Genomic DNA, 115172 nt, shown 5'->3' with positions numbered 1-115172 from the left:
GCCGGGCGACACCGGAGAAGATCCTCTGCGACCTTCTGGAAGCGGAGATGGCGGAACGCAAAACCAGAAGCATCCGCTACCGCATGGGCCTCGCGAGGTTCCCTGTCGACAAGGACTTGGACGCGTTCAAGTTCTCCGACTCTCCCGTCAACGAGATGCAGGTGAAACGGCTCTACGAAGGGGGCTTTCTGGCCGATCACACCAACATCATCATGGTCGGCGGCACCGGTTCCGGCAAAACCCACTTGGCGATAGCGGTTGCCAGACAGAGCATCCGTGACGACAAGAAGGCACGGTTCTTCAACGTGCTGGACCTAGTCAACCAACTGGAGCAGGAGAAACTCGATGGCCGCGGCGGCAGGCTGGCGGAGCATCTCGCTCGGCACGACTTGGTCATCCTAGACGAGTTGGGGTACCTGCCGTTCTCGAAGAACGGAGGCCAACTGCTGTTCCACCTGATCTCGAAGCTCTACGAGCGAACATCGCTGATCATCACCACCAACCTCACCTTCGGGGAGTGGCCTCAAGTATTCGGCGACGGTAAGATGACGACGGCACTGCTGGACAGGGTGACTCACCACTGCGAGATCGTCGAGACCGGCAACGACAGCTGGCGGATCAAGACCCGGATCAAGAAGTAAAAACTGCTACCTGGGGTGGGTCAATTTTGGACGCCGATGGTGGGTCAATTTTCAAAGCCGATTGACAAAGCAGCCGGCTACGGCCTTCCACGACATGCCTGATCGCCTCCTCCTGCCCAGCGCGAAAGGTGGCGCCATGCCTACCGGAGCCGTGGCGAAGCAATTCGAGAGCCCGTCCCGTATCATATGCCATTCCACACCTCTTTTCAGATCCCAAGGGATAACGCGGCAGTGGCTATCGCATAGTTTTTACAAGTATTGCCGAGCCGTGTCAATCGCGCTGACGGTCTGGACTATTTCCACCTGTTGAAACCTCTCCCATACCACCCACCCGCGCGGCCCGTCCCCACCGGGTCGAGGACCGGACTTTGAGTGGTCAGGATGGCATGTGTTGTGCGGCGCGAGGCAATGTTGCAAGTCGGCTCGCATCGGCTATTATTGGCAAAATCAAATCTGACGCCGCAACGGAGATGACCCCATGCCGCGAGCCCGCAATCCAATCACTGTCTTTGAAACGGGCTTCCTCAACGCCCCCCACCTTCAGCTCGCCGCGCATATCATGGGGATCGGCGACGCGTTCATGGCGCACCATCTTTACAAGGAGATGCCGCCGGGGGTGCCGGACGGAGCCCAGATCAAGGACATTGGGTTCCGCTACCATGAGCTGGCGTACGCGGTAATCACCGGGGATACGGGAAAGAAATCGCAACGCGACGCCCTGCGCGACCAAGCCGTACAGGCCACCTGCCTGGCCCTGAACTGGGCAGGAATGCGGTATCTTGTCGAAAGAAACTTCGAGCTCATCTGCAACCTGGGGGTCGACCACAAGAAAGCTCCGGCCCCGAGATCGAGCATCCCAGCCCCGCTCACGGCACCGATTAACCTCTCCATCAAACATGGCAAGATCAACGGAACGCTGCTGCTGAAGTTTGGTAAGGTCAAGGGGGCAGCGGCCTATTTCGTCCAAGTGTGCAATGGGGATCCCAACGACGAGAGCGCGTGGTGCATGGAGTGGAAGTTCACCAAAATCCGCGGAGGCGTGGACCTTACCGGGCTGGAGCCCGGAAAGGTCTATTTTGTGCGGGTTAGATGCCTCGGCCACGCAGGCCTTGGCCCCTGGTCGGTCTACGTCCACCTCATGGCTGTCTGAAACAGTTTTCACCGGCGTGAGGATGATCTCCACCGTCCTCACGCCGGTAAACATCATGCCAAAAGATCCTCCCACCCCTGCATAACGGATATCGGTTCACAATCCCCTTCGCCTTCACCATTTGACCCCAAAGGTCTCCCGCAACGCCATCTTGTCCGCCTTTTGCTTCACACCTTCCCCGCCAGGCACATTTCTTTTCCCGCTCAGGTCTCCAGCGTTTCGGAAAGGCTTCACCGGCGACTGGATGCGTACTGGCCGGGTGCGAAATCCGATTTCCGGCAGCCAGATCTCTTATCCGCTTTTTGCAACCTCTTTAAATTACAGAGGCAATCGTTTGAAATTTATTTCGCGGCTACGAAATAAATTTCGAGTACTGCAAGATGTGCCCGAAGGGTTCCCAGATGCCTCTCAATGGAACGAAATCGTTCGCACCGTTACGTATTCCGTGTTCGGCAGCTGGGAATCCATCTGCCGCAGGTGAGATCGTTCGATTCCGTGGAAGTGAGGCTAAGATGCCGGGAAGACGTCAAATGTGCCCTCCTGTCGGTTTCAAGATAAAAGAAATCGCTCTAGTCGCTCCCTTATCCTTGTCGTCTTCAATAAAGCTTCAGACGGAGACCCTAAAATTGCCATCAACACAGACAACACATTAGGGCCTTGGGAGCGCCCACAATCCGGCGTCCCCAATTTATTTCTCCAGCAATTAAATCATCCAGCGCAAAATGTTGGTTTGACCGCCCCTGCCATTGCGAAGAAGTGCGCTGCGATATGCTCGTGGAGGTGACGGTGGATAGAAAAGACGAGCACCATACGCTGACTCAACTTCAGAGAGGAATGCCTGGAAGATGTCTATCTGCTTTGCAGGTATGAGGAGATAAAGGAGTGCTGCGAAGAGAGGTAATGATGGAGGTGCTGCGGCTTTGCTTGGCAGGAGATGCCGGCTTCCCCCCTTCCATGACGGAGGGGGGAAGTGCGTTATTTCTCGATAGGGAAACGGTTACGGCGCCACTCGGCCATGTGGCCGGAGAGCAAGGAGACGTTGCGGTAACCGTAGAGCCCCAGGATGGAGCTCGCCATGGCGGCACGGGGGCCGTGCTCGCAGGTCACCACGATCTCGCTGTTTTTGTCGCTGGGGAGGTTGACCATCTTGACCAGGAGCTTCCAGCTCGGAGCATGCACCGCCCCCGGGATATGGCCGCTATTGTATTCAAAACCGGTGCGGACATCGAGTATGACCGGCTGGCGTTTGGACCTCATCTTCTCAAGCACTACTTTAGCTTCCATGCAAAACTCCCGCTACCCATCTGCCGTTAAAGCATAGGATATTTTTTCACTGGTAACTATTTGTTATTTCAAGGCTTAACGCTTCACAATCACAGCCAGACCATTCAAATTCCAATATATATAATCTACCACGTCTCGCATGTCAACCAGACATTATCCTTATCCAGATTCCCCCATGTCCCCCCCAGTACTTCTCACCCCGTCTCAAACGCACGAACCGGTCATTCCTCCCCAGGCGCCCCTCCCTAATTACCTTATCCCAACCATCACCAGTGCCCCCAGGGTGGCGGCGCTCACCAGGAGCCAAAGGGTGACGCCCTGCAAGAGGGGGCGCATCCCTACCTTTTTCAGCACTTCCTTGGAAAGGCCGGTGCCGATGAGAAAGAGGGTGAGCACCAGCGCCTGCTTCGAGACGGCCGAGGCTCCATCGAAAAGCCCGTGGAGCTGCGGCAGCATGGTCCGCAGGGTCGCCGCCACGATGAAGCCGACGATGAAGAGCGGGACCGTCGCCCGGTGCGACGACCTCTTGAAGTACCCCGCCGCGATGACCACCGGGGTGATCCAGATCGCCCTGGAGAGCTTCACCGTGGTGCCGACGGCGAGTGCCTTAGAACCGTAGGAGGCGGCGGCCCCGACCACGCTGCTCGTGTCGTGGATGGCGAGGCCGGCCCAGGTGCCGAAGAGTTCCTGGCTGAGGCCGACCAGGTGTCCAAAGGGTGGAAAGACCAGCAGCGCCACCGAGTTCAGCAGGAAGACGGTCGCCAGCGCCACCGCGATCTCGTGATCCTTGGCCTTGAGTACCGGGGCCATAGCCGCGATCGCGCTCCCGCCGCAGATAGCGGTCCCGAAGGATACCAGCGCTGAGGTGTTGCTCTCTACCTTGTACCATTTCCCCAGCAGGTACCCGATCGCCAGCGTCAGCGAGATCCCGATGGTGGTATAGAGCACCGAAGCCTTCCCTGCCCTCACCACCTCTCCAAGGCTCAGCCCGAAGCCAAGCCCCACCACCGAGAGCTGGAGAATGACCTTGCTCAGCTTGGCGCTTCCTCTCCCCCACGGGTTCCCGATCAGCAGGCTGAAGAGCATCCCGGCCACCAGCGCCATCGCCGTGGTGACCGTCGGCCAGCAACAGGCTGCCAGGCAAACCACAAACAGGAACTTCCGATAGGCGTCTCTTTCCATATTTCCCCCCTCCGCACCGGATAATTGTTGCAATATATATTGCATAACGACTATAAATAAAAATTCAAAGTATTCATCAAAAACATGAATTCTACTTATATGGAGGCGTCATGGCGATAACCCTGCGACAGCTCGATGTCTTCGAGAAGGTAGCCACCTGCGGGCAGGCCACCAGGGCCAGCGAGATGACCGGGATAACGCAGTCGGCGGTCAGCATGGCCATCGCGGAACTGGAGCGGCTGGCCGGCGCCCCGCTGTTCGACCGCCGCGGCCGGAAACTGCTCCTCAACGACCGCGGGCGCTACATCCTCCCTCAGGTGCGTGAGATCATCGCCAGGGTCGCCAGCGTGGAGAGCTTTCTCAACGATTCGGTGGGGGAGCCGGTAGGCGTCTTGAAAGTCGGGGCGAGCACCACCATCGGCAACTACCTGCTGCCGCTATTGGTCGGGGCCTTCGAGCGCCAGTACCCCCGTGCCCGGGTTCTCCTGGAGGTGGGTAACACGAAACAGATCGAGGAGGCGGTGGAGAGCGGCGCCTACGACCTGGGGCTGATCGAGGGGCCGCCGCATATCCCCTCGCTCAAGGTGAGGCCGTGGAAGAAGGACGAGCTGGTCGTGGTGGTGGGGAGGGGACACCCGATGGCGAGCGCCGGCACTCCGACCTGTGCCGAGCTGGCCACGACGAGGTGGATCATGCGGGAGGTCGGTTCCGGCACCCGCGAGATATTCGAGAAGGCTCTTTCAGCGGCGGGGATTCCCTGCGAGATTGCCATGGAGCTCGGCCACACCGAGGCGATCAAGAAGGCGGTGGAGGCGGGGCTGGGGGTGGGATGCCTGTCGAGAATGGCGGTCCAGCGCGAACTGGACCATGGCTGGCTGGTCGAGGTGAAGACGCCGGTGAACCTCGGGAGGACCCTCTTCATCCTGACCCGGGACAGCGATTACACCTCGAAGCTCATGTCGGCCTACCTGTCCCTGCTCGAAGAGGCGCGGTAACCCGCTCGAAGAGGGCGGTAACCCGCTCGGGAGAGCCCCGGGCGTGGAGTCTCAACCCGGATCAGCACCCCCTTTCCCGCGGTCGAGAAGTTCGCGGATCTTGACCAGCAGCCCCTGGGGGGTGATCGGCTTCATGAGCAGATCGAAGTTCTCCTCGATCATGCCGCTTCGCTGCACGACGTCGCGGGGATAGCCGCTCACGAAGAGCACCGGGACCTCGCGCGACAGCGTCCGTATCTCGGCAAAGGCCTCCTTGCCCCCCATGCGCGGCATGATCAGGTCAAGCATCACCAGGGCGATCTTTTCCCGGTGCTCGCGGAAGAGGCTGACCGCCTCCACCCCGTCCCACGCCTCGATCACCTGGTAGCCGAACTGGGTCAACACGCTTACCGCCAGGCGGCGCACCTCGGCGTCGTCCTCGGCCAAGAGCACGGTCTCGCTCCCCTCAGGCACCGGCACCGCCGCCGCTCCCTCCTCGGCGGCCTCCTCCCCGGCCGTCAGCCTGGGAAGATAGATGCGGAAGGTGGTCCCCCGCCCCGGCTCGCTGTTCACGGTGATGAAGCCGTCATGCTGCTTCACGATCCCGTACACGATGGAGAGCCCGAGTCCGGTCCCCTTCCCCGCCTCCTTGGTGGTGAAGAAGGGATCGAAGATCCGCTCCGCGGTCTCGCTGTCCATGCCGATCCCGTTGTCGGAGACGGAGATGACCACGTAGCGCCCCCCCTTCCCATCCGTTTCGAGGGGTGAGAGCTCCACCCCCTCGGTGGCTATGGTGAGCGTCCCTCCGGTCGGCATCGCGTCGCGGGCGTTAGTGGCCAGGTTCATCAGCACCTGCTCGATCTGCCCCCCGTCGGCATTGACCGGGAGGGGATCCTCGCGGAAGTCGGTGCAGACCGTCACGTCCTCGCCGATGATCCTGCTGAGGAACTTCTCCACCTTGCGGACCACCTCGTTGAAGTTGAGCGGCCTGAGCACCATCGGCTCCTTCCTGCTGAAGGCCAAGAGGCTCCGGGTGAGGGTCGCGGCCCGGTCGGCGGCGGAGAGGAGCTTGTCCATGTTCTCCTTGAGCGGGTCGTCGTCCGCCATCTTCATCTGCACGATGTTGGCGTAGCCGAAGATGACCATCAGCATGTTGTTGAAGTCATGGGCCACTCCACCCGCCAGTTTCCCGATGGCCTCCATCTTCTGCGCCTGGCGAAGCTGTTCCTCGAGCCTTTTCCTTTCGGTGACGTCCTCCTTGATGGCGATGAAATGGGTGATCTCCCCTTCCCTGTTCTTGACCGGCGCGATGGTCGCCTGCTCCCAGAAGTAATCCCCATCCTTCTTGCGGTTGTGGAACTCGCCGTGCCACACCCGTCCCGAGGTGATGGTCGACCAGAGCCGGCGGTACTCCTCGTCCGGGGTCTTCCCGGACTTCATGATGCGGGTGTGCTGTCCGAGCGTTTCCTCCGGGGTGAAGCCGGTCACCTGGTAGAACTTGGGGTTGACGAACTCGATGATGCCGTCGCTGTTGGCGATCATGATGGAGACCGGGCTCTGCTGGATGGCGGAGGAGAGTTTGCGGAGTTCCTCCTCCGCCTGCGTCCTTTCCGTCACGTCCTCGCAGATTCCCAGGATGTAGGTGGGTTGCTCGGCCTGGTCGAGGATGGAGATCTTCTTGCCGCCGATCACCCGGTCACCCCGGTAACGGGTCGTGATGGTCTCCTCCGGCATTTCCACCACGCTCCCCGCCGGCGGGGGATCTTCGGTCAGGCGGGCGAAGTAGCGGGCGAGCTCGGCGGGGAGCACCTGGGAGGGCTTGCATCCCACCAGCTTTTCGCGGCTGTAGCCGAGGAGATCTTCTCCGGCCCGGTTGACCCTGAGGATGGTGCCGCTCACGGCGTCCTCGACGAGGATCATGTCGGGGATGTTCTCGAAGATGCTGGAGAGAAACTGCTCGCTCTTTCCGAGGGCTTCCTCCGCCTCCAGCCGAAGCGCGAGGCTGTCCTCCAGCTCCAGCACCTTTTCCTCCAGCTTGGCCGCCACCACCGTGCTGTACCCTTTCAGGTACTCGCTCTCCTCCCCGAGCGGGGTGGCGGCACCCTCCTTTTCACCTCCCTCGCGCCGGTTGAGCGCCGCCAGGATCTCCTGCCAGAACTCGTCCGGCTCCTTCGGCTTGGTGATGAAGGCGTCGGCACCGAGCTTGCGGGCGAACTCCTCGTCCTTGGAACCGGTATAGACCGCCGAGTAGAAGACGAAGGGAATCTTCTTCAAAAGGTCGTGGATCTTCACGTTGCGCAGGAACTCGAAGCCGTCCATCTGGGGCATCAGGGCGTCCGAGATGATCAGGTCGGGAAGCTGCTCGAGTGCCACGTCGTACCCTTCGCGGCCGTCACGGGCCTCGATGACGGTCACTTCTCCGCGGTTCTCCAGGTAGTAGCGAAGCCCCCTGCGGTCATTGGCATTGTCGTCCACCACCAGAATCTTCATGCCTCCACCTCCCCGGGATACTCCGGCTCACCCTCGGCATTCCCCAACCGTGCCGGCACGACGATGCCGAAACGGCTCCCCTTGCCGAGAACGCTCTCCACGGTCACCTCCCCTTCCAGGACGTCGGTGACGAGCTTGTGGGTGAGGTAGAGGCCGAGACCGGTGCCGGGAGGGCTGCCGCTTGGATGCCCCAGGCGAACGAAAGCCTGGAACATGCGGGGGAGGTCGTCCTCGGCGATTCCGATCCCGGTGTCGATGACGCTGATTTCGACCATGCCCCTCCCCTGCTCGTCGAAGAGCCGGGTGGCGACGGTCACCTCCCCTTCCGAGGTGAACTTCTGCGCGTTGGAGAGGAGGTTGATGAGCGCCTGCAAAAGCCGCCGCCGGTCGGTGCGAAGAGACGCCCGGCCGGCTTCCACCCGCAGCAAAAGCCCCTTCTCGTCGTAATCCTTCTTGACCAGCTTGACCGCCTCGACGACCAGGTCGAACAGCTCGAACTCCTCGAGCACCGCCTCGATCTTTCCCGCCTCGATCTTGGAGACGTCGATGACGTCGTTGATCAGGTTCAACAGGTGCTTGCCGCTTCTGAGGATGATATCCAGGTTGTCGGACTGCTCCTTGGTGATGGGACCGGTCCAGCCGTGCAGGATGATGCTGGAGAAGCCGATGATCGAGTTGAGCGGTGTCCTCAGCTCGTGGCTCATGGTGGCGATGAACATCGACTTGAGACGGTCGAGGTCCTTGAGCTTGATGTTGGCCTGCTCCAGTTCCTCGGTCTTCTGGTTGAGATCGTCCACCAGGTTCATGAGGGCCCGCTGGCTCTGGGCTAGCTCCGACCCCCTGCGGTCCAGCTCGGCGGTCCGTTCCCGGACCCGGGTCTCCAGTTCGGCGTAGAGTTTCCTAAGCTCCGCCTCGGCCTTCTTGGTGGGGGTGATGTCGCGGGCGATGCTGGCCGCTCCCACCACCTCGCCCCGGGTGTCGAAGATGGGGGAAACGGTGACCGCCACGTCGACCCGGCGCCCGTCCTTGCAGACCCGCACGGTCTCGTGGCGCTCGACGGGAATCCCCTTGGCCACCTGTTGGAGGACCTCCTCCATCTCTTCCGCCCGGTCGGGGGGGATCAACAGGGAAATGGAGCGGCCGAGCACCTCGTCCCGCCGGTAACCGTACAGGTGTTCGGCGCCGCGATTCCAGCTCACGATGTTCCCTTCCAGGGTCTTGCCGATGGCGGCGTCGTCGGTGAATTCCACGATGGCGGCCAGGTGGGCCCGGGCCTCCTCCCCTTTCATGCGTTCGGTGATGTCACGGTTACTCCCCCGGGTCCCGAGGAAACGCCCCTCGCCGTCCAGTACCGGTTGGCAGGTATGATCGAGCCAGCGGACCTCCCCGTCGGCCCGCACGATGCGGTACCGGACCTCGCACGGGTTCGCCTCGACGGCATCCTTGCGGTGGGAGCGGAAAGCCTCACGGTCTTCGCCGTAGACGATCCGCGAAAACAGCGCCGGATCGTCGCGGAACTCTGCGGCCTGAAACCCGGTGATGCGGAGACAGGAGGGGGAGAGGTAGAGGAACTCGCCGGTCGGGGCGATCCAGAATTCCCAGTCGTAGGTGTTGTCGGCGACGATCCGGTACTTGTCGGCCGCCGCCTTGGCCAACTCGTTGCTGATGGATATCTCATCGGCCATGCGGTCGAAGGCCTTGCCGAGCTCGGCCAGCTCGTCGGCCCCCTTCAGGCGGCAGCGGGCGGTCAGGTCCCCCTCGGTCAACCGCTTGGCGACGTTGACCAGCAGGGCGACCCGCCGGGTGAGGGCGACATGGAGCAGCCCCCCCAGCATCAGCAGCAGCCAGCCGAACAGGACCGCCTCCGCGAGGGCCTGTTGCCTGAGGGCCTGCCGCCGGACATCCTTGCGGCGTCCGGCGTCGTAGTGCATGACCAGCATCCCGGCCCGGCGCGGCCTCAGCTCCCCGGCCCGGACATCTTCGAAGACCGGATAGTAGGTGGTGATGACCCTGCGATCGGAGGAAAAGGACGTCTTGCCGGCCGAACTGGCGGCCGCCTCCTTCATCGCGACGGGATCCAGCCCCGGGATGCCGCGGGAGGCCGGACTCCCCACGGTGCGGATAATGGTGGAGGCGGCAATGATCCCCGCCTCGTCCACCAGGGAGAGGTCGATGACGTTGGGATGGGTGGACCAGGCGGCGAGGGTCTGCTGGACCCCCTGCCGGTCCCCCACGCGCAGGCGCTGCAGCACGGAGATCTGGAGGACCGCCATGTCCTGGGTCACCAGGCTTAACGACTCGCGTTCCTCCTCCTGGTCGGCCTGCATCCGGCTGTAGGTCGTGCTGAAAACCTCCACCGTCAGGGCAATGACGAGAAGCAGCAGGGGTATGCTCAACCGTAGCGGGAAGCGGCTCAGCGGACTCACGGGATGCTCTCCACCGACCGTCCGTCGAAAAGCCGATCAAGTGGCGGGGCGTGATCGATCAGGCGGCTTTCCAGCATGATCTGCTCCATGAGCCCGTCCGGATGGCTGGGCGAGTGTTGTCGACTCAGTAAAAGGGCAGCATCAAGCCATCATTGGATTAACCACATTAACAACAGTGCGCCTCTTATTTCACCATATCAAGTCAGAAAAGACATTGTACTTTCGGTATACCTTCCTTGAAGAGTCTAACCCTGCTTCATCGAAATGCAATTAACGTGCGCTCCTGCTTCATTGCGAACCTCTCTGCTGACAATCGCCCCTGACCTCGCTGCCTCTGAAAAACAGAAGGCCCGCGTCAGCAGGCCTTCAATGACATCTTTACCGATCGCTAAACCAGGATCGATCATTTCCGCTGGTCCAGAAGCTCACTTACCTTGTTGGCCAGCACGTTCATGGTGAACGGCTTGTGCAGGAAGGAAATCTGGTTGGAGGCGACCCGTTCCTTCATCTCGGGAGGTTCCACGTAACCGGACATGAAAAGCACCTTGGCCTCCGCCCCCCGGCCGGCCAGTTCCTGCACGAGGGTATAGCCGTCCATCCCGGACATGGAAAGATCGGTGATCACCAGGTGGACTTCTCCGCGGCACTTCTCCCAGGCGACAAGGGCGTCCTCCCCGCTGTTGGCGGTCACCACCGAATATCCGCAGGAGTGCAGGTAATCGCTCGCGATGCTCCGGATCCCATCCTCATCCTCTACCAGCAGGATGCACCCCTTACCGCTCGCGCTCTTCTCCACCCCCGCGACGTCGTCCGGCGGCCTCTCCCCCTCGTACAGCGGGAGGTAGACCCGGAAGGTGGTCCCCCGGCCGACCTCGCTGTAGACCCGGATTTCACCGCCGCTTTGTTTGACGATGCCGTGGACGGTGGCCAGCCCGAGCCCGGTCCCCTTCCCTACCTCCTTGGTGGTGAAGAAAGGATCGAAGATATGGCTGAGGGTCTGGGCGTCGATGCCGACCCCGGAGTCGCTCACCGAGAGAAGGACGTAGCGTCCGGGGGCGACATCCTTGCCGACCATCGGTGAACAGGTGGCATCGAGGTCGATGGTGCTGGTGACGATATCGAGGACGCCGCCGTTGGGCATGGCGTCGCGGGCGTTCAGCGCGAGGTTCATGATGACCTGCTCCATCTGCCCCTTGTCGGCCATCACCAGGCACGGCTGGGAGGCGCAGTCGGTGACCAGCATGATGTGGCCGTTGGTGAGCTGGCGAACCATCGGCTCGATGCCCGTGATCACCTGGTTCAAATCGAGCACCATCGGGCTGAAGACCTGTTTCCGGCTGAAGGCGAGCAACTGGCGGACCAGCCCCGCCGCCTTCTCGCTGGCCGCCATGATCTGGCCGGAGGCGATCCTGATCATGGCCGGGTCGGCATCGTAATGAGCGACGATCTCCACGTTTCCCATGATGACGGTAAGGAGGTTGTTGAAGTCATGGGCGATGCCACCGGCCAGGCGGCCGACCGCTTCCAGCTTCTGGGCATGGAGGTAACGCTCCTCGAGATGCTTTTGATGGGTGATGTCGACCATGACCCCGATGGCGCCGGAACTATTGCACGCGGTCGGCGCGAAATGGGCCTGGGCCAGCAGCCAGGCCTCCTTCCCGGTGCTGGTGATGATCCTGAATTCCACCGAGCATTCACCGCCCGGCATCCCCGCGCCCCGGAAGGCCTGTTCCACCCGGGGACGATCGGCCTCCATGACCAGGGAGAACCAATCCCTCTCGAAAGAGTCGAACTCGCCCTTGGTAACCCCGCAGAGTTCCTCCACCTTGTGGTCGTGGAACGACAGCCGCCCGTCGGAGGCGATCCGGAAAAGGAGCACGGGAAGGGTTTCCACCATGGTCCGGTAACGGAGTTCGCTCTCCTTGAGATCGTCCCGGGACTTCCGCGCCTGGGTGATGTCGACCAGCGACAGGATCACGAAAGGCCTCCCCTCCAGCAGGATCCGCTGGACGCCGTAATCCACCGTGACCACGTCGCACTCGTCACCGGTCAGGGTCTCGATGCAGGCCTCCCCGGTGCTCGCCGCCCCCTGCTGCATCGCCACTCTAATGGCCTTGTTGAGGGGGCAGGAATGACAGTCATGAGCGGCACCGCACCCGTTGTCGTTCATGAGGGCATTGATGCAGCGGACCACCCCGCCGGGGCGCTGGCCGCGCCAGCCCTGGACCTCGAGGGAGAAGTTGGTTTGCATCGCCCTGTTGACCCGCACCACCTGGAAGTTGCTGTCGACCAAGAGCATGCTTACCGGCGCGGCATCGAAGATGGCGGTGAGGTTGTTGCGTTCCACCACGAGGTTGGCGGTGGCTTCGCCGATTTTGCGCCAGCCGACCCAGATACCGAGGAGCCCGATCAGCCAGACCGCCACGATCACCGTCTCGTGGGAGAACCGGTTGAGGTCTACTACCTTGACGAGCCCTTCGAGCGGGACCCAGACGCTGATTCCCCCGCGAAGCTGTCCCTCGCGGTACCCTTGGGCCGCGTGGCAATTGAGGCAGGCCTTTTCCGTCCTGAGCGGTCGCATGTACCGGTAGTAAGCTTTCCCGGCGAAGGAGGTGAGCTCACCGTACTCCGGCACACCGCGCTCGAAGGCGGCCAGGGCAACCGACTCCCAGGCGTCGGGATGGTTCTCGGGGCGGATCGGGTTCAGGCTCGTTATATGCCCCTGCGGTGCATCGGAGTCACGACGGCTAAGCTCGTAGATCTGGCGGATCATGTAGGCAGGGTTCACCAGGGTGAGCAGCCGCCCGGAGTTGGTGGTGATCTCGCGCTCGGGAACCTTCAGGTAGGGATTTGGCTGGGTGCTCGGGGAAACCGGCACGTACACGCCACCGTGGGAGGCCCCCCAGCGGCGGAACATCAGGTCCTTGTCGAAGGAAGCCTTGGCCATCGCTTTGGCGTTGGCCATGAGAAACTCGTTGCTCTGCTGAACCTCGCCGGCAAGACAGCCGATGGCAACCACGCTCCAACCGATGAGGGTCGCAAGCCGCAGTTTATGAAAGGGAAATCGTGTCCCTGCTCCCTTTTGAGCTATCTCTTTCATGTCCTATCCTCCACAGCCCGTTGCGCTTTGCTGAGTTCCCCGTGGGCTGCCCCCGGTACGCCGGAAATTCTCGCGGATCAGGCGGACTCAAGCGGGATGCCGATCCTGGAAAGAAGCGTCATGAGGTCCGCGACCTCGACCGGCTTGACGAAATACCTGATCACTCCCAACTCCATTGCCCTTTCGTGGGCATCGCTGTTCCCGTACCCGGTCATCAGGATGACGGAAGTCTCCGGTCTCAAGCGCCGCACCCGTTCCAGTATCTCGAGCCCTTCCCGCCCGTCGGGATCCGATAGCCGCAGATCGGCGATGACGACGTCGTAACCGGTTGCGTCGAGCATGGCGAGGGTGTCCTTGAGGTTGCCGCAGACGTCGACGTCGACGTTCTCCCGCCGAAACAGCCGCTGGTAAGAGAACTGGATGGATTCTTCGTCGTCAACCACCAGGATCCGCTTCTTTTCAGATGCCATGGCGCTTCTCCCCCCTGTCGTAGGTTCCGGCTAAACCTCTCCATAACAAGAAGGGTGCCATGGGTGTGGATATCGTGGATTCAACAGGTTGGGTGGGGGCAGGGGCCTTGACGGCCCGGCAGGCTTCTCATTATGAGAAAGGGAGTCTCATTCTGAGAAAAGAGGAGATGCCTGTGACAATCTTCTGCGGTACGTCACTCCCTCTTCAAGGGGGAGGACAGGTGGAGGATGGGGTTGCGGGAGTTGGAGTCCGGTGGGGGGAGTCGGTCGAGACGAAGTCCTTTGTGCGGAGTACTAAGGGAGCCGGGGTCGTGGGGCCGGCGCCGGGCAGGCCTGTTACGCGGTGGTCGGCGGCCTCTTCAGGTCCTTCAGCCTGCGGTAGAGCGTTGCCTTGGAAATCCCGAGCTCTGTTGCGGCCTTGGCGACTTCGCCGCCGCAACGCTCGAGCACCGCCAACAGGTGCGCCTTCTCCACCTCTTGGAGGGTCGCCTTCCCCGCCGCCTCCGAAACCACCGAAGTGTCACCCAGCGCCGCGAAGTGCTGAGTGGTAAACGGCTTTCCGCGGGACAGGATCACCCCCCTCTCGAGCACGTTGCGCAGCTCACGGACGTTGCCCGGCCACGGGTAGCCGGCCAGCATCCCCAGGATCTCTTTAGAGACCTCCCGTTCGGGCGCCCCCAGCAGGGCCAGCATGTGGCGGGTCAATCCGGGGATGTCCTCCACCCGCTCCCTAAGCGGCGGGATCCGGACGGTGAGGAGGTTGATCCGGAAGAATAGGTCCCGGCGAAAGCGCCCCGCACGCACCTCGCCCTCGATATCCTTGTTGGTGGCGCAGATCAGCCGGAAGTCGCTTCGCCGCAACTTGGTGTCTCCCAGCCTCCGGTAGCATTTCTCCTCCAACACCTTGAGAAACTGCGCCTGCATGGGGATTTCCATCTCGCCGATCTCGTCCAGCATGAGCGTCCCGCCGTCGGCGGCGTCGAAGAAACCTTCCCGGTCGCGGTCTGCCGAGGTGAAGGCCCCCCGGACATGCCCGAAGAGCTCGCTCGCCAAGAGCTCTCCCCTCAAAAGCGAGCAGTTCAGCTCGACGAACGGCCCGGCCCGGCGGCGACTCTGGCGGTGGATCCAGGCCGCCAGCACCCCTTTCCCGGTGCCGGTCTCACCGGTGATCAGCAGCGGCGAATCCTCCTCGGCGGCCAGCCGGGCCATTTCGGCGACCTCCAGCATGGCGGGCGAGTCCCCGAAGTACGGGTCCCTCCCCTTTTCGATCCGCTGACGGGAGCTGATCCCTTTCCTGATCATCCCGATTTCCAGGGATTTCTCCAGGAACAGCTCGACCCCCTCCATATCGACCGGCTTGGTGAGGAAGTTGTCCGCCCCCCGGCGCATCGCTTCCACGGCAAGCGGGATGTCGCCCGCACCGGTAATGATGATGATGGGGACATCGGGTGAATCGCCGCGAACGGTGTCGATGAAATCGAGCCCGCTGCCGTCCGGAAGGTTCAGGTCGATGATGACCGCGTCGAATTTCTGGGCGCCGTAGGCGGTCGCCGCCCTGGCCAGCGACTCGGCCTCCTGCACGTCATAGCCGCACAAAGAGAGGAAACGGGTAAAACCGAAGCGGGTCCCGGCATCGTCGTCAAGGAGAAGGATCTTCCGCTTCATTGCAGGTCTCCCTTCAAGGCGCGCCTGAGAACCACTTCGGCTGTGCATCCGGGAGGGGGAACGTTGTTGAAGATCCTCACCTCGCCTCCCATGTTTTCCACGAACTGCTTGACGAGGGCAAGCCCCAGGCCGGTCCCTTCCCGGCGGGAGGTGAAAAACGGCTCGAAGATCCGCTCCAGTTTCTCTTCCGCCACCCCCCGCCCGGCATCCCGGACCCGCAGCGCCACCCGTCCTTCCGGTGCCCGGCCGATTTCGAGGGTGATGGAGGTCGCCTCGGGAGAGCTTTGGGCGGCGTTATCCAAAAGGTTGATGAGCACCTGCTGAAGCCTTGCCTCGTCGGCGCTTACCTCCAGCCCTTGCTCGTCGAGGTCGCAGACCAGGTTCACCTGGTGCTTCCCGGCCGCAGGGGAGGCCTTCCAGATGGCGACGGTCTCGTTGCAAAAGCGCGGCAGGGAAACGTCGGTGATGCTCGAGGCGGGGATCGGCTTGCCAAGGTCGAGGAGATCGTTCATGAGCTTCGACAGCCGGCCGATCTGGGCCCGGATGTGAGCAAGGTAGGGAAGGTACTCCTGGTTGCCGGCAAAATCCTTCTCGCGGAATAGGGCTTCGGAGATGGACAGGATGGCGTTGAGAGGATTACGCACTTCGTGAGCCACTCCGCCGGCCAGGTGGCCGATGATCTCCATCCGCTTGGCCTCGAAAAGCTCCTTCTCCATGGTCTTCTTCTCGGTGATATCCCTCAGGAAGGAGACGAGCCTGCCGCCTGAATTGGGGAGGCAGTGCACGCTGACGTCGACATCGATCAGGGTCCCGTCCTTGCGCCGGTGCCTGGTCTCGAAGCGGCCGGAACCGTGGAGACGGATATCCGAAATCCTCCTGGCCACGTCCTCTTCGGTATCGACCACATCAAGTTCGGGGAGCCTCATCCGGAGGAGTTCGTCCCGTTGGTAGCCGGTCATCCTGCAGTAGGAATCGTTGGCGTCCATGACACGCCCCTCGTAGTCCACCAGCAGAAACCCGTCCATCGCCGTCCGCAGGATGGCCCGGTAATCCTCGGCCACCCGCTGCCGGTCGGCCTCGGTCACCTCCAGTTCGGCCACCTTCTCCTCGAGCTTGGCGGCCACTACCTCGCTGTACCTCTTCAGGTAGAGATCCGTCTTCTCGACCAGATCGTGACTTTCCTGCCGCTGCCGGACTCCCGTTTCCAGGACCTGGGCTATCTCGTGCCATAATTCCAACGGATCCTTCGGTTTGGCGAGAAAGCACTCCGCGCCGAGGGCGCGTGCCAGTTCCACCTCCTCCTTTCCCTGATAGACGGCGGAATAGAAGATGAAGGGAATGGCGCTGAACCGCTTGAGGGTCCTCAGGAACTGGAAGCCGTCCATCCCCGGCATGAAGACGTCGGAGATGATCAGGTCCGGCAGGTTATGGACCGCCAGCCGCAGCCCCTCCTCCCCTCCCCCGGCCACCAGCACCTCGTGGCCGTGGGCCTCGATGGTCTGCCGGAGTATCTGTCGGTCGTTGCTATTGTCATCGACGACGAGGATCTTCATTGAACTCTCTCGATGGAAAAAACGACTGTCAAAGCACAAGCGGCGGATGGCAGGGGAATGGGACTGAACTCTCTCTATGTCTTGCACATTGGCAGAGATGATGTGTTTTGAGTACCACAGGAAAGGGGAGATGCAACTTTTTTTGCAAGGCTGTTGTTTCGATGAAGCGACACAGGTAAAATTGATTGGACGAGGTAGGTGCGTTTCGAGCTGCGGATGCCGGAGAAAGGAACCGCATCAAGGAGAGGGGATCAGGGGAGGCGAATGGCGCCTTTGGTCCGTGGGAAGAGAAACGGAGTGACCTCAATGAAAAAGGTGCTGGTAGTCGAGGATAACAAGGACAACCTCCGTCTCATCACCTACGCGCTGGAGCGTTGCGGGTACCAGGTCATCGCGGCGGAGACCGGGCTCAAGGGGGTGGAGCTCGCGATCGCCGAGCACCCCCCCCTCATCATCATGGACATAAACCTCCCCGACATCGACGGCTTCGAGGCCACCCGGCGCATCCGTGCCTCGGAAGCCGACGGAAAAGTCCCCATAATAGCCATCACCTCCTACGCCATGTCCGGCGACAAGGACCGGATCCTCGCCTCCGGATGCACCGGCTACTTCGAGAAGCCGATCGACCCGCTGACCATCATGGACAAGATCCACAGCCTGCTGGAGGAGCAAAAGCTCTCCTAGCTCAACGGGGGGTCCCGACCTGGGTGGCGACGATCTGCGGCGGCAGGGTCGCTTCCACGACATTGCCGGGAAACTTCACCCGCAGATGGGCAAGAAGCGACCCGGTTCCCTCGGCTAACAGGATGTCTCCCAACCGCACGCGCCCCTTCCCTTCGGCCTTTGCCTGGTACCACTCCAGGACGGTGGAAATGAAATCGACCACCCGTTGCTCATCGACGAAGGTGGCGAAGAGGGTTCCCACCAGCGGGTTGCGTCCCCACTTGCCGCCGATCCGGGCGGTATAGCCCCGTCTTTTCTCGCCCCACGCCCCGGTCGGGCAAACCTTGACGCAGTCGCCACACCAGATGCAGGGATCGTTTCGGTAGAGCGGTTTCCGGTCCTCTCCCATGGTAATCGCCTTGGGGACGCAGTTCTTCGCGCAGAGGCCGCATCCGATGCAGGAGGAGAGGTCGAGGACCGGCTCCACGGCCCCCTGAAAGCCGACATCGTTGGTGGCCGACTTGGGGCAGTCGAAGGGGCAGCCCGCGAAGGCGACCTTGAACTTGTGGTGGCCGGTAGCGGTCCCGAAAAGCCTGGCATCGACCTCCATGGCCGACTTCTGGGTGTCGATCAGGCCATTGGGGTTGTACTCGCATCCGCCACAGGCGACCGGCACGCGGACGCGGGCGCCGCAGGACGCGACCTCCTGGCCGGCTTCGCCCAACTCCTTCACCACCGCGTCGAAATCCCTGAAGTTGACGTTGACGATCTCCATGGACTGACGCATGGAGAGGTGCACGAACTCCCCGCCGAATTTCTCCGCCACCTCGGCGATCTTCTTGAGCCTCGGCACCGACAGCCGTCCACCGGGAACCCTCAGACGGATGGTGAAAAGGTCCTTGCCGCGCTCCTTTATGAATCCGCCCGCCTTCAGGTTCTTAAGATCGACAGCGGGCGCTTTCTCCTTCGACATGTATCTCCTCCTGGTATTACACGACGTTACGTGATGACGATTTCTTCCGGTTCTACCTTCCCCCCGGCGATCCTGAACGAGCGGACCTGGGGATTGTCCGCCTCGGAGAGCGAAATGATGACATGGGAGACATCGGGGGTCGCCGCCAGCCGGATGTCCTCTGCCGAGGGCCAGGCAGCCGATTGCGGATGGGAATGGTAGATGGAAAGCATGGTGAGCGAGTTCGCCCGCAGATCGCGGACCACCTCGAACTGCTCCCTGGGTTCCATCATGTAGTGCTCACTGCTGGCGTCGGTGTTGGTCATCCGGTAGAGCCTGGAGACGGCACCGTCGCTCCCGCCCAGGATCCCGCAGACTTCCAGGGGAAACCCGCCGCGGGCATGGCCGATCATGTCGTTGAAGATATCGCGCGGTATCTCGATCATCTTTTCTCCAGGCCGCAGAGACCCTGCTCCCATCCTCTCTCCAATGAAATCAACGCTTACTGATACTCCCCCCCTTGAAAAAGGCGGGCCGGGGTAGGATTTGAAGTCGGCAGCGCATTGTAGGCCAGGACACGGCCCGAGTGAAGTGGAAAGCGAGAGAGGCGGTTAACTTGAGCGAGGCCATCGTAAACCCTTGTCAGATACTTATCCATTTCAGTGGTGTAAACGGATACCAATTACCGACATCATCTGTCAAGTAAAAAGGCTCCGTAACCCATCCCTCACCCGCCCTGCGGGCATCTTCTCCCCCAAGGGGGCGAGGGTTTTGAGTGAGCCCTCTCCCGAATAGGGCGAGGGTGAAGAGTCAGGCTTCGGGCATTAACCTAAAGAGGCGGGGACAAGAGGGCGGGATTCTTGCGGTACATGGCTACCACTGCGTGGCTCCGGTAGTAGTGGCTGACCCGCCGCATTCCGTAGGGATTGAAGAGGGCATCGAGTTCTTCGTGGGTGAGGGTTTTCGAGCAGGTGCTGGTGAAGTAGTCGCGGCAGGCAAGAGAGCAGCGTTCGCTCAGCCGCGGGCAGCGGGTCTCCATCAACAGGTATCCGCCAGGACGCAGGTTGCCGACGGTGTTCCGGACGTAGAGGTCACGGCCGGCATGATCCATTATGATGTTGAAGACATAGGTTGAGAGAACGACATCGACATCGAGATGGCTCTCGGAAAGCGCCTCCACCGGCAGCAGCCGCTCCGCGTACTGAAGGGCCGGCGAATGGCTCAACCGCGCCACCTGCTCAGGAAGGTCGGCGGCTACCACGCGGAACCCCTCCCTCGAGAGATAGACGGCATTTCTCATGGTACCGGTACCGTAGTCGAGAACACGCAGGGCCGACAGTTTCTTGAAGAAGCAACTGTACCTTCTGACACCTTCGGATGCGGTGCTCATGATCTCTCTCCCCGCCACCATGCTTCTGAGCCCTTTACCTTTCCCGGATGGGTGACGCATCCGTTTCATTGCATTCATTTAATCCAAGTATACTCCTTCACCCTGACAGTGGACATGGCCCGCCGGGGAGCTGCCCATCTATCCGGAGTGAGGTTAGGTGACGCAGTCGAGAGGAGTCGATCAAAGGTTATTGGAGCTAGGGAGGGAGAATAGCCGACAGGATGACGAGAGGGAGAGGATCAATGGGAGACGACTTTTATGTGCCCGTTGTAGCAAAAGGGGGTTGCGAAACAGCAGGCTGATCAGGACCCGGCGTGGGGAGAGATGGAAAGGGGCTAGACGAGGATGGTGAATTCGGCACCTTCCGCGGTGTTGTGGACGCTTATCCTGCCGCTCATGTTCTTCTCGATGATGTTCTTGGCCATGAAGAGCCCGATCCCGGTTCCCTGGGCGCCTTTGGTGGTGAAGTGGGGTTCGAAGACCTTGTAGATGATCTCCTCCGGGATGCCGCCGGCGTTGTCGCTGATGGTCAGCACGGAGCGTCCCTCCGAGGACCCCATGGTAATGGTGACCCTTGGCTTTACCACGTTTCTCGCCTCGATGACCTCCCTGGCGTTACTGAGCAGGTTGAGGATGACCTGCGAGTACTCATTGGGATAGCCATACACGACCGGATCCTCTTTATCGTTGAGGATGATCTCGATCTGGCGGCTTTTGAAGCTTCCCTCTACCAGTTGGAGCGCGTTGCACACCACCTCCTTCAGGTGGAACTCGGTCTTTTCCTTGTCCGGTTTGAAGAAGTTGCGGAAGTCGTCGATGGTTCCCGACATGTGCTGGATCAGCATCATCGCCTTCTCGACGGTCTCCAGCAGGCGCTGCTCGGTGAAGACCCCGGCACGAAAGGCGACCGGAAGCGACTGCACCTGCAGGGCGAGCGAATTGAGCGGCTGCCGCCACTGGTGGGCGATGTTCCCGATCATCTCCCCCATGGCCGCCAGCCGACTCTGCTGCAGCAGCAGGTGCTCCTTGTGGTGGAGCTCCCGTACCGTGGCCTCCAGCTCGGCCGTCCTCTCCTCCACCCTCAGCTCCAGCTCGTCACGGGCATTCTCCAACTCCACCTCCACCCGTTTGCGGTCACTTACGTTGGTAAAGTAGACGTCGAGCGCGTCGTGGCGCGGGTGGAGATGGGCTTCGATCCAGTACCCCTTCTGAAGCCTGGACTCGAATTCCAGCCGGGCTCTCACCCCGGTCTCCCTCGCCTTTGCGAAGGCGGTTCGTACCGTGGAGTCGGCGGGCCAACCGGTGATCTCCCAGAGGTTCATCCCGGTGAGGTCCATGCCGGGGCGGCCGAAATACTCTTGCGCGACGGGGTTGGCCGCGACGAAGCACCAGGTGTCATCCAGCGAGTAGTACCCTTCCGCTATGCTGTCCAGGGTGAGCTGCAACTTCAGGTTGGCCTTTTGGAGCTCCTCCTCGAAACGCTTCTGGTCATTGATGTCCACCACGATGGCGGTGAAGTAGCTTGGCTCTCCCGCCCGGTTGCGGGCCAGCCCGACGGAGAGATTGACCCAGGCGATGCTGCCGTCCTTGCGGAGGTAGCGTTTGACGGTGTGGTAATCGGCCATCTCACCGGCCAGCAAGCGGCGGGCGAGCAGCAAATCGGCGGCGACATCGTCAGGATGGGTAACTTGCTGGAAGGACATCCTTTCCAACTCATCAACCGTGTACCCCAGGAGCTCGGCGTACACCCGGTTCACCTCCAGAAATTTCCCGTCCAGGGCAAGGCGCCCCATTCCCGCCGCTGCGGAGTTGAAGACGGTGCGGAACTTCTCCTGCTCGGTTTGCAGCGCGTGTTCCGCTGCCAGCCGCGCCCGTACCGAGGAGGTAACCTCGGTCGCCGTCTCGATTATGGCGATCATGACTCCGAAATGGACCAGGGGGGAAAGGCGCCAGTTGAACCAGCGCGGACCGTCTTTGCCGCCGACCGGCAGCTCGTCTTGACAGAAGGAAAGGCCGGTTTTCTGGACGCCGGTAAGGCGGGAGAGGATCCAGCCGACGGGTGCCGCCCCGGTGGCATCACGGTGTGCGGGGGGATCGGGAAGAAGGTCGAGGTAGGCCTCGTTGTGGGCGATCACCGGGAAAGGTGGGAGAGGCTCCCTGAGGGCGACCGGGGAGGAAAGGTCCAGGAGGTGCCCGGCTATCTGCACTATATCCAGCTTGGCATCCCCCATCTCTACTACCCTTTCCATGGCCGGAAAAGCCCCTCAGGCGGCCTGACGGCGGGGTCGGGATACCTGAGGGGCGCACTTTGCCATGGGCAGGCCACGCGTTGCTCTTGAACCTGCCCTGCCAGGTTGGCTACCCGGTTACCTGATGAACTGTCTCAGCACGAAGGGGAGGATCCCTCCATGACGGTAGTAGTCGAGCTCGTTGGAGGTGTCGATCCTGACGATCGCGGTGAACTCCGAGGCAGTGCCGTCGGCGGTCATTTTTACCTGCAGCTGCTGTCCCGGTGACAGGGATGCCAGCCCGGTGATCTCGAAACTCTCCGTACCGTTGATCCCCACGCTCTGGGCACTCTCTCCGGGGAGAAACTGCAGGGGAAGAATCCCCATCCCCACCAGGTTGGAACGGTGAATCCGCTCGAAGCTCTCCGCGATGACCGCGCGCACCCCGAGGAGCCTCGTCCCCTTGGCCGCCCAGTCGCGGGAGGAGCCGGTCCCGTACTCCTTGCCGGCGATCACCACCAGCGGCGTCCCCGCCTGGGCGTAGCGCATGGCGGCATCGTAGATGGCCATCTCCTCCCCCTGGGGATCGCCACCGGCGAAACACCTGGTCACCCCGCCCTCCAGGGCCGGCACCAGCTTGTTGCGGATCCGGATGTTGGCGAAGGTTCCCCGCACCATGACCTCGTGGTTCCCGCGGCGGGCGCCGTAGGAGTTGAAGTCCTTGGGGGCGATCCCGAGCGAGACGAGGTAGCGGCCGGCCGGGGAGTCCTTGGCGATGGAGCCGGCGGGGGAGATGTGGTCGGTGGTGATCGAGTCGCCGAGGTAGGCTAACACCCGGGCCCCCTGGATGTCCCCCACCGCCGGCGGCTGGGCGGAGAGGTCCAGGAAGAACGGGGGCTCCTTGATGTAGGTTGAGTCCGGCTGGAACTGGTACAGCTCCCCGGTGGGGACCGGGAGGCGATTCCACTGCTCGTCGCCCCGGAAGACGTCGGCGTAGTTGCGGCTGAAGGACTCTGGGAGGACGTGGGTGCTGACCAGGGAGGCGACCTCGGCATCGTCGGGCCAGATGTCGGCCAGGTACACCTCCTGCCCGTTGACGTCGGTGCCGAGCGGTTCGCGGGTGAGATCGCTGTTGATGTTGCCGGCCAGGGCGTAGGCGACCACGAGCGGCGGCGAGGCGAGGTAGTTCGCGCGGACGTGGGAGTTGATCCGCCCCTCGAAGTTGCGGTTGCCCGAGAGGACCGCCGCCACCGCGAGCTCGCCTTCGGTGACCGCGTTGGCGATATGCTCGGGAAGCGGGCCGCTGTTGCCGATGCAGGTGGTGCAGCCGTAGCCGACCAGGTGGAAGCGAAGCGCTTCGAGGTACGGGATGAGACCGGCGGCGGCCAGGTAGTCGGTGACCACTTTGGATCCCGGGGCGAGGCTGGTCTTCACCCAGGGACGGACCTGCAGACCGCGGCGGACCGCATTACGGGCCAAAAGCCCGGCGGCGATCATGACCGAAGGGTTGGAGGTGTTGGTGCAGCTGGTGATGGCGGCGATGACGATGGAGCCGTGGCAAAGCTTGTAGGCTACGCCGTCCGGCTGCCGGACCGGCGCGCAGTGCCCGAGCGAACCGAGATCCCGGTCCGGGTGCACCTCCATCAGCTCACGGGCCACCGTCACCGGGGATCCCCCCTCCCCCAGCCACCGGTTCATGGTCTCCCTGTCGATCTTGGCGGCGTCGGACTTGAGCAGCGTCACCAGCTGTCTGCGGAAGGAGCCGCGCACGTCGGCCAGCGGCACCCGGTCCATGGGGCGGGAGGGGCCCGCCAAGGACGGCTCGACGCTCCCCAGGTCGAGGTCGAGGGTATCGCTGAAGAGGGGATCAGGGCGCTGCGGGTCGGGCCAGAGCCCCTGCTCGCGGAAGTAGGCCTCCACCAGGGGCGCGACCTCGCCGCGGCCGGTCATCTTCAGGTAGGCGACGGTCCGCTCGTCAACCGGGAAGATGCCGATGGTGGCCCCGTACTCGGGAGCCATGTTGCTGATGGTGGCGCGGTCGGCGATGCTGAGCGATGCGGCACCGGGACCGAAGAATTCCACGAACTTGCCGACCACCCCTTTCTTGCGGAGCATCTGGGTCACCGTGAGCACCAGGTCGGTGGCGGTGGCGCCGGGCCTCAGTTTCCCGGTGAGCCGGAATCCCACCACCTGGGGGATCAGCATCGAGCACGGTTGCCCGAGCATGGCCGCCTCGGCCTCGATCCCCCCCACCCCCCAGCCGACCACGCCGACCCCGTTGATCATGGTGGTATGGGAGTCGGTACCGACCAGCGTATCCGGGTAGAGCCAGGTCGTGCCGTCTGCGTCGTTGCGGACCACCACCTGGGCGAGGTATTCCAGGTTGACCTGGTGGCAGATCCCCGTTTCCGGCGGCACCACCCGGAAATTGCGGAAGGCGGACTGTCCCCAGCGAAGGAACTGGTAGCGCTCGTGGTTGCGCTCGAACTCCAGCGTGGAGTTGGTTTTCACCGACGAGACGGTGCCGTAATGATCGACCTGGACCGAGTGATCGATTACCAGGTCGACCGGCTGGAGCGGGTTGATGCGGGAGGCTTTGCCGCCAAGCCTTGCCAGGGCCGACCGCATGGCGGCCAGGTCGGCGACCGCCGGCACTCCCGTGAAATCCTGGAGCAGGATCCTGGCCGGCATGAACTGGATCTCCCGGTCGGGAGTGGCCGACGCTTCCCAACGGGCGACGGCCTCGATGTCGTCGCTTCTGACCGTTACCCCGTCCTCGCGCCTGAGCAGGTTTTCCAGCAGGATCTTCAATGAGTAGGGAAGCCTGCCGATATCGATACCGGCGCTTTGCGCAAAGGCATGGAGCGAACGGTACTGGTAGTTTTTCCCGTCAACGGCAAGGGACTTGGTCGAGTGGTAACTATCGAGAAGATTGGGGGCCATATTCACGCTCCGGGCAATTGGTAACTACTCTTTTTCGAACAGGCTCTTGTCCACACCGCACACCGGGCAGACCCAGTCGTCCGGAATGTCCTCGAAACGGGTTCCCGGTTCCACACCATTGCCGGGGTCGCCGGCAGCCGGATCGTACACATAGCCACAGATGGTGCAACGCCACTTTTCCATTACAGACCTCCTTGATCTTGATTGGATTGAGACATGAGGGCACAACTATGAATGGTTTGATCGAAAACGCGGTACTGCAAAGAAAACGACATCCAGTGGAGCCGGTCGTCCCGCGCGGAAACATTACATAAAAATAGCGGCGCAAAGAAGAAAGTCAAGCATGACAACCTATTGGACATTTACAGAAAGACCGTAACGGTGATACAAAATCAGGGAACGAGGCCCTCCCCTCCCCTTCGGCAGTCCCCAACGCACCCAAGGAAGCAATCCAGATGCAACGATTACTCGGCAGGATAAACCCCGGCGCCATCACCTCCGAACAGCGCCCCATGCTCCGCTTTCTGATCATCATGACCGCGGCCTCGACCATCGGCCTCCAGGGATACACCATCCTTTTCAACAACTTCGCCGCCGAAGTGGTGCACCTCGACGGAAGCCAGGTCGGCATCGTGCAGTCGGTCCGCGAGGTCCCCGGTTTCCTCACCCTCTTGCTGGTCTTCGTCCTCTTACTGGTCCGCGAGCACCGGCTGGCCGCCCTCTCGGTGGCCCTGCTCGGGCTGGGAACCGGCATCACCGCCTTAGTTCCGAGCTACGGGTGGCTCATCTTCACCACCGTGGTGATGAGCTTCGGCTTCCACTACTACGAGAGCACGAACCAGTCACTCACCCTCCAGTATTTCTCCACCGCCGTCTCCCCGCTGGTCTTTGGCCGTCTCCGGGCGCTGGGTGCCATCTCCAGCGTGGCGGCGGGGCTGCTGGTCTACATCCTGGGGGCGGTGGCGCAGTACCGCGAGATGTACCTGGTGATCGGCGGGCTCGTGCTGGTGGCGGGGTTGTGGGGTCTCATGCAGGATCCCACCCACGCGGGGGTGGTGCCGCAGCGAAAGAAGATGATCCTGAAGAAAAGGTATTCCCTCTTCTACATCCTCACCCTTTTATCAGGGGCGAGAAGGCAGATCTTCGTGGTCTTCTCCATCCTGCTGCTGGTCCAGGTGTTTCACTTCTCGGTGAGGGACATGACGCTGCTTTTCATCGTGAACAACATCGTGGCGTACATTCTCAACTCTCTCATAGGGAAGGCGATCAACAAGGTTGGGGAGCGCTTCATCTCGTCCATCGAGTACACCGGAGTCATCATTGTCTTCCTGGTCTATGCCTTCAGCACCTCGAAGACCCTGGTGATGTTCATGTACATCGTCGACAACATCCTCTACAACTTCGACGTCGCCATCCGGACCTATTTCCAGAAGGTCGCCGATCCGGCGGACATCGCCTCGTCTATGTCGGTGGGCTTCACCATCAACCACATCGCCGCCGTCTTCCTTCCCGCACTCGGCGGGTATTTCTGGATGCTCGACTACCGGATCCCCTTCGTAGCCGGCAGCGCCCTCGGCGTGGTCTCCCTGGTGGCGGCCCAGTTCATGCGGGTCCCCCCCTCCTGCAAACCTGCCCCTCTCCCCTAAAACAAAAAGCACCCGCCCGAGCTTCCGGACAGGTGCTTTTTAAATGCGTACTCCCGCGGATGGTTACTTGAAGGTAGCCAGGATGTACTTGGCGATGGCGGCGGCTTCCTTGTCGGAGACCGTCTTGGCGTCGAACTTGGTCATTCCCGGCCCGGGGTTACGCATCTTGCCGATGATGTCCTTCTCGGTCTTGACGCCGTTTGCCGCCATGACTTTCTTGCCGAGCGTTTTCTTTGCGTTGACGATGTTGCCACCCTTGGGATGGCAGCTCGCGCAATGTTCTTCGAACTCGTGTTTTCCGTCGATCTTGCCACCTTTCGGTGTGTCGCAAAGAGCGGTGCCAGCCATCAGGGCAAGGGACAGACAGGAAACGGATGCGGCCAGAATTTTCTTCATGTGACTCCTCCTTGTAGTGAGCCGGCAATACCCGATTCGGGATTCCGATCAATGATTTGGCCCTGTTAGAGTGTCTCCCAGGGTGGAATCAATGCTAATCTAGATTTTGCGTTTGTCAATTACGCGGCTGGCCTTCCCTTCCGCCCGGGGGATGCTGTTCGGCTCGACCAGCTTGACGGCGGCCCCCACCCCGAGCACCGAGTCGATGCGACGCTCCACGTTGTCGAGGAAGGCCTTTTGCATCTTCATCTCGTCGAAGAAGATGTTCTCGGTCACCTCGATCCGGATCTCCAGGGTGTCCATGGTCCCCTTGCGGTCCACCACCAGCTGGTAGTGCGGCTCGCACCCCTCGATGGCGAAGAGCACCTCCTCGATCTGCGACGGGTAGACGTTGACTCCCTTGATGATCAGCATGTCGTCGGAACGCCCCATCGTCTTTTTCATCCGGACGGTGGTCCTGCCGCAGTCGCACTTCGCGTAGTCGAGCGAGGTGATGTCGCGGGTCCGGTAGCGGACCATCGGGAAGGCCTCCTTGGTGAGCGAGGTCAGCACCAGTTCGCCGACGCTCCCCGGAGGAAGCACCTCGCAGGTGTCGGGATCGATGATCTCGGCGATGAAGGAATCCTCGGAGATGTGCATGCCGTTCTTGCACTGGCACTCGCCGGCCACACCGGGGCCGATGACCTCGGAAAGGCCGTAGTTGTCGGTGGCGGAGATGCCGAGACGGCTCTCGATCTCCCGCCGCATGGCCTCCGACCACGGCTCACCGCCGAAGAGGCCGACCTTGAGGCAGAGGCTCTTGGGGTCGATCCCCATCTTCTCGATCCGCTCCGCGATGGTGACCGCGTAGCTCGGGGTCGAGACCATGGCGGTGGTCCGGTAATCCTGCATGATCATGATCTGCTTCTCGGTGTTCCCCGCCCCCATCGGGATGACGGAGGCGCCGATCAGCTCGGAGCCGTAGTGGAGACCGAAGGCGCCGGTGAAAAGCCCGTAACCGAAGGCGATCTGCACCACGTCGTCGCTGCTCACGCCGGCGGCGGTCATGAAGCGGGCGACCAGGTTCGACCAGACCTTCAGGTCGTGCTTCGTGTAGCCGACCACGGTCGGCTTGCCGGTGGTGCCGCTCGAGGAATGGATCCGGACCACCTCGCGAAGCGGCACCGCGAACATGCCGTAGGGGTAGTTCAGGCGGAGGTCTTCCTTGGTGGTGAAGGGAAGCTTGGAGAGGTCGGAGAGGGAAAGGACGTCCTCGGGAACGATCCCCGCCTCCTTGAACTTGTTCCGGTAGCAGGTGACGTTCTTATAGACACGGTTCAGCGTGGCTTGCAGCCGCTCGAGTTGGAGCTGTTCCATCTCCTCCCGCGGCATGCACTCGTAATCGGGATCCCAAATCTGCATGACATCACCTCGTATAAAAATCCGAGATCCTTACCGTTCCCAGATCTCTTTCTTGTCGCGGCCCAGGTAGGCACGCTGCACGTCCTTGTTTTCCAAAAGCTCGGAGGCCACCCCTTCCAGGATCACCTTACCGGTCTCCAGCACGTAGCCGCGGTCGGCGACCTTGAGAGCGGCCCGGGCATTCTGCTCGACCAGGAGGATGGTGGTCCCCTCCTCGTTTCTCAGCCGCTGGATGACCCTGAAGATGTCCTGCACCACCAGCGGGGCGAGCCCCATGGAGGGCTCGTCCAAAAGAAGGAGCTTCGGGCGGGCCATGAGGGCGCGGCCGATGGCCAGCATCTGCTGCTCTCCCCCGGAGAGGGTGCCGGCGGCCTGGCGGCGCCGCTCCTCCAGGCGGGGGAACATGGCGAACATCCGCTGCAGGTCTTCCTTGATGGCGGTCTGCTGGCCGCGTGCACGGAAGCGGAGGTAGGCGCCGAGCTCCAGGTTCTCCTCGACGGTGAGCGGATTGAAGACCTGCCGCCCCTCGGGCACCTGGGAGAGCCCAAGCGACACCACCCGGTCGGCGGCCAGCCCGACGATCGATTTCCCCTCCAAAAGGATGTCTCCGCTGGCGGCCGGGATGATGGCCGAAAGCGAGTTGAGGAGGGTGGTTTTCCCGGCTCCGTTGGCACCGATCAGGGTGACGATCTCCCCCTTGTTGAGGTGGAGGGAGACGTTCTTCAGCGCGTGAACCTTGCCGTAGTAAGTGTTGAGATTTTTTATCTTGAGCATCGCCCCCCCCTACTCCGCCTCGCCCAGGTAGGCGGTGACGACCGCCGGGTTATCCTGGATCTCGCGCGGCGTCCCGGTGGCCAGCATGGTCCCCAGGTTCAAGACGACGAGCGAGTCGCAGATGTCCATGACCAGGTCCATGTCGTGCTCGACGAGCCCCACGGTGACTCCCAGGTCGCGGATCCGCTTGATCAATTCGGCAAGCTCGGCGGTCTCCCGGCTGTTGAGACCGGCGGCCGGCTCGTCCATCAAAAGGAGCTTCGGCTTGAGCGCCATGGCGCGGGCAATCTCCAAAAGCCTCCCCTTCCCAAAGGAAAGGGTCCCCGCCTCGACGTCCTCCAGCTCAGGAATCCCGACGAATTCCAGCCACTGCCTCGCCTCTTCCCGGATCCTCCGCTCCTCGCTCAACTGCCAGGGCATCCGCAGGGCACAGGAGAAAATCCCGCTCTTGCTCTGGGTATGGAGACCGACCATGACGTTTTCCAGCACGGTCATCTTCCCGAACAGCTCGATGTTCTGGAAGGTGCGCACAAGTCCCAGGTAGGCGCGCTTCTCGGGGGGCCAGTTGGAGATATCCTTGCCGTCCAAAAGCACCGCCCCCTCGGAGGGGGCATAGATCCCGGTGGCGATGTTGAAAAGGGTGGTCTTGCCGGCGCCGTTGGGACCGATGATCCCGGTGATGGAACCCGGTACGATCTCGAAGGAGATCCCCTGCAGCGCGGTCAGGCCGCCGAAGCGTTTGCCGATGCCGGTGAGCTTAAGCATGAGACCCCCTGGCCGGCACGATCTTTTTAAAGAGCGCCGGGATGCCGCGCACCAGGCCGCCCGGGAGATAGATAGTCATGGAGATCAGCAAAAGACCGTAGACGATGATGTCCATGTCCTGGAAGGCCCGCAGCATCTCGGGAAGCAGGGTAAGAAGGAGCGCACCGAGGACGGAGCCGACCACGCTCCCGAGCCCGCCGATGACCACCATGGTCAGGAGCTCGATGGAGACCGGGAAGCTGAAGGAGGTCGGCGAAATGAAGGTCATCACGTGGCAGTAGAGGCTCCCCGCGATGGCAGAGATGAAGGCCGACAGGGCGAAGACCTGCACCTTCATGATCCGGGCGTTCACCCCCATCACGCGGGCGGCCACCTCGGAATCGTGAATGGCGCGCAGGCCGCGCCCGAAGCGGGAATTTACCAGGTTCAAGGCCAGCAGTATCGAGACCAGCGCGAAGCTCCAGACCAGGTAATAGTTCTTGATGTCGGAGTCAAAGGTGAAACTGCCGATGGAGAGGTTTTCGATGCCCGACAGGCCGGACGGCCCGCCGGTGAGATCGACCGTCTCGTTGAAAGAGATGTAGGCGATCACCCCGACCCCCAAGGTGGCCATGGCAAGGTAGTGCCCCTTGAGGCGGAGCACCGGGAAACCGATGGCGAAGGCGAAGGCAGCCACCCCGACGGCGACCAGGGCCATGGCCAGCCAGGGATTGATGACGTACTGGGTGTTAAGGACGCCCGAACCGTAGGCGCCCAGGCCGAAGAAGGCCGCCTGGCCGAGGGAGATCTGTCCCGCGTACCCCAAAAGGAGGTTGAGCCCCAGGGCCAGCATGCTGTTGATGCCGACGAAGATGAGCACGTTGGTAAGATACCCCTTGGGAATGAAGAGGGGTATGGCCAGCACCACCACGGCGAAGAGCAGGAATTTGAGCTTGTCTGATTTCATAGTGAACCTATTTCAACTGAACCCGATCCTCACCCTGCCCTTCCAAAGGGAGGGAAAGTGGAGAACGGTGTGGCGCAAAAAACGTTAGACCCGCTCGGTTTCACCCTTCTTGAAGAGTCCCTGCGGCCGTATGAACAGGATGAGCAGCAGGATAAAGAAGGCGATGGCGTCCTTGTAGCCGGAGGAGATCCACCCCGCTCCCAAGGATTCGAGGGTCCCGAGGATGAGCCCGCCGAGCACGGTCCCGAAGCCGCTCCCCATCCCCCCCATGATCGCGGCGCAGAAGCCTTTCAGGCCGAGCATGACACCGACGTCGTAGGCGGTCATGGTGAGCGGCGCGATGATCACCCCGGCCAAGGAGCCGAGGGCGGCGCTGATCCCGAAGGAGAGGAGCACCATGCGCCCCACGCTGATGCCGACCAGGTTGGCCGCCTTGCGGTTGAAGGAGCAGGCCCGCATCGCCTTGCCGGTGATGGTGTGGTGGAAGAAGAAGCGGTTCCCGGCGATGACCAGGAGCGTCACGCCGAAGATCCAGAGGTGCTGGGGAAGCATGGTGGCGCCGGCGACCTCGATCGGATCGTTGCCGGAGAAGGCGGGCAGGGCCTGGGTGTCCTTTCCCCACAAGAGCATGACGAGCCCCCGGATCAGGATGCTGGCGCCGATGGTGATGATGATCAGGGCGAGCGGGGTGGCGTTCTTGAGCGGCCGGATGGCGAGCCGCTCGAAGACCACCCCCACAGCCGTGGTGCCCAGGATGGCGACGGCCACGGCTATGAGGATGGGGAGCTTGAAGGCCGTGATGCAGAAGATGGTGATCACTCCGCCCAGCATGACAAACTCACCCTGGGCGAAGTTGATGATCCCCGTCGAATTGTAGATGATGGCGAAGCTGAGACCTATCAGGGCGTAGATGGCACCGGTGGCGAGCCCCGATATGACGAACTGCATCGTTTCGTTTAAGAACTCCATGAACCCCTTCTTTACTTGACCAGCGTCCAGTTCTTCCTCTTCACCTCGACCAGGACGAAGGCGTCCTTGGTAAGACCTGCGTGGTCATGGGCGGAGTAGTTGAACACGCCGCCGATTCCGGCGAAGTTGCGGGTCGCCTCGAGCTGTTTCCTGATGGCGGCGGGATTGTCCCCACCCCTTTCGATGGCGTTCCTCAGCAGCATGACGGCATCCCAGGCGTGGCCGCCGAAGTGGTCGCCTTCGGTCCGGTAATGATGCTGGTAATCCTTGATGAAGGACTGCAGCGACTTCTTCTGCTTGTCGTTTTTGGGGAGCAGGTCGGCGACCAGCACCTTCCCGGTCGGGAGCCGGATCCCCTCGGCGGCGTCGCCGGCCAGCTCGATGAACTTCTTGGAGGAGACGCCGTGGCTCATGTAGAGCGGGATGTTGATCCCGAGCTGCCTGGCGTTACGGGCGATGACGGCCGGGCCGGGGTTGGTGCCCCAGCAGATGATGGCCTGGGGGTGAACGCCGCGGATCTTGGTCAGCTGGGCGGTCATGTCGGTATCCTTCGGGCCGTAGGTGTCGTCGGCCACGATCTGGATGCCGTAGTGGGAGGCCTGGGCCTTGAGCTGCTCGCGCCCGGAGGAGCCGAACCCGTCGGAGACGGTGAGAAGGGCGACCCTGGTCTTTCTCTCCTTCTTGAGCTGCTCGTAGATGCGGGCGACGGCGAGGCTGTCGTTTTGGGCGGTCTTGAAGACCCAGGGCTTCACCGGCTCGGTGATCTTGATGGCGGCGGCGCAGGAGATGAGGGGAATCTGTGCCTTCTCGACCACCGGGATCACCGCCATGGTCTCGCCGGAGGTGCTGGGGCCGATGATGGCCACCACCTGGTCGTTCTTGATCAGCTTGTTGGCGAGCTGGACGGCCTTGGTGGAGTCGCCGCCGGTGTCGTAGGCGATCAGTTCGATCTTCCTCCCCTTGATGCCGCCGACCCGGTTGATCTCGTCGACCACCATCTGGGCGCTGTTGCGCTCGGGCTCACCGAGGAAGGATGCGGGACCGGTGACCGAAAAGAGTGCGCCGATCTTGATGGGAGACGCGGCCAGGGCGGCCGAGGCCATGCACAGGACGAAGAATGAAACAAGAGCTACGGTGATCAGTTTTTTCACGTACTTTCCCCCTTTCATTTCATTGCCGATTGCCGATTATCCCACCCGATCCGTCACCGGGCCGCACTCTAGACAGCGGGCATTCCATGACCGCCGCAAGAGCGTCCCCCCCTTTGGCAAAGGGGGGACAGGGGGGATTTGCTTGATGCCGCTAGTGAACGATGGCCCAGTTCCCCTTGTCGATGCGAACCATCTCGAAGGCGGAGAGATCGAGGCCGTTGTGGTCGCCGGCGCTGATGTGGAAGATGCCGGAGATACCGACCAGCTTGCCCCCTTTTTCGATGCCGTCGCGGATCTGGGCGGGGGTGGCGGCACCCTTGGCGAGCGCGCCGGCCACCAGCTGGAAGCCGTCCCAGGCGTAGCCGCCGAAGGTCGAGGGCTCCACGCCGTAGGCCTTCTTGTAGGATTCGACGTACCCTTTGAGGACCTTGGCCTGGGTATCCTTCTTGCCCAGGAGGTTGTACACGGTGAGCTTGCCGGCCGGAAGCATCAGCCCCTGGGCGGCTTCGGGACCCGCCAGTTCGATGAACTTCTTGGAGGCGACGCCGTGGCTCTGGTAGAGCTGGATCTTCATGCCAAGCTGGTGCATGTTGCGGGTGATGACCGCCGGCCCGGGGTTGGTACCCCAGCAGATGATGGCGTCCGGCTTGGCGCTCTTGATCTTGGTGAGCTGCGGGGTCATGTCGGTGTCTTTCGGGGAGTAGACCTCGTCGGCAACGATCTTGAACCCTTTCTTGGCGGCCATCTGCTTGAGCTGCTCGCGGCCGGAGGCCCCGAAGGAATCGGAGACGGTGATGATCGCGATGTTCTTCTGCTTAAGCTTCGCGGCCTGGTTGAGGATCTTCTCGGCGGCCACGTGGTCGTTGGCCGGAGTCTTGAAGACCCACTTCTTCACCGGCTCGGTGATCTTGATGCCGGCCGCGCAGGAGATCAGCGGGATCTGCTCCTTCTCGACGAGCGGGATGATGGCCATGGTCTCTCCGGTGGTGGAGGGGCCGATGATGGCGACGACATGGTCGTTCTTGATCAGCTTGTTGGCAAGCTGAACCGCCTTGGTGACGTCACCGCCGGTGTCGTAGGAGAAGAGCTGGATCTGGCTCCCCCTGATTCCACCCTTCGCGTTGATCTCCTTCACGAGAAGCTCCAGGGTGTTTTTTTCCGGCTCCCCCAGGAACGACGCCGGACCGGTCACCGAGAAGAGCGCCCCGATCCGGATCGGACCAGCGGCGAACGCGGTGGCGGCGGTGCAGACGGCCACCAGAAAACATGCAACTGCAAATAACCTTTTCATTCGACAAGCCCCCCTGTCTTTCGAGTTAAACAGTGTTTTGATACTGCCAAACTCGGGTTCTAGAGGTCCCCCTCCAGTCAGGGGGCTCATCGACGGTTCCCCCTGTCTAGAGGAGAACTTCTGCCTCGATTATCAATCGGCTGCCGTTAAAGCAAGCCGTAATGCATCACATGCTGTACAGCCTTTCCCCCGGCAGCGCGGTGAACCCGTTGCCGGCCAGGGTGGCAAGAGCCTTGTCGGTCTCATCGAAACGGAAGATCATGACGGCGTTTTCGCCGCAGCGCTCGACGAAGGCATACATGTACTCGACGTTGATGCCGTCCTTGTCGAGCGCCTGGAGGATGTCGGCGAGCCCGCCGGGACGGTCCGGGATCTCGACGGCCACCACGTCGGTCTTGCTGACGGTGAACCCCTTCTCCTTCAGGACCGCCTTGGCCTTCTCGGTATCGTTCACGATCAGGCGCAGGATCCCGAAGTCGGAGGTATCTGCCAGGGAAAGGGTGCGGATGTTGATGCCGGCGTCGCCCAGGATGCGGGTGACCTCGGCGAGCCTGCCGAACTTGTTTTCGATGAAGATGGAGATCTGTTCCACGTGCATGACTATCCCCCTATTGGCATGTGATCGCTATAGTTCCCCTCGCCCCTTCAGGGGAGAGGGTGGCCGAAGGCCGCTCCCTATAACCCTCGCCCCTTTAGGGGAGAGGGTGGCCGAAGGCCGGGTGAGGGCAGCTTTTCCCTCGGCGGCAGCTTACGCTTTCGGCCTGTTATCGATGACCCGCTTGGCCTTTCCTTCGCTTCTCGTGATGCTCTTCGGCTCGACCAGACGGACGCGGCAGGTGACGCCGAGCATCTCCTTGATCTGCTTTTCGATGCGGGAGGAAAGCGCCTGCAGGTGCTTGACCTCGTCGGAGAAGAGATCCTCGCCCACCTCGACCTGGACCTCCAGGGTGTCGAGGTTGTCCTTGCGTTCCACGATCAGCACGTAGTGCGGCTCGACCCCTTCCACCCCCATCAGGATGGACTCGATCTGGGACGGGAAGACGTTGACACCGCGGATGATCAGCATGTCGTCGGAGCGGCCGCTCATGCGGGCGATGCGGGCGTGGGTGCGGCCGCAGGCGCACGGCTCATAGGTAAGCGAGGTGATGTCCCGGGTCCGGTAGCGCAGCAGCGGGATCCCCTCCTTGGTGATGGTGGTGATGACCAGCTCCCCCTTCTCGCCGGCCGGCAGCACCTCGCCGGTCTCGGGGTTGATGATCTCGGGGATGAAGTGGTCCTCCCAGATGTGGAGCCCCTTCTTGGCTTCGCAGCACTCGATGGCGACCCCGGGTCCCATGATCTCGGAGAGGCCGTAGATGTCGACCGCGGAGAGGTTGAGCTTACCCTCGATATCGGCCCTCATCGCCTCGGACCAGGGCTCGGCGCCGAAGATGCCGACCCTGAGCTTCAGGTCGCGGAAGTCGATCCCTTCCTCGCGGGCGGCCTCGGCCATGAACAGCGAGTAGGACGGGGTGCAGGTCAAGACGGTGGAACCGAAATCCTGCATGATCATGATCTGTTTCTTGGTGTTCCCCCCGGACATGGGGATGACGGAGGCCCCCAGCTTCTCGGCGCCGTAGTGGGCCCCGAGGCCGCCGGTGAAGAGCCCGTAGCCGTAGGAGTTATGGATGATGTCACCCTTGTGGACACCGGCCGCCACGAAGGAGCGGGCCATCAGCTCGCTCCAGGTGTCGATGTCCTTCTGGGTGTAGCCGACCACCGTCGGTTTGCCGGTGGTGCCGGAGGAGGCGTGGATGCGGACGATGTCCTCCATCGGCACCGCAAAGAGCCGGTACGGATAGGAGTCGCGCATGTCCTGCTTGTAGGTGAAGGGAAACCGGCGCAGGTCCTCGAGGCTCTTGATGGAATCGGCGTTGACACCGGCCTTGGCCAGCGACTCGCGGTAGAAGGGAACGTTCTCCTGGACCCTGGCCACCATCGCCTTGAGCCTCTTTAACTGCAGCGCCTCGAGCGCTTCCCGGGGCAGGGTCTCGAATTCCTCGTTGAAATACATGGCGCACTCCTAAAAACTTCGTTTTCTACGGCAATCTGTCCATCCGTACCAAAGCGCTACCCGTTCCAAAGTGGTACCCGTTCAAAGGCGCTACCCGTTGCGAAGACGGCACCCCTCAGTTGCGGGAAAGCTTCCGAAACATGGTTCCCCCCTTGTCAAAGGGGGGACAGGGGGGACTTCCGGCTAGGCGAGCGAACGGCCGACCTGGAAGGCTTTGAGGTTGACCGCCAGCGCCTTCTTGGGAACCATCTTCTCGATCGCCTCCAGCCAGAACTTCTCCTCGATGTGCATCCGCTTCGACACGGCGCCCAAGAGCACGATGTTGGCGGCCCGGGCGTTACCGGCGTCGATGGCCAGTTGCTGGCCGTCCACCAGGAGAAAATCCGGGAACTTGGCGGCGATCTTCCCGGCCAGGTCCTCGGGGTAGCTCTCCTGCCCCATCAGTACGGAAGGGGGAGGGATGCAGAGATCGTTGGCGATGACGGCGGCCCCGTCCCTCAAAAGCGGCAGCGAGCGGTAGCTCTCCATCAGCTCGAAGCCGAACAGGATGTCCGCCTCCCCTTCCGGGACGATCGGGGAAAAGACCTCCTTGCCGTAGCGGACGTGGGAGACGACCGAACCGCCGCGCTGCGACATCCCGTGGATCTCGCTCTTCTTGACGTCGAAACCGGCCAGCATGCAGGTCTCGGAAAGCACCTCGGCGGCCAGCAGGATCCCCTGCCCGCCCACCCCTACCAGGAGGATGTTGGTTATCTTGTCGCTCATTTCGCCTCCTGAATCGCGGAAAACTTGCACAGCTGGCGGCAGACGTCGCACCCGTTGCATAAAAGCGGATCGATGTACGCCTTACCCTTCTTCTCGCCGGGAGTCCCCACCCACTGGATGGCGGGGCAGCCGACCTTGAGGCAGGCGCGGCAGCCGCTGCAGGCGTCCGGCTCGACGGCGAGCGTCCCACCCTTGACGAAGACCCCTTCCCGCTTGATGAGGACGCACGGCTGGTTGGTGATGATGACCGAGGTCTCCGGCCGCTCCATCTCCTCGGCGATCACCTTCTGGCACTCGTCGAGGTCGTGCGGGTTGACGCCGCGCACGTGCTTCACGCCGATGGCCTTGCAGAGCATGTGCAGGTCGACCGCGTTGGTCGGGTCATCCATGAGCGTGTGGCCGGAGGCCGGGTTATCCTGGCGGCCGGTCATGGCGGTGATCCGGTTGTCGAGGATGATGACGGTGGCGGCACCCTTGTTGTAGACCATGTCCATGAGGCCGTTCACGCCGGTGTGGAGGAAGGTCGAATCGCCGATCACGGCGACCACCTTTTTCTGCTCCTCGGGGGGGAGGACCTTGACCGCGCCGGTAGCCATCCCGATGGAGGCCCCCATGCAGATGCAGGTGTCCATGGCGGAAAGGGGAGGCATAAAGCCAAGGGTGTAGCAGCCGATGTCGCCGGTGACGTAGGCCTTGAGCCTGTTGAGGGAGTAGAAGACGCCGCGGTGCGGGCAGCCCGGGCACATGTTGGGGGGACGCCCCGGAAGCTTCTCGGGAGCGATCGGCTCCTTCTCGGGGAGACCGAAGCCCCTCCGGATCCTACCGGGAGTGAGCTCGCCGCAGATGGAGAGGATCTCCTTGCCGGTCACCGCGATGCCGGCCGCCTTCACCTGCTCCTCGATGAACGGATCGAGCTCCTCCACCACGTAGAGCTTGTCGACCTTGGAGGCGAACTCCCTGATCAGCTCCATGGGGAGCGGGTGCACCATCCCGAGCTTCAAAACCGAGGCATCCGGGAGCACTTCGCGGACGTACTGATAGCTGACCCCGGCGGTGATGATCCCCATGGTGGTGGAGCGCATCTCGGTCCGGTTGATCGGCATGGTGCAGCCGTCCTGGCCGAGTTTCACCGTGCGCTCTTCCACGACGTAGTGGCGGCCGCGGGCGTTGCCGGGGAGCATGACGTACTTCGGCGCGTTCCGGACAAGCTTCGGCTCGGGGAGGTCCCCCTGCCTCTGGCCCAGCTCGACCACCGACTTGCTGTGGGAGATGCGGGTGGTGGTCCGGAGCATGACCGGGGTGTCGTACTTCTCCGAGATCTCGAAGGCGAGCTTGGTGAACTCCAGGCACTCCTGGGAGTCGGAGGGCTCGAGCATGGGGACCTTGGCGAACTTCGCGTAGTTGCGGTTATCCTGCTCGTTCTGGGAGGAATGGAGCTCCGGGTCGTCCGCGGTGACCAGCACCAGGCCGCCGTTTACCCCCACGCCGGTATAGGAAAGGGTGAAGAGCGGGTCGGCGGCGACGTTGACACCGACGTGCTTCATGGTGACGATGGATCTCGCCCCGGCGAAGGAGGATCCGATCCCCACCTCGAGGGCGACCTTTTCGTTGGGGGCCCAGGAGGAGTTGATTTCGCGGTAGCGGATGATGTTTTCAAGAATCTCGGTGGAGGGGGTTCCAGGGTAGGCGCAGGCGACCCTGACACCGGCCTCGTAGGCCCCTCGGGCGATGGCCTCATTACCAGAAAGTATTTCCTTCATTGAGTACCTATTTCCTTGTAAGACGATTTGCTGAGTCGGCGAAATATACAGGAGTACCGCTTGGACTGTCAACTGCTTTCTAGAACATCGTTCAATACTTAGACCGCTTCTTGACGGGTTCTTTACTCTCTTCAAACACTTAACAGAGAAGGGAAGAGATGGGTCGAATCTCATTGTCCCATCAAAACTTTTTCGGTCACCTTAAACGCAGTTTCACTCCCCCCTGTCTCCCCCGGAGTACGGGCCCCAGAATGCCGTAAGTTATCCCCATCGCCCCTTCAGGGGAGAGGGTGGCCAAAGGCCGGGTGAGGGCAGATTCAGGGTAGAGGCTGGGCGCCCCCTGGTGAGGGAAAGGTATAGAGCCCCCCCCCCGCGTGAGCGAACAATCGAATAAGGTATAATGAATGGAGCCCCGGCAGTGCAAAATAGCCGGCGGCTTGCGGAGGACGTCATGACTTTTCTTTTCCATTGGTTGATCCGGGCGCTCGCCATCATCATCACCGCCTATCTCCTGCCGGGGGTAAGGCTGTCCGGCTTCTTCGCAGCCTTGGTAACCGCGCTGGTGCTCGGCCTGGTAAACACTTTCATAAAGCCGATCATCCTTTTGCTGACCCTCCCCTTCAACATCCTTACCCTGGGACTGCTCACCTTCGTGATCAACGCGTTCATGATCCTTCTAACGAGCGCCGTCGTTCCCGGCTTCCAGGTCACCGGCTTTTTCTGGGCCCTCATCTTCAGCCTGGTTCTTGCCGTGATCAACTTTACCCTCGGGATGATGATCTTCTGAGCGCGCCCCATGACCACCGGCTCCATCCGCATCGGCACCTGCTCCTGGACGGAATCGGAAGGGGGAGAGGCGAGCACCTTCGGGGTCGAGAGCCCGCACGACCGCCTGACACGCTATGCCGAACGGTTCGACACCGTTGAGGTCGACAGCAGCTACTACGCCCTCCCCACCCCGGCCATGGTCGGTGCCTGGCGGGAGCGGACTCCGCCCGGCTTTCTCTTTCACCTCAAGGCCTACGGGGCGCTGACCGGCCACGGCATCGATCCCTCCCGCCTTCCGCGGCAATTAAAAAGCCTGGCCCTCTCCCCTTCCCTTGCGCCACAGCTAAGAAGCCAGCCCCCCTCCCCTTCCGCGGATCGCGAACTGGTCCAGATATCCGACCCGGTCGCCCTGCGGGATGTCGCCGCTGCCTTCTGCGAGGTACTCCAGCCACTGCGCGAGGCGGGAAAGCTCGGCTTCATAGTCTTCCAGTTCCCACCCTGGTTCACCTGCAAAAGCGCCAACCGCGACTACGTTTATGCACTGCCGGGAATTGATGGGAGGCTTTCCGATCGCCGTCGAATTCCGGCACGGGAGCTGGCTGACCACGGTGCACCCCCCCGAGACCCTCTCCTTTCTCAGGGAAAACCGGATCTCATACATCGTCTGCGACGAACCCCGGTACGGCAACCTCACCACCGTGCCGTTCCTGCCGGACCTGACGACCAGGGTGGCTTACCTGCGGCTGCACGGCAGAGACAGCGAGGGGTGGGCGGGGCATTCACTCCGGCGTGAGATGTATCGCTACAGCGAAAACGAGCTCCGCCACTTTGCCGACCACGCCGCCCGCCTGGCACGCCAGGCACGGACAGAATTCGTCATGTTCGCCAACTGTCACGGGGGCCACGGGCTGAGCAACGCACTGACACTGAAAGGCCTCCTTGACTGGTGACAGGCAAGGTTTTGTCTCACTTCCCCGGGATCAAGCGGTAAAAATCGTTTTATTTAGACATTGCAACACCTTAAAAGGTGTTATATAGTTGGCGCGCAATTGTGGAGCATGACTCCTGACAATGCGGCAGCAGCCCTTTTCCCCGGCCCGTCGGGACCACCTTTCACGCCGTCTGGTTCCAGGCGGCAACAAAAGAGAACACCTGCATGATTTACCGAATCAAAAGACGAATCGCCGCACTGGCAGACACCTTCAGAAGAGCATCCGATGACGGCTATGACCAGGAGGGCTTTTCGCTGGTAGAGATGGTGGTGGTGGTGGCCATCATCGCAATTCTGGCCTCCCTGGCGATCCCGGCCTATTCCCAGATCGAAGACCTCGCCCGCAATGCCAGGGCCGTGGTCGAGATACGGGAAATGGAACACGCCATCGCCGCCTACTCGATCGAACATGGTGGAGTATACCCTTCCTCCCTGGCGGACATCGGCCGCCCCAATGCCATCGATCCCTGGGGCGCACGTTACGTCTATTCGGACTTCAAGGCTCCCAACGACGCCCCCCGGCTTGGCTCCATCGGCTCCAGCGACGACCAATGGAACACCGACTTCGACCTGTACAGCCTCGGCACCGACGGAAACTCCAATGCAGCCAACTTCAACGACCCGTCAACCCAGAACGACCTCATCCGCGCCGGCAACGGCGCCTACTGCGGTTTGGCCAAAGACTTCTAACCGTGGGTGCGGTGATTGCCGTACCGATCAGCATTCTTTACAGAAGGTAATCGATTTATGACGTGCAACTGCCCAAAATGTCACGCAACCATAGAGCTCGACCTTCCCGAGGTGACCGAACAGGGGACCAGCGCCACCTGCCCCTCTTGCAACGCCAGCTTCAACATCTACCGGGAATCGTTCGGCGGGCGGGCTTTCCGGAAATCGTCCGAGCTTTCCTGCGCAAGCTGCGGTGAGCAGCTCGGGCCGGAGAACCACTGCCGGACCTGCGGGGCCCCCTTCCCCGACTACGTCGTGGCGGGTCTCGGCCGCCGCAAGGCCGTCCGCAAGGTCACCAAGCTCGAGTTGAAATCCAGCCCCTTCCAGAGAAAGGTGAAGTACAGCCCGACCCTACCTACCCTGGATGATGCGATGAACCTGGAAGGCGGGGCCGGCAAGAAAACCTCGACGGCCAGCCGCGACCTCACCAAGGGAAAGAAGATCGCCATTGCCCTCCTTGTGGTATCCGTCATCGCCCTGGCGGGCACCGGCGTCTACCTGAAGAAGAAGGCCGAAGACACCTACATCAAGAACTTCGCCCAGGCCACCTACGCCGTGCAGCTGGGCGCCGACAAGTGCCGCAAGGTGAGCCAGAAACTCGCCGCCGACTGGAAAGCAAGAACCGATGCCGGTCAGCCCTTCACCCCCCGCATCGGCGTCATGGACGAGAAAGACCTCGGCATCATTTCCGACAAGATCGCCGACCTCAAGCGCTCCATGGGCAAGGAGCCCGGCAAGTTCGAGGGATGCACCGACAAACTCGGGAAGATCGAGGCTCCCTACAACAAGATGAAAAACCTGGTCCTCAATCCCGGCAACTCGCTGGCGACCTTCATTGACTCGGCCAACAAGCTGGATGCCGAATACAACGCGGGCGCCAGCGACTTCAAGGGGAGCATCCCGCCCGAGGCCCTGGTCCGCCTGCGCCAGGCATCCCAGCACTACATCGGGCTAAGGCAGCTCTTCAAGTAGCTCACCCCGGCAGCTTCCGCCCGTTGCACTTGGGCGGCCCTGCTTCAAAATTCTTGGTAACGTAGGACGAAAAAAAAGGGAACCCCCAACCGGGAGTTCCCTTTTTCGTTAAGTCGCCTGGAATGCGCCCCCTAGCCGGAGACCTCGCCCCCCGCCAGCAGGTCGTTGACCACCACCCCCGCCATGGTCAGCCCGAAGATGGAGGGGATGAACGACACGCTCCCCAGGATCACCCGCCGGTGTTCGCACGAAAAGCGCTGATCGTCCTTGTTGGGACAGATGCAGTTTCCCTTGCACCCGCCATCCTTGATCGCCTGCTCCCGGTACTCCTCGGTCGAATACACCACCTTCACCCCGTCCTCCACCCCCTGCTTCTTCAGGAGCTTCCGGACCGAGCGGGCCATGCGGCACTTGGTGGTCTGGGAGATGTCGGCCACCTTGATGAGGGTGGGATCGAGCTTGGAGGCCGCCCCCATGCTGGAGATGATCGGGATCCCCCTCTCCTTGCAGGTGCGTATCAGGTGGAGCTTGCTGGTGATATGGTCGATGGCGTCGACCACGTAATGGTAGCGGTCGGAAAGGAGGAATTCGCTGTTTTCAGCGGAGTAGAAGTCCTGGTAGGGGACCACCTCGCAGTGGGGGTTGATGAGCCGCATCCGATCGGCCATCACGAGCGCCTTGGCCTTGCCGACGGTGCCGTCCATCGCGTGCAGTTGGCGGTTAACGTTGGTCAGGCAGATCTCGTCGAAGTCGACGATGACCAGCCGGCCTACACCCGCGCGGCAGAGGGCCTCGGCGGCGTAGCTCCCAACCCCGCCAAGCCCGAAGATGGCGACGGAGGAGTTCTTGAGTTTATCGAGCCCCTGCGGGCCGATCAGGAGTTCGGTACGGGAAAAGCGATGCAGGTGTGACATGTGGATCCTTCAGCGAGTTGATGTGGTTCAGGGCCGGCGGCCGTGTTACCTTCCGAAGTATGGCACAAGCGGGCCGTCTCATGAAAGAGAAAGTTGCCAACCCCACCCTACCAATCCAGCCGCTGGTCCATCTGGAGGGCCGGCTCGCCGGTGGCCGGGCGCCCGACCACCTTGGCCGGCACACCCGCCACCGTTGCGTGGGGAGGGACCTCCTGCAAGACGACGCTCCCGGCGGCGACCTTGGAGCAGTCTCCGACCTTTATGTTGCCGAGGATCTTGGCCCCGGCGCCGATGAGGACCCCATGGCCGACCTTCGGGTGCCGGTCGCCGCTCTCCTTACCCGTGCCACCGAGGGTGACCTCATGGAGCATGGAGACGTCGTCACCCACCACCGCGGTCTCACCGATCACCACCGAGGTGCCGTGGTCGATAAGGATCCCCTTCCCGATCCGGGCCGCCGGATGGATATCCACCGCGAAGACCTCGGAGATGCGGTTTTGAAGGAAGAAGGCCAGGGGGCGGCGCTGATTTTTCCAGAGCCAGTGGGCGATCCGGTAGGCCTGCAGGGCGTGGAATCCCTTGTAGTGCAGAAACGGCTGGGCCAGCCCCTTCGCGGCGGGGTCCCGCTCGAGGACCGCGGTGAGATCCCTCCTGACCGCCACCCTGATCTCCTCGGAGGAGGCGAAAGCCTGGTTGGCCACGTCCCGCAGCGACATCGAGGAGAGGTAGGGCGAGGCGAGTTTCCCGGCCAGATGGTAGGAGAGTGCGTCTTCCAGGGTCTTGTGGTTCAACACGGCGGCGAAGAGGTAGCTGGCGAGCATCGCCTCGGAGCGGGCCAATTCCACCACCTCGTGGCAAAGCTTCTCCCATACCGGGTCCCCGACCGACTCCTCCTGCTTCTGCATGGCATCCTCCCTGTCATTCACGATAGTTACTGACGAAAGTCTACCTCCCTTAAAGTGGCAGGGCAAATGGGCTCATGAAGCGTGGCCGGCCGCTGCATCCCCTCGCCCGTCAAAAGCTACTCCCCCTTCGGCCGCACCGTCGATTCGCACGCCGTCTGCAGCCCGGCGGCCACCTCCGGCATGATCCCCAACCTGCGGTAGATCGGGTGCACCATCACCCTGAGCCCCGGCAGCCTGCTGGAGAAGATGAGCGCCCCCAAAAGGCAGGCGGCGCCGCCGATCTGGACGGTGATCGGGGCTCCGAGCCGGGCGGCCACGGCTCCCGCGAAGAGGGACCCGAAAGGGGTCATCCCCATGAAGGAAACGGTGAAAAGGCTCATCACCCTCCCCCGCTTGTCGTCCTCGACGATGGTCTGGAGGATGGTGTTGCTGGAGGCGACCTGGACCATGGCACCGAAACCGGCGGGGAGCAGCATGAGGAGCGAGAGCCACTGCGAGTGGGAAAAGGCGAACCCGGCGATGCCGAGCCCGAAGAGGGAGCAGGCGATCACGATCAGCCGGCCGAGTCCGAGCACCGTGCGCCGGGTCGCCAGGTAGACGGTCCCGGTGAGCGCCCCTACCCCGGCCGCCCCCATGAGGAAACCGAAAGTGTGGGGACCGCCGTGGAGGACGTCCTTGGCGAAGACCGGCATCAGCACCGCATAGGGCATCCCCATCAGGCTGATGAGGGCCAAAAGGAGCAACAGGTCGCGGATGGGCGGGAACTTGACGGCATAGGCGATCCCCTCCCGCAGTTCGTGCAGCACCGACTTCTCTTTCGGGCGCACCGGTCGCGGGGTGATCCTCATGAGCAAAAGGGAGAGGAGCACGGCCAGGTAACTGGCCGCGTTGATGGCGAAGCAGGCCCCCTCCCCCATCGCCGAGATCATCATCCCCGCCAGCGACGGCCCGATCAGCCGCGCCGCGTTGACCATGGAGGAGTTAAGGGCGATGGCGTTGGCAAGCGCCTCCTTCTCCTCGACCATCTCGATCACGAAGGATTGGCGGATCGGGATATCGCAGCCGTTCACCACCCCGAGCACGAGGCTTAAAACGACCAGGTGCCAGACCTGGATGGTCCCCGAGAAGACGAAGACGGTGAGGACCAGCGCCTGGAGCATGGCGAGGCTTTGGGTGGCGATCAGGAGACGGCGGCGGTTCCAGCGGTCGGCGAGCACCCCGGCGAAGGGGGAGACCACGAAGGTGGGAATCTGGCTGGTGAACCCGATGGTACCCAAAAGGAGCGCCGAGCCGGTCAGGCGGTAGACCAGCCAGCTCATCGCCACCTGCTGCATCCAGGTCCCGATCAGGGAGACGCTCTGGCCGAAGAAGAAGAGCCGGTAGTTACGGTAGGAAAAAGCGCGCAGGAGGGCGTACCGGTACCCGCCCTTCAGCCGCGAATCGTTGTTGTCCATAAGATGGTGGCAGCTATCTCGCCCCCTCGTAAAGGGCATCCGCTTCCTTTTCGGTAAGCTTGATCCCCTGGCGATCGAGGATCACCCCGGAGACCAGCCACAGCTGCGTGATGGCGTTGTTGTAATCGACCAGGGCCTGGATCTCGTTTCCCTGTGCGGCAACCAGGTCGTTTTCCACGTCGAAGACATCCTTGGCGGTGGCAAGTCCCACCGCGTTTCGTTTCTGGAAGGCCCTCAGGCGCTCTTCAGCGTAGGCCCTCCCGCGCGAGGTCACCTCGATCTGCTTGTAGCTCGCCTCCACGAGCCTCAAGGCCGCCCTCACGTCGTTGACCACCCCGGATTCGAGACTCTGCAGCTGGGTCTTGGACTGGTCGAGGGCGAGCTTGGCCCTGATGTAGTCGTTCTCCGCCGCACGGTTGCCGAGCGGGTAGCTGAACTGCAGTCCCACCCCCCAGACCGGGTCGTCGGCGGCGATCGTTTTCTGGTAACTGCGGAGAAAACTCTGGGCGAAGCCGGCGGTCCCGACGTTGGCGGTGAGGTTCAGGTCGGGAAGGGTGCGGTTTCTGGCTACCCGCTGCTGCAGGTCGTTGATCCGGATGGAGACCCGCTGGGCGGCGAGCTCGGGGCGGTTTTGCAGGGCATCGCGCACCGCCTGCTCCTCGGGCACCTGGTACGGTTCCCGGTACGGCCGGTCAACCAGCACGAGGTCGCTCCCCGCGGGCAGCTGGAGTTCGAGCCGGAGGAGATCCATCTGGTCCCGAACGGCACGCTCGGCATCGATGACCGCCTTCTCCCTGGTGGCCGCGCTGAACTCGGCGCTCAGGATCTCCATGGCGGGCAACACCCCCGCCTTGACCCGCCCCTTGGTTTCCACCAGGATCCGGTTGGCCAGGGCCAGCGCTGTCCGCTGCACCGCCAGGACTTCCTGGAAGTTGTAGAGCTTGAGATAGTCGCTGCGGACCTGGGCGACGGTCGCGCTTAACTTGGTCCGGAAGCGGTCGAGGTCCCCTTCCTTGGTGAAACGGGCCACGTTGATGTTGAGCTCGGTCGCCTCCTTGCCGAAGTTGCGCAAAAGGGGTTGGCTGACGCTGAAGTTGGTCCCGCTGGAGAAGTAGCTCGCCGAGTTGCTGACGTAGCCCGAGTTGGCGTTGACGCCGACCGATCCGCCGGTGGTGAGGAGTTGGCTGATACCGGCGGTGCCGTTGAGCTGGTCGACGATGAAGGGCTGGAAGTTGAAGGTGTTGGGGCTCGCGGTCCGGGTGTAGTCGACCGAGGCGCTGACCAGCGGGTCGAAGATCCCCTGGTTGCGGCGGATGTCGGCCTCGCCCATGGCGGGGTTGTAGAGCTCCACCTTGAGGTCGAGGTTCCGTTCCACCGCGAGCTTGACGGCGTCGGCCAGGCCCAGGTTGACCACGGACGCACCCGGTGCCGGTGCCGGTGCCGGGGCCGGGGCGTAGGCTGCGGGCTGGGCCGGAGCCGCGGCCGGGCTCGCGGTCTGGGCCCACAGCGGCCGCGTGGCGCCCATCGACAGGCAAAGAAGCAGCATGGCCGTGATTCGGCAGGAAATCCTCATCAAAGATCCTTTCTGAACCCCGCACGGCGCGGGGGATTGGCTTGGGCGATCACTCATATCTTAGCGCATCAATCGGGTTTAGGGAGGCGGCCTTGCGGGCGGGGTAGAATCCGAAGAAAACGCCGACCCCGGCCGAAAAGAGGAACGCGATCAGGATGGTGTTGATGGAGACCAGGGTGGGCCAGCCAACGAGGATGGCCACCAGGTGCGCCCCGGCCACCCCCAGGAGCATTCCGAGGAGGCCGCCGCAGGTGGTCAGGAGCACCGCCTCGGTCAGAAACTGCAGAAGGATGTCCCGCTGCTTGGCCCCGATGGCGATCCGGATGCCGATCTCGCGGGTCCGTTCGGTGACCGAGACCAGCATGATATTCATGATGCCGATCCCCCCGACCACCAGGGAGATGGAGGCCACCGCACCGAGGAGCAGCGACATCACCTTGGAGGACTGCTCGGAGACGGCGAGGATCTCCGAGAGGTTGCGGATCATGTAGTCCGGTTCACGGGAGGGACCGACCCGGTGCCGCTGGTTCAAAAGCGCGGTCACCTCCTCCTCGGCCTTTTTCAGCACCTCGGCGCTCTTCGCCTGGATCATCAGGGCGCCCACCGTGTTGGGGAACTGGCCGCCGATCAGCTTGCGCTGGGCGGTTGTCAGCGGGACGTAGATGACGTCGTCCTGGTCCTGCCCCTGGGGAGACTGCCCCTTGCGGTCCAAAAGCCCCACCACCGTAAAGGGGATCTTCCTGACCCGGATGATCTTCCCGATCGGATCGGTGTCGCCGAAGAGGTTCTCGGCCACCGTCTGGCCGATCAGGCAGTACTTGGTGGCGCCGTCCACGTCGGACTGGGTGAAGTTGCGCCCGCTGACGACCGCCCAGTCCCGCACGACCAGCATCTCCGGGGTGACCCCGCTGATGACCGTGGACCAGTTCTGGTTCCCATAGACCACCTGGCCCGAGCCGCGCACGGTCGGGGCTACCTGGGCCACCGACGGGCACTCCGCCTTGATCGCCTTGGCGTCGTCGTAGGTGAGGGTCTGGGTGGCGCCCGATCCGGAGCGCATGCCGCCGCTGGTGACCGAGCCGGGCAGGACCAGCAGGAGGTTGGAGCCGATGGAGGCGATCTGGTCGGAGATCATCTTGCTCGCCCCCGCCCCGATGGCGACCATGGCGATGACCGCCGCGATCCCGATGATGATCCCCAGCATGGTCAAAAGGGCGCGCATCTTGTTGACCCTCAGGGCCCGCAGGGCGATCCGGAAACTCTGCAGGAAGGTCGTCATGAAGCCACCTCCTCCCTCGGGACCGAAAGCGGGACGTGAGAGGTATCGCTCACCACCAGCCCGTCGCGGAAGACGATGTGACGGCTGGTAAATTCCGCCACCTCCGGCTCGTGAGTCACCATGATGATGGTGATCCCCTGCCGGTTCAGCTCCTGAAAAATGGACATGATCTCAACCGTGGTCCTGGTGTCGAGGTTACCGGTCGGCTCGTCCGCCAGGATGATGGAGGGCTCGTTCACCAGGGCGCGCGCGATGGCCACCCGCTGCTGCTGCCCCCCGGAGAGCTGGTTCGAATAGTGCCCCTCCCGTCCGGCCAGCCCCACCCGCTCGAGGGCCGCGAGGGCGCGCGCCTTCCGCTCCGCCGCGGGCACCCGTCCGTAGAGCAGCGGAAGTTCGACGTTCTCCCGGGCGGTGGTCCTCGCCAGGAGGTTGAACCCCTGGAAGACGAAGCCGAGTTTGCGGTTACGGATCTCCGCCAGTTCGTTGCGGGACAGGTCCCCGACCCGCACCCCGTCCAGGAGGTAATCGCCGCGCGTGGGGACGTCGAGACACCCGAGGATATTCATGCAGGTCGACTTGCCGCTGCCGGAGGCTCCCATGATGGCGACGAACTCGCCACTGGAGACGGAGAAGGAGACGCCTTTCATGGCCTCCACCTTCTCCTCACCCATGGTGTACACCTTGGCGACATCGCTCAGACGCACTACTTCGCTCATCTAGAACCTCGGCCCCATGGGCGAACCCATCCCCGGTTTCTTACCCTTGGTGATCTGCTCGACGATTACCTCGTCGTTCTCCTTGAGCTCTCCGGAAGCGACCTCGGTAAAGCCGGAATCGGAGATACCGGTGGCGATGGAAACCGGACGAGGATCCCCCTCGGGAGTCAGGAGGTAAACCTTCTGAACCGCCTGCATCGACCTCGCGCCACCGCGCCCCGGCATACCGGCGGTTAAGCCGCTGCCGGACCCGGCAGGCGCACCGCTTCCGTCGGGTCCGCCGGGTCCGCCGTGGCCACCGGCGCCTTCCCGGCCGCTCCCCTTGCCCCCCTCCGCGGCACCCTTCCCTTCGGAGGCGACTTTGCGGTCCTTGCCCCCCTTCTGGTCCTTGCCTGATTTGGGCTTGAAGCGAAGCGCGGCGTTGGGGACCTTCAGGACATCATCCTTGCTCTGGGTCTTCACCGAAACGTTGGCGGTCATGCCCGGCTTGAGTTTCATCTCCTTGTTTTCCACGCCAATGACCACCACGTAGGTCACCACGTTCTGGGTCACCACCGGGGCGTTGCGGATCTGGGTCACCTTCCCCGTGAATTGCTGGTCCGGGTAGGCGTCGACGGTAAAGGAGGCGGTCTGGCCGATCTTGAGCCGGCTGATGTCCGATTCGTCGACGCTGGTGTCGATCTCCATCTTGGTGAGATCCTGGGCGATGGTGAAAAGGGTCGGCGTCTGGAAGGAAGCGGCGACGGTCTGGCCGACGTCGACGTTACGGGAGACGACGATACCGTCCACGGGAGAGCGGATGGTGGAATAGCGGAGATTGGTCTCCGCCTGCCTGAGGGCGCCGCGGCTTTGCACCACCCCCGCCTCGGCGGAGGAGATGCCGGCCACCGCCGCATCGTAGGCAGTCTGGGATGCGTCAAGGTCGCTTTGGGAGACGATCCCCTCGGCGAGGAGCTGGCGGTTTCTCCCCAGGGTCCGCTTGGCGTCGGCCATGGTCACCTTGGCCTTGGCGAGGTTGGCCTGGGCGTTCAGAAGATTCCCGCGGGACTGCTCCACGGCGGACTGGAAAAGGGCCGGGTCGATCTGGGCGATCGGCTGTCCCTTCTTCACAGGGGAGTTGAAGTCGGCGTAAAGCTTGGAAATGGTTCCGGAGACCTGGGTGCCTACCTGGACGGTGACCACCGCGTTAAGGGTGCCGGTGGCGGAAACGGTGGAGACGATGGCGCCTCGCTCGACTTTCAGGGTCTTGTACTGCGCCTTGGGCTCCTGTTTGAAAAAGAAGAAGCCGGCCAGTCCTAAAACAACCACCACCAACAGCGCGATTACTGCGATTTTTTTCAACGCCTCACCTCGTACCCTGGATTTGTCCGGCGACGATATTCTGTAAATGTGCAAGAAAGATGACCGGATAGCAGGTATCCAGCCGAACGTGCCCCCTTAAAAAACTGCCAGTGTATCGGTACTCCCCCCACGGGTCAACGGGAAAGATCTCAACCGGTTTCCTGGCAACGGGGGAGCCGCTCTCCCGTCCTCTCCCGTCCTCTCCCGTCCTCTCCGGTGCCACGGTAACAGCCGCTGCCCTGACGGCCACAGGCTGCCCCCCCTGCCAGCGCCAGAGGAAACCCTTAGAAAACCGCCGAGCCCCCTCGAATACCCCTAAAGTGTAAACAGATCCGGCCGATTCTAGACTGTACGTGATGCACTCCTTAAGGTATTAGATTTAAATAACTGTTTTTTCGTTGTTTTTCCAGCATCCAAAAGAATATCATGCGTAAACACCCTTCGGGGTGATCCACCGTAACTATTTGCCAGGAAAGGGGTCTCCGTGAGAAACGAGTTAGACAGCGTGTCCGCATGCTGAAAGTAAGAGCCACCGCAGCAGTCCTTCTCGTCGCAGCAACCATTACCGTAACAGCCCATGCAGAACCCCTCGACTCCTCTCAACAAGTAGTCCAGGTGGAGACAGGCGGGATCCAGCCGGCTCCCGTAACCACGTACGAAATAGCGACCACCGACGATTCTCCGCGGCCGGTGGACAAGTTCGACTTTGGCTACCTCAAAGGCGCCTTCGCCGACACCGGCAAGGTGCTGATTTCCCCGATCCATTGGGACGGGAAAGACTGGCTGAAATTCGGCGCCGTCGCGGGCGCGACCGCCGGTTTTTTCCTGTTGGACGGCAACATCAAGAACTTCGCCCAGAGCCACAAGAGCAACACCGCCAACGGCTTTGCCACGGTCGGCAACGACCTCGGCAACGGCCTGTATACTCTCCCGGCCTTGGGGGCCTTCTACGCCTACGGCGCCATGGGCAATGACCACAAGGCGCGGCGGGCGTCGCTGTTGGCCCTGGAGAGTTACGCCATCTCCGGGTTGATCACCGAAGGGCTCAAGACCACCTTCCAGCGCCACCGCCCCAACACCGGCCAAGACCCGGACTCCTTCAACGGCCCCCACTTCAGCCTCAAGAACGTTTCCTTCAGCTCAGGCCATACCGCCTCCGCCTTTTCCATCGCCACCATCTTCGCCAACGTCTACAAGGACAACCCGTTCGTACCTCCCCTGGCCTATGGCCTGGCGAGCCTGACGGGACTTTCCAGGATCTACAGCAACGAGCATTGGAGCTCGGATGTCTTCGTCGGTGCCGCGCTCGGCTACTTCACCAGCAAGGCCCTTTTGAAGTTCCACCCGGACGACCGGGACACCTCGCTCAGCAAGCGCCTCATGATACTGCCCCAGGTCGGCAAAGAGATGACCGGCCTCACGGTCAAATACGACTTCTAACCCCCGCTTCCTACCCAAAACCCCCTCCCGGTCTACCTGGCCGGCAGGGGGTGCCTAAATTGACACCCTGCGGGCAGCGTGTACACTTGCCCCATAATCACCCGCCTCACTCCGGCCGCCCCCCCCTACGGCCCGACATCGACTCACGCAAGACATTACGGACGGCTGACGCGCCTCACCTGCACCGGACCGCCCCCCCCGGTCCGGCCACGGGAGGTTTATTGCCGCATCCAATACAACAAGTGGAAAAGGAGAGCATCATGACTGCTTACCAGGCGAAAGATTTCCAGAAGTTGGTCGGGATGGAAGGATTCAGCGAGACCCTCTTGAAAAACCACTTCACGCTCTACGAGGGGTACGTCAAGAATACCAACACCCTCACCGAGCTTCTCTCGAAGATGAACCAGGAAGGGAAAGGGGCATCGCCGGAGTACGCCGAGATCAAGCGCAGGCTGGGGTGGGAATTCAACGGCATGCGGCTGCACGAGTACTACTTCGAGAACCTCGGCGGGAAGAACCAGCTGAACCCGGAAGGAAAGCTCGGCGCCGCCATGAGGAAGTCCTTTGGAGGGTACGACCAGTGGCTCCAGGATTTCAAAGCCACCGGTGCCATGAGGGGTATCGGCTGGGCCATCCTGTACCAGGACGTGACCAACGGCGAGCTGCAGAACTTCTGGATCAACGAGCACGACACCGGGCATCCGGCCGGCTGCCAGCCGATCCTGATCATGGACGTCTTCGAGCACGCCTTCCTCACCGATTACGGCCTCAAGAGGGCCGATTACATCGCATCGTTCTTCAAGAACGTGAACTGGGAAGTAGTCGAGCGGCGCCTGAGATAAGCTCTCGACACGAGTCGAGAATCCCCCCCGGCAAAGGGTGTCGGGGGGGATTCATTTTCAACGGGACCCAATGCCCCCACTCGGAACGGCCCTCCGCAGACAGGGCCCATTCTGGAAGCGGCGCCCCTCCACCAACAGCCGGTGCCTTATGAAACGCCTACTCCATACCATCATCGCCGTTGCCTTTTTTTGCGTCCCCTTCCTCTCCCCTGCCCCGGTCCGGGCCTCCGAGCTCTACGCCCTCGGGGGGCTCATGGAATCATCCGACCCGACCGCCCACTCCTACTCCTGGCAGCTCGAGTACCGGCAGGACCTCCTGAAGCATCTCGCCGCCGGAACCTCCTATCTCAACGAGGGACACATCGACGGGCACCACCGGGACGGCTACACCGTCCAGTTCTGGGGGCGGACCGAGCTCCTGGACTACCGCCTGACCCTGGCTGCTGCGGTCGGCCCCTACTTCTACCTGGACACCAAGAGGGAGCCGACTCCGAAGGGTTTCTCCAACGATCACGGGATGAAGGCGATGATGAGCCTGGCCGCCGCCTGGCACTTCGACAACGACCTCATCTTCGAGTTGCGGAGCAACTGGGTGAAGGCGGGAAGCAGCTTCGACACCCTTTCGGTGCTCGGGGGGATCGGCTACCACTTCGATCCCAACCTGGAACCGGTCAGCGTGGAACTGGCACGAAGCGAGGAGCTCAAGAACGAGATCACCTTCTTCCTCGGCCAGACCATCGTCAACAGCCTCAACTCCCAGCACTCGATTGCCGCCGCGGTGGAATACCGGCGGCGGCTGTCGCGGCACGTCGACTGGACCCTGGAAGGGCTCTACGAGGGAGACAACCGCCTGGTAAGGCGTGACGGCCTGATCACCCAGATCTGGGCCAGTCAGCCCTTACTGGAGGGGCTCTTCTCGGTCGCCGGCGGCGCGGGGCCCTATTTCGACATCGGCCACTACCACCGTCCTGCCGATCACGAGGTCGACCCGGTCGGACTCCTTTTGACCATCACCGGCAGCTACCGGTTCACCCCCCACTGGTTCCTGCGCGCCTCCTGGAACCGCCTGGTAACCAGTAACGACCGCGACACCGACATCATCCTGGGGGGCCTCGGTTTCCGGTTCTAGTCGAAGATCTTATCCCTCGCACGACAAAAGGGGCACATCCCGCACGGGAGGCGCCCCTTTTGCCGTTCAGACAGGGGATAGGTATCCTGGCGGTCATCGTTTCCCTGAGCCACCCCGTACCACGGACGCCTTTTCGGTCCACCCTCGGTACTCCTCTGGCGACATGCGCGGCAGCGACTTGACGAAGGAAACCATGCTCCAGATGTGCTCGTCTCGGTGCCCTTTGCCAAAGGCAGGCATTCCGGTCATTCGAACCCCGTTTTTTATCACCCAGAAGACCTCCGTTTTCTCCATCTTGTCGGCGATCTTGTACAGCTCTGGCGGCTTCGGGCGCAATATCTGTTCGCTCCTTACCCGGCGCGCCGTGACAAAGGCTGCACGTCTCGTCGTAATCGTGCACGACATCCCAGCTCGGTCGAAGGTTGGCAGGGACCGCGAGTCCCTCAGACCGCCGCTCGACCGAATGCTCCCGTACCGTTTTCATGACCATTCGGTCAACGCGTAATGGGGCGCCACGGCGCCCACGTCGATCACCCCCGAATAGATGACGACGAGTGCCGCCGCCAGTGCCAGGGCGCCAACCGACAGCATAGTGATGGCCACAATTTTCCAGGATGCCATGTGCTTTCCTCCTTATCTGCCTCCTTTCTCCCCTGCCCTTTCCCAAGGTCCCTTGTTCAAACCGTCTCCCGTTCCGGCGGAAACGACGGGTAGAACCGCGAGCTGATGACCTCCTGAAATAATAACCCCTGCGCCCCCTCATCGGGATGCCCGCCTCGCCTCCTTGTTGCATGGCGTCACCCTGGGCTCAGTACCAGGCCCAAGAGCGGCGATTGATCGGCATGGGCCACCTCGCTTCCCGCCTTGTTCCTCACCGGCTTCGCCTGGCCCAAGAAAGGGATAGGGGAGCAAAGCTCAGCAGACGAAGCACGAAAAAGGGGGATACCGAAACGGTATTCCCCCTTCTTTTTCAGCGGCACCATAATCGCGGCCCTTCCTCCTGAAAAGGCCCACCGGGCGGATCCGCGCATGATACGACGTGCTCCGAGCACGATGTAACTTACTCCGAGCGTGAAGCGTGTCACTCCGAGGACAAAGCGTGTTACTTCGAGCACGAAGTGAATTGCTCCGGGCACGAAGTAATTTACTCCGAGCACGAAGTGAATTACTTCGAGCGTGAAGTAACTTAGCTGGACCTCCATGCATGCAAAAGCGGGAAACGGCCGGCCCTTCACGCCCCACCCTGACGTCGATACGTCCCACGATGTTCGGACGCACCACCATCCGCAGCCTCATCCCCTTGTTGAACAGGTTAGGCCCGGTCAGTTCACTGCCCGTGTACGTCGTGATACGCCCTTTCTTCGTCATGGCGCGCTCGCCTGAACGATATGATTCGGCGGCTGTCGGCCCGCCAGCACCATAGCAAGACTTCGTCGCCTCCATGATCGGCCAAGAGCGCAACAAGTGTTTTCATGGCGAGAAGAACCTCGACAGCTGGCTTCCGGGTGATGACTACTTCGTCCTCAATATCATCGACGGACTGGAGGATAAACCTCCTACCAAACCTGACTTGAACAATCAACCATGTCCTGTGCCGCCCTCAGGGTTGATGAATTGTGACGCGTTCGGCCCGGCCTAGCGGAAAGATGGGAACAACTGCGCTCCGCTCTTACCCACCGTCCAGTCCTACCGCGCCCAACCAGCGCATTGTACTAAATCTAGTTACGGCAGCGAGAGTAATCCGATTATCAATGGCTGTCCCCATTGCCTCGCCCCTTTAAAACGGATAACCGAGCCCCACGAAAACCGCCGGGCCTTCGCGCCCCACCCCGACATCGATGCGCCCCACGATGTTCGGGCGCACCACCATGCGCAGCCCCACCCCCTTGTTGAACTGGAAGCTCTTGTCGGTCGCGTCGACGAGCGAATGCATGACGGAGCCTATGTCGAGAAAGGGGGCCAGCTCCCAGTCCGCGTCCACCTTGAAGATCTCCCACCTGAAGAGCCTGATGCGCTCCTCCAGGTTGAGCAGGAGGCAGCTTTTGTCCACGAAGCGGTTCTGCCCGTATCCCCTCAAGGTTGTTTCCCCCCCCAGGATCGCCTGCTCGAGGAAAGGAACTCGGTCTCCCACCACCTGTTGCGAGGAAAACCTGGCGGCGGTGATGAAGCGGCGGTCGGGATAGGGGAGATAGCATTTCCCCTCCAGCTGGTAGGATTGGAAATCCTCGCTGCTCCCGAAGGCCTTGGCGCTTTCCTCGACCGAGACCCTGGCGTAGCGCCCGGTGGTCGGCATGGTGGCGGAGTCGAGCGTGTTGTAGAGCAGCGAGACCTTTTGCGCATGGGCGCGGTAGCCGGTCACGCCGGGAACGGTCTCCGGCCGGAAGAGCTGCGTGATGGAGGGGACCGAGGTGACCGCCCCCGGGGTGATCTCCACCTTCTTGTAGCGCTCCCCGAAGTGGAGTTCGAAGTGATCGCCCAGCCGGTACCCCCAGGAGCCGACGAAGCCGGTCTCCCCGTCGGCGTAGTTCGTCTCGTTGCGTTTGGAGGATTGCGACTGGAAGCCGTAGAAGCGGGCGGAGCCATCCACGTACTTGAAGAGCTCGAGGTCCCCCTCCCACTTTTCCGATAAAAGTTTCTGGTCCGTGTATTTCAGCCGGTACTCCTCGTTGGCCTTGGTGGCCTTGGAGAGGTTGACCTTCATGCTTTGGTCCGGGGTGGGATAGAAAGCTCCGTACAGGGTGCCGGTGGTGCCGAAATAGTCGTTGTAGTTCACCTGCGGCACGATGAGGGTACTCACTTCGTCCTTGGCGTTGTGCAGGAGAAATGCGGTCAGCCCGCCGTAGGTGATCCCCTCGTTGGGGGAGGAGGCGATGACGGGGAGCGGTATGGCCACCATCTTGGTCGGGTCGGCGAAGCTCTCGTTGGCCACCGGTGGGGGGAGGTAACTCTTGGGAATCTCGCAGGCGCAACCGGCCAGGAGGGCCAAAAAGAGAAATAACGTTGTCAATCGATGCATGAACTAACCAACCCATGTGCAGCAACTCTCCCGCCCAGGCGGGGGTTCGTTAAGCGGCCGAGCCGCGCGCCGGCAGCGAAGCGTCGATCGCCGCCATGAACTCCCGGAAATTGACCGGCTTGGGTAAGACCCGGCATACGCCCGCCTCGGCCGCGGGACCGGCGATCTCGGCAAGCCTGGAGCCGGTCACCATTACGACCGGGAGATCGGGATACCGCTGTCTCACCCTGGCCGCCAGCTCGACGCCGGTCATCTCCGGCATCTCAAAGTCGGTGATCAGCATGCCGAATCGGTCCTGCGCCATCATTTCCAGCGCCCTGGCCCCGTCCGAGGTCGCCGCGACGTCGAATCCGCAGGATTCCAGCATGGTGCTGAGGATGGTGAGGGTGAGGTGGTCGTCGTCGACGAGGAGGATGTCTCTTCTGTTCATTTCAAAGCTCCTGGTGCAGCGTGTTCGATGCCACGCCCGAAAGAGGCGTTAGCTGTGGCAGGCATACCCGCAAGGCATCCCGGATGGCCTGCGCGGGCTGGCCGGCCGGTCTGCGGACCGCGTCGGCCACCCTGTGCGGCTTCCCCAATGCGACCAGCGTGCCAGAGCGGTGAAGTGGGCGTTTACCGGGAGGCGCCGCCCTCCCCGCCGGCAAAATTCCCATATGATGAAATTTCCGTTTAAAAATATGGGAAGCCGGAACGATGTCCGATATTTGGTAAAACATCGCCTGCGGCCCCCCCTTCCGGGACCGGCCGTCGGAGGGCATCCGGCCGCTGGGACATCCGGTGCCTGAAAATTAAAAAGGGTGAGGCGCCGACGGCACCCCACCCTTCAATCAATCTCCCCTGCCGAGCGGCATCGCCGCCCACGCTCCCTCGTTCTTCTCACCCCCCATGGTTCTTTCCCATCGGGCTCGGGCCCGTTTCGATATATCGGAACGCCCTCGAAAATTACCAAATGACGGATGGCCATTTTCCAAATGGTGTAATTCCACCCCGCTAACGACTCCCCCTCTCCCCGTCGGCCCTGGCAATCGTGCGGTGGCACGGTAGTGGCAAAAGGGAGCCAGCAGTTCCGCGGGAATGGACGCGCCTCCTTCCGGCGGAGAGTGAGGCAAGGTGTCATCCGGTGATCGCGCCGCGTGGTCCGGCAACCCTTGAGGCGGCGGGCCGGCGGCTTTCGATCGCCACGGGTGACCCCGGCCGGCCAAAGGTCGCACCGCAGCGCCGGCAGAGACGGATAGTCAAGGAAGGAAAGGTATGACATGAAAAGGTTGCTAAGTATGTTCTTAGGTGGTCTCATGCTCCTGCCGGTCGTGGCCAGGGGCGAAGAGAGCGGTTACGGCTACCCCATCGCCAGTTCCTACAGCGCCACCATCCTCGGTACTCCCCACAAGCTCAGGGCAACGGTCGCCGGCAAAGTCCCCATCGAGGACCTGGTGCTGGCGTCGGACCAAGCGAAACCGGACGTCTTTTTTTACGATCGGGGGCTTCGCTACACGGCGGCCTTCCAGGACCACAAGGCGCCCCTGGTGTTCCTCATCGCAGGAACCGGTGGCAGCAGCAGGTCCGGGAAGATCGTCACCCTCACCCAAAATCTCTACCAGGCAGGCTTCCACGTCATCGCGCTCCCCTCCCCGACCTTCCCCAACTTCATCATCAACGCCTCCTCGACCCATGTCCCCGGCCATCTCGTCGGAGACGCCGCCGACCTCTACCGGGCCATGGCCGCCATCTGGGGCCAATGGCGGGGAAAGGTGGAGGTCTCGGGATTCTATCTCTCCGGATACAGCCTGGGGGGGACCGAAGCGGCCTTCGTCGGCAAGCTCGACGAGGAGCAAAAGCTCTTCGATTTTAGGAAGGTGCTGATGATCAACCCGGCGGTCAGCCTCTACCACTCGGTGGCGCGCATCGAGGCGCTCTTGGACCGCATCCCCGGAGGCCCCCGCAGGATCGGCGCTTTCTTCAACCGCGCCATGGACAAGTTCACCGCCTTCTACCACAAGGGGGATCACGTCGCCATCGACGACGATTTTCTCTTCGAGGCCTACCAGGCCCAGCTCTTCAACCGGGACGAGGAGGGTGGGCTCATCGCGGTCTCCTTCCGCATCGGCTCCGCCGCCATGATCTTCACCTCCGACGTGATGACCAACGGCGGCTACGTGGTCCCCAAGAACAAGGTCCTGCAGCACAGCGACCCGTTGCACGACTACTTCTGGACCTCCCTGCACCTCTCCTTCCTCGACTACTTCAACGAGTACTTCTATCCCTACTTCCAGAGGAAGGATCCGGGGCTCACCAAGGAGAAACTCATGGAATCTCTCTCCCTCAAGAGCATCGAAGGGTACCTCGCCGGCTGCGACAAGGTTGCCGTCATCACCAACGAGGACGACTTCATCCTGGCCCCCGGCGAGCTCGACTACCTGCGCCGGGTTTTCGGCCCGCGGCTCACGGTCTATCCCCGCGGCGGCCATCTCGGCAATCTCGAATACCGGGACAACATGGCGCAGGTGATAGCCACCCTGCGTTCGGCGAAACGATAGGAGGACCCCATGTTGCGCGTCACGCTCCGTATCTGCCTCACCTCGCTGCTCCTTTTGCTCACCGCCTGCGCGGCCTCCAACCCGCGGCTTTCCCGGGAACTTAGGCCCATGCACACGGTGGAGGAGTTCGACGGCGACGAAAGCGTCGACCACGCGGACGACCCGTGGGAAAGCTTCAACCGCAGCATGTACAAGTTCAACTACGAGGCGGACCGCTACGTCTTGCTCCCCGTGGTCAAGGGGTACGAGACCGTGGTCCCCCGCCCGGTCCGCAAAGGCATCGGCAACTTCTTCTCCAACGTCGGCGAAATAAGGACCCTCTACAACTGCATCCTCCAGGCCAAGGCGAAGAAATCCCTGGTGACCCTGGGTCGGTTCGTGACCAACTCGACCATCGGCATCGGCGGGCTCTTCGACCCGGCCACCGCCTTCGGCATGAGGCGCCAGAGCGAGACCTTCGACAGCACGCTGGCCGCCTGGGGAGTGGGAAACGGTCCCTACCTGGTGCTCCCGGTGCTCGGGCCCAACACGCTCCGCAGCAGCGGAGGGTTCGCGGTCGACGCAGGGATACGCCTGGCCGTGGTGACCGCCATCGACCCCTTTGGGGGGACCGGCGCCGCGACCCCCATCGCGTCGGGGACCAGCGGGCTGGAGGTGGTCAACATGCGCTACGGCGAACGGTTCCGCTACTACGACAGCGATTATCCGTTCGAATACTACATGGTCCGCTATCTCTTCAGCCAGCATCGCGACCTGGAGCTACCCAGGTAATGGGGGGTGCGAAGGGGGGGGCGGGGGGTAACAGGGGCTTCTGCCGGCGATGGTGCTGCTCGCCAGCCGGGGTGCGTTTTTCCTGACCGGCAGACGGCATCCCGCCTTACGCGCGATCCCGCTTCCGGTAAACGATCCCGAGCTTGTCCAGCCGCGCGCGCAGGGTGTTGGGCTTCATTCCCAACATCTCCGCCGCCGCTCCCGGGCCGTTGATCCTGCCACCGGCCATCTCCAGCACCGATTTGAAATGGGCCGCCATCGCGTCGTCGGCTTTCAGGGCGTTCGGCATCCCCGGCTCGACGGCCGCCGCCGGTAACGGCTCCCTCTCCGGCACCCGCTCCTGCTGGGGGAGCAGGGCGTCGAAGGTCAGCACCCCGCCGCGGTGCAGGATCAGCTCCCGCTCCACCAGGTTCTCAAGCTCGCGGACGTTGCCGGGCCAGCCGTACTCGGTGAGGCGCAAAAGCGCCCCCGGCGCTATGGAGGGGGGGATGGCGATGCCGAGCTCCCGGCTCTTCACCGAGACGAAGTGACGGGTGAGGGCCGGGATGTCCTCCCGGCGCTGCCTGACCGGCGGCACCAGGATCGGGAAGCTGGAGAGCCGGTACCAGAGGTCCTCCCGGAAGGTCCCTTCGGCGATCATGCTCTGGAGGTTGCGATGGGTGGCCGCGATGACCCTGATGTCGACCGGAATCGGGCGCTTCCCCCCTACCCGCTCGATTTCGTGGTTCTGCAGCACGCGCAAAAGCCGCACCTGGGCCGCCGGCGGGAGCTCCCCCACCTCGTCCAGGAAGATGGTTCCCCCGTGGGCCCGTTCGAAGCGTCCCCGGTTGTCCCCTACCGCCCCGGTGAAAGCCCCCTTCTCGTGGCCGAAGAGCTCGCTGTCGATCAGGTTTTCCGGGAGCGCGCCGCAGTTCACCTTGATGAAGGGACCGTCCCGGCGGGTGGAGGAGAAATGGATGGCGTTGGCGATCATCTCCTTCCCGGTGCCGGTCTCCCCGAGCAAAAGCACGGTGGTGTTCATGGGGGCCACCTGGCGCACCATCTCCATCACGTTTCTCAACCCGCTGTTGCCGCCGATGATCTCGTCGGGGGTTCCCGGATAGAGTTCCCGGTTCAAGAAGCGCTTGTCGTCCATCAAAACCGCCTGGTAACGGAGTACCTCCTCGTGGGCCAGCGCGTTGGCCAGCGCGATCGCGCACGGCTTGGAGATCGAGGCCAGCAGCTCGAGGTCCTCCTCGGTGTAGATCCCCTCCCCCGGCGCCCGCAGAATCAGCCCGCCCACGAACTCCCCCCTCACCCTGAGCGGAACCACCACGTCGGTCTGCCCCTGCCCCTGCGACTTGGTCGAGGCGGGGAAGCTCCGGAAGACGGGATCGTCCCAATCGATCACGAAGGGGGCCGTGAAGTTGCGGGCGACGATCTTCTCCATGGTCCCTTCCGGCAGGGGGAGGATCTCGTCGGGAAGCACCGTCCCCTTCCGGGAGGCGTGGGCAATACGCCGGACGGCGCCCAGCCGCTGGTCGATCACGAACAGGCTCAAAAGGTCCAGCGTCATGTGCTCGCGCAGGAAATCGAAGGCGCTCTCCAGCGCCTCCTTGATGTCCAGGCTGCTGAAGATCCTCAGGGTCATCTCCCGGGCGAACTGGTCGCCGGCGGCCGCCCCCCAACCGGATATCGACCCGCCCCCGTCTTCGTTTTTCCCGTCTTTGCGCACCACCGTCACCTCTCTCCCTCGAATTACCAGATTTGGAGTTTATGCCCAATACTACCATATTTTGCAATCCAGAATTGCGTAATTTTGGAATAAGACCGACCACCTGTCATGCAACTACCGGGTTTTACATGATTTATCCGGAGTGGCACGCCTGTCGCACTAGTACTCACGGATCATCACTAAGGAGGAACTATGGCGAAGCTCCTGTACGTCACCTGCAACGTCGCTTCACCGGAAAGATCGCGGACCCTTTCCCTTGGCAACGAATTCCTGGAGAGCTACCTCCGCCATAACCGCGACGACGAGGTGCACATCCTCGACCTGTACCGCGACCACATCCCCCGGGTGGACGTCGACGTGCTGATCGCGTTGGAACAGCTCGCCCGGGGGGAGGAAAACCTCCAGCTTACCGACGAGGAGCGGCGAAAGCTCACCCGGCTCTGGAGGCTGGCCGAGCAGTTCGCCCGCTGCGACAAGTACGTCTTCGTAACCCACAGCCTCAACCTCTGGCTCCCGGCTGAATTCAAGATGTACGTGGACGCCATCTGCGTCCCCGGCTGCACCTACCGGGTCACCGTCCACGGCGCGGAATCCATCGTCCCCGCCGTACCCCGCAAGTCGCTCCACGTGCATGCCAACCCGCCCTTCAGGGTGGGACGCGAGGTGGACGGCAGCGTCCCCTACCTTCGCTCCGTACTCAATTTCTTCGGGGTCTCCCCCCAGGAAACGGTGCTACTGCGGGGCGACCGCCCCGACGATGGGGACCGGCAGGAATACGAGGCGGCACGGCGCGATCTCTCGCAACTGGCCCGCCGCTTTTAGGGGGAAGAGATGGGATACGTGGTCGGGATAACCATCCTCCTCTGGCTGGTGGCGGCGGCGGTCGCGCTCAGCCGCCGGAGAGGGGGCGAGAAAATGAAAGACGACATCGAGGAGTAGGCCGCTTTCAACGGCGAAACCAGCATTAAAAGAAAAGGAGTAGTGACAATGGAAGGTAGATACCCATTCGTGAAGCTTGCGTCCCTGTCGCTTTTGGGGATTTCGTTGGCGGCCTGCGGCGGGGAGCCGCAGAAAAAAGAAACGGCGGAAACCGTCCCGGTGACGGTGGGAAGGGTCAGGCAGGTCCAGGAGAGGGAGACCGTGGCGGTAAGCGGCACCGTCTCCTCCCCCAACGCCCCCGCCAACGCCTCCTTTCTGGTGTCCGGCAAGGTGGTGTTCGTGGGCCCCCGGGAGGGGGATTTCGTTAAAAAGGGCGAGGTGCTCGCCCGCATCGACCCCACCGACTTCGCCCTCTCGATGAAGGGGGCCGCCGCCCAGGCGGCCAGCGCCAAGGCGGCCTTCGCGAAGGCCCGGAGCTCGGTCCGCCCCGAGGAGTTGGAGCAGGCCCGCATCGCCTTCGACCGGGCCGAGGACGAGTATCGCAGGATGAAGATCCTCTACGACGCCAGAAGCCTCGCCCCCAACGACTTCCACAAGTACCAGGCGGCCTACGAGTCGGCCCGGCAGCGCTACGATGAGGCCAAGCAGGGCGCCCAGCGCGAGGACAAGGACCTCGCCCTGGCCTCCTTCGACCAGGCCGACGCCCACCTGGCGGTGGCCCGCAAGGCCCTCTCCGATTCGGTACTGCGCGCACCCGCCGACGGCTACATCGCGAAGCGGATGATCGAGCCGGGGGAAACAGCGGCCCCGGGCCGCCCGGTCTTCGAGATCGTCCAGATGGACCCGGTGGAGGTGAGCGTCGGGGTGCCGGAGACCGACGTCCACCTGGTGAGGATCGGCCAGCAGGCCCAAGTCACGGTACCCGCCCTCCCCAGGAGAACCTTCGAGGGGAAGGTGCGGGTGGTCAACGTCTCAGCCGACCCCAACACGCGGACCTACATGGCGAGGATCGTGCTCCCCAACCGGGACCGCGCCCTCAGGATCGGGATGGTGGCCGAGGCGTCCATCCGCGGCGACAAGCAGGTCGCTTTAGTGACGCTGCCGGGCGATGCAGTGGTCCGCGACCCGCAGGGGGCCACCCAGGTCTACGTCTACTACCCAGACCAGAAACGGGTCTACGCGAAAAGAGTCGAGGTGGGGGCGATGGCGGACAAGAACGTCGCCATCAAGAGCGGCCTCTCCGGCGATGAGCTGATCGTAGTGGCCGGCCAGGGGAGGCTCAGAAACGGCCTGACGGTAACCGCAACCGAACAGCAGGCCGCCCGCTAACGGCGGCCAACAGGAAGGCTCACCATGAACCCGATAAAGTTTTCGCTCAAATATCCCGTCGTCACCCTGATCCTCACCTTCATGGTGGTCGCGGTCGGCGTCCATGCCTTCTTGAAGATGCAGCGGACCGAGGACCCCACCATCACCATCAGGACCGGGCTGGTGGCCGCCATGTATCCGGGCGCCACCTCCGAGCAGGTGGAGAAGCAGGTCACCAAGACCCTCGAGAAGCACATCTTCAAGTTCCCCGAGGTGCGCAAGGAGAAGACCTACTCGACCAGCCGTCCCGGCGTCGTCATCATCAACGTAGAACTCGAAGACAGCGTCAAGAACGCCGACGTCTTTTGGGCCAAGCTCCGCCACGAGCTTAACGTGGTGAAGGCCACCGAGCTCCCTGCCGGCGTCATGGGGCCGGTGGTGGACTCCGACTTCGGCGACACGGTCGCCATGCTGGTCGCCGTCCACGGTAAGCGCTACGGATACCGCGAATTGAGGGACTACGCCGACAAGATCCACGACGAGATGCGCACCGTGCGCGACGTAGGGAAGCTCGTCACCTACGGCAACCAGTCGGAAGAGATCTGGATCACCGGCTCCCTGGAGCGGGTCGCCCAGTACTTCGCCGATCCGCGCCAGATCGCGAGCGCCCTCAAGAACCGCAACGTCATCCAAAACACGGGAAACTTCGAGGCGGAACAGGCCAAGATCCCGATGAGGACCACGGGAATCTTCAACACCGAGACCGAGGTGGGGAACGTGCTGGTCGACGTCTCCAAGGACGGCCACCCGGTCTATATCAAGGATTTCGCCAAGGTCGAGCGGCGCTACCAGGACCCGAACTTCCTGGTGCGCTACGACGGCGACCCCTGCCTGCTGTTGTCGGTCGAGATGCAGAAGGGAAAGAACATCGTCGAGCTCGGCGAGCAGTTGGACAAGGTCTTCAAACGCCTCAAGGTGCTCCTCCCCCCCGACGTCAAACTGGACCTGGTCGCCAACCAGCCGGGGGTGGTCAAGGACCGGGTCGAGAAGCTCTCCCACGAGTTCCTCTTGGCCATCGTCTCGGTGGTGCTGGTCACCATCGTGCTCCTTCCTTTGCGGGTCGCCCTGATCGCCGCCCTGGCCATCCCGATCACCCTCTGCGGGACCCTGGCCGCCATGGACACCCTCGGCATCGCGCTGCACCAGGTCTCCATCGCCGCCCTCATCATGGTGCTCGGCATCGTGGTGGACGACGCCATCGTCATCGCGGACAACTTCGTCGAGCTCCTCGACCACAAGGTCCCCAAGAGCGAGGCAGCCTGGCGGTGCGCAAGCGACGTGCTGGTGCCGGTCTTGACCGCCACGGTGACCATCATCGCCTCCTTCCTCCCGCTCTTGATCCTGACCGGCTCGGTGGGCGAATTCATCATGGCGCTCCCCATCACGGTGGCCATCGCCCTGGCGGTCTCCTTCGTGGTGGCAGTCCTTTTGACCCCGATCCTCTGCCGCTTCTTCATCAAGAAGGGGCTCCACGACCACGACGCCCACCCGGAAAACGGGAAGAAGAAGCGGAGCCTGCTCGACATCTTGCAGGACAAGTACGGGGTCTGGATCACCGTCTTCATGAACCGCAAATACCTCGCCTACACCCTGGGCGGCTGCGCCTTCCTCTTCGGCGTCCTCCTCTTCTCGCAGGTGCCGCAGCAGTTCTTCCCCTCGGCAGAACGCAACCAGTTCGTAGTGGACGTATGGATGCCGCAGGGGACCCGCATCGAAGCGACCGACGCCGTGATGGGGAGGATCGAGAACGCCCTTAAATCCCGCAAGGGGGTCGCCCACTACGCCACCTTCGTCGGCCAGAGCGCGCCCCGCTTCTACTACAACGTCAACCCCCAGCAGCCCGACGGCGCCTACGGGCAGTTCATCGTCAACACCGCTTCGGTGGAGGACACCGAGCGCCTGGTGAAGGAGCTTAGGCCGCAGCTCGCGAGCGTCGCCCCCGAGGCGATGGTGATCGTGAAAGAGCTCCAGCAGGGAGCCCAGATGGAGGCGCCCATCGAGGTGAGGATCTCCGGCGACGACATCTCCGAACTGAAGGCGCTCGGCGACAAGGTACAGGGCATCCTGGAGAGCGTCCCCTACTCCCAATACGTGTACCGCGATTACTTCAACGACTCCTACATGGTGGACGTAAAGGTGAAGGACGAGCTCGCCAACCGCCTCGGGATCACCGAGGCCTCGGTATCGCAGACCCTCTCCGGCGCCTTCGACGGCGCGGCGGTCAGCACCTTCTGGGAAGGGGACCGGCCGGTGAACATCAAGTTCCGCCTGGACGCCGCCTCCCGCTCTACCTTCGGCGACATCGGCAACACCTACCTCAATTCCGACCTGACCCGCGCCCGGGTGCCGCTGAGGGCGGTGGCCTCCCTGGAGCCCGAATGGCAGACCAGCAGGATCGTGCGCCGAAACGGCGTCCGCACCCTGACCGTCCGCGCCTTCGTCAAACCGGGGCACTACGCATCCCAGCTTCTGGAAAAGGCCGGCCCGCAGATAAAGGCGCTCCCCCTGCCGTCGGGGTACCGGATCGACTACGGCGGCGAACAGCAGAACCAGGGCGAGACCTTCCCGCAGATGCTGACCGCGCTCGCCATAAGCCTGGTGGCCATCTTCCTGATCCTTCTGGTGCAGTTCAGGAGGATCTCCGAGCCGCTGGTGGTGATGGCCTCCATCCCGCTCACCCTCTTCGGGGCCATCTTCGGGCTCATCGTCACCCACAATCCCTTCGGCTTCACCGCCTTCATGGGGCTTATCAGCCTCTGCGGGATCGTTGTCAGAAACGGCATCATCCTGGTGGACTACTGCAACGAGCGCGTGGCCGAGGGGGCCACCCTGGAAGACGCCGCCCGCGAAGCCGGCGCGAGAAGGCTGCGCCCGATCTTCTTGACCACCATGGCCGCCGCGGTCGGGGTCACCCCCATGATCCTGTCGGGATCGAGCCTCTGGAGCCCGCTCGCCTCGGTAATCGCCTTCGGCCTCATCTTCTCGATGTTCTTCACCCTGCTGGTGGTCCCGGTCCTTTTCGTGGCCGTCAAGTCCCGCACCTTGAAGGTCCCCAAAGAGGGGGCGGTGGCGGCCCTGGTCCTTCTGGCCCTGGTGGCGGGGGGACGCGAGGCGAACGCCGAGCCCCTCAAGAAGGAGCTCACCGTCTCGCAGGCGGTGGAGCTCGCCCTCAAGCAGAACGCGCTCTTGGGGATCGCCCGCGCACGGGTGTCCGAAGGGGAGCAGAGAATCGTTTCGGCCAGATCCCAGTACTTCCCGCAGCTCTCCAACAACACGAAGTACATGGCGGTTTCCGACCGGCAGCTCTTAAGCATACCGGCGGGCAGCCTCGGCAACATCGCGGGAAGCCCCTTCCCCAACACCGACGCGAAGATCAAGCAGAGCTCGTCCACCATCCTCTACACGGAGACCACGCTCGGGCAGCCGACCACCCAGCTTTTGAAGATCCACGAGGCGAACGAGATCGCCAAGGCGGACCGCGGCATCGCGGCGGCCGACCTGAAGAGGTCGGAGAACGAGACCGTCCTGGCGGTGTACCAGCTCTACTTCTCGCTGTTGGTGGCCAACAGGGAGCGGGAAGCCGCCCGCGCCTCGCTCGACGCCGCCAACGCGAACCTCAAGGAGAGCGAAGACGCGGTCTCGGCCGGCAACGCCCTCGACGTCGCCCTGATCGGCGCCAAGGCCAACCTGGTCCAGAGCAAGGAGGCGCTCCTCGCGTCGGAGACCCGCATCGCGGACCTCACCTCCGAGCTGGACGACCTCTTGGGGCTCCCCGGCGACACCGTTATCGTGGTGAGCGAGGCGGGGCTTCCCGATTTCGCCACCCCGCCCAGGGAGTCTTCGCAGGACGACGTACGGGCCTTGAACGGCGAGCTTCAGGCGGCCCTGGAAACGGTGGAGAAATCGCGCCATGCCGTGCGCGCCGCCCGTTTCGAATACATCCCCGACGTCACCATCTTCGCCCGCCACGGCTACCAGGACGGCGCCCCCTTCCTCCCGTCCAACATGGGGATCTTCGGAGTGGAGGCGACCTGGAACATCTTCGACTGGGGGAAACGGCGCGGGGAGATCGGCCAGAGAAACGCCCAGCTCACCCAGGCGGAGGAAAACCTGGCCAGGATCGACAACCGCCTGAAGATCGACCTCGACAAGGCCTACCGGCGGATGGAGCGGGCGGGAATGATGGTCGAGGTGACCCGGGAGGCGCTCTCCCTTTGCCGGGAGCAGGTGCGTTTGAACGACAACCGGGTGAAGGCCGGTGCGGTCACCGCCGCCAAGCAGGCCGAAGCGGTGGCCGCCCTCAGGAAGGCCGAGATGGACGACCTGCGCGCCAATCTCGACCTGCGTCTCGCCGCCGCCGAGCTCGACCGCATCAGGGGCGTCCTCGCCTCCAACCGCTAGCACAGCACCTCCCGGTGACCTCCCCCCAAGGTCCCCGGGGGGGAGAGGGTGAGGATGGGGTACTCCTGCCCCCATCCTCACCCCACCCCTCCCCTTGAAGAGGAGGGTGAAGCCGGCGGTGCTGATACTCGCGGCCGATTAATACCAGCGGTAACGAAAAGGAGCAGTCATGGGCAACTACAGGCACCCCGGCGGGGGGAATTGGCAGAAGGGATGGCTGGGCGTCAACGAGGAAAGCCTGGTCGCCCTGGTGAGGTCCTCTCCTCTGGGGATCGTCGCCTTCGACCTGGACGGGAGGATCCTCCTCTGGAACCAAGCGGCCGAGGCCATCACCGGGTGGCACGAGGTAGAGGTGCTCGGCCTCCCGGTCACCGCCCTGGCGGACGACAACTGGGAGGAGCACGAGGCGATCAGGAAACGCACGATGAACCGGGAGGTCTTCCACTCCCTGCCGCTGCAGGCCACCACCAAGGAGGGGCGCAAGATCGTGATCAGCTACTCCTCGGCTCCCGTCTTCGATGGCGACAACCGGGTGGTGGCCACCATGGCCATAATCTACGACATCTCGGAGAAGATGCGGCTGGAGGGGGACCTCGAGGAGAGCCTGGCCAAGATGAACCGGATTCTCGACGAGACCGTGCAGTCGCTGAGCTTTGCGGTGGAGAAGCGCGACCCCTATACTGCGGGGCACCAGCAGCGGGTAGCCCAACTCGCCTGTGCCCTGGCGCGGGAGATCGGGGGGGAGGCCGAGCAACGGCTGAAAGGGATCTGGACCGCCGCCATCCTCCACGACGTGGGGAAGATATACGTCCCCGCGGAGATCCTTACCAGGCCGGGGGAGCTCTCCGCCATCGAGAGCGAGTTGGTGAAAAGCCACGCCGAGATCGGCTACCAGATCCTGCAGAACATCGAGTTCCACTGGCCGGTCCCCCTCATGGTCCGGCAGCATCACGAGCGGCTGGACGGTAGCGGCTACCCCGCCGGGCTCAGGGGGGACGAAATCATCTTCGGCGCCCGCATCCTGGCGGTCGCCGACGTGGTGGAGGCCACCTCTCCCCACCGCCCCTACCGCCCCGGCCGGGGAACGGAAAAGGCCCTGGACGAGATACGCCAGGGGCGGGGTACGGCATACGACGAAGTGGTGGTGGACGCCTGTCTCAGGCTCTACCGGCAGGGGTTTGCCTTCTCAGCGGAGAGGATTGCCGCCTGGGAAGGAATTGGCGGGAGCTGGGGCGGGCTTCGGGCGCCGGACACGGTAAAGGAGGTCGGGTGATGGAAGCGGAAGGTGCTGATCTTATATGAGCAATAAAATGAAACTGTTTGCCGATCCCGCGCGGGCCCGCTCCTACTTGAGGACACTGGGGGAACGCTTCGAAAACCCCGTGGAGATGGCCGCTTTCTTCGCCGCTTGCGACCAGGCCCAGGCCGCCTTGGTGTATGCCGTCGCCGAAGAGTTGCTTCCCGCCAGCGACCTGCAGGGCCGCCCTCAAGGGGAGCTCGAGCTGGAACTGATCAAAGAAGAGCTGAAGCTGGTGCTGGCGAAGCTCCTCACGCGAGGATCGCCCCCTCACGAGTAGTGCCCCATCGGGGCATGAGCCGGGGAGTTTCCCTCCCCCTGTCCCCTCCTCCAGGGGAGGGGAAGCTCCCCGGCCACTTTGTTTTGGCAAAGGGAGAACCGCTCTCCCGGAAAGGAAAGGGTATCGCAGCCGGGGGACCATCCCCGCCATGCGCGAGGAGATCACCACCAGCACCTGCACTCCCTGGCTTTCTGCACCAAGGGCGATAAGGCCCATTGTGCCGGGGTAAGATCGCTTCGGTTAGTTACACCGAAACTTGAGAAACCGACCGGTGACAAGAAGGTCGGTGCATGTTGAAGCGAAGATGGTTTTTCAGGCACCAGCATGTGCCGCCGCGGGGGGAGGTGAGAAGGTAACAGCTTCTGGATGAACAGATACAAACATAAAAAGCCCTGATCTCTCAGGGCTTTTGGGCAAGGCTTATTTCTTTAAGCATTCTAATGGTGCCGGAGGTCGGGGTCGAACCGACACGGGGTTGCCCCCGCTGGATTTTGAGTCCAGTGCGTCTACCAATTTCACCACTCCGGCGTTGAGTGTCCGGGGAGTATATCGGATGCCTCATTTGAGGTCAAGGAGGAAATGAGGCTGCTAATGTTTTCATTACCCGCTCCGGAGGCCAACCACCTGAAACCGCGCCCAAAGCGGCTCTACGGACATGGCGACAACCGGCGAGGATAAAAAAATTGCGGAAGGCGCAGAAAAAAAGTGTTGACTGAGAAGCGACGCTTTGCTATAAGTTGGACTCCTTCGATGGGGGGCTGTAGCTCAGTTGGGAGAGCGCTTGAATGGCATTCAAGAGGTCGTCAGTTCGATCCTGATCAGCTCCACCAAAACTAAATCAAGGGATAGGGTAACGACCTATCCTTTTTTTTGCGCCCGCCGGGACTACTCATACACCGGCGTTGGCATCTGACACTACCCGGACTATTCCTGGTTCTGTCCGCACCAAATTAAGTAGTACCCTCGATGGGGCTGTAGCTCAGTTGGGAGAGCGCTTGAATGGCATTCAAGAGGTCGTCAGTTCGATCCTGATCAGCTCCACCAAAAACAAAAACAAGGGATAGGGTTAACGCCTTATCCCTTTTTTTGCGTCCAACATCCGCCGATTCCTGCGCCGGCTCGTCACCCCGCCTTCTCCCCTCCCCCTTTTGCGGGAGGCAGGGTGAAGTAGAAGGTCGCCCCCTCCCCGGGAGCCCCCTCGGCACAGACCCTCCCGCCGTGCCGGCGAATGATCTTGTCTACCGTCGCCAGACCGATACCGAAACCGGCCTTGCTCTCGGCCCCGGGAAGCCTCCTGAAGGGGGAGAAGAGTTGTCCCGAGAGGGCCATGTCGAACCCTTGCCCATTGTCCCTGACGAAGAAGAGCTCGTCCCCGGCTCGCCGCTCGCTGCCGAACTCGACTACCGCCAGGTCCTTTTGGGCAGTGTATTTGTAGGCGTTACCGAGCAAATTTTCCAGCACCGAGCGGAGCAGGTTGGAATCGCAGTCGGCCACCAGGCCGGAGGCGATCCTGAAGTCGACCCGGCGGGAGGCATCCAGCAGCCCCATGTCAGCGGCCACCTCCCGGGCCAATTCGCTCAGGTTTACCCGCTCCCGCTTGACCTCGCTGTGTCCCGAGCGTGAAAAGGCCAGCAGGGAGCCGATCAGTTGGTTCATGGCGAGCACCTTGTCCCGCGCCACCTTTAGGAACCTCCGGCAGTCGTCATCCATCCCCGCCCCGCAGACCATTTCGATTGCCTGGCAACTGGTGCTGATCGTGTTGAGCGGCTGGCGCAGGTCATGGGAAACCATCCGGTTGAATGCTTCCAGCTCCTGGTTGACCTCTTCAAGCTCCCTGACCCTCGTTGCCAGGTCCTGGTTGAGGGCGTTGATCTGCTGCTCCATCTGCTTGCGTGCGGTTATGTCCCGCAGGGTAAGCACCGCCAGCATGTTCTTTCCTTCCCGGTCGGCCACCGGGGTGCCGCTGTAGTTGCCAATCCACTCTTTCCCGCAGTGCCGGCAGCTCACCCAGAGCTGGTAATCGACGAAACGTTCTCCCCTCAAGGCCCGAGACAGGGGCCATTGATCGAGGGGGACCGGGTTGCGCCGAAGATCGAACAGCTGGAAGCGGGAGGGGAACTCGGAAAGATGGCGGCGAATGTCCACCACGCTCTCGAACTCGTGAAGCGCCAGGGCCTCCCGGTTCATGGTGAGAAGGTTCCCTTCCATGTCCGAGATGATGACCCCTTCGGTGATCCCTTCCAGCACGGCCTCCAGTTGCAAAAGCGCACGTTCGACCTCGGCCTCGAGCCGCCTGGTGTCGGTCATGTCGAAGGCGAGCCCCCCCACCAACTCGAGACGCCCGTCAGGGCCCGGGATGGGAAACTTACTCACCATGAGGTAACGCTCCCCCTCCCCTGCCGGACGCACCACTTCGAAGGGGGTGTCGCTGACCCCTTTTTCCAGTACTACGCGATCGCTCTCCCTGAACTGGGCAGCCAAGGGGGGAGGGAACACCTCTTCCCCCACCTTGCCGATGAGATCCTCGACGGAAACCGTGAAGAGGCTTCCCATGTGACGGTTGGCAAAGACGTAGCGCCCCTCGGTATCCTTCATCCAGGCGGCGGCGGGAAGGTTGTCCATGAAGGCGCCGAAGAGCTGCTGGCTCGCATGCAGCGAGTCCAAGGTCGTCTTGAGCTCCCGGTTGAGCTCACCCACCTCGCGACTTCTCGCCAGCACCTCGGACGCCGCCCTGTCGAGCCCCCCTTCCGGGGCCGATGCCGCCGATCCCGGCGCCGCTTCGTTCTTGACCACGAATTCGGTGACATCCTGGACCCGATGAATGATCCAGGCGACGTCGCCACGACTCCCCAGCACCGGGGCGTTGATGGGACTCCAGAAACGGACCAGGTGGCCGCCCCCTTCCGATGCGGGGGGCTCGATGTCATACCTGGTGATCGGCATGGTATCCGGGCGCCGGGTCTGAATGACCCGCCGCAGGGAGGCGATGAGATCGGCCAACCCGGTCCCCTCCCCTCCCTCGTCGTCACGGAAGACGTCGTGAATACCGAGGCCGGCGATCTCCTCCCGTAAGGTCAAGGTGGCTTTCAGGTAGGCCTCGTTGACCGCAACGATGACGAACTCGCGGTCGAGGACCAGGCAGGGGTCGGGCACGGCTTCAAACAGGGCACGAAAATCAGGAGGAGCCGGCGGCTCCCGGCGTCCCCGCAGGGAAATGTCGCGCAGCTTTCGTATCCGGTCGGGACGGATCATCGGACACCTCACGGGCCGGCCGCAGGAACCACGGCACGGCGAAGTCCACCTCTTCATTCTACACATTTCGGCCCCATGAGACATCCCCCCCTTATCGCTCCCATGAAGACCACCGCCCGGGGCTGCGAAGCGCTTTTTGTGGGGGGGATGTACCTACCCCTGCCGACTCATCACACGTGGGCCACGAAGGTCGCAGTCGGGGAGATCAGCTAAGGGAGCCCCCCCTCTCCCTCCGGGAGAGGGCCAAGGTGAGGGAAGGTTCGCGAGGGTCGGGCAAAGTGGGGATCGTAACGGACCAAGCTGGAGACTGGGGGAAGGGAAAGAAAAAGACCCGCCCCGATTATCCCGGGCGGGTCCTGAAAATGGAAGGTGGGCTAGTTGACGGCCTTGACCTGGGCGGCCCTGGCCTTCGCTTTACGCTTTGGCCCCCTGGCGCTCGCCACCACCGTCTTACTCCGCGGCTTACGGGCCACCATGGACATCTTCATCTTCCGGATCTCTTTTTTCACGTTGGTCATGTCGCGATTGAGACCGAGCACGTTCAACCGGAGGTTGGTGATCTGGATGGCCAGCTGCTCGTTGCTCGGTACGTAGGGAGCGGACTGCGGCGGGGGCGGAACCATCCGCGAAGTATCGGAGCGACCGTAGGTATAGCTGACCGGCGGCCTGGTCGAGGAAGTCCTCGAGCCGCCGTTGGCGGTCACGTCATCCTTACCCGCCCCCTGAAGGGAGGAGGGTTTGGGGAGCTGCGATTTCGAGTTGATATCCTGCTCGGAGGGGGTGAGATCGGTATCTACTTTGGTGGCGTCCGGCCTTCCGAAAGACAGAGAGAGTCCCCCATCGGCATGGACGGGAACTGCGTAAAGGGCAAGGGCTAGGACGGCAACGAGCAGGGTACGAATCTTATGTCTCATTCTGACTCCTGTGAAGATTATTGGTGCCGGTCAGGGCAGAGGGATGCTGAGAAGGGAGCCTGATTATATTGGTTGGCGCTCAGCTGAGCAAGCAATATCTTTTATCAAATAGGGAAAGAGTGGTCGGTGAGTACCAGCCGGTGGGTTTGTTATCGGCAGTCAATTCTACAACTTTAGGAGCACTCCCTCGAGAAGACCTGAGTCACTGATCTTGAAGGTCCGGAAGCCAAAGTTCCTCATGGTCGCCAGCACCACCAGGAGCCCGGCCACGATCAGTTCCTCCCTGCCCGGCTCGAGACCGGGGACATCGAGGCGCTGTTGCGGGGTCAGGGGAAGGAGCAGCCGATAGATCCTCTCCACCTCGGCGAGAGGAACGGGGTGGTTGTTGAGTTTGCGGTAGTCGAAATCGGTCAGGGAGAGCTGGATCGCCCCCAGCGAGGTGGCGGTCCCCGCTGTCCCGACCAGGGCCGCTCCACGGAACCGCTCGCCGAACCCCTCCCTTTCGAGCTCGGCCCGGAAGCGGGCAAGTTCCCGTTCGATCTTGTCCGCCATCTCGTAAGGCCCCGGCTTTCCCTCGGTGAGCCTCACCACGCCGATGGGAAGGCTGCGGGAAAAAACGAGCTCTCCGCCATGGGCCAGGGTGTACTCGGTACTTCCTCCCCCCACGTCGAAAACCGCCACGTCCCCCTCCCGCTCATCCAGGATGGAGCCGACTCCTACCAGGGTAAGGCGAGCCTCCTCGGCCCCGTCGATCACCTCGAGACGGATCCCGGTCTCCCGCTCGACCCTCAGGCAGAATTCGGTCCCGTTGGCGGCATCCCGCACCGCACTGGTCGTAACCGCCCTCACCTTCCCGACCCGGTGACGGTCCAACTCCTCGGCAAAAAGCCTGAGGGCGGCCACCGTGCGCCCCTCGGCCTCTGCGGAAAGGCCACGCTCGCGGGTGAAGCCGCCCCCCAGCCTGGTGATGATCCTCTTCAGCAGGACCACCCGGTACGGGTCGCGATCGGCGATCAACAGGCGGGCGGTGTTGGTTCCCAGGTCAATCGCTGCTACCGGTCGATCCATCGCTCAATCCCCTCTTCTCGTCGATTACCGAGCAACTCAGCCGGGCAACGGTGGCAAAGCTCGCGATCATGTCATTGAACAGCAGGCCGGCGACGATCCCGCATTTTCCGCTTTTCAACCGGCGCAGGTGGCTTTGATGCAGCTCGTCCTCCAGGGCCGCCAGGGCCCCCTTCAGCTCGTGCACCTCTCTTCCTTCGCTTCTCTCCTGGAGCACCTCGTTGGCGAGGAGCAACGCCTCCCCGACCTTGGCCGCAAACCGCTTGATCTCGTCCATGGCCGTGCCGGAGAAGCGCAGCCGCTCCTCCTTCTTGCGGACCACGTAATCGAGCACCCGCTCCACCTGGTCCCCCACCGACTCGATCTGGTTGACCATCTGGAGCATGGCGGGGATCTCCACCGCGCGCTCGACCGAGAGCTTCTCGCGGGAAAGGGTGATCAGGAACTGGGACAGGTCGCGGTTGAGCACGTCGAGCACCAGCTCCTTGTCCCGGATCGAGGAGGCCACCTTGGGATCGTACCCGTCGAAGAGGGAAACGAGGTCGCGGTACATCGCGAGCGACATCTGGAACATGCGCCCGAGCTCCATCCAGGCCTGGGCCAGCGCGATGGTGGGGGTCTTGATCACCCTGACGTCGATGAAGCGCGGCCGCGGCTCGCTATCGGCCCGGCGGGTCGGGAGCAGGGTCTCGGCCGAGCGGGCAAAGAAGCCGATCAAGGGGAGGAAGATCACCGCGCTGGAAACGGTGAAGAGGGTGTGGGCGTTGGCGAGATGACGGGCCATCCCCGGATGCACCGAGGCCCCGAACCTTTGGGAGGTGGCGGCATGGTGCCACTCGGCCAGGTTTCCCGGTGAGACGAAATCGACCGCCCGCAGGAAAAACGGGAAGAAGATCAGGGCCAGCGAGATGGCGGCACCGTTGATGGCGAGGTAGATGACGACGGCACGTTTGGCCGTCTGGCTTCCGCCGATGGAGGCGATGAGCGGTATGAGGGAGGCTCCGAGCACCTCCCCCACCACCATGGCGATGGCACCGTCGTAGGGAATCACCCCCGCCGAGGAGAGGGCGATGACAAGCCCCAGGGTGGCGCTGCCGGATTGCACCAGGAAGGTGATCAGGGCACCGAGCAGCACGGCCATCAGCCGCAGGGAAAGGAGATTTTGCTGCAGCCCCGCCAAAAGTGCGCTGTTTCTAAGCGGCAGGCAGGCCTCCTCCATCATGGAGAGTCCGAAGAAGACCAGCCCGATCCCCAGAAGGAGGATGCCGAAGTTGGCGACCCTCCTCCGGCGGGAAAAGAAGGAGAGGAGGACACCGAGGCAGATGGCGGGGAGAGCTAGCTCCGCGACGCGGAAGGCGATGAACTGGATGGCGAGGGTGGTGCCGATCCCGGTCCCGAGGAGGACTCCGAGGGCCTGGTAAAGGGAGAGGAGACCGGCGTTGACGAGCCCCACCACGAGGACCGAGGCGGCGCTACCCGACTGGAGCAGCGACGAGAGGCAGGAGCCGATGAGAGGAGCGGTCAGCCGGTTTCCCGCCCCCCGCTCCAGCAGCCTGCGCAGGCGTTCCCCGGTGGCCTTCTGCAATCCCTCCGACATCGTTCGCATGCCGTAGACGAAAAGGGCCAGGCCGCCCAGGGCGGTGAAGAGCAGATTGAGGTCGATATCAGGTAATTTCAAGGTGCTGACCATACTCCCGGACGCTTTTTCGCATCCTCATGAGTGTCACGCGGTGCCATAACAAAGCGGGCGCCAAGGCCCCGGTAAAAGGAGCAACGAGGCGCCCGCCAAAAGAGCAGGTATCGAGGGAGACGACCTGAACGCGGAGCTCTGGGGCGAGCAGCGCCGCAGGCGGTGGACCACCATGCCGCCACCCCAATCTCAACCTATATCAGGCGTGGATCCGTTACCCGGAAACTTTTTCTTTCAGTTCCTTTCCGACCTTGAAGAAGGGAAGCTTCTTCGCCTTCACCGAGATCGACTCGCCGGTCTTGGGGTTCCTGCCGGTATAAGCGTCGTACTCCTTGACCACGAAACTACCGAAGCCCCTGATTTCTATCCGGTCCCCGGAAAGAAGCGCTTCCGTCATGGAGTTGAAGACGGTGTTGACAACTTCCTCCGCCTTTTTGAAGGAGAGGGTCTTTTTTGCGGCGAGAGTCTCGATCAGTTCCGACTTGTTCATGGTCGTCCTCCTGCTTTCCCCATTTAAAATGGTGCTAACAACACCCTTTTAGGTACTTTTTGGCGAGGAATTTCGCTTCCTCCTGGCGCCCCTGACTGCTCAGAACCGGCACGAGCCGCTCGGCCGCCGCCTTGGCCCACAACGGATTGGTCACCAGCTTGGACCAGGCGTCCAGAGCCGCGTTTTCCTCCCCGGCGTTGTGGAGCAGATCGCCGAGCATCAGCTGTGCCGTTTCGGTCAGGATGTCCATCTCGATCATCTTCTCGGTCGCCTCGATAGCGAGGGGGTGCCTCCCGGTATCGGCGAGCAGGTGAACGAGCGCGAGGTGGGTGGCGGGGTTACGGGGGCTCAGTTCGAGAGAACGCCCGAGCAGCCGCTCACACTCATGAATGTTCCCTGCCCTATACATTATAAGAGCGATCTCGTAGATGACAATGTCGTTATCGCCAGAAACTAGCATTTCCTTTAGGATTTTGAGCGCCTGGGGGTCGTTTCCATCATGAATGAGGAGGTAGGCTTTAATAAATTCGGGCCCCAAAGTGGCGTAACGTTGCGGAAGATCGCCAGGTAGGGGCTGCACCAGGAGCGAGAAACGCTCCTCCTCGGAAATGTCGAGTTGGACCGCGTGATCGGGGGGAAGCTCCTCGCGGCGATCGTCCTTGCAGGAGCCGCATGCCGCTCCGCCGTGAGCATGTCCCTGAGCCCTTTCCCTGGCCGGTGCCGGCTGGCCAGCGGGCTGACCAAGTTTCTGTATCTTCTGGCGGGCCACCCCCTTGATCGACTCGTCGGAGGCCAGTTCGCAGGCGAGGGTGTAGTGGCCGATGGCCTTTTCGAGGTCACCCGCGCGGGCGGAGTGGTCCCCTTCCTCGATGTTCAGTTCGCCAAGGCGGTCACCGGCGGTCCTCATGCCGGCGAGGATGGCGTCGCGATCCGCGGCCGCGTCGGAGGGGCAGCAGGCGAGCGCCTCTTCGAAATCGATGCGGGCGTCGGCATAACGCTCGCCGGCCAGGTACTTCTCCGCTTTGGCCATCAGGCTCTTGTGGTCCTTCTTGCCACCGAACAGTTTGGAAAAAAAAGACATCAGACTCCCCCTCGTTGAATTGATTTGTATCTGAAAGCTGCAAAATAGCTTTCGATTGGCAAGAGCAAGAAAAAAGGTCTGCGCCCCTACCGGACCTCCCGCTCGAGGAGATGGTCAGCCTCACGCCATCCTCCCTTTCGAGGAGATGGTCACCCCCCCGACATCCCCCCCTTGGAGAAGATGGCCAGCCCCCCCGCGTTCCCTCCCTTCAAGGGGAGGGTCAGGGTGAGGATGGGGTAACGACTCAATCCGCCCTTACGAGCTCCGTCACGCTTTCCAGGTGATAGGTCTGCGGGAACATGTCGACCGGCTGCGACCGCACCACCCGGTAGCCGCCGGCGCTCAAGGTTCCCAGGTCGCGGGCCAGGGTAGCCGGGTCGCACGAGACATATATAATATGCTCCGGTTTCAGCCGGGGGATCTCTCCGGCAGCCTCCACCCCGGCGCGGGGAGGATCGAGGACCACCAGGTCGAAGCGCTCTCCCCGGTTGGCAATCTTCCTCACCGCGGCCGCGACGTCGCTCACCCGGAAGCCGGCATTGGCGACCTGGTTGGCGGCTGCGTTGGCCACGGCGTCCTCGATCGAGGGGGCGTACCCTTCCACCCCGGCGACCTCTCCGGCATAGGTAGCGAGCGGCAGGGAGAAATTCCCGTTACCGCAGAAAAGATCGAGCACCCGCTCTCCCCCGCGAAGCCCCGCCCACTGGACCACGGTCCGGATCAGCTGAAGGTTCTGGGCGTAATTGACCTGGGAGAACCCGCCGCGGCTGAAGCGGAGAACCAGCCCGTCGCGGGCGTTCAAAAGGTCGGCCGGGATCCGGTAACGCAGGGCCTCGATGCCGAACACCGGCTCCGGCGCTCCCCGCTCTCCCTGGCGCAACAACACCCCGCCGATCGACGGGAGATCGGGCCGGGCCTCCTTGAGCCTCCTCGCCAGGGCATCGGCGTTCCTCCCGCGGTAGTGCACCACGGCAAGCCCCTGCTCGTCATCCCCCATGGAGAGGTCAATCTGCGGGATGAACCCCGCCTCCCCCAGGCCGGCCAGCAGCGACCGGAGCTCGGCAGTCATCCGGTTAAGGAGCGGGTGGGCGATCGGGCACCCTTTAGGGCAGTCGACGACCTGGTGGGAACCGGACTTGAAAAAGCCGGCCTGCAAGACGCCACCTTCACGGGCCATCTTGATCTGGATGCGGGAGCGGTAGCCTAAGGCGTTCGGGGAGGCGATGACGGGGAGGATCTCCATCTGGCCGAGTTTCCCGATGCGGCGCAGGCTGTCGGCGAAGATCTCGCCCTTCTGGCGCACCTGCTCCGGATAGGGAAGATGCTGCCAATGGCAGCCGCCGCAGACACCGAAAAGAGGACAGGGAGGGTCCGTGCGAAGGCCGGAGGGAACCTCGAGTTCGAGAAGCTCCCCTTCGAGGTAGGAGCGTTTCTCCTTCATAACCCGCACGCGGGCGCGGTCCCCCGGGGCGGTAAAGGGAACGAAACAGGCCTTCCCTTCCACCCGGCCGAGGCCGGAGCCGCCGTAACATAACTTTTCTATCGCTACGGAAATATCAGCCATTCGCGCGGGGTGGGACGAAAGATTTTCGACGGGAACGGAGACGGGCCAGTTCGGAGTGGACCAGTTTACGCGGAAAGGCACCGGAATCGAGGTAGCGGCCCGAGTGATCCAGGAATTTTTGGATGACCTGGTTCACGGTGTCGGAGACCGCGTCGGTGGGAACCCCCTGGTGCTCGACCTGCTTCTGGAACTGGACCTTCGCCCCGAGCAGGCGGGAAGCGGTCTCGAATTCGGCGGGGTCGTCGAAGAGATCGGGAGTGAGGTCGACCTCGCAGCAGATCTCCAGGCGGACCTGGTGGTAATCGCCGAAGTAACGGCGGCTGGCATCGAAGAAGCGGAGAGTAAGCCCGTTGGAGAGCGGGACCTCTCGGATAAGTTTTTTCATAAGTAACGCTACCCCTTGAAAATTCCTGTTATTTTTAGCATGTTATGCTTGTCGATGTAAATAGGGGATGAAACGGAGGCGGTTAAAGTCCCTTGAGGATAAAAGCGGCTTGCATTTTCCGGTAATTATTTGTAGAGTTGCTGATTGTTGAAAAGACGCCAATGAACGGCCAGGAGAAAAAATGAGCAAGGAAGAAGCAATCGAGGTCGAAGGGACGGTCATTGAACCGCTTCCCAACGCGATGTTCAAGGTGAAGCTGGAAAACGACCACATGGTGCTCGCGCACATTTCGGGCAAAATGCGTAAGTTTTTCATCAAGATTCTGCCGGGCGACAAGGTAACCGTGGAGCTCTCTCCCTACGACCTTAGCCGCGGACGCATCACCTATCGCGCTAAATAACAAGCCCTCCCAAAGCAGACACCGGCGTACGTCCCAGCCCTCCTCCGAGTTCCGCTTCAGCAATTAAACGGACGATAAGGACCAGCACAGGCTCATCTGCATTCTACCCCGGGGATACGCCAAGTATTTAAATTTGTTAATTTTACACCCTATAAAGAAGGAAGCGACATGTACACTGCAGCGGACCTGAGAAAAGGACTGAAGATCACCCTCGACAACGAGCCGTACATCATCACCCACTTCGACTTCGCGAAGCCGGGCAAGGGCCAGGCCCTCTACCGCACCAGGTTGAAGAACATGATCAGCGGCCTTACCATGGACCGGACCTACCGTTCCGGTGAGACCTTCGAGCCCGCCCACCTCGAGGACCGCAGGATGCAGTACCTCTACCAGGAGGACGATCACTGCGTGTTCATGGACACCGAGACCTACGAGCAGATCCACATCAGCGAAGCCGCCATGGGGGACGCCAAAAACTACCTGATCGACAACCTGATGGTGGACGTGCTGATCTTCAGGGAAAAGGCGATCGGCGTGGACGTCCCCAACTTCGTCAACCTGCGCGTGACGCAGACCGACCCGTGGGTCAAGGGTGACACCTCCGGCTCCGACTCCAAACCGGCTACCGTCGAGACCGGCTACGTGCTGCGCGTTCCTCCCTTCATCGAGGAAGGCGAGCTGATCACCATCGACACCCGCACCGGCGAGTACTCCACCAGGGTCAAGGAGTAGGCATGGATGGGAACTGGACCCTTGCCCGGCGGCGGAGCAATCTGACCGGGCGGGGGGCCATCATCACCAGCATCAGGAATTACTTCCAGCAAAAGGGGTATCTCGAGGTCGAGACCCCTTTTCGCATTCCTGCGCCCGCGCCGGAGGCCCAGATCGAGGCCATCCCCTCGGCCGGCTGGTTCCTCCAGACCTCGCCGGAGCTCTGCATGAAGCGGATGCTTTCCGCCGGTTATCCCCGCATCTTCCAGATCTGCCGCTGCTGGCGTGAGGGAGAGCGCGGGGTAAGGCACCTGAGCGAGTTCACCATGCTCGAATGGTACCGGGCCGGGGCCGATTACCGCCACCTGATGGATGAGACCGAGGAACTGGTACGGGCCGCCGCGGGCTCCCCCAGGATCACCTATCGCGGGCTGGCCATCGATATCGCCTCTTCCTGGGAGCGGATCACCGTTCGCGACGCCTTCCGTCTCTATGCGGAAATGGAGATGGAGGAGGCCCTTAGGCGGGGCATCTTCGACCAACTGATGGTGGAAAAGATCGAGCCTCGCCTGGGAATCACCACCCCCTCCTTCATCTACGACTACCCTGCCAGTTGCGGCGCCCTTGCCCGGCTCAAAGAGGACGACCCCACGGTCGCCGAGCGGTTCGAGCTGTACATCGGCGGGTTGGAAATCGCCAACGCATTCTCGGAGCTGACCAACGCCACCGAACAGCGTGCCCGTTTCGAAGCGGAAGCCGCCGAGCGTGCGGCCATGGGAAAGGCGAGCTACCCGGACGCCGAGAAATTTCTCGCCGCCCTCCCCTCCATGCCCGCATCAGCCGGCATCGCCCTCGGCATCGATCGCCTCGTCATGGTCCTCCTCGACGCCGACAGCATCGACGACGTCGTTGCCTTCACTCAGGAAGAGCTCTAGCAGTTTCTCCGCTAACCAACCGCTCCCTGTCCTTCTCTGAAGGAGAAGCTACCTTCTTTCGATACCCATCACCTCCCTCCAACCTCGCCTCACCCTCCTTCGTCAACCACAAATGCCTAACCGGTTGACAACACCTTTTCTCCGTGCTACATGACCGGTGGGAGGATTTCATGGAACAATTTATCAACGAAGTGGCTGACAAGGTAATCAAGGGTGGAAGCATTACGCCGGAGGAGGCGCTGCGCCTTTCCGAGGCCGAAGGCTCCGCCGTATTCGATCTTTTCCGCGGCGCGACCCGCATCAAGGAGCAGTTCGTCGGCAACGACGTCCATCTCTGTTCCATCATCAACGCGAAATCCGGGCGCTGCGCCGAGGACTGCGCCTTCTGCGCCCAATCGAGCCATCACAATACCGACGCACCCGTGTACGGACTGGTCCAGGAAAAAGCCATGGTCGACGGTGCAAGGCAGGCGGAAACCATGGGCTCCGCCTGCTACGGCATCATCACCAGCGGCACCACGGTAAAGGGACAGGAGCTGGAGAACATCCTGGCCGCGCTGCGCCGCATCCGCAAGGAAACCGCGATCCTCCCGTCCTGCTCGCTCGGGATCATCGACGAAGAGACCGCGTTCAAGCTCAAGGAAGCCGGGATGGACACCTACCATCACAACCTCGAGACCGCGGAAAGCTTCTTCCCTTCCATCTGCACGACCCACGACTACCAGGACGACGTCAACACCGTCCGCGCCGTCAAGAAGGCGGGAGTCAAGGTCTGCTCGGGCGGGATCTTCGGGCTCGGCGAAAGCGCCGCCCAGCGGATCGAAATGGCCTTCACCCTCAAAGAGTTGGACGTCGATTCCGTCCCCATCAACTTCCTGAACCCCATCGACGGCACCAGGATGGAGGGTGCATGCAACTTGACCGCCATGGATTGCCTCAAAACCATCGCGCTCTACCGCTTCATCCTTCCCGGCAAACGGATCACCATCTGCGGCGGTCGTGAAAAGAACCTGCGCGACCTGCAATCGTGGATCTTCTTCGCCGGCGCCAACGGCACCATGATCGGAAACTACCTGACCACGCTCGGGAGAAACGTCGGCGTCGACCTCAAGATGTTCGAGGACCTCGGCCTCTCGACCGTCATGTGCGAACACTGAACCAGGGGGAACTCCATGGCTGCCAAAGCAATCTTCATTACCGGTACCGATACCGGGGTAGGGAAATCCATCGCCTCGGCGGTGATCGCACGGCTGCTCAGCAACCGCGGCCTTTCCGTCGGGGTCATGAAGCCGATCACCAGCGGTTGCATCGAACGGGACGGCAGACTGGTCTCGGAAGACGCCGACCTGCTTGCCTTCGGAGCCGAAATCGAGCTTGAGCCCGACTGCACGCCGTATCTGCTCAAGGCGCCGCTCGCCCCCTCGCTGGCAGCATCGCTGGAAGGAGTCAGGATCGACTTCCAGGTCATCAAGGAGGCCTACCAGCGTCTTTCGGAGCATTTCGACTACCTCATCGTGGAAGGGGCCGGAGGCCTCATGGTCCCCATCGCCGGCGGCCTGCTGATGGCCGACCTCGCCCAGCAGTTGGGCCTCCCCCTGGCGGTGGTCGCCCGGCCGAACCTGGGGACCGTCAATCACACCCTCCTGACCACTTTCGCCGCCCGGACCATGGGGATCGAGGTGAAAGGCGTCATCGTCAACCGCCTCCCCGAGCATCCGGACCAGGCCGAGCAATCCGCTCCCCACCTTATCTCGTCCCTCTCCGGCGCGCTTCTGCTCGGGGAATTCCCGGACGTGAAGGGAGCCAACGACCGTGAAGTGGTAGAAGGCGTTGTGCGCGAGCTCGAAAAGGATCCCGCCACCGCCATCATGCTGAGGGAGATGTTCGAGTAAACCGTAGTCGCTTGGAAAGCAATACCCCTCGCCCCTTTAGGGGAGAGGGTATATTTATCAGGTAAAGCCTTCGGCCGCCCTCACCGCACACGGCGAGGGGACCACCGCTGAAAGGGAAAAAACGTTGAAAGAACTCGATACCGCGACACTGAGAAAATACGACTCCGATTATCTCTGGCACCCCTTCACCCAGATGAGCGAATGGGAAGGGGCCGACAATATCGTCATCACCAAAGGCGAGGGATCGTACCTCATCGACTCCGACGGCAACCGCTACCTCGACGGCGTCGGCGCCATCTGGACCAACGTTCACGGGCACTGCAAGGCGGAGATCAACGAAGCCATCAAGAAGCAGGTCGACCGGCTGGAACACTCCACCCTGCTCGGCCTCACCAACGACCGGGCGGCCATGCTCGCCAAACGCCTGATCGACATCGCCCCGGAAGGTCTCTGTAAGGTCTTCTACTCCGACAACGGCTCCACCGCCGTCGAGATCGGCGTCAAGATGGCCTTCCAGTACCAGGCCCAGACCGGCCACCCGGAAAAGACCAAGTTCATCGCCTTCGACAACGCCTACCACGGCGACACCGTCGGCTCCATGAGCGTCGGCGGGATCGACATCTACCACGCCGTCTATTCCCCTCTCCTCTTCCCGACCATCAAGGCCCCGGCTCCCTACTGCTACCGCTGCAAGCTCTCCCCCGAAGGAGACTGCACCCGCTGCGGCCTCCTTTGCCTCAAAGAGCTCGAACGCCTGATGGAGCAGCACGCCCACGAACTGGCCGGCCTCGTCATCGAGCCCGCTGTGCAGGGCGCGGGCGGCATGCTCGTGCAGCCGGAAGGGTTCCTCAAAGGGGTGCGCGAACTGTGCGACCGCTACGACGTCCTCATGATCGCCGACGAGGTGGCGGTGGGCTTCGGCCGCACCGGCTCCATGTTCGCCTGCCAAAAGTACGGCATCACTCCCGATATCATGGCACTGTCGAAAGGGATCTCCGCCGGCTATCTGCCGCTGGCCGCCACCCTCACCACCCGCAAGATCTACGACGCCTTCTGGGGCGCCTATGCCGATCTCAAGACCTTCTTCCACGGCCATACTTTCACCGGCAACCCGATCGCCTGCGCGGCGGCACTGGCCAGCCTCGACCTCTTCGAAAACGAGCGCCTTCTGGAATCGCTTCCTGCCAAGATCCGCTACATCGACGAGCGCCTCCAAAAACTCGCCGCCCTTCCCCACGTCGGGAACGTCCGCCAGGAAGGGATGATCGGCGGCATCGAGCTGGTCGCCGACAAGGAGACCAAGGCGGCATACCCGTGGGAAGAGCGGGTCGGGGTGCGGGTCTGCCTGGAAGCCCGCAAACACGGCATTTTCCTCCGCCCCCTGGGCAACGTGATCGTCATCTTCCCGCCGCTCTCGATTTCGCTTGATGAGCTCACCCTGCTGATGGACGGCATCGAGGCCTCCATCCTCACCGTGACCGGCTAGTCCCGCATTCCTCTCTCCGGCTATAATTACGCTGGAATACCGACAACAATTCCATTAAGATAGCCAGTTCGGAAAAGGTTGTTTCAGCTCGCCCCTCGCCCCTTTGGGGGAGAGGGGCGAGCTGAAAGGGCAGTTTTTTTAAATCCTCCCTCACCCGCCCTTCGGCCACCCTCTCCCCTAAAGGGGCGAGGGGATCAATCGTCTCTTCGTAAGGAGGGGCAGGGTGAGGATAGGGTTCCTCTGCATCTATCTAATTCAAGGAGATCGGAATGGATCTTATCGATAGCCACGCCCATATCTACGGGGAAGAATTCGCCCACGACCTCCCCGGCGTCCTGCAGCGTGCCAAGGACGCCGGGATCACCACCATCATGGTGATCGGAGCCGACATGGAGTCGAGCGTGCAGGCCCTGGAGCTTGCCAACGCCCACGACAACATGTACTGCGCGGTCGGCATCCACCCTCACGACGCCGAAGGGGTAACCGAAGAGGATTACCAAAAGATCCGCGCGATGGCGCTCGCCAACCCGAAGGTGGTCGCCATCGGCGAGGTCGGCCTCGATTTCTACCGCGACCGTTCGCCGAGGCACCTCCAGGAGGAGGTGTTCCGCCGCTTCATCAGGATGGCGCGCGAGCTCAAACTCCCCCTCGTCATCCACGACCGCGACTCCCACGACCGCATCATGGCGATCCTCAAGGAGGAAAAGGCCGAGGAGATCGGCGGCGTCCTCCACTGCTTCTCCGGCGACGTGGAAATGGCCCGGGAATGCATCGCGATGAACTTTGTCATCTCCATTCCCGGCACGGTGACCTACCCCTCCAACGAATCGCTCAGGGAGGTGGTGCGCGCAGTGAAGATCGAGCAACTGCTGGTGGAAACCGACTGCCCCTACCTCACCCCGGTCCCCCATCGCGGCAAGCGTAACGAGCCCGCCTACGTGAGACTGACCGCCGAAAAGGTGGCGGAACTGAAAGGGCTCTCGCTGGAAGACGTAGCCCGCATCACCGCGCTCAACACCCGGAGGGTGTTCGGTATCGAGGCGAATGCTGAGCGAAGCACCATCGCGTACATGATCCGCGATTCCCTCTACCTCAACATCACCAACCGCTGCTCGAACCGCTGCACCTTCTGCCCCAAATTCGATGATTTCATCGTGAAGGGACACGAACTGAAACTCGCCCATGAGCCGAATTTCGGCGAAGTGATGGAGGCCATCGCGGGCCACGATAATTTCAAGGAAGTGGTCTTCTGCGGCTACGGCGAACCGCTCGTCAGGCTCGACCTGGTGAAGGAAGTGGCCCGCGAGCTGAAAGGCCGCGGCTTCACCGTCAGAATCAACACCGACGGCCAGGCCAACCTGGTGCATGGCCGCAACATCCTCCCCGAACTGGCGGGCATCGTGGACGTCCTCTCGGTCAGCCTCAATGCCGCCGACGCCGTGACCTACCAGAACCTCTGCAACACACCGTTTGGCGAGGCCGGTTTCCGTGGGGTCTGCGACTTTCTGAAGGAAGCCACCCGCCACATCCCTAAGGTGGTGGCGAGTGCGGTCACCGTCCCCGGGCTCGACGTGGAAAAGGTAAGGGAGCTCGCCCTCTCCCTCGGCGTCGAATTCAGGGAACGTGAGTACGCCGAGGTTGGTTAGACCGGCGAGAATATAGTGGTATCATTAGGTAATCCAAAGTGCCGGGTTCCTATTTGCCAGTACCTCTGTCCCACGGGGGGGTAATGGAAGGTTGTCAGTCAGGTTGGAACTTTTAATGCGATTGCAGGGAGGGCCCGCGCCATGCGGATCAACAAGAAAATCCTCGGCTGGACCTCACTGGCCATTGTCGTCATCATCGCTGGGATCCTGATCGGACTCCCCCCGCTCGTCAAGTATCTCGCCATCAAGAACATCGACGAGAAAACCGGCCGCAAGTCCACCATCGCCGACCTCTCCATCAATCCGTTCACGCTCCGGGCCGAAATAAAGGGCTTCCGGCTCCAGGAAAAAGGGAGCGGGGCGACCTTCACCTCGTTCAGCTCAGCGAGCGTCTCCATCAGCCCCCTCTCCCTCCCCAAACGCGCCGTCATCGTGAGGGAAATTCACGTCGTCTCCCCCTACGTCCACATCGTGCGGGATGCCGTGAACCACTACAACTTCTCGGACCTCGTGACGCCTTCGCCGAAGGAGCCGAAGAAAGAGAAGGAGAAGGCAACCCTCTTCTCCCTCAACAACATCATCATCTCCAAGGGGAGCATCGACTTCGAAGACAGCGCGATCTCTCCGGCGAAAAACCATCGCCTCCGCGGCATCGAGATCGCCCTCCCCTTCATAAGCGACCTGCCGTACCTGGCCGACCGCTACGTCACTCCGCGTCTCAAGGCGGAGGTTAACGGCTCGCCCTTCGAATTCCAGGGGAGGCTCAAGCCGATGGCCAAGGCGGTGGAGGCCACCCTCGACCTCCATGTAAAACAGGTCGATATCCCCTTCTATCTCGGGTATCTCCCCTTCCCTCCGCCGGTCAAGGTGGTCTCCGGACAGTTCAGCAGCGACCTCGAAGTCGGCTACCGGGTCGATGGGAAAAAAGGCCCGGATTTGACGTTGAAGGGAGCCATCGGACTCGACAAGGCCTCGGCCCGCGAGTACGGGGGGGCGCCGCTGGCTTCCGTGGAGCGGCTGGCGGTCAAGGTGAACAAGGCCTCCCTCTTCACCAGGGTCATCGACATCACCTCGGCCGAGATGGAGGGATGGGAGCTCTATGCCGACCGCGACCGGGCGGGGAAATGGAACTTCCAGAAACTCCATGCCCCTTCGCAGCCTGCGGAAAAATCGCCGGCGAAAAGCGCCAAGACAGCCCCCGGCAAGAAAGGCGCCGGCGTGGCGGCTAAGGAAGAGGACAAGGAACGGGAGAAAAAGGAAGCCGGGAGCAAGGAAACGCCGCCGCTCGACCTGCGGCTAGCCAAGCTGGCAATCAAAACCGGGAAGCTCCACTTCTCCGACCAGGTTCCGGCCAAGGGGTTCCGGACCGAACTGCAGGCGATCGAGCTGGAGATGCGTGATTTCTCCCTCCGGGGAGGTCACAAGGCCCCTCTCGATTTCGGGTTCAAAACCGCCCGGGGAGAAAAGGCGGTCCTCAAGGGGGATCTGGCGCTCGCCCCCACCTCGTTCGCCGGCCAGCTCACCCTCTCCGGGATTCCGCTTAAGGACTACTATCCGTACCTCTCGGGAACCCTGGCCGCTCCCATCAGCGGGACGCTCTCCGCCTCCTCGCAGATCTCCTATGACGATAAGCGGGGACTCGTCCTCCAGAAAACCCAGGTGAAGGGCGAGCGTCTGGCCGCACCCTTTGGCCAGGGTGACGGGATCAAGTTGGCGGAGGCGGTTCTCAGCGGGATATCGCTTGATCTCAAGCAGAACAAGGCAGTGGTGGAGCGCGTCGACCTCAAGGGGGGTAACATCGCCCTCACCGCCCTCAAGGGGGGAGGCTACACCTACCAAACCCTCCTCACACCGGGTGAGAAGCCTGCGTCCGCCGGGAAACCCGCCAAGAAAGCACCGCACGAAAAGAAGGCTCCACCGTTCTCCTACCGGGTCGGCAAGATTTCCGGAACGACCTTCTCCGTCAGGTTTACCGACAAGAACAACGACGAGGAACCGGTCTTCAACCTCAACCGCCTCAACTTCTCGGTAGCTGGCGTGACCGGACCGAAGTTTGGGGCCATGCCGATCACCCTCTCCTCAGGCTACGGCAGCAAGGGGTCGCTCGCCGCCAACGGTGTGGTGGCCTTCGAGCCGGTCAGGTTCAAGGGAAAGGTCGACCTGCACCGGATACCGATCCGCGATTTCGATCCCTATATCCCGGAGGATACCAACGTCTTCATCGCCGACGGGACCATCGACACCTCCGTGGCCCTCGACCTCGTCAAGGGGGACACCGGCCTCAAGGGAAGTTTCTCCGGTTCCCTCGGGGTCAACTCCTTCTACTGCCAGGACCTCGAACTCAACGAGGATCTCCTGAAGTGGGAGAGCCTCCAGATGGACCAGGTGAGCGGCACCCTGGCCCCCTTCACCCTCGCCATCAACGAGGTCGCCCTCTCTAACTTCTACTCCCGCGTGATCGTCGAGAAGGACGGCACGCTGAACCTCCAGCACCTCAGGGATGAGCAGGAAACTCCCGCCACCGCCCAGGCGGCGGCAAAGGCGCCGGCTCCCCCCGCCGTGGCCGCGAAACCTGCCGCGACCACGCCTGCCGTCCCGACGCTTTCACCTGCGCCTCGGCCCGCTCCTGCCGCAGTGGCCGCAGCGGGGGTGCCCGCCGTCACGCCGGGCGGCGAGAGCCCGGCCCAGCCGCATCCGGTCCGCATCGACACCATCACCATCCAGGGTGGAACCATGGCGTTCACCGACCGCCATCTGCAGACCACCTTCGACACCACCTTCTACAACCTGGGGGGAAGGGTCAGCGGTCTATCCTCGCAGGCGAAGAGCGTGGCCGACGTCGATCTCAGGGGGAACCTGGAGAACCACTCCCCGCTTTCCATCAAGGGGGTCATCAACCCGTTGCGGGGCGATCTCTTCCTCGACCTGAAGATCGCCTTTAACGACATCGAACTCTCCCCGTTCACCCCGTACTCGGATACCTACCTCGGCTACAACGTGGACAAGGGAAAGCTCTTCCTCGACCTCGCCTACAAGATCGACCGCAAGGCGCTCACCTCGCAGAACAAGGTATTCATCGACCAGTTCACCTTCGGCAAATCGGTGGACAGCCCGCAGGCGACCAAGCTTCCGGTCAAATTGGCGGTGGCGCTTCTCAAGGACCGCAAGGGGGAGATCCACCTCGACCTGCCGGTCACCGGACGCACCGACGATCCCCAGTTCAGCGTCTGGGGAGTGGTGTGGCAGGTGCTCAAGAACCTCCTCGTGAAGGCGGCCACCTCGCCGATGGCGCTTTTGGGCTCCATGTTCGGCGGCGGTCACGATTTCACCGCGGTCGCCTTCCCCCCGGGCTCAGACCTGCTCGCCAAAAACGAGCAGGACAAACTCGACAAGCTCGCCAAGGCTCTCAACGACCGCCCCGCCCTCACCCTGGAGATGTCCGGCTACGTGGACCGGGATATCGATGCCGAAGGTTACCGTAACGAGATGCTGATGAAGAAGATGAAGGGGGAGAAATTCCGCAAGCTCGTCAAGGAAGGAAAGACCAAGGAGGGGCAGACCCAGGAACAGACGGTGATCCTGCCGGAAGAGTATTCAACCTACCTGAAGGCGGCCTACCAGAAGGAGAAATTCCCCAAACCGAGGACGGCGCTGGGATTTTTGAAGGATCTTCCCGACGAGGAGATGAGGAAGCTGATCCTCACCCATACGGTGGTGGGTAACAATGAACTGCAGGCCCTGGCCCGGGAACGGACGGCGGCGGTGAAAACTTTCCTGACGACCGAAGGGAAGATTCAGCCCGAAAGGCTGTTCGAGGTGACTTCCGACATATTCAAGCCCTCCACCAAGGGGGGGGTGGGAGGAAGGGTGGAGTTCACGGCCAAGGTGAAATAGAAGGAGGCCCCGGCTCCGGCGGTGCTGTCGCACCAGATCTCCCCTCCCATGCGCGCCAGCGACCTCTTGACGATGGCCAGGCCAAGGCCGTGACCGGCGAAGGTGTCACGGTCGCAAAGCCTCTGGAAAGGCATGAAGAGCCGCTCGGCGAGTTTCATGTCGAAACCCGGGCCGTTGTCGCGGACAAAACAGACCCCGTCCTCGCACCCGAAGCTGATGGTGGCGGACGGGGTCTTTGCACTGTACTTCCAGGCGTTTCCGAGCAGGTTCTCGAGGACGCTCTGCAAAAGCGCACGGTCGCCGTCCACCGCCACGCCCGGCTGAATCCGGATCCCGACCTCACGCCCCTGCTCGGCGACCTGCAATCCCTCCAGGATCTTCCCCGCCATCTCGCTCAGGTCAACCCGCTCTACCTTCAGCTCCGAGGCCCTCATCCCGGAAAAGTCGAGGATGCGGTCGAGAATCGCCTCGATCCTCGCTCCCCCGTCGATCATCGAGCTGAGATACCCCTTCGCGGTGTCGTCCAGCTTCTCCTGGTAAGCTTCCAGCAGAAGATCTCCATAGCCGTAGATCAAGCGCAACGGCGTCCGCAGGTCATGCGTCATGGAATCGTAGAGGAGCTCCAGCTCCTCCCGGGCCTGACGCAACTCGGCGGTCCGCTCGTCGACCCTCCGCTCGAGAAGCTCGGAAGCGCCCCGCAACTCTTCGGCAAGGCGGCGTTCGTTGGCCAGCCGCATGGCGTTCCTCACCGCAACCCCGATCATGGAGGCGACGCCGTTGACGAGATTGAGATCGCTCTGCAACAGATCCCCTTTGCGGTCGGGATCATCCACCACCAGGATCCCCAACGACTCACCTTCGCAGAGGATCGGGACGCAGAGGAACGACTTCACGCTGTAGAAAAGGCAATGCTCGGGGAGCATCCCCTCCCGGCTCTCATTGACCAGTACGGGCCGCTTGTCGAGGTAGCAGCGGGCGAGCAGGCATTTGGGCCGGTCATCGATCAGGGCATGCTCGCGGCGCTCCAGCGACATTCTCTCGTGATCGCTCAAGCCGAACCAGCTACGGAGGACCAGAGCGTCGCCGTTCTCGTTGGCCAGCATGATGATCCCCCGGCCGTAATTGAGCCGCTTGAGCAGGATCTGGTTCACAGTGGCGAGGACATCGTCCAACTCGGTCTTCCGGGAGATCGCCTCGCCGATTTGGTTGATGAGAAGCGCGTTGTCGTAGTTCTCCTGGGCCAGGGCGAGGTGACGCAGGCTCAACTCGCGGCCGCGCTCGAAAGAGGCGATGAGGTAGCTCCGCTCGGAACGCCAGGCCAGGAAGAAAACGACCAGATAGGCAGGAATCGGAAGCAGCAGTGACGCGGCGACCAACGGGGTGAGTCCGTGCAGCAGCAGGGCCGGGGCCGACAGGAGCAGGGTGGCCAGGGTGAAGCGGTGGGCGGTCACCAGCCGGGAGGCCTTGGTCTCCCGCCACGTGATCCGGTAACGGCAGACGGCCCCCCCGTGGAAGATGCACTCCGGATGCTCGATGCTTTCACAGTCACGCTTGAGGAGGAGAAAGACAGCCTCGAAGTACCCCATGCGGTTTTGGCACTGGTACAGCTTCTCCTCCACCCCCTCCCGGTAGGTCACCGTCACCTCGATGGTGCGGGGCCCGACCTTGCGGGTGGCGCTGCGGAAGGAGCGGCTGAAATTGACGGAAAAACGATCGAGAAGGGAAAAGAGGATTTCAGGGGAGGTGAACCCGGAAAGGATGTCCCTCATGAAGCTGTCGGAGACGGCGGCATACCTTCCCGCCTCGCGGGCGATACCGCGGTTGCCGCTCATGACTACCAGCTTCTCGTAGAAAAGGTCGGCCTGGGTCTGGGTGAACCAGTGCCCGGGATCGGCCACCTCGTGGTCCTGCATCCCGGCGTAGGCCAGGAGTTCCCCCGTGTCGACTCGTGGATACCTGTCTTGGACCAGTTTCAGGAAACTGTCGAAGATCCTGCTGTTGTACAGAGGCGTGTCAGGTGAAACCGCTGGCATTAAAACCCCGAGAGGAATTCAAGATACGGGAGTCTACCCGACTTTCCCTCATTAAATCAATGAATTTGTGCGCACCCCCTATTGACAAAGGGCCTAAAGTTTCTCTTGCCCTGGTAAGGAAAAAAGAGTAAAAGACTTACGTTATTAAACGTCTATAATGCAGTAGCCAAAGACCAGTCATCGTCTCGCAGGTTTCAAGCTGTCCTGCAGTTCACGCAAAATCCGCCTCATCTCCGTGACAATCAAGGTTTTTATCCCCTGACAGAGACAGCGGTCCGGTGTCATCGCGGCCCGCTCATGGAGTAACTACGCCGTGGACAAGGAACTGGACTTACAAAAATTCAATAAAGGGTGGTTGAGAAGGAAGAAATTTCCCGTCAACCAGGTTGAATACCCTTACCCACCCCAGCACCATCCCCATCACGACCGCGACGGGACGGACCGGCGGCTGCACGCCATCGCCACCGCGCTGGAGCAGATGGAGGGGGCTAAATCCCTCACCGAAACACTCGCCCTCACCGCGGACACCATCATCTCCAACTTCAGGATCTCCGGGCTGGCGGTGGCGCTGCGGAATGCGCAGGGTACCACTTACCGGGCGGTCGGCCTCCACGGCCTGCCGGAGGAACTCGGGGAGTTTCCCCCCGGTTCGGTCGATGCCTTCAGCACCGATACCCGCGTAAAGCGCAGCATCGCCTTCGACGCAAGGATGCGTGCCCTGCTCCCCCACCTCACCGCCAACACCTGCAATGTTTTCCCCCTGCAGTCGCCCGAGGGCGACCTCGGCTTCTTCCTGGTCACCGACAGCCGCCTGAGCAAAGGGGAGATCATGATGATATCCATGGTGGCCCACGCCGCGGCCGCCAAGTTTGCCCGCATCCTAAAGGATGCCGAGTACGAGAAATCGAGCGCCCTTTCCCAGAAACTCATCTCCCTGGCCAACACCCTGTTGGACCTCGATGGCAAGGACGAGCTCTATCCGACCATCCTCCGTGTCGCCTGCGATCTGGTGGAGGCATCGCAAGGGTCGGTCATGCTGGTCGATTCCGACGGCCTGAGCATGCAGATTGCCTGCAGTGAGGGGCTCCCCGCCAACCTGGCGCGTGACGTGACGGTCGAAGTCGGGACCGGGATCGCCGGCACGGTAGCCGGAACCGGGGAACCGCTTCTCATCGACGACATCGAACAGGACCTCCGGGTGGAAGGCCGGATGCGTCCCCGCTACCGCTCGAAGTCGCTGGTGAGCGTTCCGCTCAAGGTGAAGGACCGGGTGATCGGCGTCCTCAACCTGACCGACAAAAAATCTCTCGCGCCCTTCACGGAGACCGACCTCGAGATGCTGAGCTCCTTCGCGAACCTCGCCTCCCTCATGATCGAGCGGGTCTCCATGCTGGAAAAGTCGACCAAGTTCGAGATGCTGTCGGTAACCGACGCGCTCACCGGGCTTTACAACAGGCGCTTTTTGAAAAGCAGGCTGGAGGAGGAGATCAGCCGGAGCAAACGCCAGGGGGTGAGCCTCACCGTCCTATTCATCGATCTGGACGGGTTCAAGAGGTACAACGACCTCTGCGGGCACCTGGCCGGAGACGACGCGCTCAAGAAAGTGGGGGAGATCATCAAGGGCACCCTGCGCGACATGGACGTGGTAGCACGCTACGGCGGGGAGGAATTCTGCGCCATCCTCCCCGACACCGGCAAGGCCGAGGCCTTGGTCGTGGCGGAGAGGATCCGGAAGGAAATCGAGCAGGAAATCTTCAACAACGGCACCCTGGCGGTCAGCACCCTGACCGCGAGCCTCGGCATCGCTACCTTCCCCGAAGACGGGACCAACTTCACCACCCTGCTGCACGCCTCAGATATGGCCCTGTACCGGGCCAAGGCCAGCGGCCGCAACCGGGTCATGACCGCGCTCAAGGAAAACGAGGAGCCGCCTCAGGGCTTCCGTCCCCGGCAGCAGATCATCGGGGTGTAGGTGAACCGCCGCGGCTCCTTGAAGAAGGTCCGGAACTCGTCTACAAACTCCCGGTAGCCCCCCTCGTACTCGCCGAAGTCGTACCCGCTCTCCTTGGCGGCCACTGCGATCTTCTTTCCCCAGTTGAACTCGTCCGTGCCGGAGAGTCTCCCGTAGATCAGGTGATGTGCCTCCATTTTGACCCTGATGTCGAGGTAGCCTAGGTCGTAGAGAAGGGCATAGAGCTTTCTTCCGGCGTAGGGATCGAAATCCCTTTCCAGTTCGAGCCTCCCCACGATCGCCGCCACCGCCCTCTCCAATCGGGCCGGCTGCCCGAAATGGTTGAGACAGTTGTGGTCGAGATCGATGAGGCAGAGGATTCCTCCCGGCTTGAGGATGCGGGAGACGTTCTTCACGATTTGGGCGCTTCCGGTTCGGTGATACTCCAGCAGAAAGCGGACCCAGCCAAAGTCGAAGCGGCCGGCTACTTCCAGCGGTTTCAGCAGGTCCACCTTGGTAAAGCTCGTCACCGAATCGGCGTACTGCTCGCGGGCGAAGCTCACCCTCTGATCGGAAAGGTCGAGCCCGACGGCCTCCCCTCCGGGTTGGGCGAGGGAGGCGAGTTTACTGGTGGTCTTCCCTGAGCCGCAACCGACGTCGACCACCCGCATCCCCGGCTCAAGCCCGGCCCAGCGCGCATCCCGTCGGGTGACTTCGTCGTCGGTCTTAAGATCCAGCCGGAGAGCCTCTTCGTCATTCTCCATGAGATACCGTGTCTCATCCATAGCTGCCTCCTGTTACTTCCGCCTATGATGATACGTCGAGGCAGCCCCCCCTTTCAACCAAGCCCCCACGCGTACGCGACGCCGGGCACGCGTCGGTGGCCACCTCACCGCAAGAAATTGCTGTCGAACGAATTGCACAGGACGCTTCCTTTCCGTATACTCGTAAAAATTTCATGTGAACCGGGGAGAGGTATGAGCAATCGAGGATGGGCGATGGGCATGGCGGTTGCGGCGGCAATCACGCTGGGACCGGGGGCCGTCACCTTGGCGCAGGCCGCTGGGTATGCGATCTTCACCCAGGGGGCTTCGCCGCTTGGGCAGGGTAACGCGGTAACCGGCCACACCGACGGCCCCAGTACGGTCTTCTACAATCCCGCCCTCATGAACAGGCTCGAGGGAACCCAACTGGAGGTCGGCACCACCTTCATCGTTTCCTCCCATGAGTTCAGCAGCAACACCATCCCCGGTGAGGGCACCTCGGACCACTCCACCTTTTTCCCCAGCACCGTCTACGCGACCCACAAGATCAACGATTCCTGGAGCGTAGGGCTGGGAATCTTCAATCCTTTCGGCCTGGGCACCGACTGGAACGCCAGTTGGGAGGGGCGCTACATCGCGACCAAGTCCGAGCTCACCACCTACGACATCAATCCGGCGGTGTCGTGGCGGATCATCCCCTCGCTCACCCTGGCCGCCGGCCTGGATGTCATTCTCCTCGATGCCACCTTGGAGCGGCAGATTCCATCGGTAGCCTTCTCCCTCCCCCCCGGGGCGGACATCGGCCAGAAATTCAAGGGAGATGGGACCGGCGTTGGCTTTAACGTGGGATTGGCGTACGACGTGACGGACACCATCACGGTGGGGGCATCGTACCGGAGCGAGACGAGGGTCGACGTCAGCGGGCATTCCAGCACCTCGCTTGGAATAACCCCGTTGGACAGCCCGGCGAAGACGAGCGTGAAGCTGCCGCAGCAAGTGACGGCGGGAATCTCGTACCGCCCCATCGAGCCGCTGGTGGTGGAGGCGGGGATCAGGTGGGAGGGATGGTCGGCCTTCAAGGAGCTGAACGTCGCCTTGGAGAGCGGTGCCCCCGTCCCCCCCTCCGAGCGAAACTGGCACGACACGCTCGGGATGAATGTGGGGGCTAAGTATCGAGTGAACGATACGGTGGCCCTGATGGGAGGGTATATCTACGGCGAGAATGCGGTCCCGGATTCCACCTTCGACCCATCGATCCCGGATTCCGATACCCACATCTTCTGTACCGGTACCGAGCTTTCCCTCCAGCGGGCGAAGCTGGCCCTCTCCTATGCGTACCAGCACTATGGGGACCGGACCAAGAACAACACCATCGGTGCCCCTTTCGATCCGGCCAACGGCCGATACCGCAGCGACGCCCACCTGGTCGCCGTCAGCGTCGGGTACCGCTTCTGAGGTGCCCGAGCTGCCGACGGAGGCAAACGTAATCCCCACAACCGGGTAGGGATACTCCTGCCGGAAAGAGCCATCACTTCCTTTCAAACAAAAGCGGTACCTTTCCCAAAACGTCACTTCGTTTTCAAAAACGTCACTTTTTGTCGCGAAGTTGCATTTTTTTCGACGAAGTGCAATTTTTTCTTCCAAAAACGTCACTTTTTGTCGCGAAGTTGCATTTTTTTCGGTGAAGTGCAATTTTTCCTTCCAAAAACGTCATTTTTTGGCGCCAAGTTGCATTTTTTTCAGCGAAGTGTCATTTTCGCTCCCGAAAACGTCACTTTCACTCGCCAGTGTCATTTTCGCCCCCCGGGCCTGGGGCCTGTAAAATCCCTTGTGGAAATGGTCACTTCCGCTAATACCGATTGGGGGCTCACTCCCTCCAACGCGCGGTATGAGGATTTTAACGTAACGGGCAGCCATCCTCGGTATAAACAGCGAAGCCCCCGCTCCGAAAGGGGCGGGGGCTTCGTGATAAGGATTCGGCCCGGCGGTAGTGGTCAGCGCTTGAGGAGGTACTGGCCGACCCAGTTGCTGGCAAACTGGTTGGCGATGCGGCCGCTGCGGTCCCCTTTCTTCTGGGACCAGAGGATGGCCGCCTCGCGACACTCGGGGCTCCAGGGCACCTCGGCGCCCAGCCGCTCGGCAAGTTTGCCGATCCACTGGCGGACCACCTCGAGATACTGGTCCTGGCTGAAGGGATGAAAGGAAACCCAGATCCCGAAACGGCCGGAGAGCGAGATCTTCTCTTCCACCGCCTCTCCGTGATGGATTTCCCCCTCCACCATCATGGCACCCTTGTTATCGCTCTCATATTCCGGGATTAGGTGGCGCCGGTTGGAGGTGACGTAGATCAGCATGTTTTCGGGAGGGGCGTAGACCGAGCCGTCCAAGGCGCTTTTCAGCATCTTGTAGCTCGATTCCCCGACCTCGAAGGAGACGTCGTCGGAGAAGATGATGAACCGGTACGGCTGCCCCTTCAACTGGTAGACGATATCCGGAAGATGGATCAGGTCATCCTTGTCCACCTGCACAACCCTCAGACCATCCGTCGCGTAGCGTCTGAGTAGCGCACGCACGAGGGACGATTTGCCGGTCCCCCTGGTTCCCCAGAGAAGGATGTTGTTGGCAGGAAGACCCGCCAGGAACTGGAGGGTATTCTCCTCGACGATTTTCTTCTGCTTCTCGATGCCTAGAAGATCTTCCAGCCTGATCCCCTCGATGGACTCGATCGGCTCCAAAGACCCCGCGAAAGAGTGGCGCTTCCAGTTAGCCGCCGGGGTGACACTCCAATCGATGTTGGGAATCGGCTTGGGCAAAAGGTACTCGGCCGCTTCCAGAACCCTTTTCAACTGTCCGATCAATTCAGCATCCAGTTCCACGACCTTCTCCTTTCACTATTTGAGGTTGGCCACCGTGGGATCCATCTCCCTTATCAGGTCGTCATAGGCTATGAGCGACTTGATGAGCGGCTCGTCCTTCTTCACGGTATCGCCAAAGCCCCTGAACTTGCCGTTGAACGCGAGGGCTCGGTTTCTCAGTGCGGCTGCGCTTTCCGCGAGGAAACCTTTCTCTTTCTTGTCGTCGCTTTTTAAAAGCGATTTCGTCTTGGCCCAGTATTCGTCGGTGGCCCCCAGGTAATGATGCAGACTTTCCAGGAAGGAAAGCGAGGAGGCCGAAAGCTCGGAGGTGCTGGCAAGTTTCTCCTGCACATCCTGCATCCCTTTGAGAAGATCCTGGTCGGCGAACCTGACCAGTTCGGAGACCTCGCGGGAATTGACTCCCTTGGCGGGATCGAGCTTGTCGGTTCTGTTGAGGAACTGCTGGGAGGTTACCAGGTAGTTGTTAATGGAGACCGACGCGGAGCTCAGGGAAAGGGTCGCGTTGGCGACGAATTTGGTGAAGACGGAGGCTTGCCCTGCATAAGGGATGGGGAGGACTTTGGCGAAGCCGGCAGCGACCGACCCTGCGGATATGTATTTGGAGTAGCCCGCGACGTTGGAAGACATCCACTTCACGTACCCCTCGAAATCGGCGAGTCCCTGGCGTTGAGCACGGATATCGACGGCGATTTCCTTGAGCCGTTTCGCGTTCCTCACGGCAAGGTCGTTACCGGTGACGCTGCAGGATTCGAGCGCCCGGAGTTTCTCCTTGAGGAGGGTGTTTTCCTTGACCAACTCGGCAAGCTGGTCGGCCGGAACGGGAGCCGCGGGCACGGCGATGACGGGGGGAACGGCAGCTGGAACGGCGGCAGGGGCAGCGGCAGGGGCAGCGGCCGCGGGAGTTTCCTGGGCATGGACGGGTGCCGCTACCACCAGGGATAAAGCGGCAAGCCCGGCAAGGGCGCTCGATATTTTCAAGGAACCTACCTCCTCAGTTTCATGGGATGAACCAGTGCCCTCACCAGGACTCCAGCCACCCTCTCCCGTAAAGGGGCGAGGGCTCCAACCATACCGCAAAGAAGTTCCAGAAACAAGGCCAAAGGCGCGGAAAGATTGCGCCTCCTCTCACTACTTCCCCTCTCACCGGCAGGACAAGGGTAATAAAAAAGGGGCGCACCGTAAATGGTACGCCCCTCCCCTACCCTTTCCGACCCGGATGGTTTATTTCTCGCGATAAGTGATCCGATAGCTGAAGCTCTTCGGCTCGTAAAAATCGACCGACTGCCCCCCCACCTCGGCATAGGGATAGCCGAAGTCGTTGAGCGGCGCGCCGGCCTGGGGAGGATTCAGCACGATGTCACGGCCGGAGGAAAGCTTGATGCGATAGGCATCGACGCCCCCCCAGAAGTAATCTCGGTAACGGGCGACCTTGGGATCCTTCAGCTCCAGATTCTCGACCAGCATGGCCTTGCGTACGTCGGCGGGGTCGACGACGACCCACCCCTTGCCGGGGAGGAAGAACTCGACCCAGCAATGCTGCCAGGTGGTGATGTCTTCCTCGGCCTTCTTGCCGAGCCTGATACCGAATACCTCACGGGCGGGGACGCCGGCGGCACGGGCCAGGGCAACGTAGACCGAGGAGATGTCGGTGCATTTGCCGCCCGGTTTCTTCAGGAGTTCACAGACGTCACCCTTGCCGCACCCGACGACCAGCGGGTCGCGATACATGTTCTCGCAGGTCCAGTCATAGATGGCGCGGGCCTTCTCCAACACGGTGGTCTTTCCTTCGGTGATCTTGGCAGCGAGCTTCTGGACCTCCCCATCGACCGGACCAAGCGAGGTTGCATGGAGATATTCGGCATAATCGGCGCTGTTCCACGCCGGTTCGCGGCCGGGAAAGTTACCCCGGGTGATCTCGTCGCGCTCGACGGTAAAGGTATAGACCAGTTTGCGGCTGGCGGCATTCTTGTCCCAACGAGCGAAAAGGGTGGGATTGCCATTGGCTTTGTCGGTATAGACGGCCGAGGTGGCGTAATCGCCGCTGACTTTGACGTCGGAGACCGTCTGGTAACGATCGGAGACGACGTAGGGGATCCAGACCTTGGTCTCCTTGCCGGCTTGCTGCTTGGAAAGGTCGACCTCGACGGTGACCACCCCGGCACGGCTGCGAGCCCAGGCCGAAGGGGCCAGCAACAGGACCAGTGCCACGAGAAACAACAACTTTTTCATCAAAGTGCTCCTTGGAATAGTGTATGGTTTCTTTTGCCTCAGGAGAGGCAGATGAACTGGTTGAACGGGAGCAGGGAGAGCCCAGGCAGTGACAAAACCGGACCAGCTTTGGGCAAATCTCATGCAATCGTTGCTAAATTGAGAAATTCATAGTACCCTCAGGACCGTTTTGAGCGCTCTCCCGTTCATAAAGATAACTGATAGTAGATAAAGGATTGCGCAACGATAGTCAAATTGATAAATTCGATGATACCAATACACGCTATCGGTCATTCCGATGGAGCTGCAAATGAATCTCAAACAACTCGAAGTTTTCATCAACGTCGCTGAAACCGGCAGCTTTTCCAAGGGGGCGGAAGCGACCTTCCTGACCCAATCGACCGTCAGCCAGCATATCTCCGCCCTGGAGGAAGAGTTTGGGCTGAGACTGTTGGATCGGACCGGCAAGGGGGCGCTTTTGACCGAAGGGGGGAAACTCCTTTTGGGACGGGCGCGCAAGATCCTCGAATGCTCCAACGAGATCAGCGCCGCCATGGCACGATTCAAGGGTGTTGAGGAGGCAAACCTGTCGGTTGCGGGAAGCAGCATCCCCGGGGAGTACATGATCCCGGCCGCCCTCCCCCACTTGATGGAGTGCTACCCGGGCCTCGTCATCAACGTTCTCCAGGGAGACAGCCGCAAGGTCCTCAGGATGCTCATTTCCGGAGAGGTGGAGCTGGGAATCGTGGGGGGGAAATTCGACGAGGAAGGGATCGAGCTGACCCCGTTTGCCACCGACGAACTGGTTCTCATCGCTCCGGCCTTTCATTGCTGGAGGAAAGCGTCGACTGTCGCCATCGGCGAGCTCTTGGACCAGCCGTTCATTCTGCGCGAGAGCGGATCGGGGACGGGGTGGGCGGCTTTGGAAACGCTCAGAGGGGCAGGGATCGGCCCGGGGCAGCTCCGGGTCTCGGCTCAACTGGGAAGCAATGAGGCGATCAAGCAGGCGGTAATGGCAGGTGCCGGCGTGTCCTTCGTCTCGGCCCTCTCCGTTCAGCGCGAACTCACGGAAGGGGCTCTCATCCGGCTCCCGGTGACCGGGGTGAAGATGGAGAGGGAATTTTTCATCGCCACCAGGAGAGATCGTGAGCTTTCGCCCGGAGGCGCGGTGTTCTGCAAAGTGATGAGGGAGATCTACGGGAAGTAGCCGGATTCAATCGAAGGTGGTACGGAGTTTCTTCCGCTCGGAGACGATCTTTTTCTCGGTCAGCCGTTTTTCCTTGGCGCCCCGCGGAACCTTGGTGGCGATCCTTTTCTTTACCTTTTTCTCCCTTTTGCGGAGCATTTCCGCCAATCGCTCCAGTGCCTTCTCGCGATTTTGCGCCTGGGACCGGCTTTCGCTGGCCTGGGCGACGATCCCCGTGGGAAGGTGCCGGATCCTCACCGCGGAGTCGGTGGTGTTACGGTGTTGTCCTCCCGGCCCAGACGCGCGATAGAATTCCACCTTGATGTCGGTTTCTCTTATTTCCACAACAAGCCTCTCGAGTTTATTTCAGCGGTGGGAGTATAGCACCACCCTCCCCGCCCCGATACCCTAATCAGATCAACAGGAGGAGCACCTATGAAAAGTCTTGGCGCCGCCACCCTGGCCATGCCGACGCCGGTCTGGCTGGTAGGAACCTACGACCATGACGGAAACCCCAACGTTGCCACCATCGCCTGGGGAGGGATCTGCTGCTCGGAACCGCCTGCCATCGCGGTCTCCTTGAGAAAGGCCCGCTACACCTATGACGCGATCGTCCAACGGAAAGCCTTCACGGTGAACATCCCCGCCGAGAGCCAGATCAAGGAAGCGGACTTCGCCGGAATGGTCTCCGGCCGCAAGGTCAACAAGTTCGAAGCCGCCGGGCTCACCCCGGTCAGAAGCGAACTGGTCGACGCCCCCTTTGTCGCGGAATTCCCCATGATCGTGGAATGCAAACTGATCCAGACCGTCGAGATCGGGATCCACATCCAGTTCATCGGGGAGATCATGGACATCAAGGTGCGCGACGAGGTGGTGAACGCCGAAGGTCAGGCCGACGCCACCCTGGTGAAGCCGGTGATGTTCAATCCGTCGGATCGGAACTACTACGGCATCGGCGCCCCGATCGGGCGCGGATTCGAGGTGGGGAAAGATCTCATAAAATAATTTGGTGAAAAAACTCCCCCGGCCTTCGGCCACCCTCTCCCCTAAAGGGGCGAAGGTATAATGATGCCTTCGGTTACCCTCTCCCCTGACGGGGAGAGGGGCTCGAGTACCGTCAAAAAATACCTGGTTCTTCGGACTGTGGTCAACGTGCGGCGGGGCGGAGGACGAACCTTTTTTCGAAGTCGGTGGTGACCCGGCGAAGGTCTTCATCGAGGAAGGAAAGCGTGCGGGTGGCGATCGGTTCGGGGACGCCGCCGTAAAAGGCGTGCGCCATCCCGCCGGTGATGGCGGCCAGCGTGTCGGAGTCCCCTCCCAAGGAGACGGCGAGCCGAAGGGCGCTTTCGAAATCGGTCGACTCCAGAAACGAGATCACCGCCTGCGGAACGGTCCCCTGGCAGGAGACGTCGAAACGGTACCCGGGCCGGATCTGATCGCAGCTTAGGGAGAGGTCGTAGTGAAAACGCCCCTCGACGAAACTGCGGATCTCCTCCTTGCTGGCACCGGTCCTGCCGAGGTACACGGCACCCGCAACGGCCTGGGCCCCCCTGATCCCTTCCGGATGGTCGTGGGTGACACAGCTGTACTCTTCCGCTTTTTGCAGCACCTTCTCGAGGGAGTCGAAGGCCCAACCGGCCGGCGTTATCCTCATCGCCGCACCGTTACCCCAACTGTGGTACGGCCGCTCGTCCGCACTGCGGGCCCAGGCCAGGAAATTTCCTCCGTACCCGGCGTCGGGATAGGCCCGGCAGTATCTTTTCATGACGGCGCCGTATCCTTCCCCGGTCAAGATCGATTCGGCGAGCGCCACGGTCAGCACCGAATCGTCGGTGAAACGGCAGTGGTCCTGGAAGAGCGGGAAATCGGTCGTTTTTATGTTGTTCCACTCGTAGATCGACCCGACGATGTCACCGGTCAACGCACCCAGCATAGGCCCTCCTCGGTTGAAAGGTCCCCAGCATACCGTAAAGTTTAATTGTTCGCACCACTTCTAACCGGCGGTCTCCAGATGAACTACCTGTTCCATCTCTACCTGTCGGGAGACGACCCGGATCTTCTCACCGGCAACTTCATGGGGGACTTCGTCAAGGGGCGCCTTGACGACCGCTTCCCTCCGGCCATCCGCGCGGGGATCGAACTTCACCGCGCCATCGACTCCTTCGCCCACACCGATCTCCACTTCAACCAAAGCCGTCTCCGCATCGCCCCCTCTTTCGGGCTCTACCGGGGAGTGCTGGTCGATCTCTTCTATGACCATTTCCTGGCGGCCTCCTGGGAGCACTGGTCCGACGAGCCCCTTCCCCACTACCTCGAGCGGGTGCGGGACATCGTCGAGAGCCGGCGCGTCCTGCTTCCCGGGCGCCTTCAGCAGCTTGTCCCGATCATCTTCGCGGATCTCATCCCTTCCTACCTCGACCCCGAGGGGGTGGGACTGGCCCTCGACAGGATGTCCCGCCGCATCCGCCGCCCGAATCCGCTGGCCCGGGGGGGCAAGGAGTTGGTGCTCAACTATGCCGGGTTTCGGGAGGATTTCGAAGAGTTTCTTCCCGACGCCACCCGCTTCGCGCTCGCCCGCCACCCACTTCACGAAAGTGGCGCACGTTAATCCCCTCCCCTTACCCGCTTCCCACCACCCGCTCGAACTCCTCGACCGCCATCGGCCTGCCGGTCAGCGTCCCCTGTACCTCATCGCACCCGAAGCCCCGCACGACCTCCAGTTGCGCCTGTGACTCCACGCCGACCGCGTTCACCCTCATACTGAGGTTGTGGGACATGCAGATCACCGCGTTGACGACCGCCAGGTCGTTGGGCTGGGTCAGGATGTTCTTGATGAAGCTCTTGTCGATCTTCACCTTGCTGATGGGGAGCTCTTTTATCCGCTGCAACGAAGAGGCACCGGTGCCGAAGCAATCCACCGAGAAGGTGACCCCCAGGCCGGCCAGCTGCCGCATGGTCCTCAGCGAGAAGTTCGGGTTCTCCATGATGGCCCGTTCGGTGATGTCGAGCTCGAGATGGCGCGGGTCCAGCCCGCTCTCGCTCAGCGCCCGCGAGGTCAAATCCACGAGCCCGGGCCGGTGGAATTCACGGTTGGAGAGGTTGACCGTGAGGGAGAAGGGGTAGCCGCGCCTGCGCCACCGGCTCATCTGGGCGCAGGCCTGGTGAATCACCCACTCGCCGATCGGTATGATGACCCCGGTTTCTTCCGCTATCGGGATGAACTGCGAGGCATCCATGAGCCCCAGTTCGGGATGGTGCCACCGAAGAAGCGCCTCGGCGCTCACGACCTTGCCGGTGTCGAGCCTGATCTGCGGCTGAAAGACCAGCTCCAGTTCCCCCTTGGCCACGGCCTCCCGCAAAAGCCGCTCCATACGCTGCCTTCTGCCGGTACGGGCGTTGATCTCCTCGTTGTAGAACTGGTAGCTGTTCCCGTTCCCCTTCTTGGCCACGTACATCGCGCGGTCGGCTTTGGCGACGAGCTCCTCGGAGCTTTCGCCGTCCACAGGGAACATGCTGATCCCGACGCTGGTGGTGGCGTTGATCTCGACGTTGTCGAGCAGAAACGGGGTGCTGAAGACCCCCATGATCTTGCCGACCACGGTGCCGACGTCGTCGGTCTGGGTCAGGTCGGGCATCAGGACGTTGAACTCGTCCCCGCCGATCCTGGCCACCGTGTCAGATTCACGCACGCAGCGCCTGAGCCTTTGCGCCACCGACTGGAGCAGGAGATCGCCGGCCGCGTGGCCGAGGGTGTCGTTGATCTGCTTGAAGTGGTCGAGGTCGAGGAAGAGCACGGCGAGGTTCTTCCGGTTGCGCCGGGCCTGGGCTAACTCCAGCGAGAGAAAGTCCATGAAGAGCTTGCGGTTGGGGAGGTCGGTCAGGGTATCGTGCTGCGCCTGGTGGCGGATGGTCTCCTCCATCCGGGTCCGCTCGGTCACGTCCCGCGCGATGCAGGAGATGCCGGCCAGCTCTCCGCGGGGAGTGCTGATGGGGGAGAGGGTGAGGGAGACGTAAATTTCCGCCCCGTCCCGGGTGAGGTACAGGGTCTCCAGGTGGCTCACCGCCTCGCCGGCGACCACCCCGTTCAGGATGCGGACCATCTCGTCGCGGCGGCTGGCGGGAACCAGGGTGGAGAGATGCCTTCCTTTGGCTTCCTCGGCGAGCACCCCGAGCATCTTTTCCGCGCCGGTGTTCCAGCTGACGATGGCCCCGGAGGGATCGGCGGCCAGGATGGCATCGTCGGAGGACTCCACTATGGCGGCCAACCAGGCCCGGTCCTCCTCGAGCTTCTTTCGCTCGGTGATGTCGTTGAAAAGGGTCAAAAGGGAACTCCGCCCCTTGATCTCGATGGTATCGGCCGAGACGAGTCCGGCGAGCGTTTTGCCGTCCCGGCACCGGAAACGGGCCTCCAGGTCCCTCACCTCGCCGCTCGCCGCGATCGCCCGCAAGAGGCTTTCCCGTTCCCCTTGGTCGCCCCAGACCCCCAGGTCCTGCTCCCTCTGGCCGATCACCTCCTCGCGCCGGTACCCCAGCGCCTTGAGAAAGCCGTCGTTCACCTCGACGAAGCGCCCCTCGTCCAGGTCGATGATGCTCAAGAGCTCGGGAGTCGCCTGGAAGATCTTGGCGAAACGCCGCTCCGAGGCCTGGAGGGCCGCCTCGGCCCAGCGCTGCTCGGTCAGGTCATGGCAGGTCCCGATCATGGAACGGGCACCCCCTTCCCCGTCGAAGGCGATCTCCAACTGGCCGCGCAGGATCCGAAAGGAGTTGTCCGGCCGCTGGATCCTGAAGTACTGCGAGATGGCCGCGTCCCTTCTTTCGAAGGCCTTCCGGACCGCGTTCTCCACCCCGGGGCGCTCGGCGGCCGGCACCCGCTCCAGCAGCGCCTGGTAGGTCGGCTCGACACCGCCGGGTTCCAGGCCGAAGATCCGGTAGAGCTCGTCGGAAGCGGTGACCTTGCCGCTTTCCCGGTCCCACTCCCAGCTGCCGAGATGGGCGACCTTCTGCGCTTCGCTAAGCTGCTGGTCCCGCCGCCGGATCCGCTCCAGCTGCTCGTTGACCAACCTCCTCAGCACGATCTTCTCCCGGATCTTGCCAAGCAGGGCAAAGAGCTCGTCGTAGTTGACCGGCTTGAGAAGGTAATGGTCGATGCCGATCTCGATGGCATCGAGCAGGTAGGAGGTGTCGGAGTGGGCGGTGACCGCCACGATGGTGGTGTCGGGGGATAGCTGCTTGATTTGGCGGGCCATCTCGATGCCGTTCATGACCGGCATGTTGACGTCGGTCAGCACGATCTCGGGGGAGGATTCCCTGAACTTCTCGAGCCCCGCCGCGCCGTGGTCGGCCACCACAAGCTCCATCTCGGGGTAGTTCAGGGTGAGCATGCGCCCCAGCATGTCGCGGGAATCGACCTCGTCCTCGACGAACATAAGTACGAAACGGGTTCCCGGGGAAGGGTTCTGCGCCATGTCAGACCTCGATCCGGAATTCCGCCCCATCTGCCGTGTTACGGACGGTGAGGCTTCCTCCCATGTTCTTTTCGATGATGGTCTTGGACATGAAGAGCCCGATGCCGGTTCCCTTGTCGGGGGCCTTGGTGGTGAAGTAGGGATCGAAGATCCGGTCGATGACCTCCGGGGGGATGCCGCCGCCGTTGTCGGCGATGGTGATGACCGCCCGGTCGTTCTCCTTGGTCAGGTGCAGGGTGACCTTCGGATTGGGGACCTTGCGCTCGAGGATGGCGTCCTTGGCGTTGACGAGGATGTTGAGTATCACCTGGGAGAACTCGTTGGGATAGCCGTAGACCTCCGCGACCTGGTCCAGCTCCAGCTCGATCCGCATGTTGAGCTCGGTGAAGGCCGCCTCCACGATGGAGACCGTCCTCGTCAACACCTCGCAGGCGCGGAAGTACTCCTTATCCTTGTCCTGCCCGAAGAAGTTCCGGAAGCCGTCGATGGTTTTGGACATGTAGTTGATGACCTGCATCGCCTTGGCCACCGAGGCGTCCAGGTACTCCCGGCTGAAGAGCTCGTGGGCGTACATCCTCGGCAGCTCCTGGACGATGAGCCCGAGGGTGTTCAGGGGCTGGCGCCACTGGTGGGCGATGTTGCCGATCATCTCGCCCATGGCGGCGAGCCTCCCCTGGCGGATGAGAAGCTGCTCCTGCCTGCGGAGCTCCTCCACCGTCCGCAACCGTTGGGCGATCTCATCCTTCAACGCCTTCTCGGCCTCCACGATGTGGGTGATGTCGAGGCAGGCCCCGGTGATCTGCAGCGGGTGCCCCTCCTGGTCGAAAGTCACCTTCCCCCGCGAGGTGAGCCAGCGGACCTTGCCGTCCTCGATTCCCACCGTACGGTACTCGGCGGCGAAGGTGCCGTGCTGCGGGTCCAGGGCCTCCTGGAGGGCGCGGTTGAAATGGTCCCAGTCCTCGGGATGACAGGCCTGGCGCAAAAGCGGGGGGGTGATCCCCTGTTCGGGGGGAAGTCCGTAGTGCTCTTTGGCCAGCGGAGACCAGTCGAGGACGTTGGTGGTGAAATCCCAGTGGAAGATCCCCAGGCCGGCGGTCTCCACCGCCACGTTGAGGCGCTCCTCGCTGCTTTGCAGGGCGATGACCGCCTTTTTCCGCATGGTGATGTCGAGAAAGGCGGCCAGGGCCGCGACGACCTGGCCGGCGGGGTCCCGGATGGGAGCGGCGTTGACGATGAGGTAGGCGAGAGTGCCGTCGTCGCGCTCGATCTCCACCTCCTCCTCCCTGACCTCCTCACCCCTAAGCGCCCGCACGATCGGGTAGGCGTCCAGCGGCATCAGGGAGTGATCGAGCCGCCGCAGCTTCCACTGGGCGAAATCGGCCACCCTCTCGACCGGCGTGACCTCCTGGCGGAGGATCTCGTGGGACTTGAGGTTGTCGTAGAGGAGCTTTCCGCCGGGAGCCTCGGCGATCATCACCCCGACCGGCATCTGGCAGACCATCGTCTCGAAGCGGGCCCTCTCGAAAGAGAGGTCCTTGAGCATCCGCTCCCGCGCCTCCTCCTGGCGCTTGCGCTGGGAAACGTCCCTGGCGATGCTCTGGATGGACGCGCTCCCCTGGTAATCGATCACCGTGGAGGCCATCTCCACCGAGATGGCGGTGCCGTCCAGCCGCTGGAGCCGGTACTCCCTTAGCGGGATCTCCTCGCCGTCCAGAAGATCCTGCAGCCGGGTGGCCACCTCGTCCCGGTCCTCGGGGTGGATCAGGTCCAGGATGGATACCCGCTCACGGAGTTCGGCCAGCGACTGCGCGCCGCAGATCCCGAGCGCCGCGCAGTTGGCGTAAACGATGATCCCCTCCTTGTGTACCAGGATGGCGTCGGGAGCCATCTCCACCAGGTTGCGGTAGCGCTTCTCGCTCTCCTTAAGGGCACGCTCGGCCCGCACCCGGTCCCCTATGTCGCGGGAGATGACCGATATGCCCCTGATGGTGCCGTTTCTGCGGAGAATGGGGGAAAGGGTGAGGGAGACCTCGAGCCGCTTCCCCCCCTTGGTGATGCGGACGGTCTCCAGGCCATCGACCCGTTGACCGCTGGCGATCCGCTCGGTGATCCGTTTGAGCTCCTCGAGCCGATCCTCGGGGACCAGCATGGAGATCGGCTGGCCGATGGCCTCCTCGGCGCTGTAGCCGTAGAGCTGCTGGGCGCCGCGGTTCCAGCTGGTGATGATCCCGGAGAGGTTCTTGCTGATGATGGCGTCGGCCGAATAGTCGACGATGGCGGCGAGATAGGCCTTGGCGTCGCCGTCGGAGTAAGGCATCTTCTCCCATTCCCGTTGCGGGGCCGGGAGGGTAACCGGCCGGAGCTGCCGCTTGCGCCGCACGCCGCCGTGGCGCCCCTTGGGACTCCCCCCCCTCCGGCTTTTCGCTCGACCTTTCATAGCGAGGAAACGTCCTCCAGGAAACTCCCCGGTTCGGGGGTGGGACTCAGGGTGAAGTAGAAGGTGGCACCGCGGTCGACCTCCCCTTCCGCCCAGATCCTCCCGCCGTGGCGCAGGATGATGGAATGGACGGTGGCCAGCCCGATGGCGGTCCCGTCCCAGGTGTACTCGCCGGGGCTGTGGATGGTCTGGAACGGCTTGAAGAGCTTGTTGACGTACTTCATGTCGAAGCCCGCCCCGTTGTCGCGCACGAAGAAGACCCGCCCCTCCCCTTCGCTGAGATGCCCGAACTCGATCAGGGCGGCCTCCCGGCGGGAGGTGAACTTCCAGGCGTTTCCCAAAAGGTGCTCGAGGGCGATCTGCAAGAGACGGCGGTCCCCCTTGACGGCGATCCCTTCCGAGATGGCAAACGCCACCCGCCGCTCGGGCTCCGACTGCTGGAAGGCGGTGGCGATCCCCCGGGCGACGGCGGAGAGGTCGACCTGGTCGATGACCATGCTGCAGCGGGCGTAGTGGCTCAGGTTGTTGAAGGCGTCGATGATGTGCTTGACCTGCCGGACCACCTGCTGGGCCCTTTGGGCGTACTGGGTGCAGCTGCGGTTGGGGCACCCCTGGCAGTCCTCCATCAGCGCCTGGCAGAACCCCTCCAGGCGCGCGACCGGGGCGCGGAGATCGTGGGAGACCACGTAGCTGAAATTTTCCAGCTCCCTCACGGTCGCCTGCAAAAGCGAGGTGCGCTGGATCACCTGCCGCTCGAGATCGTCGGTGAGGAGCCGGATCCGCTCCTCGGCCTGCTTCAATTCGGTGACGTCGTGGGAGGTACCGTACATCAGGGAGGGGATCCCGGTGCCGTCGAGCAGCACCTCCGCCTCCACCCGCAGGACCCGCTGGGTCCCGTCGGGACGGACGATGCGGCAGAAATGGGGAGCGACCGGCTCCCTGTTCTCGATCGCCTCCCGGACCGCCTGCTTGATCGCCTCGCGGTCGTCGGGGACGAACATGTCGAGAAAGGCCTGGTAGCTTCCCGGGAGCGCCCCCGGTTCGTAGCCGAAGATCCGGTAGAGCTCGTCGGACCAGTTCATGCTCCCGTCCCCCAGGTCCCTTTGCCAGCTCCCGAGATGGGCGATCCGCTGGGCCATGGCGAGCTGCATCTGGCTCTCGACGATCCGCAGGTTGACGTCCGCCACCACCTGCTTCAGGACGATCTGCTCGAGGATCTTGTCGGTGACCGAGAAGAGCTCCTCGTAGTTGACCGGCTTGAGAATGTAATAGTGGATGCCGATCTCGATGGCGCTCAAGAGGTAGGAGGTGTCGGAGTGGGCGGTGACCGCCATGATGATGGCCTCGGGGTTGATGGCCTTGATCTCGCGGGCCATCCTGATGCCGTCCATGACCGGCATGTTGATGTCGGTCACCACCAGCTCGGGGTTATGTTCGCGGAACAACTCCAGCCCGACCGCCCCGTTTTCCGCCGACAGAAGCTTCAGCTTCGGGTAGTTGAGGGCGAGCATCTTGCTCACCATCGTCCTGGCATCCGCCTCGTCCTCGACGTAGAGGAGGGTGATGCCGCTGATGTCGTACGGTAGGAGACTCATGTCGCCCCCCTGCCCCCCTTCCGCCGGCCGGAAGGCGGGCTACCCGGAGAATGCCGGTCGACTCCGCTGCCCACCGGAGAGCGCGAGCTTTAGCCGATCGGCGGTCATCGGCTTGAAGATGTAGTCGATCACCCCGAGTTCCCGGCAGCGTTCCTGGTCCAGGTGGTTGTCCGAGGAGGTCAGCACCACGACGGGGAGATCCCGCAGCTGGGGAGAACGCCTGATCATCTTCAGGACGTCCAGCCCGCTCAGTTTGGGGAGCTTCAGGTCGAGGAGCACCAGCCGGACCAGGGTGTGGCTGCCGTCTTTTTCCATCTCCTTAAGGAGATCGAGCGCCTCCTCCCCGTCCCGCACCACTACGATCCGCTCACTGCAGACCTTCCTGACAATCCTGCTGGCCAGGAAGGCGTCGTCGGCATTATCCTCAACCAGCAGGATGCAGGGTTCAGACATCGTCATCTCCCCTTAGATAAAGGCCGAGCGAACCAAAGGTACTCTCTTCGGCGGCCCGGCCGTCTCTTTACCAGCGGCTGCAAGTCGTTGTGCCTTGGGGATTCTTTTCCATTCTAACCGCCGGCACTTTCATGTCAATTTATTAATTTTCTATGAGTAATCGTATTCCTGACACCGTTTCTTTTGTCACGGCCTAAGCGGTATCTCGATTGTGAAGCGGGCGCCGCCATCGACGTTGCTGACTGAAAGCCTCCCCGGTATGTTCTTCTCGATGATGATCTTGGACATGTACAGGCCGATCCCGGTCCCCTTTTCCGGTCCCCGGGTGGTGAAGTAAGGGTCGAAGATCTTGTCGATGATCTCCTCGCCGATCCCCCCCGCGTTGTCCTGCACGGAGACCACCGCGTAGCCGTTTTCGCTGCCGATCCGGATGGCGATCCGGCGCCCCTCGATCTGGCGCTCCAGGAAGGCGTCCCGGGCGTTGAAGAGGAGGTTCAGGATGACCTGGGAGAACTCGTTGGGATGCCCGGTCACCACCGGCTCTCCCTCTGCGCTCACCTCGACGACGATGTCGAGGTGCCGGAAACTGTCGTGCACCAGCGAAAGGGTCTGCTCCACGAGGTCCCGCGGAGAAAAGGGGACCCGCGCCTTGTCGGGCTTGAAGAAGTTGCGGAAGTCGTCGATGGTCTTGGAGGTGTGGGAAAGGAGCCTCATGAACTTGGCCACGCTCTCCCTCAAGTAGTCGCGGCTGAAGGCCCCCTTGTCGTACACGAGGGGAAGCTCCTGCACGATCAGCCCGAGCTCGTTCAACGGCTGGCGCCACTGGTGGGCGATGTTGCTGATCATCTCGCCGAGGGCGGCCAGGCGGCTTTGCTGGAGGAGCAGGCGCTCCTTCTCCGCAAGATCCTCCAGCGCCTTGAGCCGCTGGCCGGTCTCCTCTTCCAGCTCGAAGTAGGTCCGCTCCAGCTCCTCGTGCTGGAGTTGGAGCTTCCGGCGGCTAAGCTCCAGGTCCTGGGTCCGTTCCACCACCCGCTGCTCGAGATCTTCCTTGGCGCGCTCCAGGTCGCCGATCAGCTGGCAGTTTCTCAGGCTGATCCCGATCATGGAGGCGATCCCGGTCACCAGGCTGATGTCCCGCTCCACGAGGGGCTTTCTGGCCTTGACCTGCTCCACCGAGAGGACCCCGAGCGACACCCCCTCGGAGACGATGGGGCAGCAGATGAAGGCCACCGTGCCGGTCATCCGCACGCAGGCGAGCCGCCGCTCTCCCAGGGCGTCCCCGGATTTGGCCAGGTCGTTGACGAGCACCGGGCGCTGCTCGAGGAAGACGTCGACGTAGACGTCGGGGGACTGCGCCCCGTCCAGCAGGAACGGGAACCCGCAGAGGCAGGCGAGCTGCTCCTCGCTGTAGCCGTAGCTCGCCCCCACCTGGAGCCTCCGGCGCCCTTCATCGGCCAGCAGGATGACCCCCCGGTCGTAGGGGAGCCTCTCGCCGAGAATGCCGGCCACCCGGTCGAGCATCTCGCCGCGCCGGGTGAGCGCACCCAGCGCCTGCCCGATCTCGTTGGTCAGCATGGCGTTGTTGTAATTGATGTCGATCTGGTCGAGGAGGTTGTCCATCGCCTCCTTGGTGTTGTCGAGGCTCTGCTTGAGGGTGCGTTTCTCACCCTTCTCGGCGAAAAGCGCGAGGATGAAGTAGACGCAGAACGAGGCGGGGAGCGAGGCGGCGAGCCATCCCCAGAGCTCCAGGATGGCCAGGGTCAGGTTGAAGACCACCAGGAAGACCCCCGCCACCGCCTCCACCTTTCTCAAGACGACGTAGGTGGCCTTCTCCCAGCTGATGATGTAGCGGCAGACCTTCCCCCCCTGGAAGACGCACTCCGGGTGCTGGATGGTGGGAAGGCGCTTTATTTCGGGGAGGTAGCGTAGCCCGCTCAACTGGTGGTTGAAGAGGAGCACGATGGCCTCGAAGAAGCCGATCCGGTTCTCGCACTGGTACTGCCTCTCGAGCCCCTCCGCAAGCGGGGTCACCACGATCTCCACCGCGTTGGAGGCGAGGGTGCGGGACTGGTAGGTGGAGGAGCGGGTGAACTTGGCGGTGGTCTTGTTGATGATGTCGAAGGTGCTGGCGGCGTCGACCAGTCCCAGGATGTACTGCCGCATGGCCCCCAAGACGTCGGGAGAGGCGGCGTAGCGGCCCGCCTCGCGGGCGATGCGGGAGTTGCCGGTCAACTGCACGAGCTTGTCGTAGAAACGGTCCACCTGCTCCTGGTTGAACCAGTGCGCCTGGTCGGCCACCTCGTACTCCTTCATCCCGGCCTGGGCCAAGAGGTCGTTGATATTGACGTAGCTGTACTTCTGCTTGATGAGCAGGATGAAGGAGTTGATGATCCTGCTGTTGTAAAGCGGCCTTTGCCTGAGCGACGAGCCGTCCATGTCACCTCTCCCCGCCGCCGGG

The 115172-nt window shown here is 62.3% G+C and carries 91 protein-coding genes, 3 tRNA genes and 1 pseudogene (1 of these 95 running past the window's edge); 35 read left to right on the top strand and 60 right to left on the bottom strand.

Annotated elements, in window-relative coordinates; translation table 11 throughout:
* Together istB and ACYVL5_RS04165 are read left to right on the top strand one after the other, a co-directional pair.
* Positions 1-641, top strand: a 641-nt coding sequence (gene istB, locus ACYVL5_RS04170) for an IS21-like element helper ATPase IstB (RefSeq protein WP_460594296.1), incomplete at its 5' end; no start/stop codon positions are given.
* A gap of 478 nt (positions 642-1119) precedes the next feature.
* A complete protein-coding gene (locus tag ACYVL5_RS04165; RefSeq protein ID WP_460594295.1) occupies positions 1120-1791 on the top strand; it encodes a fibronectin type III domain-containing protein in 672 nt (223 codons plus the stop codon).
* A gap of 975 nt (positions 1792-2766) precedes the next feature.
* On the opposite strand, the gene ACYVL5_RS04160 is transcribed toward ACYVL5_RS04165, so the two are convergent.
* Both ACYVL5_RS04160 and ACYVL5_RS04155 read right to left on the bottom strand, forming a co-directional pair.
* Positions 2767-3075, bottom strand: a complete 309-nt coding sequence (locus tag ACYVL5_RS04160) for a rhodanese-like domain-containing protein (RefSeq protein ID WP_460594294.1) — start codon at positions 3073-3075, stop codon at positions 2767-2769.
* A 249-nt stretch (positions 3076-3324) separates the two neighbouring features.
* Positions 3325-4257 carry a YeiH family protein gene (locus tag ACYVL5_RS04155; RefSeq protein WP_460594293.1) on the bottom strand — a complete coding sequence of 311 codons (933 nt, stop codon included), beginning with the start codon at positions 4255-4257 and terminating at the stop codon, positions 3325-3327.
* Between the two features lie 110 nt (positions 4258-4367).
* Here ACYVL5_RS04155 and ACYVL5_RS04150 point away from each other — a divergent pair, with 110 nt between their 5' ends.
* Complete coding sequence (locus tag ACYVL5_RS04150) at positions 4368-5252, top strand: LysR substrate-binding domain-containing protein (protein WP_460594292.1); 885 nt, start codon at positions 4368-4370, stop codon at positions 5250-5252.
* A gap of 51 nt (positions 5253-5303) precedes the next feature.
* On the opposite strand, the gene ACYVL5_RS04145 is transcribed toward ACYVL5_RS04150, so the two are convergent.
* The 6 genes from ACYVL5_RS04145 to ACYVL5_RS04120 all read right to left on the bottom strand — a co-directional run bounded on the left by ACYVL5_RS04145 (position 5304) and on the right by ACYVL5_RS04120 (position 16935).
* Positions 5304-7721, bottom strand: coding sequence for a hybrid sensor histidine kinase/response regulator (locus ACYVL5_RS04145; protein WP_460594291.1), 2418 nt, complete (start codon positions 7719-7721; stop codon positions 5304-5306).
* A complete protein-coding gene (locus ACYVL5_RS04140) occupies positions 7718-10147 on the bottom strand; it encodes a PAS domain S-box protein (protein WP_460594290.1) in 2430 nt (809 codons plus the stop codon). The genes ACYVL5_RS04145 and ACYVL5_RS04140 overlap by 4 nt, the downstream gene beginning before the upstream one ends.
* A gap of 403 nt (positions 10148-10550) precedes the next feature.
* The gene (locus ACYVL5_RS04135) at positions 10551-13247 is read right to left on the bottom strand and encodes an ATP-binding protein (protein ID WP_460594289.1); all 2697 of its coding nucleotides are present in this window, start codon (positions 13245-13247) and stop codon (positions 10551-10553) included.
* A gap of 77 nt (positions 13248-13324) precedes the next feature.
* Positions 13325-13717, bottom strand: a complete 393-nt coding sequence (locus tag ACYVL5_RS04130) for a DNA-binding transcriptional response regulator (protein WP_460594288.1) — start codon at positions 13715-13717, stop codon at positions 13325-13327.
* A gap of 336 nt (positions 13718-14053) precedes the next feature.
* Positions 14054-15382 carry a sigma-54-dependent transcriptional regulator gene (locus ACYVL5_RS04125; protein ID WP_460594287.1) on the bottom strand — a complete coding sequence of 443 codons (1329 nt, stop codon included), beginning with the start codon at positions 15380-15382 and terminating at the stop codon, positions 14054-14056.
* Positions 15379-16935 carry an ATP-binding response regulator gene (locus ACYVL5_RS04120; protein ID WP_460594286.1) on the bottom strand — a complete coding sequence of 519 codons (1557 nt, stop codon included), beginning with the start codon at positions 16933-16935 and terminating at the stop codon, positions 15379-15381. Before ACYVL5_RS04120 ends, ACYVL5_RS04125 begins: the two co-directional genes overlap by 4 nt.
* A gap of 306 nt (positions 16936-17241) precedes the next feature.
* Here ACYVL5_RS04120 and ACYVL5_RS04115 point away from each other — a divergent pair, with 306 nt between their 5' ends.
* A complete protein-coding gene (locus ACYVL5_RS04115) occupies positions 17242-17619 on the top strand; it encodes a response regulator (RefSeq protein WP_460594285.1) in 378 nt (125 codons plus the stop codon).
* A gap of 1 nt (position 17620) precedes the next feature.
* On the opposite strand, the gene ACYVL5_RS04110 is transcribed toward ACYVL5_RS04115, so the two are convergent.
* From ACYVL5_RS04110 to rd, 6 genes are all read right to left on the bottom strand, one after another.
* Entirely contained in the window at positions 17621-18571 is a 951-nt protein-coding gene (locus tag ACYVL5_RS04110; protein ID WP_460594284.1) for a 4Fe-4S dicluster domain-containing protein, read from the bottom strand.
* Positions 18572-18597: 26 nt separating this feature from the next.
* Positions 18598-18996 carry a M67 family metallopeptidase gene (locus ACYVL5_RS04105; protein WP_460594283.1) on the bottom strand — a complete coding sequence of 133 codons (399 nt, stop codon included), beginning with the start codon at positions 18994-18996 and terminating at the stop codon, positions 18598-18600.
* Positions 18997-19379: 383 nt separating this feature from the next.
* On the bottom strand, positions 19380-19940 hold the full coding sequence (locus tag ACYVL5_RS04100; protein WP_460594282.1) for a class I SAM-dependent methyltransferase: 561 nt from the start codon (positions 19938-19940) through the stop codon (positions 19380-19382).
* Between the two features lie 335 nt (positions 19941-20275).
* Positions 20276-22189, bottom strand: a complete 1914-nt coding sequence (locus ACYVL5_RS04095) for a PAS domain-containing sensor histidine kinase (protein WP_460594281.1) — start codon at positions 22187-22189, stop codon at positions 20276-20278.
* Between the two features lie 117 nt (positions 22190-22306).
* A complete protein-coding gene (gene acnA / locus ACYVL5_RS04090) occupies positions 22307-25111 on the bottom strand; it encodes an aconitate hydratase (RefSeq protein WP_460594280.1) in 2805 nt (934 codons plus the stop codon).
* A 24-nt stretch (positions 25112-25135) separates the two neighbouring features.
* A complete protein-coding gene (gene rd / locus ACYVL5_RS04085) occupies positions 25136-25294 on the bottom strand; it encodes a rubredoxin (RefSeq protein WP_460594279.1) in 159 nt (52 codons plus the stop codon).
* Positions 25295-25566: 272 nt separating this feature from the next.
* Here rd and ACYVL5_RS04080 point away from each other — a divergent pair, with 272 nt between their 5' ends.
* The gene (locus ACYVL5_RS04080; protein WP_460594278.1) at positions 25567-26757 is read left to right on the top strand and encodes an MFS transporter; all 1191 of its coding nucleotides are present in this window, start codon (positions 25567-25569) and stop codon (positions 26755-26757) included.
* Between the two features lie 63 nt (positions 26758-26820).
* Here the strand turns inward: ACYVL5_RS04080 and ACYVL5_RS04075 are convergent, their stop codons facing one another.
* From ACYVL5_RS04075 to iorA, 12 genes are all read right to left on the bottom strand, one after another.
* On the bottom strand, positions 26821-27153 hold the full coding sequence (locus ACYVL5_RS04075) for a c-type cytochrome (protein WP_460594277.1): 333 nt from the start codon (positions 27151-27153) through the stop codon (positions 26821-26823).
* A gap of 99 nt (positions 27154-27252) precedes the next feature.
* Positions 27253-28554: a phenylacetate--CoA ligase family protein gene (locus ACYVL5_RS04070; RefSeq protein ID WP_460594276.1), complete on the bottom strand. Its 1302-nt coding sequence runs from the start codon at positions 28552-28554 to the stop codon at positions 27253-27255.
* A 30-nt stretch (positions 28555-28584) separates the two neighbouring features.
* Positions 28585-29328 (bottom strand): ABC transporter ATP-binding protein, encoded by a 744-nt coding sequence (locus ACYVL5_RS04065; RefSeq protein ID WP_460594275.1) that lies wholly within the window; start codon positions 29326-29328, stop codon positions 28585-28587.
* Positions 29329-29337: 9 nt separating this feature from the next.
* Complete coding sequence (locus ACYVL5_RS04060) at positions 29338-30093, bottom strand: ABC transporter ATP-binding protein (RefSeq protein ID WP_460594274.1); 756 nt, start codon at positions 30091-30093, stop codon at positions 29338-29340.
* Complete coding sequence (locus ACYVL5_RS04055; protein ID WP_460594273.1) at positions 30086-31039, bottom strand: branched-chain amino acid ABC transporter permease; 954 nt, start codon at positions 31037-31039, stop codon at positions 30086-30088. The genes ACYVL5_RS04060 and ACYVL5_RS04055 overlap by 8 nt, the downstream gene beginning before the upstream one ends.
* Positions 31040-31123: 84 nt before the next feature.
* Positions 31124-32008 (bottom strand): branched-chain amino acid ABC transporter permease, encoded by an 885-nt coding sequence (locus ACYVL5_RS04050; RefSeq protein ID WP_460594272.1) that lies wholly within the window; start codon positions 32006-32008, stop codon positions 31124-31126.
* Between the two features lie 11 nt (positions 32009-32019).
* Complete coding sequence (locus ACYVL5_RS04045; protein WP_460594271.1) at positions 32020-33159, bottom strand: ABC transporter substrate-binding protein; 1140 nt, start codon at positions 33157-33159, stop codon at positions 32020-32022.
* A 151-nt stretch (positions 33160-33310) separates the two neighbouring features.
* On the bottom strand, positions 33311-34450 hold the full coding sequence (locus tag ACYVL5_RS04040; protein WP_460594270.1) for an ABC transporter substrate-binding protein: 1140 nt from the start codon (positions 34448-34450) through the stop codon (positions 33311-33313).
* Positions 34451-34616: 166 nt separating this feature from the next.
* Positions 34617-35048 (bottom strand): ACT domain-containing protein, encoded by a 432-nt coding sequence (locus tag ACYVL5_RS04035; protein ID WP_460594269.1) that lies wholly within the window; start codon positions 35046-35048, stop codon positions 34617-34619.
* A gap of 150 nt (positions 35049-35198) precedes the next feature.
* Positions 35199-36503, bottom strand: a complete 1305-nt coding sequence (locus ACYVL5_RS04030; RefSeq protein WP_460594268.1) for a phenylacetate--CoA ligase family protein — start codon at positions 36501-36503, stop codon at positions 35199-35201.
* 183 nt (positions 36504-36686) lie between these two features.
* On the bottom strand, positions 36687-37268 hold the full coding sequence (locus ACYVL5_RS04025) for an indolepyruvate oxidoreductase subunit beta (RefSeq protein ID WP_460594267.1): 582 nt from the start codon (positions 37266-37268) through the stop codon (positions 36687-36689).
* Positions 37265-39028 (bottom strand): indolepyruvate ferredoxin oxidoreductase subunit alpha, encoded by a 1764-nt coding sequence (gene iorA / locus ACYVL5_RS04020; RefSeq protein WP_460594266.1) that lies wholly within the window; start codon positions 39026-39028, stop codon positions 37265-37267. The genes ACYVL5_RS04025 and iorA overlap by 4 nt, the downstream gene beginning before the upstream one ends.
* 451 nt (positions 39029-39479) lie before the next feature.
* Between iorA and ACYVL5_RS04015 the strand changes: the two genes are divergently transcribed.
* From ACYVL5_RS04015 to ACYVL5_RS03995, 5 genes and pseudogenes are all read left to right on the top strand, one after another.
* Positions 39480-39815: a phage holin family protein gene (locus ACYVL5_RS04015; RefSeq protein WP_460594265.1), complete on the top strand. Its 336-nt coding sequence runs from the start codon at positions 39480-39482 to the stop codon at positions 39813-39815.
* 9 nt (positions 39816-39824) lie between these two features.
* A pseudogene (locus ACYVL5_RS04010) lies at positions 39825-40280 on the top strand (DUF72 domain-containing protein); the annotation flags it as partial.
* A gap of 52 nt (positions 40281-40332) precedes the next feature.
* Positions 40333-40746, top strand: coding sequence for a DUF72 domain-containing protein (locus ACYVL5_RS04005; protein ID WP_460594264.1), 414 nt, complete (start codon positions 40333-40335; stop codon positions 40744-40746).
* 206 nt (positions 40747-40952) lie between these two features.
* A complete protein-coding gene (locus ACYVL5_RS04000) occupies positions 40953-41477 on the top strand; it encodes a type II secretion system protein (protein ID WP_460594263.1) in 525 nt (174 codons plus the stop codon).
* Positions 41478-41534: 57 nt separating this feature from the next.
* The gene (locus tag ACYVL5_RS03995; RefSeq protein WP_460594262.1) at positions 41535-42488 is read left to right on the top strand and encodes a hypothetical protein; all 954 of its coding nucleotides are present in this window, start codon (positions 41535-41537) and stop codon (positions 42486-42488) included.
* A gap of 131 nt (positions 42489-42619) precedes the next feature.
* Here the strand turns inward: ACYVL5_RS03995 and ACYVL5_RS03990 are convergent, their stop codons facing one another.
* The 7 genes from ACYVL5_RS03990 to ACYVL5_RS03960 all read right to left on the bottom strand — a co-directional run bounded on the left by ACYVL5_RS03990 (position 42620) and on the right by ACYVL5_RS03960 (position 50670).
* The gene (locus tag ACYVL5_RS03990; protein ID WP_460594261.1) at positions 42620-43402 is read right to left on the bottom strand and encodes a tRNA threonylcarbamoyladenosine dehydratase; all 783 of its coding nucleotides are present in this window, start codon (positions 43400-43402) and stop codon (positions 42620-42622) included.
* A gap of 107 nt (positions 43403-43509) precedes the next feature.
* Positions 43510-44307 carry an LbetaH domain-containing protein gene (cysE, locus tag ACYVL5_RS03985; protein ID WP_460594260.1) on the bottom strand — a complete coding sequence of 266 codons (798 nt, stop codon included), beginning with the start codon at positions 44305-44307 and terminating at the stop codon, positions 43510-43512.
* Positions 44308-44423: 116 nt separating this feature from the next.
* Positions 44424-45761 carry an MFS transporter gene (locus tag ACYVL5_RS03980; RefSeq protein ID WP_460594259.1) on the bottom strand — a complete coding sequence of 446 codons (1338 nt, stop codon included), beginning with the start codon at positions 45759-45761 and terminating at the stop codon, positions 44424-44426.
* A 13-nt stretch (positions 45762-45774) separates the two neighbouring features.
* Positions 45775-47334 (bottom strand): TolC family protein, encoded by a 1560-nt coding sequence (locus ACYVL5_RS03975; protein ID WP_460594258.1) that lies wholly within the window; start codon positions 47332-47334, stop codon positions 45775-45777.
* A gap of 49 nt (positions 47335-47383) precedes the next feature.
* Entirely contained in the window at positions 47384-48613 is a 1230-nt protein-coding gene (locus tag ACYVL5_RS03970) for an ABC transporter permease (RefSeq protein ID WP_460594257.1), read from the bottom strand.
* On the bottom strand, positions 48610-49329 hold the full coding sequence (locus tag ACYVL5_RS03965; protein WP_460594256.1) for an ABC transporter ATP-binding protein: 720 nt from the start codon (positions 49327-49329) through the stop codon (positions 48610-48612). The genes ACYVL5_RS03970 and ACYVL5_RS03965 overlap by 4 nt, the downstream gene beginning before the upstream one ends.
* The gene (locus ACYVL5_RS03960) at positions 49330-50670 is read right to left on the bottom strand and encodes an efflux RND transporter periplasmic adaptor subunit (RefSeq protein WP_460594255.1); all 1341 of its coding nucleotides are present in this window, start codon (positions 50668-50670) and stop codon (positions 49330-49332) included. It abuts the gene before it with no gap.
* A gap of 513 nt (positions 50671-51183) precedes the next feature.
* Between ACYVL5_RS03960 and ACYVL5_RS03955 the strand changes: the two genes are divergently transcribed.
* From ACYVL5_RS03955 to ACYVL5_RS03945, 3 genes are all read left to right on the top strand, one after another.
* Positions 51184-52110, top strand: a complete 927-nt coding sequence (locus ACYVL5_RS03955) for a phosphatase PAP2 family protein (protein ID WP_460594254.1) — start codon at positions 51184-51186, stop codon at positions 52108-52110.
* A gap of 260 nt (positions 52111-52370) precedes the next feature.
* A complete protein-coding gene (locus tag ACYVL5_RS03950; RefSeq protein ID WP_460594253.1) occupies positions 52371-52952 on the top strand; it encodes a superoxide dismutase in 582 nt (193 codons plus the stop codon).
* 148 nt (positions 52953-53100) lie between these two features.
* The gene (locus ACYVL5_RS03945; RefSeq protein ID WP_460594252.1) at positions 53101-54081 is read left to right on the top strand and encodes a hypothetical protein; all 981 of its coding nucleotides are present in this window, start codon (positions 53101-53103) and stop codon (positions 54079-54081) included.
* 93 nt (positions 54082-54174) lie between these two features.
* Here ACYVL5_RS03945 and ACYVL5_RS03940 read toward each other — a convergent pair whose 3' ends face one another.
* The 4 genes from ACYVL5_RS03940 to ACYVL5_RS03925 all read right to left on the bottom strand — a co-directional run bounded on the left by ACYVL5_RS03940 (position 54175) and on the right by ACYVL5_RS03925 (position 57527).
* The gene (locus tag ACYVL5_RS03940) at positions 54175-54375 is read right to left on the bottom strand and encodes a c-type cytochrome (RefSeq protein WP_460594299.1); all 201 of its coding nucleotides are present in this window, start codon (positions 54373-54375) and stop codon (positions 54175-54177) included.
* Positions 54376-54561: 186 nt separating this feature from the next.
* Entirely contained in the window at positions 54562-54702 is a 141-nt protein-coding gene (locus tag ACYVL5_RS03935) for a hypothetical protein (RefSeq protein WP_460594251.1), read from the bottom strand.
* Between the two features lie 1156 nt (positions 54703-55858).
* Positions 55859-57097: a BamA/TamA family outer membrane protein gene (locus ACYVL5_RS03930; protein WP_460594250.1), complete on the bottom strand. Its 1239-nt coding sequence runs from the start codon at positions 57095-57097 to the stop codon at positions 55859-55861.
* 49 nt (positions 57098-57146) lie between these two features.
* On the bottom strand, positions 57147-57527 hold the full coding sequence (locus ACYVL5_RS03925; RefSeq protein WP_460594249.1) for a response regulator: 381 nt from the start codon (positions 57525-57527) through the stop codon (positions 57147-57149).
* Positions 57528-58353: 826 nt separating this feature from the next.
* Here ACYVL5_RS03925 and ACYVL5_RS03920 point away from each other — a divergent pair.
* Together ACYVL5_RS03920 and ACYVL5_RS03915 are read left to right on the top strand one after the other, a co-directional pair.
* Positions 58354-59631, top strand: a complete 1278-nt coding sequence (locus ACYVL5_RS03920) for an alpha/beta fold hydrolase family protein (RefSeq protein WP_460594248.1) — start codon at positions 58354-58356, stop codon at positions 59629-59631.
* A gap of 9 nt (positions 59632-59640) precedes the next feature.
* Positions 59641-60402 carry an MlaA family lipoprotein gene (locus ACYVL5_RS03915; RefSeq protein ID WP_460594247.1) on the top strand — a complete coding sequence of 254 codons (762 nt, stop codon included), beginning with the start codon at positions 59641-59643 and terminating at the stop codon, positions 60400-60402.
* A gap of 106 nt (positions 60403-60508) precedes the next feature.
* On the opposite strand, the gene ACYVL5_RS03910 is transcribed toward ACYVL5_RS03915, so the two are convergent.
* Complete coding sequence (locus ACYVL5_RS03910; protein WP_460594246.1) at positions 60509-62119, bottom strand: sigma 54-interacting transcriptional regulator; 1611 nt, start codon at positions 62117-62119, stop codon at positions 60509-60511.
* A 189-nt stretch (positions 62120-62308) separates the two neighbouring features.
* On the opposite strand from ACYVL5_RS03910, the gene ACYVL5_RS03905 reads away from it, so the two are divergent.
* The 5 genes from ACYVL5_RS03905 to ACYVL5_RS03885 all read left to right on the top strand — a co-directional run bounded on the left by ACYVL5_RS03905 (position 62309) and on the right by ACYVL5_RS03885 (position 70341).
* Positions 62309-62938, top strand: coding sequence for an NAD(P)H-dependent oxidoreductase (locus ACYVL5_RS03905; protein ID WP_460594245.1), 630 nt, complete (start codon positions 62309-62311; stop codon positions 62936-62938).
* 165 nt (positions 62939-63103) lie between these two features.
* On the top strand, positions 63104-64324 hold the full coding sequence (locus tag ACYVL5_RS03900; protein ID WP_460594244.1) for an efflux RND transporter periplasmic adaptor subunit: 1221 nt from the start codon (positions 63104-63106) through the stop codon (positions 64322-64324).
* A gap of 24 nt (positions 64325-64348) precedes the next feature.
* Positions 64349-68764 carry an efflux RND transporter permease subunit gene (locus tag ACYVL5_RS03895; protein WP_460594243.1) on the top strand — a complete coding sequence of 1472 codons (4416 nt, stop codon included), beginning with the start codon at positions 64349-64351 and terminating at the stop codon, positions 68762-68764.
* A gap of 169 nt (positions 68765-68933) precedes the next feature.
* Positions 68934-70037: an HD domain-containing phosphohydrolase gene (locus ACYVL5_RS03890; protein WP_460594242.1), complete on the top strand. Its 1104-nt coding sequence runs from the start codon at positions 68934-68936 to the stop codon at positions 70035-70037.
* 37 nt (positions 70038-70074) lie between these two features.
* A complete protein-coding gene (locus ACYVL5_RS03885) occupies positions 70075-70341 on the top strand; it encodes a hypothetical protein (protein WP_460594241.1) in 267 nt (88 codons plus the stop codon).
* Between the two features lie 441 nt (positions 70342-70782).
* Here the strand turns inward: ACYVL5_RS03885 and ACYVL5_RS03880 are convergent.
* Positions 70783-70869 (bottom strand) — tRNA-Leu (locus ACYVL5_RS03880).
* 226 nt (positions 70870-71095) lie between these two features.
* On the opposite strand from ACYVL5_RS03880, the gene ACYVL5_RS03875 reads away from it, so the two are divergent.
* Together ACYVL5_RS03875 and ACYVL5_RS03870 are read left to right on the top strand one after the other, a co-directional pair.
* Positions 71096-71171 (top strand) — tRNA-Ala (locus ACYVL5_RS03875).
* Positions 71172-71309: 138 nt separating this feature from the next.
* A tRNA-Ala gene (locus ACYVL5_RS03870) sits at positions 71310-71385 on the top strand.
* Positions 71386-71463: 78 nt separating this feature from the next.
* On the opposite strand, the gene ACYVL5_RS03865 is transcribed toward ACYVL5_RS03870, so the two are convergent.
* The 8 genes from ACYVL5_RS03865 to ACYVL5_RS03830 all read right to left on the bottom strand — a co-directional run bounded on the left by ACYVL5_RS03865 (position 71464) and on the right by ACYVL5_RS03830 (position 80782).
* Positions 71464-73593: a PAS domain-containing sensor histidine kinase gene (locus ACYVL5_RS03865; protein WP_460594240.1), complete on the bottom strand. Its 2130-nt coding sequence runs from the start codon at positions 73591-73593 to the stop codon at positions 71464-71466.
* 374 nt (positions 73594-73967) lie between these two features.
* Complete coding sequence (locus ACYVL5_RS03860; RefSeq protein WP_460594239.1) at positions 73968-74507, bottom strand: hypothetical protein; 540 nt, start codon at positions 74505-74507, stop codon at positions 73968-73970.
* Between the two features lie 165 nt (positions 74508-74672).
* On the bottom strand, positions 74673-75575 hold the full coding sequence (locus ACYVL5_RS03855; RefSeq protein WP_460594238.1) for a Ppx/GppA phosphatase family protein: 903 nt from the start codon (positions 75573-75575) through the stop codon (positions 74673-74675).
* The gene (locus tag ACYVL5_RS03850; protein ID WP_460594237.1) at positions 75550-77250 is read right to left on the bottom strand and encodes a Na/Pi cotransporter family protein; all 1701 of its coding nucleotides are present in this window, start codon (positions 77248-77250) and stop codon (positions 75550-75552) included. Before ACYVL5_RS03850 ends, ACYVL5_RS03855 begins: the two co-directional genes overlap by 26 nt.
* Before the next feature lie 226 nt (positions 77251-77476).
* A complete protein-coding gene (locus tag ACYVL5_RS03845; protein WP_460594236.1) occupies positions 77477-77752 on the bottom strand; it encodes an HU family DNA-binding protein in 276 nt (91 codons plus the stop codon).
* Between the two features lie 34 nt (positions 77753-77786).
* Entirely contained in the window at positions 77787-78833 is a 1047-nt protein-coding gene (locus ACYVL5_RS03840) for a UDP-N-acetylglucosamine--peptide N-acetylglucosaminyltransferase SPINDLY family protein (protein WP_460594235.1), read from the bottom strand.
* A 244-nt stretch (positions 78834-79077) separates the two neighbouring features.
* Positions 79078-80397, bottom strand: a complete 1320-nt coding sequence (rlmD, locus tag ACYVL5_RS03835) for a 23S rRNA (uracil(1939)-C(5))-methyltransferase RlmD (RefSeq protein WP_460594234.1) — start codon at positions 80395-80397, stop codon at positions 79078-79080.
* Complete coding sequence (locus ACYVL5_RS03830; RefSeq protein WP_460594233.1) at positions 80390-80782, bottom strand: hypothetical protein; 393 nt, start codon at positions 80780-80782, stop codon at positions 80390-80392. The genes rlmD and ACYVL5_RS03830 overlap by 8 nt, the downstream gene beginning before the upstream one ends.
* 181 nt (positions 80783-80963) lie before the next feature.
* Between ACYVL5_RS03830 and infA the strand changes: the two genes are divergently transcribed.
* The 8 genes from infA to ACYVL5_RS03790 all read left to right on the top strand — a co-directional run bounded on the left by infA (position 80964) and on the right by ACYVL5_RS03790 (position 91746).
* Positions 80964-81182: a translation initiation factor IF-1 gene (infA, locus tag ACYVL5_RS03825; protein WP_012530490.1), complete on the top strand. Its 219-nt coding sequence runs from the start codon at positions 80964-80966 to the stop codon at positions 81180-81182.
* A 168-nt stretch (positions 81183-81350) separates the two neighbouring features.
* Entirely contained in the window at positions 81351-81914 is a 564-nt protein-coding gene (efp, locus tag ACYVL5_RS03820) for an elongation factor P (RefSeq protein WP_460594232.1), read from the top strand.
* 2 nt (positions 81915-81916) lie between these two features.
* Positions 81917-82828 carry an EF-P lysine aminoacylase GenX gene (gene epmA / locus ACYVL5_RS03815; protein ID WP_460594231.1) on the top strand — a complete coding sequence of 304 codons (912 nt, stop codon included), beginning with the start codon at positions 81917-81919 and terminating at the stop codon, positions 82826-82828.
* Positions 82829-82998: 170 nt separating this feature from the next.
* Positions 82999-83985: a biotin synthase BioB gene (bioB, locus tag ACYVL5_RS03810; protein ID WP_460594230.1), complete on the top strand. Its 987-nt coding sequence runs from the start codon at positions 82999-83001 to the stop codon at positions 83983-83985.
* A gap of 15 nt (positions 83986-84000) precedes the next feature.
* Positions 84001-84720: an ATP-dependent dethiobiotin synthetase BioD gene (bioD, locus tag ACYVL5_RS03805; RefSeq protein WP_460594229.1), complete on the top strand. Its 720-nt coding sequence runs from the start codon at positions 84001-84003 to the stop codon at positions 84718-84720.
* A gap of 124 nt (positions 84721-84844) precedes the next feature.
* Positions 84845-86206, top strand: a complete 1362-nt coding sequence (bioA, locus tag ACYVL5_RS03800; RefSeq protein WP_460594228.1) for an aminotransferase family protein — start codon at positions 84845-84847, stop codon at positions 86204-86206.
* Between the two features lie 269 nt (positions 86207-86475).
* Entirely contained in the window at positions 86476-87852 is a 1377-nt protein-coding gene (locus ACYVL5_RS03795) for a TatD family hydrolase (protein ID WP_460594227.1), read from the top strand.
* Between the two features lie 141 nt (positions 87853-87993).
* On the top strand, positions 87994-91746 hold the full coding sequence (locus tag ACYVL5_RS03790; protein WP_460594226.1) for a DUF748 domain-containing protein: 3753 nt from the start codon (positions 87994-87996) through the stop codon (positions 91744-91746).
* Here ACYVL5_RS03790 and ACYVL5_RS03785 read toward each other — a convergent pair.
* A complete protein-coding gene (locus tag ACYVL5_RS03785; protein WP_460594225.1) occupies positions 91647-93779 on the bottom strand; it encodes a sensor histidine kinase in 2133 nt (710 codons plus the stop codon). The genes ACYVL5_RS03790 and ACYVL5_RS03785 overlap by 100 nt on opposite strands.
* A gap of 355 nt (positions 93780-94134) precedes the next feature.
* Here ACYVL5_RS03785 and ACYVL5_RS03780 point away from each other — a divergent pair, with 355 nt between their 5' ends.
* Entirely contained in the window at positions 94135-95751 is a 1617-nt protein-coding gene (locus ACYVL5_RS03780) for a diguanylate cyclase (protein WP_460594224.1), read from the top strand.
* Here ACYVL5_RS03780 and ACYVL5_RS03775 read toward each other — a convergent pair.
* Positions 95712-96515, bottom strand: coding sequence for a class I SAM-dependent methyltransferase (locus ACYVL5_RS03775; RefSeq protein WP_460594223.1), 804 nt, complete (start codon positions 96513-96515; stop codon positions 95712-95714). The two genes, ACYVL5_RS03780 and ACYVL5_RS03775, sit on opposite strands and share 40 nt — an antisense overlap.
* Positions 96516-96728: 213 nt before the next feature.
* Here ACYVL5_RS03775 and ACYVL5_RS03770 point away from each other — a divergent pair, with 213 nt between their 5' ends.
* On the top strand, positions 96729-97949 hold the full coding sequence (locus ACYVL5_RS03770; RefSeq protein ID WP_460594222.1) for an OmpP1/FadL family transporter: 1221 nt from the start codon (positions 96729-96731) through the stop codon (positions 97947-97949).
* A 539-nt stretch (positions 97950-98488) separates the two neighbouring features.
* Here the strand turns inward: ACYVL5_RS03770 and ACYVL5_RS03765 are convergent.
* The 3 genes from ACYVL5_RS03765 to ACYVL5_RS03755 all read right to left on the bottom strand — a co-directional run bounded on the left by ACYVL5_RS03765 (position 98489) and on the right by ACYVL5_RS03755 (position 101599).
* Entirely contained in the window at positions 98489-99370 is an 882-nt protein-coding gene (locus tag ACYVL5_RS03765) for an ATP-binding protein (RefSeq protein WP_460594221.1), read from the bottom strand.
* Positions 99371-99385: 15 nt separating this feature from the next.
* Positions 99386-100348, bottom strand: coding sequence for a hypothetical protein (locus ACYVL5_RS03760; protein WP_460594220.1), 963 nt, complete (start codon positions 100346-100348; stop codon positions 99386-99388).
* A gap of 243 nt (positions 100349-100591) precedes the next feature.
* Positions 100592-101599, bottom strand: a complete 1008-nt coding sequence (locus ACYVL5_RS03755) for a transglutaminase-like domain-containing protein (RefSeq protein ID WP_460594219.1) — start codon at positions 101597-101599, stop codon at positions 100592-100594.
* 289 nt (positions 101600-101888) lie between these two features.
* On the opposite strand from ACYVL5_RS03755, the gene ACYVL5_RS03750 reads away from it, so the two are divergent.
* Positions 101889-102785 carry a selenium metabolism-associated LysR family transcriptional regulator gene (locus ACYVL5_RS03750; RefSeq protein ID WP_460594218.1) on the top strand — a complete coding sequence of 299 codons (897 nt, stop codon included), beginning with the start codon at positions 101889-101891 and terminating at the stop codon, positions 102783-102785.
* 6 nt (positions 102786-102791) lie between these two features.
* Here the strand turns inward: ACYVL5_RS03750 and ACYVL5_RS03745 are convergent, their stop codons facing one another.
* Entirely contained in the window at positions 102792-103109 is a 318-nt protein-coding gene (locus ACYVL5_RS03745; protein WP_460594217.1) for a peptide chain release factor-like protein, read from the bottom strand.
* A gap of 90 nt (positions 103110-103199) precedes the next feature.
* Between ACYVL5_RS03745 and ACYVL5_RS03740 the strand changes: the two genes are divergently transcribed.
* Positions 103200-103769: a flavin reductase family protein gene (locus ACYVL5_RS03740; protein WP_460594216.1), complete on the top strand. Its 570-nt coding sequence runs from the start codon at positions 103200-103202 to the stop codon at positions 103767-103769.
* Between the two features lie 142 nt (positions 103770-103911).
* Here ACYVL5_RS03740 and ACYVL5_RS03735 read toward each other — a convergent pair whose 3' ends face one another.
* Positions 103912-104697: an ADP-ribosylglycohydrolase family protein gene (locus tag ACYVL5_RS03735; RefSeq protein ID WP_460594215.1), complete on the bottom strand. Its 786-nt coding sequence runs from the start codon at positions 104695-104697 to the stop codon at positions 103912-103914.
* A gap of 78 nt (positions 104698-104775) precedes the next feature.
* Between ACYVL5_RS03735 and ACYVL5_RS03730 the strand changes: the two genes are divergently transcribed.
* Positions 104776-105372, top strand: coding sequence for an acyl carrier protein phosphodiesterase (locus ACYVL5_RS03730; protein ID WP_460594214.1), 597 nt, complete (start codon positions 104776-104778; stop codon positions 105370-105372).
* A gap of 10 nt (positions 105373-105382) precedes the next feature.
* Here the strand turns inward: ACYVL5_RS03730 and ACYVL5_RS03725 are convergent, their stop codons facing one another.
* The 6 genes from ACYVL5_RS03725 to ACYVL5_RS03700 form a co-directional block, all read right to left on the bottom strand.
* Positions 105383-108229 (bottom strand): EAL domain-containing protein, encoded by a 2847-nt coding sequence (locus ACYVL5_RS03725; protein WP_460594213.1) that lies wholly within the window; start codon positions 108227-108229, stop codon positions 105383-105385.
* A gap of 1 nt (position 108230) precedes the next feature.
* Positions 108231-110666: a PAS domain-containing sensor histidine kinase gene (locus ACYVL5_RS03720; protein ID WP_460594212.1), complete on the bottom strand. Its 2436-nt coding sequence runs from the start codon at positions 110664-110666 to the stop codon at positions 108231-108233.
* On the bottom strand, positions 110663-112261 hold the full coding sequence (locus ACYVL5_RS03715) for a sensor histidine kinase (RefSeq protein WP_460594211.1): 1599 nt from the start codon (positions 112259-112261) through the stop codon (positions 110663-110665). Before ACYVL5_RS03715 ends, ACYVL5_RS03720 begins: the two co-directional genes overlap by 4 nt.
* 39 nt (positions 112262-112300) lie before the next feature.
* On the bottom strand, positions 112301-112714 hold the full coding sequence (locus tag ACYVL5_RS03710; protein WP_460594210.1) for a response regulator: 414 nt from the start codon (positions 112712-112714) through the stop codon (positions 112301-112303).
* Between the two features lie 186 nt (positions 112715-112900).
* Entirely contained in the window at positions 112901-115150 is a 2250-nt protein-coding gene (locus ACYVL5_RS03705) for an ATP-binding protein (RefSeq protein ID WP_460594209.1), read from the bottom strand.
* 1 nt (position 115151) lies between these two features.
* On the bottom strand, positions 115152-115172 hold the 3' portion of the coding sequence (locus ACYVL5_RS03700) for a PilZ domain-containing protein (protein ID WP_460594208.1). Its footprint extends 2031 nt past the window's final position; only the last 21 of its 2052 coding nucleotides appear in the window; its start codon lies off the right edge, out of view; its stop codon occupies positions 115152-115154.

It is taken from the genome of Geomonas sp. Red276, assembly GCF_054784495.1.
The sequence above is the reverse complement of the archived record's forward strand: the minus strand, read 5'-3'. Positions and strand labels throughout refer to the sequence as shown.

Excerpts from the sequence above, each read along its gene's own strand:
- ACYVL5_RS04165 (WP_460594295.1), top strand. The coding sequence starts at position 1,120 with ATGCCGCGAGCCCGCAATCCAATCACTGTCTTTGAAACGGGCTTCCTC.
- ACYVL5_RS04160 (WP_460594294.1), bottom strand. The coding sequence starts at position 3,075 with ATGGAAGCTAAAGTAGTGCTTGAGAAGATGAGGTCCAAACGCCAGCCG.
- ACYVL5_RS04155 (WP_460594293.1), bottom strand. The coding sequence starts at position 4,257 with ATGGAAAGAGACGCCTATCGGAAGTTCCTGTTTGTGGTTTGCCTGGCA.
- ACYVL5_RS04150 (WP_460594292.1), top strand. The coding sequence starts at position 4,368 with ATGGCGATAACCCTGCGACAGCTCGATGTCTTCGAGAAGGTAGCCACC.
- ACYVL5_RS04145 (WP_460594291.1), bottom strand. The coding sequence starts at position 7,721 with ATGAAGATTCTGGTGGTGGACGACAATGCCAATGACCGCAGGGGGCTT.
- ACYVL5_RS04135 (WP_460594289.1), bottom strand. The coding sequence starts at position 13,247 with ATGAAAGAGATAGCTCAAAAGGGAGCAGGGACACGATTTCCCTTTCAT.
- ACYVL5_RS04130 (WP_460594288.1), bottom strand. The coding sequence starts at position 13,717 with ATGGCATCTGAAAAGAAGCGGATCCTGGTGGTTGACGACGAAGAATCC.
- ACYVL5_RS04125 (WP_460594287.1), bottom strand. The coding sequence starts at position 15,382 with ATGAAGCGGAAGATCCTTCTCCTTGACGACGATGCCGGGACCCGCTTC.
- ACYVL5_RS04120 (WP_460594286.1), bottom strand. The coding sequence starts at position 16,935 with ATGAAGATCCTCGTCGTCGATGACAATAGCAACGACCGACAGATACTC.
- ACYVL5_RS04115 (WP_460594285.1), top strand. The coding sequence starts at position 17,242 with ATGAAAAAGGTGCTGGTAGTCGAGGATAACAAGGACAACCTCCGTCTC.
- ACYVL5_RS04110 (WP_460594284.1), bottom strand. The coding sequence starts at position 18,571 with ATGTCGAAGGAGAAAGCGCCCGCTGTCGATCTTAAGAACCTGAAGGCG.
- ACYVL5_RS04105 (WP_460594283.1), bottom strand. The coding sequence starts at position 18,996 with ATGATCGAGATACCGCGCGATATCTTCAACGACATGATCGGCCATGCC.
- ACYVL5_RS04100 (WP_460594282.1), bottom strand. The coding sequence starts at position 19,940 with ATGAGCACCGCATCCGAAGGTGTCAGAAGGTACAGTTGCTTCTTCAAG.
- ACYVL5_RS04095 (WP_460594281.1), bottom strand. The coding sequence starts at position 22,189 with ATGGAAAGGGTAGTAGAGATGGGGGATGCCAAGCTGGATATAGTGCAG.
- acnA (WP_460594280.1), bottom strand. The coding sequence starts at position 25,111 with ATGGCCCCCAATCTTCTCGATAGTTACCACTCGACCAAGTCCCTTGCC.
- rd (WP_460594279.1), bottom strand. The coding sequence starts at position 25,294 with ATGGAAAAGTGGCGTTGCACCATCTGTGGCTATGTGTACGATCCGGCT.
- ACYVL5_RS04080 (WP_460594278.1), top strand. The coding sequence starts at position 25,567 with ATGCAACGATTACTCGGCAGGATAAACCCCGGCGCCATCACCTCCGAA.
- ACYVL5_RS04075 (WP_460594277.1), bottom strand. The coding sequence starts at position 27,153 with ATGAAGAAAATTCTGGCCGCATCCGTTTCCTGTCTGTCCCTTGCCCTG.
- ACYVL5_RS04070 (WP_460594276.1), bottom strand. The coding sequence starts at position 28,554 with ATGCAGATTTGGGATCCCGATTACGAGTGCATGCCGCGGGAGGAGATG.
- ACYVL5_RS04065 (WP_460594275.1), bottom strand. The coding sequence starts at position 29,328 with ATGCTCAAGATAAAAAATCTCAACACTTACTACGGCAAGGTTCACGCG.
- ACYVL5_RS04060 (WP_460594274.1), bottom strand. The coding sequence starts at position 30,093 with ATGCTTAAGCTCACCGGCATCGGCAAACGCTTCGGCGGCCTGACCGCG.
- ACYVL5_RS04055 (WP_460594273.1), bottom strand. The coding sequence starts at position 31,039 with ATGAAATCAGACAAGCTCAAATTCCTGCTCTTCGCCGTGGTGGTGCTG.
- ACYVL5_RS04050 (WP_460594272.1), bottom strand. The coding sequence starts at position 32,008 with ATGGAGTTCTTAAACGAAACGATGCAGTTCGTCATATCGGGGCTCGCC.
- ACYVL5_RS04040 (WP_460594270.1), bottom strand. The coding sequence starts at position 34,450 with ATGAAAAGGTTATTTGCAGTTGCATGTTTTCTGGTGGCCGTCTGCACC.
- ACYVL5_RS04035 (WP_460594269.1), bottom strand. The coding sequence starts at position 35,048 with ATGCACGTGGAACAGATCTCCATCTTCATCGAAAACAAGTTCGGCAGG.
- ACYVL5_RS04030 (WP_460594268.1), bottom strand. The coding sequence starts at position 36,503 with ATGTATTTCAACGAGGAATTCGAGACCCTGCCCCGGGAAGCGCTCGAG.
- ACYVL5_RS04025 (WP_460594267.1), bottom strand. The coding sequence starts at position 37,268 with ATGAGCGACAAGATAACCAACATCCTCCTGGTAGGGGTGGGCGGGCAG.
- iorA (WP_460594266.1), bottom strand. The coding sequence starts at position 39,028 with ATGAAGGAAATACTTTCTGGTAATGAGGCCATCGCCCGAGGGGCCTAC.
- ACYVL5_RS04015 (WP_460594265.1), top strand. The coding sequence starts at position 39,480 with ATGACTTTTCTTTTCCATTGGTTGATCCGGGCGCTCGCCATCATCATC.
- ACYVL5_RS04005 (WP_460594264.1), top strand. The coding sequence starts at position 40,333 with ATGCACTGCCGGGAATTGATGGGAGGCTTTCCGATCGCCGTCGAATTC.
- ACYVL5_RS04000 (WP_460594263.1), top strand. The coding sequence starts at position 40,953 with ATGATTTACCGAATCAAAAGACGAATCGCCGCACTGGCAGACACCTTC.
- ACYVL5_RS03995 (WP_460594262.1), top strand. The coding sequence starts at position 41,535 with ATGACGTGCAACTGCCCAAAATGTCACGCAACCATAGAGCTCGACCTT.
- ACYVL5_RS03990 (WP_460594261.1), bottom strand. The coding sequence starts at position 43,402 with ATGTCACACCTGCATCGCTTTTCCCGTACCGAACTCCTGATCGGCCCG.
- cysE (WP_460594260.1), bottom strand. The coding sequence starts at position 44,307 with ATGCAGAAGCAGGAGGAGTCGGTCGGGGACCCGGTATGGGAGAAGCTT.
- ACYVL5_RS03980 (WP_460594259.1), bottom strand. The coding sequence starts at position 45,761 with ATGGACAACAACGATTCGCGGCTGAAGGGCGGGTACCGGTACGCCCTC.
- ACYVL5_RS03975 (WP_460594258.1), bottom strand. The coding sequence starts at position 47,334 with ATGAGGATTTCCTGCCGAATCACGGCCATGCTGCTTCTTTGCCTGTCG.
- ACYVL5_RS03970 (WP_460594257.1), bottom strand. The coding sequence starts at position 48,613 with ATGACGACCTTCCTGCAGAGTTTCCGGATCGCCCTGCGGGCCCTGAGG.
- ACYVL5_RS03965 (WP_460594256.1), bottom strand. The coding sequence starts at position 49,329 with ATGAGCGAAGTAGTGCGTCTGAGCGATGTCGCCAAGGTGTACACCATG.
- ACYVL5_RS03955 (WP_460594254.1), top strand. The coding sequence starts at position 51,184 with ATGCTGAAAGTAAGAGCCACCGCAGCAGTCCTTCTCGTCGCAGCAACC.
- ACYVL5_RS03950 (WP_460594253.1), top strand. The coding sequence starts at position 52,371 with ATGACTGCTTACCAGGCGAAAGATTTCCAGAAGTTGGTCGGGATGGAA.
- ACYVL5_RS03945 (WP_460594252.1), top strand. The coding sequence starts at position 53,101 with ATGAAACGCCTACTCCATACCATCATCGCCGTTGCCTTTTTTTGCGTC.
- ACYVL5_RS03940 (WP_460594299.1), bottom strand. The coding sequence starts at position 54,375 with ATGGAGAAAACGGAGGTCTTCTGGGTGATAAAAAACGGGGTTCGAATG.
- ACYVL5_RS03935 (WP_460594251.1), bottom strand. The coding sequence starts at position 54,702 with ATGGCATCCTGGAAAATTGTGGCCATCACTATGCTGTCGGTTGGCGCC.
- ACYVL5_RS03930 (WP_460594250.1), bottom strand. The coding sequence starts at position 57,097 with ATGCATCGATTGACAACGTTATTTCTCTTTTTGGCCCTCCTGGCCGGT.
- ACYVL5_RS03925 (WP_460594249.1), bottom strand. The coding sequence starts at position 57,527 with ATGAACAGAAGAGACATCCTCCTCGTCGACGACGACCACCTCACCCTC.
- ACYVL5_RS03920 (WP_460594248.1), top strand. The coding sequence starts at position 58,354 with ATGAAAAGGTTGCTAAGTATGTTCTTAGGTGGTCTCATGCTCCTGCCG.
- ACYVL5_RS03915 (WP_460594247.1), top strand. The coding sequence starts at position 59,641 with ATGTTGCGCGTCACGCTCCGTATCTGCCTCACCTCGCTGCTCCTTTTG.
- ACYVL5_RS03905 (WP_460594245.1), top strand. The coding sequence starts at position 62,309 with ATGGCGAAGCTCCTGTACGTCACCTGCAACGTCGCTTCACCGGAAAGA.
- ACYVL5_RS03900 (WP_460594244.1), top strand. The coding sequence starts at position 63,104 with ATGGAAGGTAGATACCCATTCGTGAAGCTTGCGTCCCTGTCGCTTTTG.
- ACYVL5_RS03895 (WP_460594243.1), top strand. The coding sequence starts at position 64,349 with ATGAACCCGATAAAGTTTTCGCTCAAATATCCCGTCGTCACCCTGATC.
- ACYVL5_RS03890 (WP_460594242.1), top strand. The coding sequence starts at position 68,934 with ATGGGCAACTACAGGCACCCCGGCGGGGGGAATTGGCAGAAGGGATGG.
- ACYVL5_RS03885 (WP_460594241.1), top strand. The coding sequence starts at position 70,075 with ATGAAACTGTTTGCCGATCCCGCGCGGGCCCGCTCCTACTTGAGGACA.
- ACYVL5_RS03865 (WP_460594240.1), bottom strand. The coding sequence starts at position 73,593 with ATGATCCGTCCCGACCGGATACGAAAGCTGCGCGACATTTCCCTGCGG.
- ACYVL5_RS03860 (WP_460594239.1), bottom strand. The coding sequence starts at position 74,507 with ATGAGACATAAGATTCGTACCCTGCTCGTTGCCGTCCTAGCCCTTGCC.
- ACYVL5_RS03855 (WP_460594238.1), bottom strand. The coding sequence starts at position 75,575 with ATGGATCGACCGGTAGCAGCGATTGACCTGGGAACCAACACCGCCCGC.
- ACYVL5_RS03845 (WP_460594236.1), bottom strand. The coding sequence starts at position 77,752 with ATGAACAAGTCGGAACTGATCGAGACTCTCGCCGCAAAAAAGACCCTC.
- ACYVL5_RS03840 (WP_460594235.1), bottom strand. The coding sequence starts at position 78,833 with ATGTCTTTTTTTTCCAAACTGTTCGGTGGCAAGAAGGACCACAAGAGC.
- rlmD (WP_460594234.1), bottom strand. The coding sequence starts at position 80,397 with ATGGCTGATATTTCCGTAGCGATAGAAAAGTTATGTTACGGCGGCTCC.
- ACYVL5_RS03830 (WP_460594233.1), bottom strand. The coding sequence starts at position 80,782 with ATGAAAAAACTTATCCGAGAGGTCCCGCTCTCCAACGGGCTTACTCTC.
- infA (WP_012530490.1), top strand. The coding sequence starts at position 80,964 with ATGAGCAAGGAAGAAGCAATCGAGGTCGAAGGGACGGTCATTGAACCG.
- efp (WP_460594232.1), top strand. The coding sequence starts at position 81,351 with ATGTACACTGCAGCGGACCTGAGAAAAGGACTGAAGATCACCCTCGAC.
- epmA (WP_460594231.1), top strand. The coding sequence starts at position 81,917 with ATGGATGGGAACTGGACCCTTGCCCGGCGGCGGAGCAATCTGACCGGG.
- bioB (WP_460594230.1), top strand. The coding sequence starts at position 82,999 with ATGGAACAATTTATCAACGAAGTGGCTGACAAGGTAATCAAGGGTGGA.
- bioD (WP_460594229.1), top strand. The coding sequence starts at position 84,001 with ATGGCTGCCAAAGCAATCTTCATTACCGGTACCGATACCGGGGTAGGG.
- ACYVL5_RS03795 (WP_460594227.1), top strand. The coding sequence starts at position 86,476 with ATGGATCTTATCGATAGCCACGCCCATATCTACGGGGAAGAATTCGCC.
- ACYVL5_RS03790 (WP_460594226.1), top strand. The coding sequence starts at position 87,994 with ATGCGGATCAACAAGAAAATCCTCGGCTGGACCTCACTGGCCATTGTC.
- ACYVL5_RS03785 (WP_460594225.1), bottom strand. The coding sequence starts at position 93,779 with ATGCCAGCGGTTTCACCTGACACGCCTCTGTACAACAGCAGGATCTTC.
- ACYVL5_RS03775 (WP_460594223.1), bottom strand. The coding sequence starts at position 96,515 with ATGGATGAGACACGGTATCTCATGGAGAATGACGAAGAGGCTCTCCGG.
- ACYVL5_RS03770 (WP_460594222.1), top strand. The coding sequence starts at position 96,729 with ATGGGCATGGCGGTTGCGGCGGCAATCACGCTGGGACCGGGGGCCGTC.
- ACYVL5_RS03755 (WP_460594219.1), bottom strand. The coding sequence starts at position 101,599 with ATGAAAAAGTTGTTGTTTCTCGTGGCACTGGTCCTGTTGCTGGCCCCT.
- ACYVL5_RS03750 (WP_460594218.1), top strand. The coding sequence starts at position 101,889 with ATGAATCTCAAACAACTCGAAGTTTTCATCAACGTCGCTGAAACCGGC.
- ACYVL5_RS03740 (WP_460594216.1), top strand. The coding sequence starts at position 103,200 with ATGAAAAGTCTTGGCGCCGCCACCCTGGCCATGCCGACGCCGGTCTGG.
- ACYVL5_RS03735 (WP_460594215.1), bottom strand. The coding sequence starts at position 104,697 with ATGCTGGGTGCGTTGACCGGTGACATCGTCGGGTCGATCTACGAGTGG.
- ACYVL5_RS03730 (WP_460594214.1), top strand. The coding sequence starts at position 104,776 with ATGAACTACCTGTTCCATCTCTACCTGTCGGGAGACGACCCGGATCTT.
- ACYVL5_RS03725 (WP_460594213.1), bottom strand. The coding sequence starts at position 108,229 with ATGGCGCAGAACCCTTCCCCGGGAACCCGTTTCGTACTTATGTTCGTC.
- ACYVL5_RS03720 (WP_460594212.1), bottom strand. The coding sequence starts at position 110,666 with ATGAAAGGTCGAGCGAAAAGCCGGAGGGGGGGGAGTCCCAAGGGGCGC.
- ACYVL5_RS03715 (WP_460594211.1), bottom strand. The coding sequence starts at position 112,261 with ATGAGTCTCCTACCGTACGACATCAGCGGCATCACCCTCCTCTACGTC.
- ACYVL5_RS03710 (WP_460594210.1), bottom strand. The coding sequence starts at position 112,714 with ATGTCTGAACCCTGCATCCTGCTGGTTGAGGATAATGCCGACGACGCC.
- ACYVL5_RS03705 (WP_460594209.1), bottom strand. The coding sequence starts at position 115,150 with ATGGACGGCTCGTCGCTCAGGCAAAGGCCGCTTTACAACAGCAGGATC.